This is a genomic window from Methylobacterium sp. Leaf113, assembly GCF_001423325.1.
GTDB lineage: Bacteria > Pseudomonadota > Alphaproteobacteria > Rhizobiales > Beijerinckiaceae > Methylobacterium.
In genome coordinates, this window is record NZ_LMNJ01000015.1 from 1 (window position 1) to 89,987 (window position 89,987).

Here is an 89,987-nt window from a genome sequence, read left to right on the forward strand (position 1 = left end):
GCGGAAATTCGCCGCGGACAGATCTTCGACCTTGTGATCGCGCAGGGTCAGCGTTTCGCCAGTCTCGAGCTTGATGACCGTATCCGCCCCGACCTGGGATATCGCCGACTTGACCTTGGCAAAGCTTGTCAGGCTGGAATAGGATTGCAGTTGTAGAAAGTCCTTGGCCGCATCGAACCCGATCACGACATCGGACCCTTCGCCTTTCGTGACGACGAAGGTGTCTACGCCGCTGCCACCGATCAGAACGTCGTTGCCGGCGCCGCCGTTCAACGTGTGGCTTCCGGTGCCAGGCGCGCTGATGATGTTGTCGACGTGATTGCCGGCACCGCTTGAATTATTGCCGGCCAGCGTGAGATTCTCGGTACCATTCGGAAGTGTGTAGTATTTCGACGTCGACACGACCGTGTCGATGCCTTCCCGGTCGTTCTCTACGACGACGTCATTTTGGGTGTAAACGAAATAGGTATCATCTCCCAACCCACCCGTGAGCGTGCTATTGCCTCCGGTGCGAAGGCCGTCGTTGCCGGTCGTCCCTGAAAGGGTTGATTTGGCAGTTCCGACGGAACCACGACCATAGGTTTCGCCCACCGAGAGCAGCGTCCCGGCGGCGTTGAGGTATGTTGCAGGCATCGAGCTCGCCCTTGATGAAGGACGTGACTTCAATTCAACTCTGTGAATTGATCGTTACTTAGCCGAGAAATGCTCGGAATTAACTATAAAATCCCGCAACCAAATTGCGTCGGCGCGACAACTTACCCTTTCGCAGCGCGTGTCGAGCAGAAAGGATGTTGCCGGGGATCGACACGGATGCATGTCGTGCCGACCGGAAGCGGGGTCCGACCGGATTGGATCGGTTGCGGTTTCGAGACCGACAGGAATGCTGAGGTCGACGGCTCGATCCTGTCCGGCGGCTCCACCTTCTGCATGACCGATCAGAGACGTGAATCAGGGACCTGCGTCAGCGACTTGGGAAAGGGGGGGCGGCCCCACGTCGTGGTGCGCCCCGCACCGGGATGCGGGGCGCCCTTCACGTCTCAGGACAGTTGCGGAGTGGAGGCCCGGGCCGGCAAAGTCCAGTTCGGGCGGATGAAGTGGCAGGTGTAGCCGTCGGGACGCCGCTCGAGATAATCCTGGTGCTCGGGCTCGGCCTCCCAGAACGGGCCCGCCGGCGTTACCTCGGTGACCACCTTGCCGGGCCACAGGCCGGAGGCGTTCACGTCCGCGATGGTGTCCTCGGCGATCTGCCGCTGCGTCTCGTCGGTGGTGAAGATCGCCGAGCGGTAGCTCAGGCCCCGGTCGTTGCCCTGACGGTTGGGCGTGGTCGGATCGTGGATCTGGAAGAAGAACTCCAGCATGCGGCGGAAGCTCGTCCGGCTCGGGTCGTAGACGATCTCGATGGCCTCGGCATGGGTGCCGTGGTCGCGGTAGGTCGCGTTCGGGACGTCGCCGCCGGTGTAGCCGACCCGCGTGGAGATCACGCCCTCCTGGCGCCGGATCAGGTCCTGCATGCCCCAGAAGCAGCCGCCTGCCAGGATCGCGCGTTCGTGGCTCATGGTTCAACCTCTCTGCGATGAAAGCGTCATCGGGCTTTGCCTTAGATAGGGAGGCCCGCCGGCTTTTGCCGCCACCCCGTCAGCCCCCGAGGCGCGGCGTTTCCGGCACGTCTTCGCCGGGCCTGTGCCGCGCCGCACATCGGCGCGGATGGTCCGGGTGCATCACGGGGGTGGCCGTCATCGCCCCCTCGGCGGCCGAAACCAGCGGCGCAGCGGCCCTCGCAGGCCCTGCGCCGTTCGCATGTTCGGTGCTGACATGACCGGCTCTTCCGACCCGACGGGATCTCTCAGGCCGGCGGACTCGCGTCTGCCCCGGAACGGGCCGGGAGCCGCGCGTCCCGACGTCGTGGAGCACCGCCGATGAGAGCGGCCGACAGGGCCCGCGGGCTCGGCCTCGCCCTCCTTCTCCTCGGCACGGGCGCGAGCCAGGCCCGCGACCGGACCGGCGCGGTGGTGCGCGCCTGGGTCTCGGAGGTCATCGATACCATCGACGGGGCCGTCCAGAAGCAGGCCTTCCCGGGCCGGGGCCGCACCGTGACCGTCCGGGTCCAGGTGGCGGCGGACGGCTTCGTGAACCGCGTCGCGGTCGAGCGCAGCTCCGGTTCGGCGGATCTCGATGAGCGGGCGACGGCCCTGATCCGGGCGGCCGGCCCGTTTCGCCCGCCGCCCGCCCCTTTGCTGACCCGGGCGGGCACGACGGATCTGAGCTTTCCGGTGCGGCTGGGCCGCTGAGATCAGGGCGGCGTCGGGCTGCCCCGCATCGGATCGGGCGGACGAAGCGCATCCGGAATGGTCGCGTCTCGAATGGTCCCGTCGTCGGCCGGCCGGCGCGCCCGCGCGCCGATCAGCAGGGTGCGCTGGCCTCGCATGATCTTCAGCAGGCGCTCGGTGCGGCCAAGCTCCGCCTCGGCCTCGGCGGCGTCCCGATCTTCGGCGAGGTGGACGGCGATGCGGAGCATCTGCTCGATCCGCCGTGCCTCGGCCGTGGCGATGATCCGCTCCACCGCGCCGAGCCCCTCGTCCCACGCCGCCGTCATCCGCCGCCCCCAGAGCCTCCTGCGAAGGAGCCACCTTCGGGCATCGTCCGGCGGCCCGCACTCACGTTTGTTGCGCCCCGGCTCCGATCAGGGGTCGGTCGGTGACCGTTGCGGCCCACACCGCTCTGAACCTTGGCCGACCCGGCTTGTTGACGACGGTGAACCCCCACCACGGAAAGGCCGACATGGCAGAGCCCTCGGACATCAAGGCGCAGATGGAAGTGAGATCGTCCGACGGGCTGCATGTCGGCACGGTCGATCACCTGGACGGCGACACCCTGATCAAGCTGACTCGGACCGATCCGGTCGCGCATGGCCGGCACCATCTCCTGCCGCTGTCCTGGGTCGAGCGGGTCGACGAGCAGGTCCACCTCACCGCCACGGCGGCGGACGTCCGCGGCTACTGGGAGGATGCCGGCGCCGTGTGAGGCGGCCATTCCGACATCACCCGCCGGAACCGACAGCCCGTCGAAGAGCGCTTCGATGCGCCCGCACCACCACGTCATCACCGCCGATCTCTGCTGCGCCGCAAGATATCCGCCGCCGATTTGGGCACCGGGCGCCTAAGATCTGAGCGTATGCTGGCAATCTGCACAAGTGCAGCGCACCATAAATCCGCCCCTTGACGGCCTGCGCCCGCCGATATTCTATGCGTATAGTTTGGATAGTTCGGTCGGCTCGGCCCTCGAGGAGCGGTGTCATGCGGGATCGTCGCGCGTTTCTGAAAACCTCGCTGACGGCGGCGACCCTCGCGGCATCCGGAGTGCCGATCTCGGGTTTCCTGCGCAGCGCCCGGGCCGCCGAGGGGCCCCTGGTCGTCGGCGCGCCCCTGCCGATCTCGGGCGCCTTCGCGGCCAACGGCAAGTACGCGTCGCTGGGCGCCGCCTTCGCCGCGAAGGAAGCCGGCTCGGTGCTGGGCCGCACCGTCACGATCGCCGACATCGACACCGAGGGTAAGCCGGCCCCGGCCGCCCGCAAGATGCAGGAGGCGATGGCCCAGGGCACGCGACTCTTCGCCGGCGGCATCCTGTCCTCCGAGGCCCTGGTGATGGGCAAGGAGGCGGCGAAGTCCGACGCCGTCTTCATCACCACGGCGGGCGCCGACGAGATCACCGGCTCCGACTGCAACCGCGGCACCTTCCGCTGGACGGTACCGACCTTCGGCGCCATTGCGCAGACCGTCCGGCCCCTGATCGCGCAGATGCCCCAGGCCAAGCGCTGGTACACGATCACCCCGCAATACGTGTTCGGCGAAGGCCTGCTCAGCGCCGCCAAGGCGGTGTTCCAGGAGAAGGGCATCGAGCATGTCGGCAACAGCTACCACTCGCTGGCCGAGAAGGAATTCAGCGGCTACCTGACCAACGCCATCGCGGCGAAACCCGACGTCCTGCTGCTCCTCAACTTCGGCTCGCAATCCTCGGACGCGCTGCGCCAGGCGGTCAGTTTCGGCCTCAAGAAGCGCATGACCATCGTGCTCGCCTGGGCCTCGGGCCTGGAGCAGTTCGAGGCCTTGGGCGCCGACCTGTGCGAGGGCGTCTATTTCGGGGCGCAGTACTGGCACGGCATCGACTCGCCCCTGAACAAGGCCCTTGTCGCCAAGGTCCGCGAGACCGCCAAGATGACGCCGAACTACTCTTTCGCCGGCTCCTACCAGATCACGAAGCTGCTGCTCGACGCGGCCACCAAGGCCGGCAGCGCCGATGGCCCCGCGGTGATCAAGGCGCTCGAAGGACTGCGCTATGCCGGCCTCACCGGCGAGGAGGAAATCCGCGCCGCCGATCACCAGGTCATCAAGGATTACTACCTGCTCAAGGGCAAGGCGAAGTCCGCCATGAAGGACAAGGACGATTTCGCAGAGGTCATCCAGTCCGGCAAGTCGTTCCTCTCGCCCGAGGCGGCCGGCTGCAAGATGGCGTGAGGGCGACCTGAAACCAAGGTTCCTCACCAAACCGGTTGTCGGTCAAGCGCTGCGTCATCCCGGGGCGCCGCAGGCGAGCCCGGAATCCAGAGCCGCTGACGGAGCCAAGCAAGACGCCACCTGTGTTTCTGGATTCCGGGCTCCGCTTCGCGGCCCCGGAATGACGCGGTGGCGCGCCGATTGGCGTCGCTCTCGAACCAAGACTTGACGTGCACCCGGAGACCCCGTGACCTACCTGTTCCAGATCCTGAACGGTCTCGGCCTCGGGATGCTCTACTTCCTGCTGGCGGTGGGCCTGAGCATCATCTTCGGGCTGCTGCAATTCGTGAACTTCGCCCATGGGGCGTTCTATCTGCTCGGCGCCTACCTCGCTTACGAGGGCGTCGAGCGCGGCCTGAGCTTCTGGGTGGCGATGCCGCTCGCCGCCCTCGTCGTGGCGGTTCTGGCAGGCCTGACCGAGCGGCTGCTCCTGCGCCGGGTCTACAAGCTGCCCCACACCTTCCACATCCTCGTCACCGTCGGACTCGCCCTGGTGGTGCAGGAACTCGTCATCATCCTCTGGGGACCGCTCGGCGGCAACGTCGCCCCGCCGGAGGAACTGAGCGGCGTGATGATCCTCGGCGACTTCGTCTATCCCGAGTACCGGCTGTTCGTGATCGGCTTCACGGCGATCCTGGCCGCGGGCCTGTGGTGGCTCCTCGACCGCACACGCCTCGGCGCCATCGTGCGGGCCGGGTCGGAATCCCCGTCGAACATGGCGCTGCTCGGCTACGACACCCTACGCATCAACACGGCGGTCTTCGCCCTCGGTGCCGGGCTCGCGGGGCTGGCCGGGGCGCTGGCGGCCCCCATCCGCGGCGTCGAGCCCTTCATGGGCGTCGAGGCGCTGGGCATCGCCTTCGTGGTGGTGGTGATCGGCGGCATGGGCAGCTACGCCGGAGCGCTGGCCGCCGGCATCCTGGTCGGCGTCGCCCAGAGCCTGATGGCCACTCTGTGGCCGGAGGGGGCGCGCCTCGTCATCTATCTCGGCATGGCCGGCATCATCATGGCGATGCCGCGCGGCCTGTTCGGCCGGGCCTGAGCAGGATCCTTTCGCATGATCCCCTTTCTCGACCGCCCCCTCGTCCAGTTCGGCCTCGCGCTCGCCACCGTGCTGATCCTGCCGCTCGCCATGCGCTCGGGCACGCTCGCCAGCGAGATCTTGATCTTCGGATTGGCGGTCGCCGCCTGCAACCTGCTGCTGGGCTATACCGGCCTTCTCTCGTTCGGACAGGGCATCTTCTTCGGGTTGGGCAGCTACGTCGCCGGGCTCGGCCTCGTGCGGGCCGGTCTGCCCGCCCCCGTCATGCTGCTGCTGTCCCTGGCCCTCGGCGCCCTGGTGGCGGCAGCCGTGGGCTGGGTCTCGATCCGGCGCCAGGGCGTCTATTTCGTGATGCTGACGCTGGCCTTCTCGCAGATGTTCTACTTCCTGGCCTACACCTTCAGCGGCGTCACCGGCGGCGATAACGGCCTCCTCGACATCCCCCGTCCGCGCCTCGGCGGCACCGTGCTGAGCGACGCCTGGACCTATTACGCCTACGTCGCCGTGCTCTTCCTCGTGCTGTTCGCCACCCTGCAGCGGGTCGCGCTCTCGACCTTCGGGCGCACGCTGCTCGCCATCCGCGACAACGAGGGCCGGGCCGGGGCCATCGGCTATCCGGTGCGGGCGTTCAAGGTCGCGGCCTTTGCGATCTCGGGCGCAGTCACGGCCTTGGCGGGCGCGCTCCACGCCATGCTGATCGGCGTCGCCCCCCTGTCGAACATCGACTATCACACCAGCGAAACCCTGCTGATCATGACGATCATCGGCGGCAGCGCCAACCTGTTCGCCTCGCTCCTCGGCGCCGGCGCCTACCTGCTCGCCGCCGACGCCCTCTCGGCGATCTGGCCGCGCTGGCTGCTGCTCCTCGGGCTCCTCCTCATCGTCATCACGCTGTTCCTGCAGCGCGGCCTCTGGGGCCTGATCGAGCGCGCCGTCGCCCTGGTGACGCGGGCGCCGCCGCCCGCGGAGAGCCTTCCCCTCCCCCTCGTGGGGAGGGGCCAGGGGTGGCGCCGCCAGCCTCCGCCGGTCGAGGGCCACCCAGCCACCCCCACCGCCAACTCCTCCCCACAAGGGGGAGGAGGGCAGCCTGGTGCCCGGCCGGCCCCGGAGGCGAACCGATGAGCGAGCCCATCCTCGCCACCGACGCCTTGAGCGTCCGCTACGGCAGCTTCGTCGCCCTGCAGGACGTGACCCTGCGCATCAGGCAGAACAGCGTCCACTCGATCATCGGTCCCAATGGCGCCGGCAAGACCACCCTGTTCCACGCGCTCACCGGCCGGATCGCGCCTTCGGCCGGGCGCATCGCCCTGGCCGGCCGGGACATCACCCGGACCGCGGACCACGAGCGCGTGCGCCTCGGCCTCGCCCGTTCGTTCCAGGTCACCAGCCTGTTCCCGACGCTCAGTGTTCGCGAGAACCTGCGGCTGGCGGCACAGGGTCGGACGCCCTGGCAAGCGCTCGCGCCCTGGCGCCGGGCGGAAGCGAACCGGCCGGCCCTAGCCATGGCGGAGGCGATGCTGGACCGCCTCGACCTGACCCGCGTGGCGCTCCGCGCCGCCGGCGAACTCTCCCACGGCCAGCAGCGCCGCCTCGAAGTCGGTATGGCGATGGCGGCCGCGCCGAAGGTCATCCTCCTCGATGAGCCGACCTCCGGCATGGGCATCGACGACATCGCCGCGATGACGGCGCTGATCCGCGACCTCGGCCGCGACCACACCGTGCTGTTCATCGAGCACAACATGGGCATCGTCATGAACATCTCCGACACCGTGACGGTGATGCGCGCCGGCCGCGTGCTGGTGGAGGGGCCGCCGGCCCGGGTCCGCGACGACGCCGAGGTGCGCCGGGCCTATCTCGGCAACATGATCACGGGAGATCTGGTCTCGTGAGTGGTCCCGCCGCCCTCAGCGTGGAGGACGTCCACGGCTATTACGGCAAGAGCCACATCCTCCAGGGCGTCAGCCTGGAGGTGCGGGCCGGCGAGATCGTCTGCCTGCTCGGCCGCAACGGCGCCGGCAAGACCTCGACCCTGAAGGCGATCAGCGGCCTCCTGCCTCCGCGCGGCGGCCGCGTGCGCTTCCACGACACCGACGTGGCGGGTTGGCCCGCCCATCGCATCGCGCGGGCCGGCCTCACCCTCGTGCCGGAGGATCGCGGCATCTTCAGCCTGCTCAGCGTCGAGGAGAATCTCCGCATCGCCGTCCGCAGGGGCTCGCCCTGGGGCATGGCCGAGATCTACGCGATGTTCCCGCGCCTCGAAGAGCGCCGCCGCAACGGGGGCGCGCAGCTCTCGGGGGGCGAGCAGCAGATGCTCTCCATCGCCCGCGCCCTGCTCAGCGGCCCGAAGCTTCTCATGCTCGACGAGCCGGTGGAGGGGCTGGCCCCCGTCATCGTCGAAGAGATCGTGGCCCAGATCCGCGCCATCCGCGACGCCGGGGTCCCGATCCTGCTTGTGGAGCAGAACCTGGCGGTCTGCACGAGCCTCGCCGACCGCCACTACATCCTCGAGCTTGGCCGCGTCGCCTACGCGGCCGGCAATGCCGAATTCAAGGCCGACGACGCCGCGCGCGACCGCTTCCTCGGCGTCAAGGCCACCTGATCGCGGACCGCGTGAGCACCAGGAAACCCGGGACACAATGTCGAACCTGACCATCAACGCCGAGCGCCTCTGGGACACCCTGACGGAGACCGCAGCGATCGGCGGCACGCCGGATGGCGGCATCGCCCGCCTGACCCTCAGCGAGGACGACCGCCGGGTGCGCGACTGGCTCAAGGCCCAGGTCGCGGCGCTCGGCTGCACCCTCACGGTGGATGCCGCCGGCAACATGTTCGCCCTGCGCCCCGGCCGGAACTCGGACCTGAAGCCCATCGCGTTGGGCAGCCACCTCGACACCCAGCCCACCGGGGGCAAGTTCGACGGGGTGCTGGGCGTGCTGGCCGGGCTCGAAGTGCTGCGCACCCTCGACGGGGCCGGCTACGTCACCGAGGCGCCGCTGCTCCTGGTCAACTGGACCAACGAGGAGGGCGCGCGCTTCGCCCCCGCGATGCTGGGCTCCGGCGTCTATGCGGGCATCTACGACGGCGCCTGGGCCGAGGCCCGCCGGGACAGCGCCGGCACCAGCTTCGGCGCAGCCCTCGACGCCATCGGGTATCGCGGCGCGGCCGTCCCCGGCTCGGTGCCGTTCGGGGCGATGTTCGAACTGCACATCGAGCAGGGTCCGATCCTGGAGGCGGAGGGAGCCACCATCGGTGTGGTTCAGGGCGTGCAGGGCATGCGGTGGTTCGAGGTTACCCTGGAGGGCCGGTCGTCCCACACCGGCTCGACCCCGATGCCGCTGCGCCGCAACGCGCTGGTCGGCGCCGCCCGCCTGGTCGAAGCGGTGGATGCCGCCGCCCACGCGCACGCCCCCGACGCGGTCGGGACCGTCGGCCACCTCACGGTGACGCCGAACTCCAACAACGTCATTCCCGGCCACGTCTTCCTTACCGTCGACCTGCGCCACCCGCAGGACGCGGTGCTCGACGCCATGGAGGCGGCCCTGCGGGCGGCCGTCGAACGCGTCACCACCGACCTCGCCCTGGAAACCCGGCTCGAACCCATTTCCCGGATCGCGCCCGTCGCCTTCGATCCGGACTGCATCGCCTCCGTCCGGCGCGCGGCCGAGAAGGGCGGGCATCCCACCCGCGACATGGTCTCGGGCGCCGGCCACGACGCCGCCCACGTCGCCGCCCTGGTGCCCACCACCATGGTGTTCGTGCCGAGCGCCGGGGGCCTCAGCCACAACCCGGCGGAGTCGACCTCGCCCACCGAATGCGCCGCCGGCGCGCAGGTGCTGCTCGACGCGGTGCTCGACTACGATTCCCGCCATTCCGCCTCGGCCTGATCGAACGACGCGAGTTGCTGCCATGCGCATCGTCACCGCCCGGGTGAACCACGAGACCAACACCTTCTCGCCGCTGGCCACCCCCCTGGCGGCCTTCAACCCGCTCTGGGGGGCGGAAGCTCTGGCGGCGGGGCGCGACGCCACCACGGCGCTCGGCGCCTTCATCCGCTTCGCCGAGGCGCGCGGCGCCACCGTCGTGGTTCCGGTATCCGCCCATGCCAACCCGAGCGGCCCGGTCGCGGACGCGGCCTTCGAGGCGCTGAGCGCGGCGATCCTCGCGGCGATCGGCCCGGGCTGCGACGCCATCCTGCTCGACCTGCATGGGGCGATGGTGACCGAGAGCCACGACGACGGCGAGGGTGAATTGCTCGCCCGCATCCGCGCCCTGGCGCCGGGCGTGCCGCTCGGGGTCGCCCTCGACCTCCACGGCAACATCACGGCCCGGATGGTGGCGAACTGCGACGCGATCGCGGGCTTCAAGACCTATCCGCACGTCGACATGGCCGAGACCGGCGCCCTGGTCGCCGGCATCGTCGGGCGCATGCTCGACGAAGACCTCAAACCCCATCGCGCCTGGGTCCACCCGCCCATGCTCGCCCACACCCTGCGGATGGACACCCGCGTGCCCGGCCCGATGCAGGACGCCGTCGCGGCGGCCCGCGCGGCGGAGACCCGCCCCGGCGTGCTCGCCGCCACGATCTTCGGCGGCTTCGCCCTGGCCGACTTGTTCGAAGCGGGCGTCTCGGTCACGGTCACGGCCGAGACGCAGGAGGCCGCCGACCAGGCCGCCCAGGATCTCGCCGCGGAACTCTGGTCCGCGCGCGACGCCTTCGTTTACGCCGAGGCGCCGCTCGGCGCATCGATCGCGGCGGCCAAGGCGGCGCTGGCGCAGCCCGGCACGGGTCCGGTGCTCCTCCTCGACCACGGCGACAACTGCATGTCGGGCGGCACCTGCGACGTGATGGACGTCCTCGCCGCCGCCCTCGAGGCGGGCCTGGACGGCCTCCTCGCCGGCCCGATCTGCGATCCCCAGGCCGTCGCCGCCCTGCACGCGGCCGGCCTCGGCGCGGCGGTCGCGATCGGCGTCGGCAACCGCGTGCCGCTCCCGGGGTTTTCCGCTCAGGCCCCCCTGATGGTCGCCGGGACGGTGGCGGCCCTCGGCGACGGCACCTACGTCATCACCGGCCCGACCTATACGGGTCAACGCTGCCGCATGGGCCGGGCGGCGGTGCTGGACACGGGCGCCGCCCGCATCCTTGTCACGGAGGAGCCCCACGAGCCCTGGGACCTCGGCGTGTTCACCAGCCTCGGCCTCGACCCGGCAGCGGCCCGGGTGCTGATCCTGAAGTCGCGGATGTATTGCCGGCCGGTGTTCGAGCCCCTCGCCCGCGCGGTGGTGGAATGCGCGAGCCGGGGCGTCACCAGCTCGGATTACGGCCTGTTCCCGTTCGGCAAGCTGGCCCGCCCGATCTTTCCCCTCGACGCGGACGTGTCCTGGGCGCCGGCGAGCCCGGCGGCCCGATGAGCGCGCCCGAGGACGCCGGTCCGCCCGCGGCGCTGCGGCGGATCAAGCTGTCCGACCAGATCGCCGAGGATCTGTGCAACCGGATCGCCCGCGAGCGCCTGGCCCCGGGCGACCGCCTGCCGAACGAGCGCGCCCTGATGCAGCATTACGGCTGCGCCAAGGGCACGATCCGCGAGGCCCTGAAGGCCCTGGAGGTCCAGGGGCTGGTGACGATGCAGTCCGGCCCCAACGGCGGCCCGGAGATCCGCCCGATCTCGGTGGACGCCGCCGCGCAGCAGCTGCGCCGCTTCCTCCACTTCCAGGAACTCGACTTCGCCCAAGTCTACGCCCTGCGCCGCAGCCTGGAGGTGACGCTCGGCGTCAGCGTGGTCGGCCGCCTCGGGGACGCGGAGTTCCGCCGCCTGGAGGCGAACATGGCGGCCTGCGCCGCCGCCAACGCGGGCGACCAGCGCGGTCTCGGCCGCGTGGTGGAGGTCGATTTCCACGACATCCTGTGCGACGCCAGCGACAACCCGCTGCTGGCCTTCATGTGCCGGTTTCTCAACAGCCTGCTGCGCGACCTCGTGGAGTTCCGCAGCGACAGCCTCACCGAGCACGAGGCCTTCGGCGCCCACAATCTCGAAAGCCACCGCGCCCTCGTGGCCGCCTACCGCGCCGAGGATGCCGAGGCCGTCCGCCGCGAGATGCACAACCACATGTGCTGCGCCGAGCACTTCATGCAGCGCCTCGACGCCAAGTTCCGGAAGGACCTGTTGAGCCGGCGGGGAGCGAACGGCGCGGCGTCGTGAGCAGGACCCGCGCTCGGCTCGACTCTGTCGTTTTCGTTTGTCTGATCGGGATAACCGGTTTCCGCGGATCCCTGACAAACGCTAGAGTTCACGCAGCCAGGACATCAGGCGTGACGCGCGGTCGTCATGCGGGCAGACTTGGTAGGTGGCGTCGACCTCGCTCGGGTTCAGGCCGTACTTGCGCCGGAACGCCCGGCTGAACACCTGCTCGTTCTCGAAACCGCTCTCGAACGCCAGTTGCGCGATCTTCGGGCGGCGCCCGCCGGGGGCGGAGGCGATCTGCTGCATGGCGTGCGCGAGGCGCCGGCTGCGGATATAGGCGTAGACCCCCCCATCGGCCTCGAACAGCTTGTAGAGGGGCGTCCGCGACAGGCCGAACTTGGCCATCAGGGTCTCGGCGTCGATCGTGGCGAGGTTTCGGTCGATCGCCTGGCGCACGGCGATCCCGAGGACGCCGGTGTGATTGTAGGCGCTGTCCGACTCCGCCACGAACGCCGCGTTGCAGAGGGCGATGGAGGCCTCGGCGAGCCGGTCCTTCTGCAGCGGCGCCGCCGTCCGAAGGCAGGTCCGCAAGCCTTTCAGATGGTCCGCGAGCAGCAGGGTGAGGGGCGTGGTCGTCGGAGGGATGATCCGTCCATGCCAGCTCGACGGATCGCCGCGCCAAGCATCCAGGACACGGCGCGGCACGATCGCGCCCAATTCGGCCCCTCCGCCCGCGCGGTCGATCGAAAGTTCCTGAGAAAGATCGAAGACGACCAGCATCTCCTGCCCGATCTCCGAAACGCACCCTCCAGTTGCAATCTTTTTCTGACCTGAAAGCTGAAGCGAGATGCAGATGTGATCGATGTTCTGGTTCGCGATTTGCGACGATTTTCTCTCCGCGACCTGCTTGAAGCCGTCGGCCTCGGTAAACATCATCTTCTTCAGATTATAATATCTCTGGTATACGGTTTGCGGAACGAAGACATCCTGCTCGCAACGCACCTCGAACAGATCCGCCAAACCATCGATCCAGGCTCTTTGGCGCGTATTGTTGTCGGCGATGTTCTGGAACAGATATTCGATCATCCATCCAAGCCAAAAACTGGCCCTCGCTAGTGCCTGAAATTCGATAAACAATTCCTGTTTATGTTCGCCGAGAAACTTATTGATCGCCCCAGGTGCAGTGAATAGCGCCGCCGCGTTTCCGCAGGATCCAGGACGGATCGTCTGTATTGACGGATGGAATGTCCGTCCGTGCACACGGCATCATCAGCCGCGGACCGGCACGCATGCGCCCTGGTGCACGTTTTGCGTGCAGCGAGGCCAATTGGTCGGCTGAAACGGCACTGGGGCGATTCGCCAGCGCCACATGCACATGGGCTTCGGCGGCGCGAGTCGCTCGACCTGGAGCGTGCCCGCGGCCGAAGCCCGTCCGCCCAAGCCTGCAATCTCGGTGGAATCGGCACAGCCATGCAATCGCCCCTCCCGATTGGGATAGAGAAAGATTTGGCGTCGCCTATATTTTCTTGGAGATTCGATATCAGTCTTATAGAATAGTATCGTCTGGTCAATAGGCTGCGACAGCGAACCCGATATCTGAATCTAGACAGACTAGCCTCCGCTCCCGACGGGACAGATGGCCTGACGGCCCGCGTCGACCTCGGACGACAGCCTGCTCGCACGGCCGCAGGGAAAGCGGAGGCCGAGCGGTTCGAGACCGGTGGTCCCGGTCGGACGCTCCAATCGAGGCCAGCAGGATCGGGTTCAGGGCTTGACGAGAGGCCAATCCAGAACGTCGCGGGCGCGTGATCTTGGAACGACTCCCGCAGCATCGGAACGCAATTCGATCACATTCCATCGCGGATCATCGACCCGACATCCAATGCCATTCTCAAGAGACGTTCGATCGAGTTCGAATAATCTCGAAATTACTGTGCTGGCATCGATCCAAGACTTGTCAGACCATCGAAGTCATCGAAATCGCCGCTGCAGAATCCGCTCCCGATGTGCCGGAAGGGATCTGGAAGACGAAGCTGAAGTCGAAGAGGAGGCGGAAGCCGAAAGGGACAAGGCTTCCGGCGATTTCCGCTCGTTCGCGGCGGGGCCGTCCGGCAGGGGTCCGGCCTGGTCCGGGTTTGCCAGACGCACGGTCGAGGAACGTCCGGCCCGCTTGCGGGTCCGACCGGAGCCGAGTGTCGCAAATCCGATCGTCATGAAAATCGCCCATAAGGCAACGCACGTGATCCCGATCCGCACACCCTCCCACGAGGGGCCGGACTGCGTCATCATCAGGGTGGCGCCCATCAGCCCTGCGCCTGCGGCTAGCCATCGGGACAGTTCGGAAACGAGAGCCATGGCCGGCCGGATCATGCCGTGAGAGGGGCCGTGACCGCACGGGCGTGCGGGATTTCCGGGTGCAATTCGGCGCGGTCATCGAACCGCGCCGAATGCTGGGTCCGTTTAGCGCAGCAGCTGCAGGATGCTCTGGTTCGCCTGATTGGCGAGGGACAGCGCCGAGACGCCGAGCGATTGCTGAATCTGCAGGGCGTTCGAGTTGGCAGCCTCCTCGTTCATGTCCGCCGCCGTCAGGTTGGAGGCGCCGGTATTGAGGATGTTGGTCATGCTTTTGGTGAAGTCCTGACGCGTCATGATGATCGACATGTTCAGCGAGAGCACGTTCGACTGTGCCTTCAGCGTGTCGAGCGCGTTGGTCAGCGCTTCAGACGCCTTCGTGAGGTCCGCATTGTTCTGGATGCCGAAATTCGACCCACCAGCGGATGTGGCTAAATCCTGCATCAGACCGATCCCAAGGTTGGTCGAGTTGGTCAATGTGCCCTGCACGGTGAGATTTGCCTGTTCCGGCCCGGTCAACTCGTTGAAGATGATCGAAGTCTTGTCGCCGTTGAGCAGATTGACGCCGCTGACGCCGGAACCCTTGGCGGTCGAATCGATCTGGCCGCGCAGGGTATTGAACTGATCGATCAGAGCCGTCCGGGCAGCCGACGTGAGGCCTCCAACGACCGCAGTCGCCCGCGCACCGAACATCCGCGTCGTCGCCTGTGCGTTGGCGGTGAAGCCGGTCGCGGGTGCCGTCGCGGCCCCACCGAGACTGATCGTCAGAGGATCGGAGCCCTCGCCGACCACCTGCATCAAGCCCTGGGCATCCACAGACGCGGTGGCGATGCCCGATTTGTTGATCTGGCTGACGAGGTCGGCGACCGTGTCGGTCGCCGAGATCGAGTAGCTGTAGCTCGCATTGCCCGCCGAGATCTGCATCATGTTGACGGTCGTCGCCAGACCGACGTTTCCGTTGGGTCCGACCCTAGCCGGGGCGACCGGGGTGTTCAGAGTCATGCCGAGGGCATAGTCACGCAGGCTCTTTCCGGCGGCCGTAGCCAGGTTCGCGTTACCGAGGGCTTGGGTCCCGGAAATCTTGGGCAGGTTCTGAGCGGCGCTGGTCTGGGCCTGCTGCACCACTGCTTGCATCGACTTCACGTAGTTGGTGATCGTGTCGAGGCCGGTCGATGCCGCCTTAATGGTCTGGATGCCGTTGGACATCCCCGCGAGCAGGCTCGTGAGGGAACCGGCGCGATCCGTGAGCGCCTGCGCGGTGAAATACTTAACCGGATCATCCAATGCGCTGTTGACGTTCTTTCGGGTCGCAAGACGTTCCTGATTGATAGCCATCAGCGACGCAGTTTTCTGCAAAGAGAGCACGCCGTCACGTGCAGACTGGGTTAGACCAATAGAATAGTTCATGTGATGCAATCCTGGTCCGGAGCTATCGATGCCGTCTAGGCACATCAATCTCGGACGGGATTGGTTTATGGGCTTGTAAGTACAGACTTCCGAATCGATTGATTAGGTGACAGTCCGTCCTTTACTTAGGACGATGCGTACTTTAGCCAAATTCGATCGCTCTGAGCCTCGATCCGGCGTCTCCGGCGCGGCGCGCCGGCGGTCCGTCGGTGCGCTGCGCCCCGGGGACGGACCGGCCGGCGGGAATCGCCGGGACTCGGGCCGCGCCGGATGGTATCCGCCCGCCGAACCAATCCATGGTGGTTTGAGCGCTGGATGGATGCCGGAGACGTGTCGACGATGAGGATCACCGCGTGAATGGGCAGGCACAGCCCCCGTCCCCCGAGGCTCGCCCGGCTCCCGAGGCGCGTCCGGCTTCCAAGACGCGCCCGGCTTCCAAGACGCGTCCGGCTCCCGGACGGCCCGCCGAGGTGTTCCGGGTGTTCCTCAAGCTCGGCCTGACCGCGTTCGGCGGCCCGATCGCCCACCTGGGCTACTTTCGCGAAGAGCTGGTGCAGCGCCGGCGCTGGATCGACGAGGCGGGTTATGCCGACCTCGTGGCCCTGTGCCAGTTCCTGCCGGGGCCGGCCTCGAGCCAGGTCGGGTTCGCTCTCGGGCTGCTGCGCGGCGGCGGCCCGCTCGGGGGGCTCGCCGCCTGGGCAGCCTTCACCCTGCCCTCCGCCCTGGCGCTCCTGGCCTTCGCCCTCTCGGCCGGCGCCCTGACCGGACCGTGGGCGGCGGCCGTGCTGCACGGCCTCAAGCTGGTGGCCGTGGCGGTGGTGGCGCAAGCCCTGTGGGGCATGGCCCGGTCGCTCACCCCGGACCGTCCCCGCGCCGGAATCGCGGTCGCGGCGTTGATGGGCGTCGTCCTTCTGCCCGGCGCTGTCGGACAGGCGCTGGCGATCGCCCTCGGGGCCGCGGCCGGGCTGCTCCTGTGCCGGGCCGGCGCGGGGCCGGCGGACGGCACCGCCCGGCCCGCCGGCACGCTCAGGGTTCCGGTCTCGCGCCGGGCCGGCGCGGCGGCTCTGCTCGTCTTCGCCCTCCTCCTCGCCCTGCTGCTCCTCGGGCCGGCCCTCCTGGCGCCCGGGTTCGGCGGCCAGGGGCTCGCCCTGTTCGAGGCCTTCGCCCGCGCCGGCGCCCTGGTGTTCGGCGGCGGCCACGTCGTCCTGCCCCTGCTCCAGGCGGAGGTGGTCGGCCCCGGCTGGATCGACCCGGCCGGGTTCCTCGCCGGCTACGGCGCCGCCCAGGCGGTGCCCGGCCCGCTCTTCACCGTGGCGGCCTATCTGGGCGCCGCCGTCGGACCGGCCCCGCACGGCCTCCCCGGAGCCGCGATCGCCCTGGTGGCGATCTTCCTGCCGGGGCTGCTCCTGGTCTACGGCGCCCTGCCGTTCTGGCACGGTCTCCGCGCCCGGCCTCGCGCCCAGGCGGCGATGCGGGGCGCCAACGCCGCCGTGGTCGGCCTCCTGGGCGCCGCCCTCTACGATCCCGTCTGGATCGGCGCCGTCGGCAACGCCCGCGATTTCGCCGTGGCGGTGCTGGCCTTCTGCCTGCTCACCGTGGGGCGGGTGCCGCCCTGGATCGTGGTGCTGGTCACCGCCGCCGGCGGCGTCGCCCTGTCCTGGGCCTGAGGGGCGATCACGGGCGCACCGCCGGGGTCTCCACCGGAAGGGGTGCGGCGCGGTCCATCAGGTAGCGCTCGAGGGCGACGAATTCCGGCGCGCCATAGGCGAAGGGCTCGGCCCGCATCCCCGTCATGCAGTTACGCAGGCGCCGCTGCACCGAGCCGAGTCCCTGCCATTCGAGGCGGTAGAGCGGGTAGCCGGTGGGATGGCCCTGCGGGATCAGGGCGGCCCCGAGGCGACGCCCGTGATTGCCGTCGTGGCAGGCGGCGCAGGACAGGCCGAGCTGGCCCATGCGCCGGGTGAACAGCGCCCGCCCCGCCGATCGGGCGGGGCCGAGGCGGGCGTCGGCGGGGGCCGTGATCGGCAGGCCCGCGGATTGGGCGGCGACGTAGGCGGTGAGGCCCAGAAGCTCCCGGCTCTCGTAGCCGTAGGGCTCCGCGCCCTGGTGGCGCCGGCGGCAGGCGTTGATCCGGCCCTGGAGGTCGATCGGGGCGGCGGTCGCCTCGTCCCAGGCCGGGTAGCGGGCGGCAACGCCACGCATCGCGGTCGCCGCCTCTCCGTGGCAGCCGGCGCAGGCGGGCCGGTCGGGCGCCGGGGCCGTACTCCAGAGGTCCGCCCCGTCCTGCAGCCAGAGCAGGCCCGGATTGGCGTCCGCATCGCGCTGCATCGCCTGGATGTCCGGGCTCATCCCGTCGAAGCTCGAGCGCCGCTCGGCCGGCGGGATTTCGGCCGGTGGAATCTCCCCCGCCCCGGCCGACCCGGCCGACCCGGTCGCCACAGCCGCCAGCATCAGGAGCGCGGCCCGCCTCACGTCACCGTCAGGGTCGCGGTCTCGGTCTGGACGAAACCGTTGTCGCCGCGCCAGGTGAAGGTCAGCGTGCCGGTCCGCGTCGCCCGCAGGGTGAAGGTCAGGTAGGGATTGGCGGCTGCGGCCGGAAACAGCTCGGCCCGGAACACCGGCTCGCCGTCGTACAGGCAGGTGAAGTCGGTGATGATGTCGCGCGGCCGGATCCGCCCGTCGGCCCCCGGCCGGAAGCCGGTCTCCATCGGATGCGAGATCAGGGTCTTGATCGTCACGACCTCGCCGGCCGTCGCAGCTTTCGGAACGTTGATCAGGGTGCGGGCCATGGCCGGTCAGCCCTCCAGGCAGGCGGCGAGGGTGACGATGGCATCCGCCGTGGTCGACCAGTAGCGGCCGTCGCTGGTCTCCGCGATGGCGGTGATGCGTTGCGTGTCGGCGAGGCGGATTCGGGTCGTCAAAACCGCGCGACCTCCACGCGACCCCAGGTATACGGTGATGACATTCGGCTGCGGATTCTTGTCGTTGAACACGGCGATGCGGCGGACATGGTCCTCCTCCGTCATCGGGCTGTCGACCGTCACCGTGATGGTCACCGCGTTGCCGTTCTCCACCAGCGGCGGCAGGTCGAGATGGACCCGCCCCGGCCGGATCTCCGCCGCTCCGGCAAAGCGCCGGATGGCCTCGGCGGTGCTCTCGGTACGCGTCGCGGCCTTCGCCGCCACCGGGCGCAGCACCACCGCGGCAGCGGCCCCGGGCCCGAGGGCGAGGATGCGGCGGCGGCTCGGACCCTGGGGATTGTGCGGGCTCACGGCACCGGCCTTTCCGAAGGTGTGTCGCGCAGGGTTATGAGAAAAGCCACAATGTCCTCAATGGCCTGGGCCTCCAGCACCGGCCGGTCGCGCCAGGCTGCGCCGATCCGCACCGTCTCCTGTAGGCGGTAATAGGAGGGCATGATCGTGTCCGGGTTCAAGGCCCGGCCATCGACGAGCCGCAGGCGCAGCGCGCCGGGCGAGAGCCGGTCGCCGACGCCCGAGAGGTCAGGGCCGAGATTGCCCGGAAAGCGCTCCTCGGGAAACGGCCCGGCATGGCAGAGCAGGCACAGGCCCCGGGTGCGGTCGACGACGAGGGTCCTGCCCCGCTCGGGGTCCCCCGGCGCCGTGGTCAAGGGCTCCGGAATTTCCCGACCCACGATGGTGACGGGACGCAGGGCGCCCTCCCCCGCAACCGCCGCCGAGGCCAGGAGCAGCCCGCCGATCCAGACCCATCCGGGGCGTCCGATCACCCGAAAACCTGCCGGGTGATGGTGCGGTACCAGTCGGCGGCATAGAGCGCCTCCTGGGCGCGCAGGGTCATCGGCGCATCGACCGGGCTGATCCCGCCAGCGCCCTCCACGTCAGCGAGGACACCACCCGCGGGATGGTAGACGCCCGCGATCGAGATGCCGTAGCCGGGCGCCACCAGGCTGTAACAGGTGTTGATCAGCTTGGGCGTCTCGGGCGCGCGCCCGGCCAGGAGGTCGATCACCGCATCGGCGCAGACCTTGCCCTGCGCATTGGCCGAGAACGCGGATTTGGGCATCGCCCCGGCAATGGCCGCGTCGCCGATGACGTGGATGCCGGGCATCAACCGCGACTCGAAGGTGACCGGATCGATGGGGCACCAGCCGCTGCGGTCGGCGACTCCGGCGATGGCGGCGATCCGGCCCGCCCGCTGGGGTGGGATGATGCAGGCGACATCCGCCTTGTACTCCGCGAAGTCGGTGCGGACGATCATGGCATCCGGATCGACGGCACTGACTTGGCCGCCCTCGGCCAGCGGCACGTATTCGAGCTGGGTCGGGTAAAGCGCCGCCCAGGCCGACTGGAACAGGCGCTGCTTCGAGAAGGTGTCCTTGGCATCGAGCAGGATCAGCTTTGCCCGCGGCTTGCGGGTCTTCAGCACGTGGGCGATCAGGCTCGCCCGCTCGTAGGGGCCGGGCGGGCAGCGATAGGGATTGCCAGGAACCGACAGCACCACGGTGCCGTCCTCCGGCATGGCGGCGATTTGCCGGGCGAGGAGCAGCGTCTGCTCACCGGCCTTCCAGGCATGGGGCATACGGCTGGCAGCGGCCTCGTCGTAGCCCGGGATGGCATCGAAGCGCAGGTCGATGCCCGGCGAGAGCACGAGGCGGTCATAGGGAAGTGCCGTGCCATCGGCGAGCGTCACCCGGCGGGCCCCCGAGTCGATCCCCGTGGCGGCTTCGTGCACCACGCGGATGCCGGCGCGGACGAGACCTCCGTAGCCGAAACGCTGCGCCGCCATCGGCTGGAGGCCAGCGATGACCTCGTTGCTGAACGGGCAGGAGACGTAGGTCGGGTTGACCTCTACGAGTGTCACATCGAGGCCACCCCGATGGAGCGCACGGGCGGCCGTAGCCCCCCCGAATCCGCCGCCGATCACCACCACCTTCGGCACGGCCTTCGCGATGGCGGGCCCTACCAGGGCAAGGGCCGCCCCTGTGGCGAGGAGAGCGCGGCGCGTCGGGCTCATGGTCGCTCCTGGCCTGTCGCGTTGCTCTGCCCTACGGCGGCAGCAGGCTGCCGCGACAGATAGGCGGCGATCGCCTGGGACTCCGCGTCCGAAAATCCCTTCGCTATGCGACTCATCACGCTCGCGGGCCGCTCGCCCGAACGATAGGCGGTGAGGGCCGCCGCGATCTCGGTCTCCGGGCGACCGTCGATCGCCCCCATCGCCGCCCCCTCGGCATGGCACCCGGCGCAGGAGGAGGCGCCTGGCGGCGGGCGCTCAGCCGCCAGGGCCATGCCCATCGGTCCGGCCAGCAGCCAGGCCGCGACCATCGACAAGCGCGTCACGCTCGGCGCAAATCCGTGTTCTTCACCGGCATCTGGCGCACGCGCTTGCCGGTGGCTGCATAGATGGCGTTCAGGACGGCAGGGGCCGCGACCGCGATGGTGGGCTCGCCGACCCCACCCCAGAACCCGCCCGATGGCATCACGATCGTCTCGACCACCGGCATCTCCTGAAGCCGCATCACGGGGTAGGTGTCGAAGTTCGTCTGCTCGATGCGGCCGTCCTTGACCGTGCATTCCTGGTAGAGCGCCGCAGACAGGCCATAGACGAAAGACCCCGCGATCTGAGCGTCGATCTGTTGCGGATTGAGGGCGTGGCCCGGATCGGTGGCCGCGACGATGCGATGGACCTTGACCGCCCCATCATCACCGACCGAGACCTCGGCCACCGCCGCCACGTAGGAGCCGAAGCCCATCATCTGAGCGAGGCCTCGATGGACGCCCGCGGGAGGCTTTTCGCCCCAGCCCGCTTTGTCGGCCACCGCCTGCAGCACCGCCCGGTGCTTTGGGTGCTTCTCCATCAGCTTCAACCGGAAGGCCAGAGGATCCTGACCAGCCGCATGGGCGAGTTCGTCCATGAAGCATTCTAGATAGATGGCGTTGGGATTCATGTTCACGCCGCGCCAGAAGCCCGGCGGAACGTGCGGATTGCGCATGGCATGATCGACGAGGATGTTCGGGATCGCGTAGCCGATCGCCGCCTCTGCGCCGCCAGCGTTGAGGCCCTGGAACACCACCGGGTCCTTGCCGTCGACCATTCGGTTCGGTGCAACTGAAACCAGGATCGACTGGCCGGAAATGCGCATGTGCAGCCCGGTCAGGTTGCCGGCCTCGTCCAGCCCGGCACGCATTCGGCACTGCGTGATCGGATGGTAGCGCCCGTGGGTCATGTCCTCTTCGCGGGTCCAGATCAGCTTGATCGGCGTCCCGGGCATCTCTTTCGCGATCAGCACAGCTTGGCGCAGCCAGTCGTGCGTGGCACCGCGCCGGCCGAAGCCGCCACCGAGCAGGAGCTTGTAGACGTCGCACTTGGCAGCCGAGAGACCGGCAGCCTCTGCGACGGCAGCGAGTGCCGCCTCGCCGTTCTGGGTCGGCGCCCAGGCCTCACAGCGCTCCGACGTCCAGCGTACCGTGGCGTTCATCGGCTCCATGGTGGCGTGGTTCTGGAACGGCACGCCATAGGTCGCCTCCACAACCCGGGCCGCGTTCTTCAGGGCGGCTGCGACGTCGCCACCCTTGTTGCCCACGTAGGTTTCCTCGGCATCGAGGCCCTCGCGCAGGGTCGCCGCGATGGTCTCGCTCGAGACCTGCCCGTTCGGCCCGTCATCCCAGACGATCGGCAGGGCCTCCACGGCGGTCTTGGCGCGCCAGAACGTGTCGGCGACCACCGCTACGGCCGAATCGCCGACCGCCACAACCTTCTTGACGCCAGGCATGCCTTCGACCGCCTTGGCGTCGAAGCTCTTCACGGTGCCGCCGAAGACCGGACAGTCGCGGATCGCGGCGTTCAGCAGGCCGGGCATGTTGAGGTCGATGCCGTAGATCTGACTGCCGTCAGTCTTCTCGACGGTGTCGAGGCGCTTCACCGGCTTTCCGGCGATGGTCCAATCCTTCGGGTCCTTGAGGACGATGTCCTTCGGCGGGGTGATCTTGGCCGCCGCCATCGCGACCGCGCCGAAGGTGATGGTACGACCTGAGCCGGCGTGGCTGATCACGCCCTTGTCGATGCGGCACGTGTCCGGGGCCACACCCCAGCCCTTGGCGGCGGCCTCGACCAGCATGATGCGGGCGGCCGCGCCCCCCTTGCGGACGTAGTCCTGAGATTCGCGGATGCCGCGGCTGCCGCCGGTGCCGAAATCGCCCCAGACCCGGCCGCGGGCGACGTTCTGGCCCGGCGTCGGGTACTCGGTGACCACCTTGCTCCAGTCGCAGCCGAGTTCCTCGGCCACGAGCTGGGCGAGTCCCGTGAGGGTGCCCTGCCCCATTTCGGAGCGGGCGATGCGGATCACCACCGTCTCGTCGGGCCTGATCACCACCCAGGCATTCACCTCGGGGGTGAGAACGGTCGGAGCCCCCTGGGCGACGGCCTCACCCGGGAACGGCACATGGAATCCCAGGCTGAGGCCGCCGGCTGAGGCGACGGCACCGGCTACGAACGTGCGGCGGGAAGGCTTGCTGGGAGGCGCGTTCATGGCTCTCTCCTCAACCCGCCTGACCGCCGTTGGCCGCGAGCTTGATGCCGGCCAAGACGCGATTGTAGGTGCCGCACCGGCAGATGTTGGTGATCTCGGAGCGGATCTCCGCGTCGCTGGGATGCGGGTTCTGCGCAAGAAGCGCCGCCGAGGCCATGATCATCCCGGACTGACAGAAGCCGCATTGCGGGACGTCGAGTTCGGCCCAGGCCTTCTGCACCGGGTGCGAGCGGTCCTGCGACAGGCCTTCGATCGTCACGATCTTCTGGTCCGGCGTGACGCTGGACACCGGCATCGAACAGGAGCGCACAGCCGTGCCATCGATATGCACCGTGCAGGCGCCGCACTGGGCGATGCCGCAACCGTACTTCGTACCGGTGAGGCCCGCCTGTTCACGGATGACCCAGAGGAGCGGGGTGTCAGGCTCGGCCTCGACCTCGCGGATGGCACCGTTCACGTTCAAACGGATCATGCGTTTCCTGCCATGGTGTTCGGCCGTGGATTGCGCTCCGCGAAAGGCCGCAGCGCGGGCTCCGCCTTTGGAATGATCGTACGGTACCGTGGTCGACCAAGTCCACAGCCATTCCTCGCGACGAAAGGCGCGCTGAAAACATGTTCGCGCTCGCCTGGCATACGGACATCATCAAAGCGCCATCGATCGGCGCACGCGCTGGCGTTGCGAACCGGAAGTGACCGCGAGATCTGAACGAAGCGAAGCAGACCGACCCGAAGGCACGCTGGACAAGGGGTAAGGGCTCCCAGAACCGCACAACGCCCCCCCGACTGGGGGGGGCGATCAGGGTTCGGCGACGGTGAGTCCAAACCGGCATGGGGGACGTTCACAGGAGGCCAAAATCCGCCGGCTCCAAGCTTGTGAGAGGAGGGCTGCAGAAAGAGGCTTGTCGCATCGACACTTCTGATCCGCACCCCCTCGCACCCTGATCGTACATCCCGCTTCCTCAGTCAGCGCCACGATCACATTGGCGTGACATCATGGAGTGGCCGACGGCCCTTTCAACAGCCCTGCTTTTTGTTAATGCAAGATTTGTCGAGACCTGACCCGCCACAGTTTATACTCGCGGCAAGAGGAAGCGTGCGGTGGCGGCGGCGTGGGACGGCGAGCGCGCCATCATGCTCCCATGCTAGGAACGACGCCGGTCGTGCGATCCCCTGCATTCACGCAGTCCCGACGCTTCCGTCCTATCCAAGAAAGGCATCTTCGCAATGAGCTTCGCCGCCGGCGCCGACATCAGCCTGCTCATTCGGAAGCTGGAAACAATCATCACGGTCTCGGATGCGGAGCGTCATGCCATCGAGCGTCTGCCGGTGATGCGTCGCCAGCTCGGCGCGCACCAGGATATCGTGCGCGACGGCGATCAACCCACGCAATGCTGCCTCCTGATCGAGGGCTGGGCCTTCCGCTACAAGCTGCTGGACGAGGGCAAGCGCCAGATCCTCTCCGTGCACATCCCCGGCGACATTCCGGACCTGCAGAGTCTCCATCTGCCGGTCATGGATCACAACCTGAGCTCCCTCACCGCGTGCACGCTCGCCTTCATTCCGCATGACGCGTTGCTCGATCTCACCCGCAACCACCCCGGCGTCACCGCAGCCCTATGGCGCGACACACTGGTGGATGCCGCGATCTTCCGAGAGTGGATGACCAATATCGGCCGGCGCTCGACGCTCGGTCGGATCACTCACCTGTTCTGCGAACTCTACCTGAAGCTGGAGGCCATGGATCTCGCTCGGGACCATAGCTGCGAGATGGCTCTGACCCAGAGCGATATCGCCGACGCGATCGGGGTGTCGAACGTCCACGTGAACCGCGTCCTGCAGGAGTTGCGCGGTCAGGGCTTACTCACCCTTCAGGGACAGCGCCTCGTCATTCACGATTGGAACGAGCTGACGAAGCGTGCGGAATTCGATCCGGCCTACCTGCATCAGGAGCGGCGGCCCAGCCCATGATTCTGAGCCTCCAGCCCATCCGGATCCGTACGGAGAGCAACGACGGTGAGGGGCGCCTGGTGCTGGCCGAGGGTGTCCTCGTCGCCATCCTCGTCCGGCTCTCGGCCGATCATGGCGCTGCGGCGGGATACTGGTTCCTGGAGGCGGGGTTCGGCAGCCTGGCTTATCCCAGACCACCGGCGTTTCTCGATCTGACGACAGCACTCGACTGGATCACGCAGCGTTGCGATCAGCGCCCCTGAGGGTACTCGCGCGATGACGTCCGGGCACGCCAGCCAAGGGCGAGGAGCGCGGCCCCTCCGACCAGCGCCGCACCGGCAACGCTGAGCGGCCGGGCCGAGGGAACGCCCTTGCGGGCGCGCCAACCGCCGCTTGCCCGGGGCGTATCGCCGAGCGGCGCACGGAGGGCCCCGTGCGTGCGCGGCGCCGGATTCGCCCGATCGAGGGCGCTGTGGATCGCGATGCCCATGAGATGTTCGGTCGGCCCGGGGGCCAGGGCGTAGGCGACCTGCGCCGCACGGGCCGGCCAGCCCACCGCGACCTCGTCGTGCGGGTGGCGGGCGAGGTGCACGAAGGTCTCGGCCACGTCTTCGGGGGCGTAGACCAGGGGGCCGGTGTCGATGGTCCGGCCGGAGACGTTGGCGCCGTGATCCAGACCGGGGGTGTCGACCATGGCGGGAAACACCGAGCAGACGTGGATATCGCGATGGCGGCGCAGCTCCTGGCGCAGGCTGGCGGTGAAGCCGCGCAGGCCGAACTTGCTGGCCGTGTAGGCGGCGGCGAACGGCGCCGGAGCCCAGCCGCCGAGCGAGATGTTGGTGATCAGAGTCCCCCGACCCTGGCGCAGAAAGTGAGGCAGCGCCGCATAGGCGCCGTACATGCCGCCCAGCAGGTTCACCGCGATGGTGCGGTGGTGCAGGTCGAGGGGAGCGTCCTGGTAGGGGCCGAACACTCCGGTGCCTGCATTGTTGATCCAAACGTCGATCCGCCCGTAGGCGTGGTAGGCGGCGCTCGCCAGGGCCTCGACGGCGGACGCGTCGGTGACGTCGGTCGGGACGGCCAGAGCCTCGCCCCCGAGCTTGCGGCAGTCGCGGGCGAGATCGGCGAGCGCCTCGGCCCGGCGGGCGGCCAGCACCACCCGAGCGCCCCGTTCGGCGAAAGCGGCCGCGCGCCCGATGCCGCTCGATGCTCCGGTGATCACCACCACGCTGTTCCGCAGGTCCCGCATGCCTTGGAATTCCCCTTCCCGGAGGCGCCGCGCGCCGCCTTGCGTGCTCGGCCAACCGGACCTGCGGGGGCGCTGTTCCGAAGCGCGGGAGCCTGACGCTCAGGGCAGCCAGAGCCGGTGGCCGTCAGGGTCCTGAAGGCGGCGCGGACCGGCGACCGAGGCTTCACCGGCGAAGACCAGGACCGTGGCGGCGATGTCGTGGTCGCCGCAGATGTGACCGGCACGGGGAAATAGCCCTGCGTAGTCAAGGAGTTCGACATGTGGCGTCGGGGCGCCGGGCGGGCGCAGGCCGGTCACCGCCACGCGCGGGTCGGGTACGCCGTCGAGGCGCGCCTGCTCGGGACCGACATTGGTGGAGCGCGACGCCACCGAGAAGCCGAGGCCCTCGTAGAAGGCGAGGCTGGCGGCGGAATCCGCCACTGAGATCGCCGAATGGTCGATGCCGAGGCAGGGATCGGGTCCGCCGCCGCGCCAGGTCTCCGGCTCATGTCCGGCGGGAAACGCAAGCAATTCAAGGGGATGCCCCTCGGGATCGCGGAACTTGAAGGCAGTCACGCCACCCGAGGCCGCCGGCAGGCGCTCCGGTCCCGCCGTGGAGATCGGGCGCCAGCCCGGGGTCGCCGACAGGCGCGCGAAGGCGGCCGCCATGTCCGAGACCACGATGGCGATGTGCTGAAACAGCGGGCTCCAGCCCGGCACGTCGTCGGGATAGGGACGGCCCGGCCGGTCGAATCCGACGAGGTCGAGGGCCTGGGCACCGAGGCTGAGGGACACCCCATGCGTGCCAAAAGTGGTTCGCTGGTCGACCGAAGGTCGTGTCGAGGTCGTGCGCGAAAACCCGAGTGCGGCCGTGAAATACCGCGCCAGTATTTCAGGGTCGGCGCTGACCAGGCGAATCCGCTCGAGGCGCAGCGGTCCGGCTCCGAGGCCCGGCGTCCCGCCCGCCGTCATGGGGTCTGAACCCCACGCCGGTTGAGGAAGATGGCATACAGGGTGTGCGAGCCGCCGATGAACAGGCGGTTCTTCATCCGGCCGCCGAAGGTCAGGTTCGAGACCCGGTGCGGCACGAAGATCTTGCCCATCAGGTTGCCGGAGGGATCGATGCAGTGGACCCCGTCGGCGGCGCTGCTCCAGACGTTGCCGTCCTCGTCGACCCGCATCCCGTCGCAGTAGCCGGGCGCGACGGTGTGGAAGACCTCGCCACCCGAGAGCGCGAAGTCGGGGCCGACGTCGAAGGCGCGGATGTATTGGCGCGGGTTGGGCCGGGTCTGGTCGCCGGTCTCGGCCACGTAGAGCCGGCGCTCGTCGGGCGAGAAGGCCAGCCCGTTCGGCCCGTCGAAATCACGGGCCATGGCGCGGATGGTGCCCGAAGCCGGGTCGAGGCGATACAGCGCCGGGGGCTGCTCGGAGACTTGGCGCCCACCCTCGTAGTCGTTCGAGATGCCGTAGACCGGGTCGGTGAACCAGATCGCCCCGTCCGAAGCCACCACCACGTCGTTGGGGGCGTTGAGCCGGCGCCCGGCATGGTGGGTGACCAGCGTGGTGACGGCGCCGTCCTGTTCGGTGCGATACAGGCAGCGGCCGCGATGCGCGCAGGCGATCAGGCGGCCCTGCCGGTCGCGGGTCTGGCCGTTGGCGTAGTCCGAGGGCGCCCGATAGACCGAGAGCCCCTCCGCCTCGCTCCACCGCATGGTGCGGTTGCGCGGCAGATCCTGGAACAGCAGGCAGTCGGCGTCGCCGAACCAGACCGGCCCCTCGATCCAGCGGAAGCCGCTGGCGATCTCCTCCAGTTCGGCATTGCCCAGCATGTACCCGGCAAAGCGCGGATCGACGACCTCGAACCCCGGGTTTTGGAGCCTGGACGCCATGGGGCTACCGGAACCGGCACGGGGTGGCGAGGGTCGGCGGCGCATCGAACTGCACCACCATCAGCACGGCGGGCGCGTCGCCGACCGTGCCGGAGAGGTGCCCCTGGCGCCCGTCCACCGCCTTCGTGTTCTGGTCCTCTCCGAAGGAGATCTCGCCGGGACCCATCTCGACGCGGGTCCCGTCCATGGATTCGACGAACCAGCGACCCGAGAGCGGGATGATCCATTGCGGCTTCGGGTTCTCGTGCCAGGCGCCGGTCCACCCCACCGGCTGCACCGTGACCATCACGGTGGCGCCGTCATGGGTCTTGGTGCCCTGCCATTGCGGGTCGGCCGGCGGCTGCATCGACTTCATGTCGAAATCGGTCAGCGCGCAGCGGGTCTGGTGGCTGACGCCCTCGGCGTCGGTCCACAGGTGCCAGTAGGGAACGCGGGGCTTCTCCGGCGTCGTCTCGTCGCTCATGGGTTGGTCCTGACGGTCTCGGGGACAGAGGCGGTGCGGTAGGGCTGCGACGAGGCGAGCGGATCGGCGAGAAAGAGCCGCACCGTGTCGGCCCCGGTGCCGAAGGTGATGAGGAGAAATCCGCCCGCGAGGGCGAAGTTCTTGAGGAAGTCCCAGAACAGGCCCCGGCCCTTGCTGTCGCCGCCGGCCCAGAAGTCGCCGGGGCGCCAGAACTGCTTCCACAGCAGCGCCGTGACGCCGCAATAGCCGGCGAGCACGAAGGCGGCGGCCCGATCGGCGATGCCGGTGAGGATGCCGAGCGACATCACCACCTCGACGAACAGCCCCGCGAGGATGAGCGCGCGGGCGAGCCCGGTGCGGGCGACGCGCTCGCGGGCCTGACCCACCGCGCCCCGAAAATTCAGGATCTTGTCCAGCGCGCTGAAGGGCAGGAACAGCAGGACCAGGAGAAGCCGGACCGCGAAGGCGATGCCGATGCTGAGAGCGACCAAGATTCGGTCCTGACCTGAAAGGAGCGACGCGCCGGGATGAGACGGCTCGGCGGAACGTGATGCTATCGGCGGTTGAACGCGGCACTCGCGCGGGGGTTCAAACGTTCGAAGTCTCGGATGCTGCATCGCGGCATCCGGAACCGACCTACCCGAGACACCGGACCCCGAAGGCCCCCCGTGGAAACCCCCGTGGAAACCCCCATGACTCAGGACCATTACGACGTCGTCATCGTGGGCTCGGGGCCGGGCGGCGGCACCATGGCCTGGCGCCTCGCCCAGACCGGCAAGCGCGTGCTGCTGCTGGAGCGCGGCGGCTATCTTCCGCGCGAGCGCGAGAACTGGGACAGCCAGGCGGTGTTCGTGGATGCGCGCTATCAGGCCCCGGAGAGCTGGTACGGCGCCGATGGCCGGGAATTCCACCCGGGCCTGCACTACTATGTCGGCGGCAACAGCAAGGTCTACGGCTCGGTGCTGCTGCGCCTGCGAAGCCAAGACTTCGACGTGGTGCGCCACCCCGACGGCGATGCGCCCGAATGGCCGGTGAAGTACGACACCTTCGCGCCCTATTATCAGGCGGCCGAGGAACTCTACCACGTCCACGGCCTGCGCGGCGAAGACCCGACCGAGCCCCCGGCGGACAAGCCCTATGCCTACCCGCCGGTCTCCCACGAGCCCCGCATCCAGGAACTGTTCGACGGACTGAAGCGCGAGGGCCACCGGCCCTTCCACCTGCCGGTGGGCGTGCTGCTCGACGAGCGCGACGGCCAGGCCCTGCCGCATTCGGCCTGCATCCGCTGCGACGCCTTCGACGGCTATCCCTGCCTGACCAACGGCAAGGCCGATGCGCAGATCATCTGCGTCGACCCGGCGCTGGCCCGGCACCCCAATCTCACCCTCTGGACCGGCGCCTACGTGGAGCGCCTCCTCACCAGCCCGAGCGGGCGCCAGATCACCGGCGTCGAGCTGGTGCGCGAGGGGCGGAGCCGGACGGTCTCGGGCGACATCGTGGTGGTGGCCTGCGGCGCCCTGTCCTCGGCCCTGCTGATGCTGCGCTCGGCCAACGACGCCCACCCGCAGGGGCTCGCCAACGCCTCGGGCCAGGTCGGGCGCAACTACATGCGCCACAACAACGCCACCGTGCTGGCGGTCTCGCGCACCCCGAACCCGACGAAGTTCCAGAAGACCCTCGGGCTCAACGACTTCTACTTCGGCTCGGACGACTGGGACTTTCCGCTGGGCCACATCCAGATGGTCGGCAAGTCCGACGGCACCCAGATCCACGGCGAGGGCCTGCCGGGCTTCCTGCAATGGTTTCCCGAAAAGCCGTTCGACTGGATCGCCCAGCATTCCCTCGATTTCTGGCTGACCTCGGAGGATCTGCCGCGGCCGGAGAACCGGATCTTCTACGACGGCGGCCGCGTCCGCCTCGATCTCACCGAGAGCAACATGGAGGGGCATCGGCGGCTGAAGCAGAAGCTGCGCGACCTCTGCGGCAAGCTCGACGTGCATCCGCACCTGTTCGACCGCTCGCTCTACCTCGGCAAGGACACGCCGATCGGCGGCACGGCGCACCAGGCCGGGACGCTGCGCTTCGGCACGGACCCGGCGACCTCGGTGCTCGACCTCGATTGCCGGGCGCACGGCATCGACAATCTCTACGTCACCGATGCGAGCTTCTTCCCCTCGATCGGCGCCGTGAACCCGACCCTGACCATCATCGCCAACGCCCTGCGGGTCGGCGACACCATCGCGGGTCGGCTGTGACCAGCCTGACGGCTCGCCTCGCCGCCCTGGCGATCCGCCTCACCGGGCGGCGTCGCCACCTTGCCCGGGACGACCTCGACCCGGAACGGGCCATCGCCGCGCGGCCCCACCCCGCCCGCCCGAGCCGCGCCCTGCGCCGGCGCCTCGCGGTGACCTGGGGCCTGCGCGACGGCCACGCGGTCTAAACCCTGGCGCCGCGCCCGGGCGCAGGCCGGGAGGCCCGCGCGGGCGGGGTGATCTACCTGCACGGGGGCGCCTATACGAGCCCGATCACGCGCATCCACTGGCGCTTCATCGCCCGGATGGTGGACGCGACGGGCCTGACCGTCACCGTACCGCTCTATCCGTTGACGCCGGAGCACGCCTGCGCCGACATCACCGCCTTCACGCTGGCGCTCCACCGGGATATGCGGGATGCCGCGCCGATCGCCCTGATGGGTGATTCCGCCGGGGGCGGACTCGCCCTGTCCGTGGCGATGCAGGCCCGCGATGCCGGGCTGCCCCTGCCCCGGGGCCTCGTCCTGATCTCGCCCTGGCTCGACGTCTCCACATCGAGGCCCGCGCAGGCCCGGATCGAACCCGATGACGTGATGCTGATGCGCCCGGGCGTCCGGACCCTCGGGCGCTGGTATGCGGGGCGCGTGGGACAGGACGGACCCCCGGGTCAGCCCCCTCTTCGGCACCCTGCGGGACCTGCCGCCGATCGAACTGTTCTGCGGCAGCCACGACATCCTCGTCGCCGATGCCCGCCGCCTCGCCGCCCGCGCCCGAGCGGAGGAAGCCCCCCTCGCCTACCACGAGGAACCCGGCCTGATGCACGTCTACCCCCTGCTCGGCCTGCCGGAATCGCGCCGGGCCGAGGTGCGGATCCGGACGTTTCTCGCGGAGCGGATGGGGCGGGGGTGAAGGGGCGAGCGCGGGTGGCCCTTCGCGCTCCGGAGGCGCCGTGGAGGCCCGTTTCGGATCGAGGGCGGGCGTTAGGCCCGACGCTGTACGTCGGTAATGGGTGGAATGCGGACGTTCGTCGATGGCCTACCGAACGTCCGCATCACGTCTGAAGCGGACGTGACCTGACCTGCTGCGCTCAGGTGAATGTGAGGTACCCGACCGACAGAACGCCGATTAACAAGAGCCAATGACAAGCGCAGTACGGTTCAATACGTTATCATCCTCGCTAGGAAATAGAACTTTACCGAAGGTAGCGCTGTTGAAAATTTATTTCGACTTCGATGATAGTCGCGCCCCGTTCAGGGATGAGGAAGGGATGGACCTTCCTGACGTAGAGACTGCCCGGACAGAGGTCCTTAGGGCGCTCGGAGATATCGCCAAAAACGTTCTGCCGAGAAGCGATCAACAGGCGTTCAAGATTTCAGCCCGTAATGCCTCCGGAGATATCGTCTACAGCGCAGAAGTGACAGTTTCAGGCGGACGGCACGAACCTCGGTATCCGTGAAATCGCTCTGCGAATTTGCGTAGTCGTCAGGGTGCACAAGATTGGAATTATATTCCACGCTTCGGCGCAACTTTCTGGTGCACTGCCGCTTAGCTCGGCATAGTGGCCATAGGGCATGGCCCGGGAGGGCAGATGCTCAATCCGTTCATCCAGAAGCTTGGACGCCGTTTCGTCCTGTCTGGGTCCGAAGAGAAGGCTCTTACTGATGCGAGTGCGCGCCTTCGCGATGTCCCATCCCGAACCGCACTCATCTCGGAAGGAGACGTGCCCGATCACGTCCACCTGATCCAGAAAGGGTTCGCCTGCCGCTATAAGGTGCNTTCGCGATGTCCCATCCCGAACCGCACTCATCTCGGAAGGAGACGTGCCCGATCACGTCCACCTGATCCAGAAAGGGTTCGCCTGCCGCTATAAGGTGCTTCCAGGCGGTGGACGGTCGATTGTCGCCTTCCTCATCCCGGGAGATTTCTGCGACCTGAACGTGTCGATCCTCGGCGAGATGGATCACAGCATCGGAACGATCAGCTCCTGCGACGTGGTGCGTATCCCGCGTTCAGTAATGAATGACCTCAGTGGGAAACATCCGGGCCTGAACCGTGCCTTGCAGTGGGCTGGCCTCGTTGATGAAGCAATCCTCCGAGAGTGGCTGGTGTGCATGGGCCGTCGTTCGGCCGATGAGCAGGTCGCACACCTGTTCTGCGAGTTCCTGATCCGCCTTCAGGTGGTGGGGCTTGCGACGGAGAACAGCTACCAGTTTCCCCTCATCCAACTCGATCTCGGCGATGCAACGGGGCTGTCGAACGTCCACATCAACCGGGTACTCCAGGAGTTACGACGTTTGGGGCTGGTGGTGTTCAAGGAGAGGCGTGTCACCCTACCCGATGTCGCTGCCATCAAGGCCTATGCCGGGTTCAATCCGAACTACCTCCAGAGGTCCGAGCGGCCGAAATCACGACGCCAGCGGCATTCGACGTCCATCTCACTCCAGGAGTTACGACGTTTGGGGCTGGTGGTGTTCAAGGAGAGGCGTGTCACCCTACCCGATGTCGCTGCCATCAAGGCCTATGCCGGGTTCAATCCGAACTACCTCCACCTGCATCCTAAGGCTCCACCATACCCCGCTATGTGAGGTACCCGACCGTTCTCCGGCACCTAGGGGAAAACACCCATTTATTAGTTTTTTGGTCGACACAGCGCCTATATCAAAAGTTATCGCGGCCATACTCTCGGCTTTCCGCGCCTGTGAGACCTCGTGTGCTCCCGCCTGCTGCGCGCGGAGAGCCCTGTGCCTCGCTACTTCTTCGATATCCATGACGGCCANTACTCTCGGCTTTCCGCGCCTGTGAGACCTCGTGTGCTCCCGCCTGCTGCGCGCGGAGAGCCCTGTGCCTCGCTACTTCTTCGATATCCATGACGGCCAAACGCTTCGCGACGACGAGGGCATGGACCTCGCCGGTCCTGAAGAAGCTGCTCGTCACGCAAAGTCGGTCCTACCCGAGATCGCAGCACACGAGGTGCCAAAAGACGGCGAACATCAAGCCTTCTCGGTTCTGGTAACGGACGAAGATGGGCATCCCATCTACTCGGCCGCTCTGACCTACACGGGCACGTGGCTGATCCGGTGAGTGGGCCCCCATCTGCTGAGCCGGATGGGGCCCCGTGCTACCGAGCCGTGATGCTCAACGCTGGCGGAGGCGGGGTTCTGAACACGCCGATTTCGGCCTCGGACGACAGCGAAGCTACGGACAAGGCACGAGCCCTTGTTGATCGGCATGCCGTCGACCTCTGGGATGGCATGCGGTTCATCGACCGGTTCGAACCGCCTCATCCTCTTACGCGAACTGAGACCATCGCGGCATCCTGAAGGTCACGATTGATTGTCCGCTTAGCGTCAGGTCCAGTCGTTAGAGCCTACGACCTCGAAGGTCTGAGTAGGGTCGGAAGCCGACATTCCGGCCAACAAATCCTCCCACCCGCGCGGCTCCGCGCCCCTTCGGCAACGGAGCGTCAACGCCTCTCGGGCTTCAGTGGCGGCATGGCATCCTCCGCATCCGGCTCCTCCCCGCTGCCCGCCGACGCCCTGGCGTTTCCGGGTGAGGCAGCCCTGCGCGCCGAGGCCCTGGCCTGGCAGGACGAGCTCGCACGGGAGCGGCGCCTGTCGCCCAACACCGTCGAGGCCTATGTGCGGGACCTGCGCCAGTTCCTGGTCCATCGCGCCGGGCGGCACGGCACGCCCGGCATCGCCCAGCTCGTCGCGTTGAAACCGCGGGATGTGCGCGCCTTCATGGCGGCGCGCCGGGCGGAGGGGGTCGGCGGGCGCTCGCTGATGCGGGCGCTGGCGGGCCTGCGCTCCTTTGCGCGCCACCTGGAGCGGGAGGGCCACGGCACCGTGGCGGCCTTGGGCGCCGTGCGCTCGCCCAAGGTGGAACGGCGCCTGCCGCGTCCGATCCCGATCGCCGCCGCGCGGGCGATGAGCAGCCCCGACCTGCGCGCCGGCGAGGCCCGCGAGCCCTGGGTGCTGGCGCGCGACGCCGCCGTGCTGGCCCTGCTCTACGGCTCGGGCCTGCGCATCTCGGAAGCCCTCGGGCTCCGGGCCCGGGACGCGCCCCTGCCGGGCCTCGATTCCGTCACCGTGCTGGGCAAGGGCGGCAAGTCCCGAATGGTGCCGGTGCTGCCGGTGGTCGCGGCGGCGGTGGCCGAATACTGCGCCGCCTGCCCCTACGCCCTGGCCCCGGACGGTCCGCTCTTCGTGGGCGCCAAGGGCGGCCCGCTCTCGCCCCGGATCATTCAATACGCGGTGGCGGCGATGCGCGGCGGGCTCGGCCTGCCCGAGAGCGCGACGCCGCACGCCCTGCGCCACTCCTTCGCCACGCACCTCCTGGCACGCCAGGGCGAGTTGCGGGCGATCCAGGAACTGCTCGGCCACGCCTCCCTGGCCACCACCCAGCTCTACACCAAGATCGACGCGACCCGGCTGATGGAGGCCTTCGATGCCGCCCATCCGCGCGCGGGCCAAGCCCTGCTCCGGGCGGCGGCGCTGCGCGAGAAAAGCCGTGCGCCGGGTCCCCGCCCCGCGCTAGGACCGGAGGCATGATCCGCCCCCGCCTGTTCGCGCCCCGCCGATGACCCAACACGCTCCCGCGAAACAGGACCTGTTGGCCGCCCTGCGCCGCGGCGACTGCGCCGGGGCCACGGCTCTGCGCTTTCCCCCCGGCCTGACCACGTTTCCGCGCGAGATCCTCGACCTCGGCGACAGTCTCGAACGGCTGGACCTGAGCGGCAGCGCCCTCACGGCGCTGCCGGAGGATTTCGGCCGCCTGCGGCGCCTGCGCGTGCTGTTCTGCTCGGGCAACCGCTTCACCCGCCTGCCGCCGGTGCTCGGCGACTGCCCGGCCTTGAGCCAGGTCGGCTTTCGCGGCACCGGGCTCGTGGAGGTGCCGGGCGAGGCCCTGCCGCCGGCCCTGCGCTGGCTCACCCTGACGGACAACCAGATCGCCACCCTGCCCGACGCCCTCGGGCAGCGGGCGATGCTGCAGAAGCTGATGCTGTCGGGCAATCGCCTGCGGCGCCTGCCCGACAGCCTGGAGGGTGCCGCCAACCTCGAACTGGTGCGGCTGGCCGCCAACCGGCTGGAGGCGCTTCCGCCCTGGCTCGCCACCCTGCCGGCCCTCGCCTGGACCTCCTATGCCGGCAATCCCGTGGCCGACGAGCCGGTGCTGCCCGCGGTGCCGGCGGTGGCCTGGGGCGCGCTCGAACCCGGCGCCCTCCTGGGCGAGGGAACCTCGGGCCGGGTGCACCGGGCGCTGTGGCGCCGCGACGGGGGCGCGGCCGACGCCGTCGCGCTCAAGCTGTTCAAGGGCACCATGACCAGCGACGGCCTGCCCGCCCGCGAGATGGAAGCCTGCCTCGCGGCCGGGGCGCACCCGCACCTCACCGGCGCCCTCGGGCGCGTCGTCGATCATCCGGACGGCAGCGAGGGCCTGCTGATGCGGCTCCTGCCGGAGTCCTGGCGGGTGCTGGCCGGGCCGCCGAGCCTGGAGAGCTGCAGCCGCGACGTCTACGCGGCCGGCCTGACCCTGACGCCGGCGGCGGCCCTGCGCATCGCCCGCGGCACGGCCGAGGCCTGCGCCCATCTCCACGCCCGCCGCATCCTGCACGGCGACCTCTACGGCCACAACATCCTGTGGGACGGCACGGACGGACAGGCCGTCGTCAGCGATTTCGGCGCCGCCTCGATCCTGCCGGACGGCCCCGTCGGCGCGGCCCTGCGCCGGGTCGAGGTGCGGGCCTGGGGCCTGCTGCTCGGCGAACTCCTGGACCTCGCCGGGATCGGGACCGGTCCCTGGCGCCACCTCGAAGGGGCCTGCACCCGGCCCGAGATCGGGGAGAGACCGGGTTTCGCCGACATCCTCGCGCATCTCCCGCAGGCCGAGGCGTAGGCGCGCGCCGGCGCTCCGCCTGAGATGCGCAAAGCACAGGCGTCTTCCGTCGCGAGCCGCCGACCGGCCAGACCCGCGCGGCGACGCGGCGCGGCCCCGATTTCGTCACGGTCTCCCGCCAGGGACGCGTCCGGAATCAGGGGGTTAGGGTCATCATGAAGGCAATCACCACCGCGCTTCTGCTCGCGGGCGCGCTCGCGGCGCCGCAGGCTGCGCTCGCCGCGAGCAAGACCACGGTGGGCGTCGGCACCGGCGCGGTGGCCGGCGCCCTGGTCGGCGGACCGGTGGGCGCGGTCGTCGGCGGCATCGTCGGCGGCTATATCGGCGCCACCTCCGAGAGCCCCCGCCCGCGCCGCCGCCGGGTCCGCGCCGCCCGCCGGGCCTCCGTGGCACCGCGCAGGCTGCACGTGGCCGAGGAAAGCGCCGCCCCGGTCCGCGCGGCCGGACCAGCCGCCACCGGCAGCCTCACGCCGGTCACGACGGCGCCCGCCACGACCACCTGGCGGAACCCGCGGTAGCGGGATATCTCCACCGTTCGGAACGCGGGCCGACCGTCCGAGTTGGGTGGTTTCCTGCCCGTCCGGTCCTGGACGGCAGATGCATGGAAGCGGACATAGCCGCGGGGCCACTCACGATCCTTTGCAGACCTCCAGCAATGATGGCTAGATACCGTGCATGACGCGCGATCAACCCGTTCCATCCATGACGGATCAAACCCCAACTGGCGTTGTATTCTCTCCGTGGCCTACGGATGTCGAGAACGACGACTTATGGCTTGGAAGATTGAGTTTTGATGTCGGGGCCCCGCTAGTTACCTTTGCAAAAGACGGTACCAGCTACTCGTTACCGTCCACGAACCCAGGCCACGACCACAGCTTAGAAGCAGATTTCGTTTCAACTGATAAGAAAGCAATCATACGGTTTGCATTTCAGAGCGTAATTGCATTCCGCATGCTGGATGAGAACGGCCTTTTGGAATTATGGGGCGCTTCGAGTGCTGATCCGCGTCCAGCCAAAACAACTTTCCGAGCGCGGGGGCACAAATGGTCGGATGAGAGTTTCCTTGTTTTCATGGCAGGAGGTTCTGAACAGCGGTCAAGTTATTTCATCGCAACAGACGCGCACTGCCTTGAAGTCGTTTGTGATGAGGAGCCTAGCGTGACAACTATGGGTCCGGCACTTGTCACGCACGCTGAACCAAAGGGCTGATACCCACCCCGAGCCGAGGTTGCCGGACGGCCGACGAACGACCGCTTAGGAGAAGCGCCCGTAGTGAACCAGGCGACCGGGTTGGGTCGGACGCAGACGGTCCCGAACGTCGGGCTTCGGCGGCCTGGACAGTCGCCCAAGCTCCACTATCCACAACCCGCGCCTCAGGCGCCGCCCCACTGCATGGTCAGGCCGCCGTCGACCACCAGGGTGTGCCCGGTGACGTAGTCGGAATCGTCCGAGGCGAGGTAGAGGATCGCCTTGGCGATCTCGTCCGGCTGGCCGGCCCGGTGCCAGGGGATGCGGTCCAGGGACTGGGCGAGCTTGTCCGGGTTCTCGAAGCGGTCGCTCGTCATCGGCGTCTCGATCAGGCCGGGCGCCACGTTGTTGACGTTGATCCGATCCTCGGCCAGTTCCCGCGCCAGACTGCGGCAGAGGGAGCCGACGCCGGCCTTGGACATGCCGTAGGGGGCGCTCTCCGGGGTCGGCAGGTGCTGGGCCACCGAGGAGACGATGACAATCTTGCCGCGTCCGCCCGCGGCGCGCCGGACCTTGATGAAGGCCCGGGCGCAGAAGACCGGCGCCATCAGGTTGACGCGCAGGATCCGCTCGAGCGTGGCGTCGTCCATCTCGGCCACCGGCATGCCGCTCATGGCCTGGCCGGCATTGTTGACCAGGATGTCGAGGGCGCCGAGGTCGCGGGCGACCGCCGCGAAGGTCGCCTCCACCGAGGCCGGGTCGCCGACATCGTTCTGGATCACGAGGCAGCGCCGGCCCGCCGCCTCGACCCGGCGCGCGGTCTCGCGGGCTCCGTCCGCATCGGTGTGGTAGGTGATCGCCACGTCGGCGCCTTCGCGGGCGAACAGCTCGGCCGCCGCCTGGCCGATCCCTGAATCCGCGCCGGTGATCAGCGCGCGCTTGCCGTGCAGCTTCATGGTGAGCCGGTCTCCTCGCATCGGGGGTCGATGCGAGGACTAAGGACGCGACGCCCGGTCCTGTTCCGGGCGCCGATCGTCCCGGATCAGGCATGGCTTCGGCTCAGGTGATGACGCTCGGCTCGGAGCGGCCGGTGAGGGCGGCGATGTCGGCCAGCGCGTTCGCCACCGCCACCACCGGGGCGAGCACCTCCGCCACCGGCAATTCGAGCCGGTCGGGGGCGGATTCGTAGCGCTCAAGATAGACCCGCAGGGTCGCGCCCGCCGTGCCGGTGCCGGACAGACGGTAGACCACCCGGGCATCGTCCGCGAAGGTGACGCGGATGCCCTGCTGCTCGGTGACCGAGCCGTCGACGGGATCGACGTAGCGGAAGTCGTCCGCCGCCGCGACGGTGAGGTCGCCGAGCTTGGTGCCGGGCAGCGTCGCGAGCTTGGCGCGCAGGCCCTCCATCAGGCGCTTGGCGGCCGCGGACTCGATCTCCTCGTAATCGTGCCGGGTGTAGTAGTCGCGCCCGAACTGCGCCCAGTGGCCCCGCACCACGTCCTGGGCCGGCTTGCCCGTGACCGCCAGGATGTTGAGCCAGATCAGCACCGCCCAGAGGCCGTCCTTCTCCCGGACGTGGTTCGAACCGGTGCCGGCGCTCTCCTCGCCGCAGAGGGTGATGAGACCGGCATCGAGCAGGTTGCCGAAGAACTTCCAGCCGGTGGGGGTCTCGTAGGCCTTGATCTCCAGGGAGGCCGCGACCCGGTCCAGCGCCCGGCTGGTCGGCATCGAGCGGGCGACGCCGGCGAGTCCCTGCGCGTAGCCGGGGGCCAGGTGCGCATGCGCGGCCAGGATCGCGAGGCTGTCGCTCGGGGTCACGAACAGGCCCGGCGCCACGATCATGTTGCGGTCGCCGTCGCCGTCCGAGGCCGCGCCGAGATCGGGCGCGTCGGCGCTCAGCATCAGGTCGTAGAGGTCATGGGCGTGGACCGGGTTCGGGTCGGGATGATGCCCGCCGAAATCCTCCCGCGGCGTCCCGTTGACCACGGTGCCGGCTTGCGCCCCGAACACACCCTCCAGGATGGCGTGGGCGTAGGGGCCGGTGACCGCGCTCATGGCGTCGAAGCGCATGCGGAAGCCGCCGGCGAACAGCCGGGTGATGGCGTCGAAATCGATGAGGTCGCGCATCAGCGCGAGGTAATCGGCGACCGGATCGATCACCGCCACGGTCATGGGGCCGATCCGGGTCTCGCCGAGGGTGTCGAGGTCGAGGTCCGGCCCCTCGACGATGCGGTATTCGGTGAGGGCCTGGGTGCGGGCGTAGATCGCTGCCGTCACGCCCTCGGGGGCCGGGCCGCCATTGGCGGTGTTGTACTTGATGCCGAAATCGCCGTCCGGGCCGCCCGGGTTGTGGCTCGCCGACAGGATGATGCCGCCGATGGCGCCGTGCTTGCGGATGACGCAGGAGGCGGCGGGCGTCGAGAGCAGGCCGCCCCGGCCGACGAGCACGCGGGAAAAGCCGTTGGCCGCCGCGATCCGCAGGGTGGTCTGCACCACCTGCCGATTGAGGAAGCGGCCGTCGCCGCCGAGCACCAGGGTGGCGCCCGCCCGGTCGGGAATGCAGTCGATGATCGCCTGGACGAAGTTCTCGACGTAGCGTGCCTGCTGGAAAACCGGCACCTTCTTGCGCAGGCCGGACGTGCCCGGCTTCTGGTCGTCGAAGGGCGTCGTCGGCACGGTCGTTACGGACATCGTTCTGGCACTCCTCAATCCCGCGCTCAAGAACGCGGTTTGCCCGCGCGGGTCAATCGCCGACGGTCCTGTGGGACGGACCGGGCCTCCGGCACCCGCATCGGCCGGCGTCAGCCAAGCATCGCGCGACCCGATCTGGAGGAACGGCAAGTCGAGGCGAGCAAAGCTGATGGATGTGTCGTTCATGACTTCGAAACCGTTCCTGCGCCCGTAAGACGAGGCCCGCTTGCATCGTCAAGACCACCATGATTGATAGCCCTCGGCCAGGTGGGTGAGTGTCGAGCCAGGATCCCCGCAAGGATTCGCACGTCCGGTTCAAATCCGGACCCCGGCCTCCATCCGACCTCTCCGCCCGGTCCGCACAACGTCGACTTGCGCGAGGCCGCCGATGCACGGGGCGCACCGTCCCGGCTCGGGATGAATCCCCCCGCTGAGACGTGTTGCCCCGGGAACGATCCGAAACGGTCAAGATTTGTCCTTCACGAATTCGCGCGTGAGGACCATGCATGGAATGCCCCCAGGATGTCAGCCTGCGCGCTGACGCGTCGCGCGCGACCGAAATGCAGCCTCAGGCCGACGACATCCTGCTGGCGCCGCTCGCCGACATTCCGCGCATCAACCTGCGCGAGGCGGGCGAGCCCTGGGACAAGCGCCGCCACGCCGGCAAGGCTCTGCGCGAGGCGGTGCCGCACGCGGCTCACGGAGCGTGGCACCCGCCCGCCAACCGGCCCGACCCCGTCTCGCTGATCGAGGCGGCGCATGACGGGCGCCAGCCGCACCTGATCCCGCTCCGGGTCGCCCGGATGGCGAGTTCGCCTTTCGCCTTCCTGCGCGGCGCGGCGCACGTGATGGCGTGGGACCTCGCCCATACCCCGCGCAGCGGCATCGCGGTGGTGATGAACGGCGACGCGCATCTGGCCAATTTCGGCCTGTTCGGCACGCCTCAGCGCGACATCGTCCTCGACCTGAATGATTTCGACGAGGTGACGATCGGCCCGTGGGAATGGGACCTGAAGCGCCTCGTGGCCAGCATCGAGGTGGCGGCCCGGACCGACGGCGTCGCCAAGCCCGAGCGCCGCGAGGCTGCCCTCGCGGCGGTGGCGGGCTACCAGCACACCATGACCGAACTGGCGCCGCAGGGCCCCCTCGACGTCTGGCATCAGGCGGCGCGGGCCGACCAGCTCGACTTCGCCGGCCTCTCCATCGACGAAGATTCCAAGGCGGTCATCGCCCGGGCGGTGGAGAAGGCGCGCAAGAAGCACAACAAGAGCCTGCTCGCCCGGGTCGGCGAGCGCCGCACCGATGGCGGCTGGCGCTTCAAGGAGGCCCCTCCCATTCTCACCGGCGTCGATGCCGAGACCCGGGAGGCGGTGATCGGCGGGCTGGAGCATTACGCCGAGACCCTGCCGCGCGAGCGCCGCTTCATGCTGAGCCGCTACCACGTGGTCGACGTCGCCCACCGGGTCGTCGGCGTCGGCAGCGTCGGCACCCGGGCCTACGTGGCGCTCCTGTGCGGCAATTCCGACCAGGACGTGCTCTTCCTCCAGGTCAAGGAGGCGGTGACGCCGGCCCACGCGCCCTACCTGTCCGGGATGCCGGATTCCTACGGCGACCACGAGGGCGAGCGGGTGATCTACGGCCAGCGCCTGCTCCAGGCGGTGGGCGATCCGCTGCTCGGCTGGACCACCATCGACGGGCGGCCGTTCTACGTGCGCCAGATGAAGAACATGAAGGGCGACATCCCGGTGGCGGGCCTGACCGGGCAGCCGCTGATCTACTTCTCCTGGGCCTACGGCGCCCTGCTCGCCCGGGCGCATGCGCGCACCGGGGATGCGGCCGCCATCGCGGGCTATTGCGGCCGCGACCGTCAATGCGACCTGCGCGAGGCCCTGGCCGACTGGGCCTTCGCCTATGGCGACCAGAACGAGGCCGACTACGCCACCTTCCGGGCGGCCATCGCGGACGGTCGCCTCGAGGCGTCGCCCGACCCGGAGATGTGATCCGAAAAGGCGTCTAAGAGGGCATCCAAGGATCTGTGCACAGGTCACCCACAGGTCACCCAGAGGGTGCTGCGACAAACTGGGGACGGCGGGCGGAATGACGGAGCCCGGCCCCCTTGGACCGCGTTGCCTGAGTCCAGATCTCAAGCCGGGCAGCGCACCTCTCCGATGGCAAAACGCAGGACCGAGACGTCTTCCGCACACGCTTCCCCCGCTCCGGCACGCACGCCGAAAACGCCCACGTTGAAAACACCCACGTCGAAAACACCCGCGTCGAAAACACCCGCGTCGAAAACATCCGCGCCGAACACGTCTGAATCCAGAACCCGCCCCCGCAAGGCCGCCGGTCGCAACGCCGTCGCGCCCAAGCGGACCGAGCCGGCCCCGGCCCCCGCCAGTGCCGAGATCGTCGCGCCCCTCGTGCCCACCGGCGCCCTCGCGGTGGCCCTCCTGGGGCTGACCGAGTGCGGCAGGCCCCTGATCCACATGGCCCGCGAAAGCCATCGCCTGGAGGCCATCGCGGGCATCCTCCGGGCGCTGTCGCCGGATCGCACAGTCGCCCTCTATCCGGAATGGGACTGCCTGCCCTACGACCGGGCCTCGCCCTCGCGCGGGGTGATGGGGGCGCGCACCGGCGTGCTGCGCTGGCTCACCGACACCGCGGCCCTGCCCGACATCGTGCTCACCACCGCCCCGGCGCTGATCCAGCGCGTGCCCCCGGCCGAGACCTGGGCGGGCGCCCACCTGGAGATCCGCATCGGCGACGCCCTCGATCCGCCCGCGATCACCGATGCCCTGCAGCGCCTCGGCTACATCCTCGACGACCGGGTCGACGAGCCCGGCGAGGTCGCGGTCTGGGGCCGCACCGTGGACGTCTTCCCGGCCGCCGCCGACCGGCCCTGCCGCATCGAGTACGAAGCCGGCCGGGTCACGGCGATCCGCTCCTACGACCCGGTCTCGCAGCGCTCGCTGGCCGATGCCGAGGTCCTCGTCATCGATCCCGCCACCGAGATCCTCCTGACCGAGGGCTCGGAGCACCGGCTGGAGCCCTTCACCGGGCAGGAGCACGGCCTCGCCCGGTTCTATCCGGCCCTCGTCACCGTGCTCGACCAGGTGCCCGACGCCCGCCTCGTCGTCGAGGAGGGGGCCGAAGAGCGGGCGCAGGCCTTCTTCGAGCAGATCGCCGAGGGGCGGGAATCCGCAGCCCGGTCCCGGCGCGGGGCGGCCGACGATGGCGGCCTCTACCTGAGCCCCGAGGCCTGGGCGACCCAGCTCGCGGCGCGGCGCGTCGCCGACGCCGAGACGGCGGAGGGCGAGGATCTCACCATGCCGGCCTTCGTGCGCAAGGCCCGGCCGAACACCGCGCTGGCCGAGACCCTGCGCGAGCGCCTCACGGCGGGCGACCGCATCCTTCTCACGGGGCCGGCCGAGCCTCTGGCGCGGCTGGTGCGCATCGCCGAGCGGGCGCTCGGCCGCAAGGCCCGCCCGGTGGGCGCCTGGGCCGAGGCGACCGCGGCCAAGCCCGGCGCCCTGCTCATCCTGGAAGCCCCGATCGAGGCCGGCTTCCGGGTGCCGGACCAGGGCATGGCGGTGATCGCCGCCGCCGATCTCTTCGGGGCACGCGCCGCCACCGTGGCGAGTGGAGGCCCGAGCGCCATCCTGCCCATCGGCGAGGTGGAGCTGCGGATCGGCGACGTCGCGGTCGACCGCGACAACGGGCTCTGCGTGTTCGAGGGGCTGGAGGCGGTGAGCACCGGCACCGGCGGCCAGGAAGACGCCCTGCGCCTGCGCTTTGCCGGGGACGGCATCCTGATGGTTCCGGTGTCCCAGGCCGACCGGATCTGGCGCTACGGCTCCGAGGCCGAGGCCGTGACCCTGGACAAGCTGGAAGGCGGATCCTGGGGCCGTCGTCGCCTCGAAGCCGAGGCCTGCATGGCCCGGGCCGCCCGGGTGATGCTGGCGGATGCCGAGAAGCGCCGGGCGGTCCGCGCACCGGTGCTGGCGCCGCCGGACCGCGAGATGGAGCGCTTCGCCGCCGGGTTCGGCTTCGCCCTGACGGCCGACCAGGCCGGAGCGGTGAGCGGCGTGATGGCCGACCTCGCCTCCGGCCGGCCGATGGACCGCCTCGTCTGCGGCGATGTCGGCTTCGGCAAGACCGAGGTGGCCCTGCGCGCCGCCGCCGCCGCGGTGTTTGCCGGCAAGCAGGTGGCGATCGTCGCTCCCACCACCGTCCTGGCGCGCCAGCACGTGCAGACCTTCACCCGGCGCTTCGCGCGCTTCGGCGTGGAGGTCGCGCACCTCTCGCGCCTCGTCTCGCCGGCGGATGCCAAGCGGGTGAAGGCCGGGCTCGCCGACGGCTCGATCCGTCTCGTGGTCGGCACCCACTGCCTCGCGGCCAAGGGTGTGGCCTTCGCCGATCTCGGCCTGATGGTCATCGACGAGGAGCAGCGCTTCGGCACCAAGATCAAGGAGGGCCTGCGTCAGGCGGCCGGCGACGGCCACGTGCTGACGCTGACCGCGACACCGATCCCCCGCACCCTGCAGAGCGCCCTGGTCGGCCTCCAGAGCCTCAGCATCATCGCCACGCCGCCCTCCGTGCGGCAGCCCATCCGCACCGTGATCGCCGCCTTCGAGGACGCGGCGATGCGGGACGCGCTGATGCGCGAGCATCGGCGCGGCGGCCAGAGCTTCGTCGTCTGCCCGCGCATCGAGGACATCGCCCCGATGACGGCGCGCCTCGCCAAGCTGGTGCCGGACCTGACGACCATGGTGGCCCATGGCGAGCTCAAGGCCGCCGAGATGGATGACGTGATGGTGCGCTTCGCCGATGGCGAGGGCGATGTGCTGCTCGCCACCAGCATCATCGAGAGCGGACTCGACGTACCGCGCGCCAACACCATGCTGGTCTGGGATGCGGAGCGCTTCGGCCTGTCGCAGCTGCACCAGCTGCGCGGCCGGGTCGGGCGTGGCCAGCGCCGCGGCGTCGTCTATCTGCTGCACCGCCCGGACCGGCCGCTGTCGTCCGCCACCGAGAAACGCCTGCGGACCCTGGAGGCCCTCGACCGCCTTGGTGCGGGCTTCGCCATCAGCGCCCGCGATCTCGACCTGCGCGGCGCGGGCGACCTCGTCGGCGAGAACCAGGCCGGCCACGTCAAGCTGATCGGCCTGGGGCTGTACCAGCACCTGCTGCACCTGGCCCTGCGGGCGGCCAAGGGCGAGCCGGCGGAGGACTGGAACCCCGAGATCCGCCTCGGCCTCTCCGGCTCCGTGCCGGCGGATTACGTGCCCGAGCCCGAAGTGCGGCTGAGCCTCTATACCCGCACCCTGCGCCTCACCAATCCAGAAGAGGTCGAGGCCCTGCGCAGCGAGGTGGTCGACCGCTTCGGCCCGCCGCCCACGCCCTTCGAGGACCTGATCGCCCTCGCCCGGCTCCGGGTCGGCTGCCTGGCGCTCGGCATCCATCGCCTCAGCGGCGGCCCGCAGGGTCTGGCGGCCGACCTCCGGCCCAACGCGCCGCCGCTGGCCGTGCCGGCCCACGCCCATATCGAGCGCCGGGACAACCGCGTGCTCCTGCGTCAGGGCCACGACGACCCGGCCGAGCGCGGCCGCCTCGCCGCTGCCTTCCTCGAGCGCCTGACGGCGCAGGGCGATCGCGGAGCCGGTGCGAAGGCCGGCTGACGCATCGAGCGATCGGGCGGGACGCCCGATCGACACCGTCCGCACCGGTCAGGCGGCCATCCCTGCCGTGGGCGGGATGGCCGCGCCCGGAGCGTCGCGCCGGCGGTCGGCCGAAATCCGGCTGCTGAAGTCGGCATGATGCCTCGTGCACAGGCCTGAATCGCGCGAGCCACCGTCGCCTCAACCTTTTCGGCGCGTCACGATCCGGCCCTGCGCAGTCCGGCCACCGCCGTCGCCCCAATCCTCCGGTCTCGCGCGAGCAGATGGCCGCCGATGCAGCCGCCTGACGCGTCGTTGGAGCGCTCTCATGTCCAGACTGCACCCGTTCAACTCGGGATCATCGCCTGTGTCTGGCGCGCAACAGGCGATGGATCAGCAATTTTAAGTACGCATTCGCCTTGCGGATCAATCTGCGGATGATATCGACCTTGATGGCTTTTTCAATCCATCCGGGACTATAGACGATGTCTTCAGCCGCCTCAAAAGCAAAAGATATACTGAAATCGGTTTTCTATAAAGAGGGCAGCTACAAAAAGGCAATGATATCGGGGACAAAATTCAACATTCCGGTCAACAAAAGCTTTCATTCCCAACATCTGAAGTCATACGAAGATTACTTCCACGATTTCATTGAATTGTCTTTGAAATTGAATCCGGGACTCTTCGTCGATGTGGGGGTCAATGTCGGGCAGATCCTTCTCAAGATGAAGTCCATCGAGCCGTCGCGGGCCTATGTCGGCTTCGAGGCGTCGGTTCCCTGCTGCGCTTACGTGTATGATCTGATCGACGCCAACGCGATCAAGGGATGCAAGATCATCCCCTTTGGCCTCAGCGATCAGGCCTGCCTGGTGCCGTTTTACTATTCGAGCGCGGTCGATCCCCAGGCCACCATCGTGCAGGGCTTCTGGACCGGCGCGAATCAGCGTTCCTACGAGCGGTTCATCTATGTCAGCCGAGGCGACGAGGTGCTGGCGACCCTGGGGACGGACACCGTCGGGATCATCAAGATCGACGTGGAGGGCGGCGAACTGGAGGTCCTCAAGGGCCTGGTCGACACGATCGGGCGCGACCGGCCGCTCATCCTGTCCGAGGTGCTGCCATTCGTCGAACGGCAGAACGTCGCCGAGCAGGCGACGATGCTGCGGCGCCGGCAGCGCTGCGAGGAACTGACCCGCCTGATCGAATCGCTGGACTATGTCTGCCTGCGCGCCCTGCCGGGATTCCAGGTCGAAGAGGTGGAATCCTTCGGCGCCCAGGAGTTCGTGGCCGACCGCACGAACTATGTCATGCTGCCCCGCGAACAGAAGAGCGTGTTCCTGAACGCATTGCGCCGCAAGGCGGCCTGAGGCCGCCCGACGCGCCGGCGGGTTGGGGACGTTTCCGCCTTTGCGCCGGCCACAGGACGGGAGCCGGCGTCGATCACCGCCTGCCGTGGAACGAAGCACCGCGCGGGACCGGTTCGGGCGGTCTCGGATCGCGAAGGCGCAGGACCACGATGGCGGCGCGTGCGGCGGTCACCGCGATGATGAGCGAGCGTGGTCAGCCTGTCGGACCGGTCGCGGTTCACAGGCAGGTTCCGCCATACGCTCCGGTCACCGAAGCGAGGCGTCCGTCCTCCGCCCGCCAGCCTACGCGCCACGTCAGGGTGCAGGATGGCTCCGAGAGCACGAACCACGCCCGACGCCCTTCGGCCGGATTCGCGGCCGGCGGATCGCTGCTGAAACCTTCGGCCCGCAGGCGCGAGATCAGGCCCCCTTCCGACGAGCCGAGCGGGAATGTGTCGGCGATGCGCGCAGCAAAAGCCGCATCGCCCCGCGCAAACTCGGTCGGGAGGTTCTGCACGAGGGATGGCCGCGCCCGATCCGGCATGGCCGTGAGGACGGCCCAGAACGGCACGGCGACCAAGGTCGTCACCGTGAGAAGGACCGCCCCGCCGAGGAGGATGACGAGCGTCCGTCCCGTCATGAGATTCGCATGGCCTGAGCGATGCCCGCCTCCCATCCGCAGAGAGGCGCCGAGGTTAAACCTCGCTCACCGGAACGCAACCACAGGATGCAACAAGCCCTCAGCTTCCGGGCTTGCGCACCGCCGAGGCGACATCAAGCGGCTTCGGCAGAAGGCCGAGGCGGTGGAAGGTGTCGGCGACGCGCTGCTGGTCGGCGGTGGTCTCGGCGTTCAGGGGTGTGACCCCGTAGGTGAGGCGCCGCAGCGCCACCGTGAGGATCGGGGCCGGAATGCCGACCGAGGGCGCGAGCTCGGCCGCCACCGCGTCGGTGTTGTCCTTGGCCCAGGCATCGATCTCGCCGATGGCGGCGAGCGTCGCGTCGAGGGCCGGGCCGTTGGCCGCCGTGAAGGCGCGGGTCGAGAGGTAGAACTGGCGATTCGGCACGAGGCCGGTGCCGTCGACGAGGATGCGCCCGCCGGTGCTGCGCTCGCCCGAGGCCAGGAAGGGGTCCCAGATCGCCCAGGCGTCGACCGCGCCCCGGGCGAAGGCGGCGGCCCCGTCGGCCGGCGCCAGGAAGGTCGGGCTCACGGCCTCGTAGGGCACACCGGCCTGCTCGAGGGCGCGGACCAGGAAGTAGTGGACGTTCGAGCCCTTGTTCAGGGCGATCTTCCGGCCGCGCAGGTCCGCCACCGTGCGGATCGGGCTGTCCTGCGCCACCAGGATCGCCTCGCCCTTCGGCGCCGCCGGCTCGTGCCCGACATAGAGCAGGTCCGGGTTGGCGGCCTGGGCGAAGATCGGGGGGGCCTCGCCGGCCGAGCCGAGATCGACGGCTCCGGCATTCAGCGCCTCCATCAGGGGCGGCCCCGAGGGGAACTCGGCCCAGGTGACGCGGTAGCCGAGCGGCTTCAGGCGCTGCTCCAGCAGGCCCTTGCCCTTGAGAAGCACCAGCGTGCCGTATTTCTGATAGCCGATGCGGATGACTTTCTCGTCCGCGCGGGCGTGCAGGGTGCCGAAGGTCAGCAGCGCCAGGGCGGTGAGGAGAATCCAGGCGCGGCGCGTGCCGTCGGGGCGGAGCGCAAGGGCACGGGTGGCGGCGGGCATGGGGGGCTCCTTCACGCGGGGATGCTCGGGCTCGATGTCCGATGGATGAACCCAGCCGCTCGGCTTCCATCTGCTCTCCGTCATCCCGGAGCCGCGCAGCGGAGTCCGGGAACCAGAAACACAGGTGCGGCAGAATCCGACGCTGTCGCGGCTCTGGATTCCGGGCTCGCCTGCGGCGCCCCGGAATGACGGTGGCTCTCCTGTCCGCCGGGCTCTCGTCGCCCGGGGACGTCGCCCCCTCAATGCGCCGCGATGCGGCGGCTGGGCACGATGTCGTTGGCGATGACCTCGCCGAAGGGGCCGTTGTTGCGGGCGTTGCTGGGCGCGACGCCGGTGGTGGCCCGCAGGGGGAGCTTCGGGAAGACCAGCTCGGCGAAGCGGTAGGCCTCCTCCAGGTGCGGGTAGCCCGACAGGATGAAGCGGTCGATGCCGAGGTCGATGTATTCCTTCATGCGGTCGGCCACCTGATCGGCCGAACCGACCAGGGCGGTGCCGGCGCCGCCGCGCACCAGGCCGACGCCGGCCCAGAGGTTCGGCGACACTTCGAGCTTGGTGCGGTCGCCCCCGTGAAGGGCCATCATGCGGCTCTGCCCGACCGAATCCTGGCGCTTGAGCGTGGCCTGAGCCTTGGCGATGGTCTCGTCGTCGAGGCGCGAGATCAGGTTTTCGGCAGCGGCCCAGGCCTCGCCCTCGGTCTCGCGCACGATGACGTGCAGGCGGATGCCGTACGAGAAGGTCTTGCCCTTGCGGTCGGCCGCCTCGCGGGCCTTGGCGATCTTTTCCGCGACGCCGGCCGGAGGCTCGCCCCAGGTCAGGTAGACCTCGCAATGCTCGGCCGCGACCTCGATGCCGGCCGGCGACGAACCGCCGAAATAGAGCGGCGGGTAAGGCGTCTGCACGGGCGGGAAGATCACCCGGCCCTCCTCGACCTTGAGGTGCTTGCCCGCGTAGCTGACGGTCTCGCCCGACATCAGCCCGCGCCAGATGTGCAGGAACTCGTCGGTGACGACGTAGCGCTCGTCATGATCGAGGAAGACGCCGTCGCCGCGCAGCTCGACGGGGTCGCCGCCCGTGACGACGTTGATCAGCAGGCGCCCGTCCGAGATCCGGTCGAGGGTCGCGGCCATGCGGGCGGCCATCGCGGGCTCCTGCAGGCCGGGGCGCACGGCGACGAGGAAGCGCAGGCGCTTGGTCAGGGGCGCCAGCGCCGAGGCCACCACCCAGGAATCCTCGCAGGAGCGGCCGGTGGGCAGGAGCACGCCGTAATAGCCGAGCTCGTCCGCCGCCTGGGCGATCTGGCGGAGATAGGCGATCGAGACGTCGCGGGCGCCTTCCTGCGCACCGAGAAAGCGGCCGTCGCCGTGGGTGGGGAGGAACCAGAGAACGTCGGTCTGTCCAGTCATGGGGCTCTCGTGTGGTGGGAGGCGGCGGCGCTCAGGACGGCGCGCGCTCGGACAACAGGTGATCGAGGATGCGGCCTTCGAGAGCCGCGAGGTCGGCGTCGCCCCGGCGTCGGGGCCGGGGCACGTCGACCGTCACGTCGAGGGCGATGCGGCCGGCCTCCACCACCAGGATGCGGTCGGCCATCGCCACGGCCTCGGCGACGTCGTGGGTGACCAGGATGGCGGTGAAGCCCTGCGCCCGCCAGATCCGCTCGATCATCGCCTGCATGTCGATGCGGGTCAGGGCGTCGAGGGCGCCGAGCGGCTCGTCGAGGGCGAGCAATCCGGGACCGCTGACGAGAGCGCGGGCCAGGGCCACGCGCTGGCGCTGGCCGCCCGACAGGGTCGCGGGCCAGTTGCCGGCCTTCTCGGACAGGCCGACCTCGGCCAGGGCCGCCTCGGCCTTGGCGCGCCGCTCGGCCTTGCGGCCCCCCTCGCCGAGACCCACCGCCACGTTGTCGACGACGCGGGCCCAGGGCAGCAGGCGCGGCTCCTGGAACATGATGCGCTTCGAAGGCGTGCGCAGGGCCTCGGATTCGAGGGCGATGCGGCCGGCACTCGGCTGCTCCAGGCCGAGGATCAGCCGCAGCAGGGTGCTCTTGCCGCAGCCCGAACGCCCGACCACGGCGACGAACTGCCCGGCCGGGATGTGCAGGTCCAGCCCCTCGATCACCGTGTGGCCGTCGAAGTCCTTCCGCAAATCCCGGATCGTGACGCCGATGCCGGTGGCGGAGGCCTGCGGCGCGACCCGGGCCGGCGCCTTCGGGGCGGCGACCCCACGCGGTTTCAGGTCGCGGATCGGCGTGTCCTCGCGAAGCTGGGAATCGTCAGGGACAGGAAGGGCGGTGGCGAGCATGGGGCGGACCGTCGAATGGGAGAAGGGGGTTTTGGGAGCGCCGCTGGCGTGAAGCGGCACGCCTCGAAGGTCTGGTCGAAGGTCTGGCGCTCCCTCCCGCTTGGTGAGGAGGAGAGGCGCCAACGGCGCATCACGCGTTCCGGTAGGCCGGGTTCCAGGCCAGGAACCGGCGCTCCAGCAGGCGGGTGACGGCGTCGGCAGCCTTGCCGAGGCCGGCGTAGATCACGATCGCCAGCACCACCACGTCGACCAGCATGAACTCGCGGGCCTGCATCGCCATGTAGCCGAGGCCGGACGAGGCCGAGATCGTCTCGGCGACGATCAGCGTCAGCCACATGATGCCGAGCGCGTAGCGCAGGCCGACGAAGATCGAGGGCAGCGCGCCGGGCAGGACCACGCGGGTGAACAGGGTGGTCGCCGACATGCCGTAGACCCGGCCCATCTCGACGAGCTGCGGGTCGACCGAGCGGATGCCGTGCAGGGTGTTGGCGTAGACGGGGAAGAACACCCCGATCGCCACGAGGAAGAGCTTGGCCTCCTCGTCGATGCCGAACCACAGGATCACCAGGGGGATCAGCGACAGGTGCGGGATGTTGCGGATCATCTGCAACGTCGTGTCGGTGAGGCGCTCGGACAGGCGCGACAGGCCGTTGGCGAGGCCGAGCGCGAAGCCGATGCCGCCGCCGATGAGGAAGCCTACGGCCGCACGGGCGAAGCTGATCGACAGGTTGGTCCAGAGTTCGCCGCTGCGCGCCGCCTGCCAGCCCGCTGCGACGACCCCCGAGGGAGCCGGCATGAACCGGGTGGAGACGAGGCCCGTGGAGGCGGCGACCTGCCAGCCGAGCAGGATCACGGCGGGCACGAGCCAGGGCGTCAGACGCTCGAGGGTGCGGGTGCCGAAAGAGGGAGTCATGGGTCAGCCCTTGCTTGCCGGAGGTGCCGGCGGCGTCCACACGGCGTCGCGCACGCGGATGGGGTTGGCGATCAGGCCCAGGGCCTGGAAGCGGTCGGCCACGCGCTGCTGGCCGGCGATCACGGCCTCGCTGAGCGGCGCGATGACGTAGACGCTGCGGTCGACGGCGCGCCGGGTCGCATCGAGGGGCACGCCGGTGCCCTTCGACAGCAGGGCGGCCACCTCCGGGCGATTCGCTTCGCACCAGGCCGCCACTTCAGCCAGGGCTGCGACCGCCGCCTGGACCACGGGGGCGTTGGCATGCGTGAAGTCCCGGTTGCCGAGAAAGAAGTTGGTGGGCCTCTCGATCTCGGCGGCACTGGCCAGGATGCGGGTGCCGGGCTGGCGCTCGGCGATGGCGAAGTACGGGTCCCAGATCGCCCAGGCGTCCACGGCGCCGCGCGCGAAGGCCGCCGCCGCATCGGCGGGCGCCAGGGTCACGGGCTCGATGTCGCCGTAGGTCAGCCCCGCCGTCTCCAGGGCGCGGACGACGAGGTAGTGGGCGCTCGATCCCTTGGCGAAGGCGACGCGGCGGCCCTTGAGGTCGGCGAGCGTCGTCAACGGCGAGCCCTGCGGTACCAGGATCGCCTCGCCGGAGCCGCCGGCATCCTGGGCCGCAACGTACAGGAGGGTGTTGCCGGCGGCCTGGGCGAAGACCGGGGGCGGCGCGCCGGTCTGGCCGAAATCGATGGCGCCCATGCCGAGCGCTTCGAGCACCGGCGGCCCGAACGAGAATTCGGTCCAGCGCACCGTGACCCCGAGGGGTTTCAGCGCCCGCTCGATGGTGCCCTGCTGCTTGGCGACGACGAGGATGCCGTTCTTCTGGTAGCCGATGCGAAAGCTGCCGGCTTCTGCGGCGGCCGGCAGGATGACCGATCCGGGCATGGCGGCGGCCACGGCACCGGCGAGGAGGCTGCGTCGGGACAGCATTGCGGGCGCGCCCTCAACCAGCGCTGGCGAAGGCCGAGACCGGCGCATCGGCCTCCGGCGACGCGGCGCGGGCGGCCCGCGCCGTGAGGAGTTCCGCGAGCTGGTTCGCCGCGTCGCCGATGCGGGCCTTCACGCCGTCATCGACCAGGACGCCCTCGCGAAAATCGGCGTCCGAGCCGTAAACCGCGCTCGGGATGGTGTGGGCGCTGAAGAAGCCGAAGAGCGGACGCAGGGAATGCTCGACCACGAGGGCGTGGCGCGGGCCGCCGCCGGTTGCCGAGAGAATCACGGGCTTGCCCACCAAAGCCGCCGGATCGACGAAGTCGAACAGGTGCTTGAACAGGCCCGTATAGGCGCCCTTGTAGACCGGCGAGCCGACGATGAGCGCGTCGGCGCCCTCGATGGCCTCGACGATGCGGCGGGCCGGCAGCGGCAGCAGATCCCGCGACCAGGCGGCCCCGAGGCCGGTGCCGGCATCGACCATGTCGAACAGGCGGATGTCGGCCCGGACCTGGGCTCCGACCGCCTCGGCCAGCGCCTCGGCCAGAGCGCGGGTCTTCGACGGGCGCTGGAGATTGGCGGTGAAGCCGACGATGCGGGGCAGTGACAAGCGGGGCACAGACATGAGCTCACTCTCGTGGGCGACGCGCTCGGGCTCAACGATCCGATTGGCGCAGTCGAAAAGATCTGGCGTCGGGCTTTTCGGATGCATTGCGTCACCGCTCAAGACGAACGTTGGACGACAACGAATATTCCGAAGATCCTGGCTCAGCAGGGGGAGATATAGGCCCTGTGAAACCAACCGGTTTGTCGGTGTTTTCGCAGCGCCGTTCTGACGAAAACGTGCCCGTTGCGCGCCCGAGAATCAATGAAACGTTCTTTTGAATGCGTGATGCGCCGGAGAGGATCTCTCTGAGTCGCGACGGATCGGGAGATGAACGCGTTCGACACGCATTATCGTGCCGGAATCCTCATCCCTCGGGGTCTTCGCGCTCGGGGTCTTCGCGCTCGGGGGCTTCGTCCTTGGGGGCTTTGTCCTCGGGGTCACCGGGCCGAGATCTGCAGATCTCGGACCTCGGACCTCAGGCGACGGCGTCGGCCAGCGCGCCCTGCAGCACCAGCCGCTGGAAGGCGGCCAGGAGGTCGGAATCGAGCTTCGGCAGCATGCCCTGCATCACCGCATAGGCCTCGCCGTGGGGAAGCGGATCGCGGTACGGCCGCCGCTCGGTCAGGGCCGAATGGATGTCGCAGATCGTGACGAGGCGCACGAGGTCGGGGATCGCCGCCCCGGCGAGGCCGTCCGGATAGCCGCTGCCGTCCAGCATCTCGTGATGGGAGCGCACCACCTCGAGGGTCGCTGCGTCGAAGCCGCTTTGGGCACCCAGCAGGTCGGCGCCGAGCGCCGGATGGGTGCGCATCACCGCCATTTCCGCCGTGGTGAGGCGGCCGGGCTTGTTCAGGATCGCGAGGGGAATCTTGGCCTTGCCGACATCGTGCAGCAGGGCGGCGCGGGCGAGACGCTTCTGGTCGGCGCGGGCCAGCCTCAAGCCGGCCCCGAAGGCGGCGGCATAGCCCGCGACGCTGAGGGAGTGCTGATAGAGCTGCTGGTCATGGCCCTGGAGCACGTCGAGCCAGGTCCGGATGCCGGCCTCCGAGACGGCCTCCAGGATGAGGTCGGTTCCCGCATCGATCTCCTGCGGGTTCAGAGGCTGCCCGGCCTCGGCCGCCCGGAAGGCGTCGGCCACCAGGGCGACGGCGGCCCGCGCCCGCTCGGCGGTGGCGCGAACCTTCCGCCGCCGCGGTGCCTTCGCGGCCGGAGGGAGGATCATCTCGGCCGGCGCATCGGTGGGCGTATGGGCCGGCGTCTCGCCCGGCAACTTGGCCGGCAACTTGGCCGCCGCCTTGACCCCATTGCTCCGGCGCGCCGCCTGCCAGGTCCCGACGAGCCCGAACAGGGCGGCGAGCACCACGGTGCGGGGCGCGTTCGACGGGAGGGTCCGGGTGGCGGCGGCGGACCGGCCCACGCCGACCGGAGGGTGGTTGGTGAGCTGGAGGCTGGCGATGCGGGAGCCATGCAGCCGGGCGATCCAGGTGGCCGCCAGCATGGCATCCCCGCCGATGTCGACCACCGCCACGAGGGGAAGCACCGACGGCAGGGACTCGAACGGCTCGATGCAGCGGCAGGTCACCACGGTCTCGACGGCACGGCACAGCAGGGCCGCAAGTTGCGGTCTGTCCGAGACGATGAGAACGGAACTGTCCTGGGTCACGAGAGGGTCCGTCAACGGATGCGCGGTCCGGCTCCGTCGCCCGACGCGACACATGTGACATGAAATTATTATCGAACAATTCACGGCAAAGCAGCAGGCAATTCATCCGGCCGTCTACGCGATCTCTGCGGATCAGTGAGCCTTTTCGGGCCGCGAGAACCCGTTCTGAAACAGATCAGTTCGGGCGCAGAGCGCACAAAGCTTGCATAGGTTCGGCCCCGCACACGCGGTGAGCGAAGCAGAGCGCGGCCGCGCGTCGTCCGCTGGCGACCCGATCCGGGACAGCACGTCCGGCGCCCTGCTCAAGCGAACAACGTGCCATCCGGGAGCCGTGCCGGGCACGGCGTGCCATCCGGGGCCGTGCCAGGCACGGCGTGCCATCCGGGGCCGTGCCGGGCACGGCGTGCCATCCGGGGCCGTGCCGGGCACGGCGTGCCATCCGGAGTCCTGACAGGCGTGGACTTTTCCCGCGCGGTCGCGCACCCCAGCGCCTCGGCGGGGCGCGGAGCGGAGGGCATCGATGATCCCGGGCGGATGGCGGTGACGGAGGGCGAGGCATGAACCGGCGCGAGGTGGTCGCCGCGGCGCTGGCGCGGCTCGCGCCACGCCTGCCCGATTTCGAGACCGAGGCGGTGATCGACCGCGCCCTGGCGAGCCCGGGCCTGCGCAATGCGCAGCCCGAGACCGCCGCCTGGCTCGCCCTGGTGGCCTATGGGCGCCACGTCTTCACCGAGTACGACACCCTGCTGGACGAGGGCTACGATCGCGACAGCGCCCGACACTTCGTCCTCGACGACCTCAATGCGGTGCTCGCCGAATGGGGGTCGCGCCGCCGGGTCTCCGAGGTGGAAACCGCGACGGAGGACGATCCCGAGGCCTGAGCGGCCGCGGCGCTCCGGTTCCGGGCCCGACCTCGGATGCAGGGTTGCGTCGCGCCGCCTTGCACCACGGCTGCCTGCGCGGCATCGTCCCGATCCGCCGGAGGAAACGTCTTCGCCCGGCCCCAGAGAGTTCAAGGATCATGGTTTCATGAAGATCAGCGCGCGCAACGTCCTCAAGGGCAAGGTCGTCTCGGTCGAGAAGGGTGCCACGACGGCACACGTGAAGATCGAGATCGCGGGCGGCCAGCTGGTGACCGCCTCGATCACAAACGAATCCGTTGACAGCCTGAAGCTGACCGTGGGCGGCGACGCCTATGCGGTGGTGAAGTCTTCCGACGTTCTGGTCGCGGTGGATTGAGGCCGATGCGCCGCATCGCCGCGATCGCGGTTTTCGCATTGGTCGCCAGCGCCGCGCAGGCGCAGCAGCCGACCGCCGATCCGGCAGCCTGCACGCAGTTCGACTGGTCGCTCCTGCGCGAGCAGGCCTGGTTCTCGGCCGCGGGCCTGCCGCGGGTGGAATCCGGCGGCAAGCTGGCGGCAGCGATGCCGGCGGCTCTGCTCGGGCTGAAGCCTCTGGCGGAGGTCGCGTCGCCCTTCCCGCCATCGCGGGAGGCGAAGCCCGGCACCTATGCGGGCGTGCTCCACCTCGATGCGCCGCTGGCGCCCGGTGCCTATCAGGTCACCCTGTCGGACCGGGCCTGGGTCGATGTGAGCCAGGACGGACACACCACCCGGCCGCCCACGGCGCATACGCAGCGGCACGGCTGCCCGATGCTGGCAAAGAGCGTGCGCTTCCAGCTCGGCACCGCCCCCATCACCCTGCTGGTGAGCAACGCCGCGGCGGACTCGATCCGCATCGCCGTCTCGCCGGTGGACTAGGCCGGGCTTCTCCGTCCTACCCGGGGGCGTTCGCGAACCTTCGCTGCGCGCCCTCGACGGGCCGAGCCCCGATCGACTAGCGTGGCGCCACGATCCAGGATTCACCCCGGGGGTCTCGACCTCGGCCTGGATCCTCGGCCTGATTCACGGCGCCCCGCTCGGTGGGGACGCGATTCCGGGAGCCTTCCGCTGACCCTCCGTCTCCGCCTCGCGACCCTCCTGCTCCTCGCCCCAATCCTCGGGCTGCCCCTGTGCGCCGAGGCCCAGGACCGGGGCAGCGTCAACCCGAAACCCCTGCCGCCACTGGCCAATCCGGACGCGCCGGACACCCCCGCCAAGGCCCTGTTCGGCCGCGCCACCACGCCCGCTCCCGGCCCCGCCGAGGCCTACGGCTCCTACGCCAAGGGCTGCTTCTCGGGCGGCGAGGCGCTGGCCGTCGACGGGCCGAACTGGCAGGTGATGCGCCTGTCGCGCAACCGGATGTGGGGCACCCCGCCGCTGGTGGAATTCCTGGAGCGGCTGGCCGCCAAGGCGCCTCGCATCGGCTGGAGCGGCCTCCTCGTCGGCGACATGTCGCAGCCGCGCGGCGGCCCGATGCTCACCGGCCACGCCTCGCACCAGCTCGGCCTCGACGCCGACATCTGGCTGACCCCGATGCCCGATCACCGCATGAGCCGGGCCGAACGCGAGGAGACCTCCGCCACCAACGTGGTCCGGGCCGACCGCCTCGACATCGATCCGCGGGTCTGGACTCCCGAGCACCTCAAGCTGATCCGGATGACCGCGCAGGAGCGCGAGGTGGCGCGCCTCTTCGTCAATCCGGCGATCAAGAAGGCCCTGTGCCGCGAGGCCGGCGGCGACCGGGCCTGGCTCTCGAAGGTGCGGCCGATGTACGGGCACAACTACCACTACCACATCCGCCTCGCCTGCCCGGCGGGCCAGGACCAGTGCGGCGACCAGGCCCCGCCGCCCTCCGGCGACGGCTGCGGCGAGGAGCTGGCCTACTGGTTCAGCGACGCGATCCTGAATCCGAAACCGGCGACGAAACCGCCGCGCCCGAAGCCTCCGATGACCATGGCCGCCCTTCCCTCCGCCTGCCGGGCGGTGCTGAAGGCGCGCTGAGGACCCCTCCCGCCGCCCCCATCTGGGGAGCGGCCAGCCGGACGACAGGACGCGAGATGGGCGAACGGATTACGATCAGCGCCGGCGACGGCACGCAGGCGGTCATCGACGTCGATGGCGCCGAGCCCGTGTCCTGGCAGGTGGCGGGACGCGAATACCTCTGGAGCGGCGATCCGCAGCACTGGAATCGCCACGCGCCGTGGCTGTTCCCGGTGGTCGGCGCCTCCTCGGGCGGCACCGTGCAGGTGGGCGACCAGGCCTACCCGATGCCGCAGCACGGCTTTGCCCGCGACCTGCCCTTCAAGGTGATCGAGCGGGCCGCCGACAGCGTCGACCTGCGCCTGACCGACAGCGCCGAGACCCGCGCGCATTTCCCTTACGCCTTCCGCCTCGACATCACCGCCCGGGTCGGCCCCGGCCTGCTCGACTTCGAGATCTGGATCGAGAACACCGACACGGTACCCCTGCCCTACGGCCTCGGCTTCCACCCGGCCTTCCCGTGGCCCTTCGCCGGCGGCACCCGCGCGGCGGGCGGCGGCTACGCGGTCCGGTTCGAACACCCGGAACGTCCGTTCGTGCCGGAGGTGGGGGACGGCGGCCTGCTCCTGCGCGCGGAGCGGCCGGTCCCGCTCGACGGCGACACTCTGCCCCTCGATCCGGCCCTCTTCACCGAGGCCCTGGTGTTCCGGGATGCGGCGAGCGCCTGGATGCGCTTCACCGGGCCCGACGGCGCGGCGATCCGTCTGGCGGTCTCGGACTTTCCCCATCTGGCGGTCTGGACCAAGCCGACGGCCCCGTTCCTCTCGCTCGAATGCTGGACCGGCCATGCCGACTGGGCGGGCTTCGCCGGCGACCTCACGCGGCGGGATTCGCAGCGGATGCTGGCCCCGGGCCAGCGCGCCCGCCACGGCGTCACCCTGTCCTTCGAGCCGGAGAGCCGGGTATGACGAGGGCCGTCTCGACAGACGCTGGATCGGGCGAGGCGTTCTCAGCAGAGGCCTGGGCGCGCAACGCGGAGGCCTACGAGACCATCCGCACCATGCCGTTCAACGCCGAACTCGCCGCCGGCACCCTCACCCGCGCGCGCTTCATCCACTACATCGTGCAGGATGCACATTACCTCGTGGGCTTCGGCCGGGCGCTGGCCCTCGCCGCCGCCAAGGCGCCGGACCCGGACCGGATGGTGCAGTTCGCCCGCGCGGCCGAGACTGCGATCGTGGTGGAGCGCTCGCTGCACGGCGGCTTCTTCCGCGATTACGGCATCGACGCCACGACCTTCGCTGAGACACCGCTCTCGCCACCCTGCGATCACTACGTGTCGTACCTCCTCGCCATCGCCTACGCGGAGCCTTACGAGGTGGTGCTCGGCGCCCTGCTGCCGTGCTTCTGGATCTATGCCGAGATCGGCCGGGACATCGTTGCGCGGGCTGGCGCCGACAACCCGTACCGGGCCTGGATCGACACCTATGCGGGCGAGGATTTCGCCGAGGCCGTCGCCGCCATGATCGCCGCCACCGACGCGGCGGCCCGCGGCGCCTCGCCGGACGTCCGGGTGCGGATGCACCGGGCCTACCGCCAGGCCACCCGGCTCGAATACCTGTTCTGGGACGGCGCCTACCGGGATGCGGCCTGGCCGGTCTGACGCCGCCCCCCGGTGTCGCGATGCGCCCGGGTCGCCCGCTTACACCGCCCGCAGGCGTTCCCCGAGGGCGCCGGCCCGCGGGCGGGTCTGGCTGCGGAAGCGGTCGCGGGCGGCCCGGGCGGCCTGCTCGACGCTGCGGAACACCGTGCCCTCGAGGGGCGCGAAGTCGCGGCTCGATGCGAAGAAGCGGACCCCGCCCGGCTCCGGCACGGCGATGCCGGCGGTGACCTCGCCGATCTCGATGATGCGGGTCGGCTCGGCATGGAGGCGGTTGCGGGCGCGGTCCGCCCGGTGGTCCGGGAAAGCGGGCGTGGCGTGCAGGCGGTTCAACGCCCGATCGGCGTCGGTCTGGGCATGCGGCATGACGGGAACTCCGGTGGCCGGCTTTGGGCCGGCAGAGACAGGATCGTGGGACGCGACGGAGAGGTCAGCGTCGACAACAACCGCGTTGGAACCGGGCGTTCTGTGGAGATCGGAGCGCAGTGCAGACAGTCACGGCAAGTCATCCTTGTTAAGAAGGACCACGAGGCGCGCGCGCATCGCGGTGCTTTAGCGTTTGATGACGCGGCGCAAGCTACACACTTCAAATCACCGCGGCCCGGCGACCCGATTGGGGGCCACCGAACGTCTTCAAGATGCTCATCCGGCGAGCTTTCGTCAACGGATCGATCTTTCGAATGCAGGGCGAAACGTGGCACAAACGGCCCCGCTCGACGCGCGGGGCGCGTGCTTCTTTCGCGGCGCGCCCGCACTCCGCGCGCCGGAGGCGTCAGGCGGCCGCGATGATGGCGGCAAGGTCCTGATAGTCGCGAAAGATCCGGGCGGCGCCGGCCCGGGTCAGGTCGGCCGCCGACGGATCGTGGCTCCAGTGACCGCCGCCACTGAAGCCGACGACGCGCATGCCGGCGGCGCGGGCGGCGGTGACGCCCGGAACGCTGTCCTCGATCACCAGGCAGGCCTCCGGGGCGACGCCCATGGCGGCGGCGGCGTGGAGGAACAGATCGGGGGCCGGCTTGCCCCGCGCCACCAGGGTCGAGGAGAAGATCCGCCCCTCGAACAGGGGCAGCAGGCCGGTGAGCCCGAGGGAGTGGCGCAGGCGCACGGGGTCGCTGCTCGAAGCGACGCAGGACGGCAGGCCGAGTTCGGCCACTGCCGCCGCGACGCCCGCCACGGCGCGCAGCTCGGTGTCGAAAGCCCGCAGGGTATCCTCCTTCACCGCCTCGACGAAGCCTTCCGGCGCCGTGACTCCGTAATCGCGGGCGATGTGGCCCATGATGGAAACCATCGAGGTGCCGGCGAAGCGCGCCCGGACGGTCTCGACGTCGATGGGCACGCCGATGCGGTTGAGACCGGCAGTCAGGCGCCCGAGGCTGATCGGCTCGCTGTCGACGAGGACGCCGTCGCAATCGAAGATCACCAGCGCGAGGGCGGGTGCGGTCTCGCCGGGGGCGGGCACCGGATCGAGGAGGGGGGAGGCGTCGCGCATGGGCTTCGATCGGGTCTCGGGCTGCGGATGGGCCCCGCGCCGCGCGGCCCCGTGCCCGCATATGGCGCGATCGCGATCCCGCGCAAACCGCAGCGCCCGCCGCTCGGACGACGGTGGCTTGCGCACCGCGACGTGCCCTCCTACTCAGCCTCCGGGGCCGGCCCGGATGCCGGCGGTGCGATCGGGTGCGATGGTCCGTTTCCTCAGCCGCTTCCTCGGCCTCGTCTTCCTCGCGGCGGGCTTCGTCTGCCTCGTCTATGACGGCGCGCGCTCCATCGCGAACGACGCCGTGCGCGTCACCAGCGTCAGCGACCTCGCCTTCACCCTGTTCAAGGACCGGGCGAGCGCCCTGCAGGGCACGGTCGAGGGCGTCGCCCCCTGGTTGTGGAAGATCCTGGTTCTGCCGCTCACCCTGGCGCCCGCCGCCCTGGTCGGACTGGTGATCGGGGCCGTCCTGCTCTGGCTCGGCCAGCCGGCCCGCCAGCGGATCGGGTTTCTCAGCGGTCCGTGACGGCACTGCCTGACCGACGAAAGCCGCCCAGGGGTGCCATTTCGCACCTGATCAGGGCTCCGGCGGGGTCCGGCATGGTCAAGGCGCCATATTTTCAAGCGCTGTCCATCGTAGGGATCAGAACGAAGCGAGTGGCGGATCGCCAGGCCGTCAGGCCTGCGGACCGATCCGTCCTTCGGCTCCATGCGCTGAAATCTGTCGGGGATCGTCTGCCCTCATGTCCCGCATCCTTGTCGTTTCGACCCTCGCCGTTCTCCTCGGTGCCGCTCCGGTGCTGGCCCAGCCCGCGCCGGGCGCGCCCGTTCCACGGAACATCACGGCATCGGGCGTGACCAAGCCGCCGAGCGGCGGCGACCGGGGCGGCGCTCCCTACACCCGCGCCTCCACCGAGGCCGACATGGTGAAGGCCCAGCGCGCCTCGGCGGCCCGCGACAAGGCCTGGGACAACAAGATGCGCACCACCATGGGCTCGATCTGCAAGGGCTGCTGAGCCGCAGACCGGCGTGCGTCACGTCGGAACCGTGCCGTGATCCGCCTGGAGGGCGTCAGCAAGCGGTTCCCGGATGCCGGGCGCCCCGCCGTGGACAATCTCGACCTCGCGGTCGCCGAAGGCAGCGTCTGCGCCCTGATCGGCCCCTCGGGCTGCGGGAAATCCACCACTCTGCGCATGGTCAACCGGCTGGTGGAGCCGGATGCGGGCCGGGTCCTCGTCGCGGGCGTGGACGTGATGCAGGGCGATCCGGTCGCCCTGCGCCGACGCATCGGCTACGTGCTCCAGGGCGTCGGCCTGTTTCCCCATCGCAGCGTCGCCGACAACATCGCCACCGTGCCGGGCCTGCTCGGCTGGCCCCGCTCCCGGATCGCCGAGCGGGTCGATGCCATGCTCGATCTCGTGGGACTCGACCCGGCCGAGTATCGCCGGCGGCGCCCGCACGAGCTCTCCGGCGGCCAGCGCCAGCGCGTCGGCGTCGCCCGGGCGCTCGCGGCCGATCCGCCGGTCCTCCTCATGGACGAGCCCTTCGGGGCCGTGGACCCCGTCGCCCGCGACCGGCTCCAGGGTGAGATCGGCGCCATCCTGCGGCGCCTCGGCAAGACCGTGCTCCTCGTTACCCACGACATCGACGAGGCGATGCGGATGGGCGACCGGGTGGTGCTGATGCGCGCCGGCCGGATCGTCCAGGCCGACACCCCGGAGCGCCTCCTCGCCGCACCGGCCGATGCCTTCGTGGCCGGCTTCACCGGTCAGGACCGGGCGCTGCGCCGCCTCGCCCTGATCCCCGCCGGCACCCTGGCGCGCCCCGGTGCCGCCCCGGGCGCGCCCGCCCTCGACAAGGGCGCCTCGGTGCGCGAGGCGCTGTCCCTGCTGCTGGCCACGGGCGCCGACCGGCTCGACCTGACCGGCGACGGCGCGCCGGCCCATCTCACCTTGTCATCGATCCGGGACGAAGCGGCCCAGGCGGGAGACGCCGCAACGCGGGCGTAGACCCGCCTGCTTGCTGCGCGCCTGGAGACCTGTAGCCTGGAGACCTGCGGCTCGCAGACCTGCGGCTCGTCTGTCTACTTGCACTCGTCGCGGGCGCGCTTCATCGCCTCGGCGAAGCCCGCCAGGGCGTAATCGTCCTGGGTGGGATTGCCCCGCATCGAGGTGGTCTTGATCTGGAGCTTGGCCGTGCGCGTCATCTCGGTGACCACGCGGGTCTCCTCCGCCGGGTTCTGGAGCCAGGCGTTGTTGTCCTTGGTGACGAGGCCGTAGCGGGTGGCGCCGAGGATCAGGGTCGGGTCGGTGGGCGCCGGCCCCGCATTGGCCTTGGCCTGGCTGCTGGCAGGCTTGGCGGGGAAGCCCAGCATCACCGCGACCTCGTTGGCCACGTTCTCGGCTTTGCGCACGGTCACGAAGAGATAGGCCGTGTCGCGCTTCAGGGTCTTGGGCGAACGCGTCTGCGGCTGGGCGATGGCGTAGCAGACGCGGGTCTTGCCCTGGCCGTTGGCGAAGACGTTCCAGTCGCCGAAGATCGCGACCGGCGTGGCCTGCTGCATGCCCGGCGCCGTCAGGGGGGCCTTCTCGCGCCCGCGCCGGCCGCGCTTCCGGCTGGGCGCTTCGGACGCCTCGGGCGCGGCATCCTGCGCCAAAACCTGCGCCGCGCCGAGAAGCGCGCCGGGCACGGCCGGCATCGGCAGGAGGGAGACCGGACCGGCCAGGACGATCGTGACGGCCCCGAGCCGGAGACCGCGCCGCAGAACTGGAAGCATGGAGGACCCTTCGGGACGGTGCCGGGCCGGGAGGCCCCGCCCACGCGTCCGGACTTGCGGCGCGAAGGCACGCGGACTTCAGGAAACAGGACGATGGCGCCGCCCCCGCTCCGGGGCGCCGCCGGCACGCGTCAGGCGGCGTGCGGCTCCGCCGGCACGGCACTCGGAAAAGCGCTCGGCAGCGTCGCCATCACGGCTGCCGCGAGGCTCGAGACCGTGGTGCGAGCCGGTTCGGCGACGGGCGCGACGGCCTGAGCCTCCCCTTGGACCGGCACCGGGACCGGTACTTGGACCGGTCTTTGGACCGATACCTGGACTGGTCCTTGGACCGGTCCTTGGACCGGTACCTGGACCCGCGGCAGCGCCCGGGGCTTCGGGTCGTTGTAGGGCGTGTTGTAGCACTTGCGCACCGAGGCCCAGAAGGCGGCCCGGTCGGCCTCGGGCAGCCGGCTCAGGGCCACGTCGATCAGGGCCGTGGCATCGGCCGCGAGGGCCGGGACATCATCCGGCGCAATCGCGCTTTCAGGGGTCATGGAAAGATCTCCGAAGGGCTCGGGTCAGGTCTTACACAGCATCACATAGCTAAGCCGTGAACGCACCTGCCCCGAGGCCGGTTCTTTCGGCCTATGCGTCCGCGAGGGCCGCGATCCAGCGTGCGGCCTGGGCGCGCACGTTGTCGGGGGCGGTGCCGCCGTAGCTGGTCCGGCTCGAGACCGAGTTCTCGACGCCCAGCACCGCGTAGACCGCCTCGGTGATGCGGGGCTCGGCGGACTGCATCTCGGCCAGCGACAGGTCTTCCAGGCCGACATTGCGGGCGGAGGCCGTGCCGACGAGGCGGCCCGTGACGTGGTGCGCTTCGCGGAACGGCAAGCCGAGTTCCCGCACCAGCCAGTCGGCGAGGTCGGTCGCGGTGGCGTAGCCGGAGCCGGCGGCGCGGGCGAGCACCGCGGCATTCGGTTCGAGGTCGCGCACCATGCCGGTCATGGCGGCCAGGCACAGCGAGAGGGCCTGGAGCGCGTCGAAGGTGCCCTCCTTGTCCTCCTGCATGTCCTTCGAATAGGCGAGCGGCAGTCCCTTCATCACGATCAGCAGTCCCGTGAGCGCACCGATGACGCGGCCGGACTTGGCCCGCACCAGCTCGGCCGCGTCCGGGTTGCGCTTCTGCGGCATGATCGACGAGCCGGTGGTGTACCCATCGGACAGCCGGACGAAGTTGAACTGGGCCGAGGTCCAGACCACCAGCTCCTCGGCGAAGCGCGACAGGTGAACGGCGCAGATCGCCGCGGCGGAGAGCGATTCCAGGGCGAAGTCGCGGTCGGCGACGGAATCGAGGGAGTTCGCCGTCGGCCGGTCGAAGCCCAGCGCGGCGGCGGTGGCATGCCGGTCGATGGGGAACGAGGTGCCGGCCAGCGCCGCAGCACCCAGCGGGCACTCGTTCAGGCGGGCGCGGGCATCGCGGAACCGGCCGCGGTCGCGGGCCAGCATCTCGACATAGGCGAGGCAATGGTGGCCGAAGGTGACGGGCTGGGCCGATTGCAGGTGGGTGAAGCCCGGCATCACCGTGGCGGCATGGGCCTGCGCCTTCTCGGCCAAGGCCTTCTGCAGGCCGGCGGCCTGGGCGTCCAGGCTGTCCAGGGTGTCGCGCACCCACAGCTTCATGTCGGTGGCGACCTGATCGTTGCGCGAGCGCGCCGTGTGCAGGCGCCCGGCCGCCGGGCCGACGATCTCGGTCAGCCGGCTCTCGACGGACATGTGGATGTCCTCGAGTTCGCGCTTGAACACGAAGCCCCCCGCCTCGATTTCGTCGCGCACGGCCTTGAGACCGTCCTCGATCGCAGCCACATCGGCGGGGGGGAGGATTCCCGCCTGTCCCAGCATCGCCACATGCGCCAGCGAGCCACGGATGTCCTGGGGCGCGAGGCGCTTGTCGAACCCGATGGAGGCGTTGATCTCCTCCATGATCTCGGCGGGGCCGCTCGCGAAGCGCCCGCCCCACATCCGGTTGCTCATGCTCTCACTGACCCTTCCAGCCCTTCGGCCCGTCCATCCGGGCAAGCAACGCCATTCGGGCAAGCAACGATGATGCCCGGCACCCGGGCGATGGTCGCCGGCGGAGCCGCCCTCGTCGCCATCCTCGGCGGATGGCTTGCCGTATACGGGACGGGCTCGACCGGCGGCAACTCCGCTGACCTTTCCGCAACCCCGTGCGCCGACGCATCCGCGACGGCGGCCCGGATCGCGCCGCTGGCCCGGGGCGAGGTCGCCGCGTTCGCGGTCGCGCCCCGGCCGGTGCCGGCCCCCGCCCTCGCCTTCAAGGGGCCGGACGGGGCCGACGCCACCCTCGACGACGTGAAGGCCCTGCGCCTGGTGAACCTGTGGGCGACCTGGTGCGCGCCCTGCAAGGCCGAGATGCCGGCCCTCGACCGGCTTCAAGGCAAGCTCGGCGGTCCGGATTTCAGCGTGGTGGCGATCAATGTCGACACCCGCAACCTCGACGCGCCGCCGGCCTGGCTCAAGCAGAACGGCATCCGGCAGCTCGCCTACTACGCCGATCCGGCCGGGCGGGTGCTGCCGGCCCTGCAGAAGGCCACCGGCTCCCTCGGCCTGCCGACCACCCTGCTGGTCGACGGACGCGGCTGCACCCTCGGGGTGATGAAGGGACCGGCGGAGTGGGACAGCCCCGACGGCGTCAGGCTGATCGAGGCCGCTCTCGGACGATCCTGACGCCAGGGCGCAATCGGCCCCGGTTCAGAGCAGGGCGTCGAGGCTGCGAACCACACGCTCGGGTGGGAAATCCGGGTACTCGTCCGGCACCCCCTTGCGGTTGACCCAGACGGGCCGGAAGCCGAAGGCGGCCGCCCCCGCCACGTCCCAGCGGTTGGAGGAGCCGAACAGCACGGCCTCGGGCGGGACGCCGAAATGCGTCGTGGCGATGCGGTAGGCCGCGGGGGCGGTCTTGAAGGTCCGGGCCGACTCGACCGAGAGCACCGCGTCGAGATGGTCGGCGAGCCCCGCCGAGGCGACGGCGCGCTCCAGCATCGCGGCGTCGCCGTTGGACAGGATCGCGGTGCGCCAGCCCGCCGCCCGCAGGGCCCGGAGCGTGCCGGGCACCTCCGGATAGGCAGCGAGATCGCGATAGGCATCGAGCAGGGCGGGCCGCAAAGCCCGATCGACGTCGGGATACGTCGCCAGCGCATGGTCGAGCGCCCGCTCGGTCAGGCTCCAGAACGGAACCGGCCGCTGCATCAGGCCGAACACCCAGGAATATTCGAGCTGCTTGGCGCGCCAGGTCTCGGACAGGGCGGCGGCATCCGGGCCGATCGCCCCGGCATGGCGCGACACCGCCGCGTGCACGTCGAACAGGGTGCCGTAGGCGTCGAAGACGGCGACGCGCGGGGATGCTTCTTCTGCCATGCGGCCTCCTCAGGCGCGCCGCAGGCGAACCCCGCACACGCGCAGCGTCGCCAACAACACTCCCGCATAGACCAGCGTTCCGGCGAGCCCCAGCACGCAGAGCACCGCGATCTCGCGCAGGCGCGGCAGGGCCGGCACCACGGATTCGGCGAGCGGCAGGCCATAAGAGGCGGTGGCGGCCAGCGCGGCGCAGGCCACGGTCACGCCCAGGATGGTGACGCCCAGCGTCCGGCCCGGTGCCATCCAGCCGCGCCGCCAGGCGAGCACCACCAGGAGGCCGAGATTGATCCACTGGCCGATGGCGGTGGCGAGCGCGAGACCGGTGACGCCGTAGGGGCCGGTGAGCACCACCTTCAAGGCCACGTTGACCGCGATGGCGGTCAGCGAAGCGATGAGCGGGGTCATCGTGTCCTGCCGGGCATAGAAGCTGGCGAGCGCGCTGCGCAGGAGCACCACGGCCGGCAGGGCGAGCCCGTAGGCGGCCAGCACCGAGGCCGCCCGCGCGGCATCCTCCGCCCCGAAGGCGCCGCGCTGGAACAGGGCCGTCATGATCAGGGCCGGCAGGGTGAGGAACGCCACCGTGAAGGGCGCCGAGAGGGCGAGGGAAAAGCCCGCCGCCCGGTTCTGCGCCGCGTGCGCCCCGGCGACGTCGCCGGCCGCGATGCGCCGGCTCATCTCGGGCAGCAGCACGGTGCCGGCCGCGATGGCGATGACCCCGAAGGGCAGCTGGTAGAGCCGGTCGGCGTAGTACAGGGCCGAGACCGCGCCGGTGGGCAGCAGACTGGCGATGATGGTGTCGGCGAAGGACGAGATCTGGAATCCGGCCGAGCCGATCACCGCCGGACCCAGCACCGTGAAGAAGCGCCGCATGGCCGGGTCGCGCAGGGTCGGCGCGGCCAGGGCCGGGGCGATGCCGGCGCGCCGGCAATCCCACCACACCAGGGCGAATTGCAGGACGCCCGACACCGTCACGCCCCAGGCGGCGGCGTAGGCGGCGTTCGGAAACAGCGATGCGGAGGCCAGGGCGGCCAGCATCGACAGGTTCAGGAGGACCGGCGCCCCGGCCGCCACGGCGAAGCGCCGATGCGCGTTGAGGAGGCCGGAGAACAGGGTCACCAGCGTCATGAACAGCAGGTACGGAAAGGTGATCCGGGTCAGCGAGACGGCGAGCGCGAAGCGCTCCGGGTCCTCGGAGAAGCCGGGCGCCAGGGCCCGGACCACCCAGGGCATCGCCGGCATCGCCAGGGCCAGGAAGCCGATCTGCACCAACAGCATCAGGGTGAAGATGCGGTCGGCGAAGCGCCGGGCCGCGCTCCCCGCCGGGTCGGCCTTCTCGCTCTCCGACAGGCTGGCGTAGCTCGGCACGAAGGCGGTGTTGAAGGCACCCTCGCCGAAGATCGCCCGGAAATGGTTCGGCAGGCGGAACGCCACCACGAACGCGTCGGCCACCGGCCCGGCGCCGAGAATCGCGGCCATCACCACGTCGCGGGCGAAACCGGTGATGCGGGAGACCAGCGTCCAGCCACCGACGGAGAGGATGCTGCGGATCATGGGTCTCACTCGACGGACATCGCGCACCCTCCCCCCGCCGCGGGGGAGAGTGCCTGCGGAGCAGGCGGGAGAGGGGCAGCGCGACCTCTTCGAATAGGGCGGCGCTCCCCTCTCCCGACCCGCATTCGCGGGTCACCCTCCCCCGCAGAGGGGGGAGGGTGAGGTGCGGGCTGGATAGATCTCTGAGAAAGAAGGACCCGACTTGATCGATCGGATCTCGTCGAGACGGGCGCCGCCGGTCTCGGGAGGGGTCGGTGTGGCAACGCCGCGAGTCGGACGACTCGCGGCGCGAACGTCCTGGCCTTCGGCCTTACGCGGTGGCCTCGCCGTACATCTTCTCGACGTGCTCCCAGTTCACCAGGTTCTCGATGAACGCCTTGAGGTAGTCGGGACGACGGTTGCGGTAGTCGATGTAGTAGGAGTGCTCCCAGACGTCGACGCCGAGGATCGGCTTGGCGCCGTGCACGAGCGGGTTCTCGCCGTTGGGGGTCTTCATGATGGCGAGCTTGCCGTCCTTAACCGCGAGCCAGGCCCAGCCGGAGCCGAACTGGCCGACGCCGGCCTGGATGAAGTCGGCCTTGAACTTCTCGAAGCCGCCGAGATCCTCGTCGATCTTCTTGGCGAGCGCACCCGGAGCGGCGCCGCCGCCATTGGGCTTCATCCACTGCCAGAAATGAATGTGGTTGTAGTGCTGGCCGGCATTGTTGAAGAGCGGCTGGTTGTTGCCGTAGGCGGAAGTCAGGACCTCCTCGACGCTCTTGCCTTCCAGGCCCGTGCCCTCGAGCAGCTTGTTGCCGGTGTCGACATAGGCCTTGTGATGCTTGTCGTGGTGAAACTCGAGGGTTTCCTTCGACATGTAGGGGCCGAGCGCGTCGTAGGCGTAAGGCAGTTCGGGCAGGGTGAAGGTCATGGGCAACTCTCCGGCTCGTGAGTCATCGGACACGATCAGGCGCGCGACCCGCGCGCGATCTTCGCACCAACGCGTCGTTACGTAAGTCGATGCCCGGGTGAAGTCGATGCCCTTCCGGGGCCGGCCCCATTCCCGGTCGGAGCCCGATCCGGTCGATCATCTTGACCGCGCGCCACGTGCGCGGAGGCGCCCGCCGCGCCATTCGGCGTTTTGCAAATGCCGGTCAGGCCTTTAGTGTGCGCGCCGCATCTGTAAGATGCAGGCGTTTGTCGAGAAGTCCATGAGCATCGCGCTGTTCGCGCTGGCCGCCGTCATGATCGTCGGAGGCATCGTATCGGTCATCCAGGGATTCCCCTACGTTCGGCTCGAGAGCGGTCTCGCCATGACCATCGCGGGCGCCACCACGGCTTCGGCCGGAGCCGTGCTGCTCGGCCTCGCCGTCGTCGCCGGCCGCCTGCGCGGGCTGGAACGGACGATGGCGGCCACCCGCGCGCCGGAGACCGCGCCTCCGGAGCCGCCGACGGCGGCGACCGACCCGGACAGCTTCACCGGGGGGATGGAGCCGGGCGTAGGTGCCCGCGGCCGCCCGAGCCTAGCCGCCACGGCTGCCAGCCTGGGCGCAGGATTTGGCGCCGGGGCAGGGCTCGGCGCAGGCGCAGGGCTTGGATCAGGCGCGGGGCTTGGATCAAGCGCAGGGCTTGGGACCACCGGCCGTCACGGCCTCGAACCGACCTTCTTCGATCCCGACCCGCCCTCGCAGCCGCAGCCGCGTGCGGTCGAACCGCTGCTGCCGAACCATCTGCCCGAGGACGCGCGGCCGGACGGCGCCTCCGCCTCGGACCACGACCTCTTCGCGGCTCCGTTGAGGGACACCCTCCGCCCCGGCATGCCCCTCGAAGAAGCCCCGCACGAGGATGCCCCGCACAACGAAGCCCAGCACGACGAAGCCCGGCACGACGAAGCCCGGCACGACGAAGCCCGGCACGGGACAGCCTTGGTCGAAGGAGCCTCGCCCCCGGACACTTTGCTCCCGCAACCGCCCCAGGCGGAAACCCCGTTCACGGAGATCGAGCCGGACGCAGCGGCGGCGACGCCCCCGCCCGCCGCCCCGATCGAAACGGTGCCGTTCGTGGAGATTCCGGCCGAGGAGCCTGCTCCGGAGAGCGTCCGGGAGAGCGCCCCTGCGAGCGCTTCAGAGACTGCGGCGGTTCCGACCGACGAGGCCGAGCCCGTCCCCGAGCCGGACCATCCGGTCGTGGGCACCTACAAGTCGGGCGGGAACACCTACGTCATGTACGCCAACGGGGTGATCGAGGCGGAGACGCCGCGCGGGCGCTACACCTTCGATTCCCTCGACGAGCTCAAGGCCTTCGTCGAGGCCGGCGGTGAAACCGACAACCGCGGCGCCGCCTGAGCGGCGCCCCGACCGGCACTCAGGCCAGCGGATTGAGCGCGGCGTTGCGGACAGGCAGGGGGGCGAGCATCGTCAGGGCGAAGCCCTCCGCCGGGTAGGCCATCGACACTTCCGCCCGGACCTGGGCCGTCAGCACCCGCTGGAGCAGGCGCGAGCCGAAGCCCTGGCGGGTTGGCGGGCTGACGGGCGGGCCGCCGCTCTCGACCCAGGAGAAGCGCAGGGTCCCGGCCGGGCCGCCGGGTTCCAGCGCCCAGGTGATGGCGACGCGCCCGTCGCGGGTGGACAGGGCGCCGTACTTGGCCGCGTTCGTGGTCAGTTCGTGGATCGCCATGCCGATCGGCACCGCGATCTCGGACGACATGTCGACCGGGGGCCCGGACAGCTGGATGCGGGCATCCCCGTCATCCGTTCCGGTCAGGGCGCCCTCGGCATAGGGCTTGAGTTCGTTGGCCAGCAGAGTGCGCAGGGAGGCGGTCTGCCACGTGTCCTCGGTGAGAACCGAATGGGTATGGGCCAGCGACATGATCCGCCCGACGAAGGCCTCGTAGAAGCTCTCGATGCTGGAAGCGGTGCGGGCGGTCGATCCGACGATGGCCTGGACGGTGGCCAGGGTGTTCTTCACCCGGTGGTGCAATTCCCGGATCAGGAGCGTCTGGCGCTCCTCGGCGAGCCGGCGCTCGGTCACGTCGGCGACGACCCCGATCAGGCGGCGCGGCAGGCGGTGGGGGGCATCGCGCTCGAAGCGCCCCGCGAAGTCGAGGGTGCGCCACGCCCCGTCGCTGAGGCGGCGGATGCGGCCCGAGACCGCCAGGGTGCTGTCCTCGCGCAGGGCCTGGGTGATGGCGGCGCGAAAGGCCGGGCGGTCCTCGGGGTGGAGCACGGTCTCGAGAAATTCGCGCTTGCCCAGGGCGCCGTCGGCGGCGCTGCGCCCGAAGATCGCGAACATGCGCTCGTTCTCCCAGATCGCCTGATCGTCGAGCATGTGCCACTCGAAGATCCCCAGGGCCGCCAGGGAGGTGGCGATGCGCAGGCGCTGCTCGCCGTCGCGCAGGGCGTTGCGGGCCTCGACCCGGGTGGTGACGTCCTCGACCACACCGACGAGGGCGGTGGTCCGACCATGGCCTTCGGCCGCCGGGATGGCCTGCCCCCGGACCCCAACGTCGACGGCGGCCCCGTCGCGGGCGCGGCGCAGGCGGCATTCGAAGGCGAAGGGCTGGCCGTCCTTTAGGGCGGCGCGGACCTGGACCCGGATGCGGGCGGCCTCGCCAACGTCGAGGGTGGCCTTGAGGGCATTCCAGGACACCGGCATGCCGGGGGTGTAGCCGAGAAGGTGCGCGGCGCGGCGCGAGAGGACGACCCGCCCGTCGGTGAAATCGTAGCGCCACTCGCCGAGGCCCGCTGCCGTCAGGGCCGCTTGATTCTCCTCGGCCCGCACGACCTCGTCCGGGTCGACGGCTTCGACGACGAAGACCTGCCGGTCGTCGCGCATCGGCGAGGGCCGCAGACGCATGTCGAGACCGGTGCCGTCCGCGCGCATCCAGCGCCGGATGCAGGCCCGCGGGGCCACGGCGCCCAGGACCGAGAGAGAGCGCCCGTCGAGGGCACCGGCCGGATAACCCAGGAGGTCGCACAGGTAAGGATTGACGTCGCGGATCAGGCCGGCGCCATCGCTGACGAGAATGCCGATCGGTGCCTGTGCGAAGGCGGTGTCGCGCAGGTCCGCACTCCGATGCGGAGCCTGTTCCGAAGCTTCTCGCAAGCCCGGAGCTTCTCGCGAGCCTGAAGCTTCCTGCAGACCCGGAGCCTTCTGCCGATCTGAAGCGTCGTCCACGCCACATCCTCGCTCAGCGGGGTCCGACCTCGTGTCACGGACTCGCGGGCGAGTCCGACCGACAAGCGCGCACGCCATCGTCGACCATCAGACCGCTGAAGATCGGATGGAATAAGGCAGGAATGAGATGGCAATCCAGATTCGACGAACAACCCCCCTCCGAATGACGGCGTCGGATCTTTGATCCCCTGGGTCGATTTCGCGCGAGAGTTGCAGCCTGTCGGACGATGTCCTGTGCGACATCTTGGGGATGCCGGGGTTCGGCTTCGTTCAGGCGCCCGGTGCGACGCCCGAACCTGTGGCGACGCGGCGGAACTCCAGATAGCTCGGCGGCCGACCGGCGGCCAGCGCCTTGGCCTCGTAGCGCGTGCCGGGCCAGTCGGCCCAGGGCCGGGTCCAGTCTCCGGCCGCTTCGGCGGTCCAGGCCAGATCGGGGCAGCGCGCGGCGCGGACCAGCGTCCAGCCGGCGTAGTCGTCGATGTCGCTGGCGAAGCGGAAGATGCCCCCGGGCTTGAGCACGCGAGCGATCTCGGCCAGTGCGGCGTCGGAGACGAAGCGGCGCTTGCGCTGCCGGCGCTTCGGCCACGGATCGGGATAGAGCAGGTAGACCCGCGTCAGGCTCGCCGTCGGCAGGGCCGCGAGCAGGGCCGTGGCGTCCTCGTCCCAGACCCGGACGTTGCGCAGATCGGCCTCATCCACGGCGCGCAGGAGCTTGACCACGCCGTTCACGAAGGGCTCGGCGCCGATGAGGCCGGTGCGAGGGTTGGCCGACGCCTGGGCCGCGAGGTGCTCGCCGCCGCCAAACCCGATCTCCAGCCAGACCTCGTCGGTCGGCACCGGAAACAACGCGTGCGGATCGAGGTGTTCGCCTTGGGGCGGCAGGCTGAGCCGCAGCATCGGCAGCAGCTCCGTCAGGCGCTGCTCCTGGCCGGCGCGCAGGCGCTTGCCCTTGCGGCGCCCGTAGAAGGCGCGGTCGGCGCCCTCCCCTTCGGTCCCGCCTCGCTGGGGCGGGTGTGGATCCCGCCCCAGCGTCATGGGGTCAGGCCAGCGCCGACTTGAGGCTGTCGGCGAGATCGACGCGCTCCCACGAGAAGCCGCCATCGGCCTCAGGGGCGCGTCCGAAATGGCCGTAGGCGGAGGTGCGGGCGTAGATCGGCTTGTTGAGGCCGAGCTTGGTGCGGATGCCGCGGGGCGACAGGTCGAAGGCGTTCATCAGCACGTCCTCGAGCTTGGCCTCGTCCACCTGCCCGGTGCCGTGCAGGTCGACATAGATCGACAGCGGCTTGGCGACACCGATGGCGTAGGCGAGCTGGATCGTGGCGCGCGTCGCGAGGCCGGCCGCGACCACGTTCTTGGCAAGGTAGCGGGCCGCGTAGGCGGCCGAGCGGTCGACCTTCGTCGGGTCCTTGCCCGAGAAGGCGCCGCCGCCGTGGGGGGCCGCACCGCCGTAGGTGTCGACGATGATCTTGCGGCCGGTCAGGCCGGCATCGCCGTCGGGACCGCCGATGACGAACTTGCCGGTCGGGTTCACGTGCCAGACCGTCTCCTCGGAGACCCAGTTCTGCGGCAGGGCCGCCAGGATGTAGGGCTCGACGATGGCGCGGACGTCGGCCGAATCGAGCGATTCGTCGACGTGCTGGGTCGAGAGCACGATCTGCGTGACGCCGACCGGGCGGCCGTTCTCGTAGCGGACCGTGACCTGGCTCTTGGCATCGGGGCCGAGCTTGGCGGCATCGCCCTTCCGGCCCTTGCGGGCGTCGGCGAGGTCCTTGAGGATCTTATGGGCGTAGTAGATCGGCGCCGGCATCAGCTCGGGGGTCTCGTCCGAGGCGTAGCCGAACATGATGCCCTGGTCGCCGGCGCCCTCGTCCTTATTACCGGACGAGTCGACGCCCTGCGCGATGTCGGCGGACTGCGCGTGCAGGTGGATCGCGATGTCGTTGTTCTTCCAGTGGAAGCCCGACTGCTCGTAGCCGATGTCCTTGACCGCCTCGCGGGTCAGCTCGGTCAGGTGATCGAAGGTCACCGAATCGGGACCGCGCACCTCGCCCGCGATGATGATCCGGTTGGTGGTCGCCAGCGTCTCGACGCCGAGGCGGGCCTCCGGCATGGCCGCCAGATAGGCGTCGACGACGGTGTCGGAGATCCGGTCACAGACCTTGTCCGGGTGACCTTCGGAGACCGACTCGCTGGTGAACAGGTAGTTGGAACGCGGCATGGAGCCCCCAATGGACTGAGCGCCCGGACGGATGGGGCGCCTTTTCTGAACGTCTCAGGCGCGAATGTCTGGCAGTGACGGCGCAGAGGGTCAAGCCGAAAGACCGGATAAATCCGCCATAGCGAACGAACCGGACGATAGATCAGCCCACAAGCTTGTCGTCGATGACCTGGAGCGCAGCGGCGAACTGGCGGCGCTCCGCCTCGGGAAAATGCGCCCTGACGTGGCGCACCACGATTTCGGCCAGTCCCAGCCAGGGGTTTTCGGAGGCATAGGTCTGCTGGGCCGGCTCGGAGAAACCGGGGCCGCTCGCCTCGCCGGCCGACGCCGTCTCCCCGTGGTCGAGGCCGTCGAAGAAATACGCGATCGGAACACCGGTCATCCGGCTGAAGGTGTCGAGATGGATGGCACTGATGCGGTTGGTGCCCTTCTCGTACTTCTGCAATTGGGCCGCGGACATCCCGAAGCTCTGGGCGACGCGCTTCTGGGTCAACGCAGCCTTCTTGCGCTGCTCCGCGATCCGCTGTCCCACATGCACGTCGCGTGCATCGGTCTTCTGTCCCGCCATTCCGCCCGACCCTCGTAAGCGCGCGAACGGTATGACCGGCACTCCCGGGCGTCAAACCGGCATCCCTGCGCGGCCCGCCTCCGGACCGCCGATCATGTGGACAATCAGACGCCGTCCCGCTTGAGGGCGTGCACGAGGCGGGCCGCGCCGGATTCCGCGTCCGGATTGCGCAGCTCCCGCATGCCCGGCGCCCGGCCGGTCGTCAGGAAGACGATCAGCGTCAGTGCCAGAATGATCTTGGAGCTCATCACCGCGGTCCCATCCGTTCAGGGATGGGCGGTCTAGCTTCGGCGTTCGGACAGAGACGCTGCGCCAGCGCACCTCGATTCGCCCCGGGCGGAAATCCGGGCGAACACGGTTAAGAAACACTCATGCCCCCGTCGTCGACCAGATCGGTCAGGAGTCTTGACCGATCCTGAAAGAATATGTGGCACGCCTATATTTCTCGCAACTTCCTGATTTCTCAAGGTTTGCAGGATGCAAATCTGCTCTTCCGTGCCTATACTCTCGCCATACGGCACCGCAATGGCAGTGCAGGCAAGGACCCGCGCACAAGGTCCCGACACACGAAGGACTCTGCGACCTATGACGAGTGGACATCATCAGCAGACGGCCCAGATTCTGCCGTTCCGCAGCCGGCGCGATCTGGCGACCGACGCCTCGGGCCTGATCGGCAAGACGGAGGCGAAGGCGCAACGCCTGCCGCAGGCGGTTGCCTTCGACAGCTGGTATCATCAGGCCGCCATCGAGGACGCGTCGCGGACCCGCAAGCCCTGACACCCGCAAGCCCTGACGTCGGCTCGCCCGCGCTATGGATGCGATGTTCAGATTCGCGCCCACGCTTCACTGACGGGTCTCGCCCCCCCCTTGCCGGGCGGTATCAAGTCCTCGGCGAAGGGAAACGTCAGGCTCACGTCGCCGGCCGCATCGACCATCACGAGATGCGCGCCGATCAGGCGGGTGTCATTGGGTAATTCGCCTACCCGGTGGTCGCCGATCTGCGAACACATACTTCACGGCGCATGCGGATCTCACGGCGTATGCGGGCGGCCCTGATCCGTCCCACGCGGGACGCAGCCCCGCCAGCCCGCCAGGAGAAGCGCTCGGCGCCGCGACACGTCGCACGCCCGAGCAAAGATGGTGGCGTCCCCGGCAGGTTGAACCGATGAGCCGAAATTCTGCTTGTTTATCAAACCGCTAGAGGCGCCACTGCGCGGCAGTTTGTATGACCATCCTGCCTGGGGGGTCAATCAATCGTCGCTAAATAACTTCGCCCAGGCCTTATCTAGCTCCGCCTCTCCCCGCTTAAGCCACCTATCCTTCTGCTCCTCGGTTTGATCCTCAAAAGGGATCACCTTCCCTTTGCGTTCGTTCGCATATATCTCACGCGCCTTGGCTTCGATTTGCGCTTTGTGAACTGCGGCCATCTCCCTGAGGCCACCCATGGCAGAAGCCACGCTGGCAGCCCTAGCCACCTCATCTTCCTTCTGCGACATCGCTTCGCTCCCTTGCTTTCGGAAGGGCCGATACTGGCCCTTTTAAGCGGCGTGAGATGGGCTTGCCTTCCCAACTATCCAAGGGGTCACGCACTTCTCACCCCATACGTGACACGCAGCGGCGGGATTTCCCCCCGTATGGGTGCCCCGGGTGGGCCTCAGGCGGAACGTGAAGGCGGGGGTCTGCCGGGGCTTCTTGGTCTCCGCGGCCCTACTTGAGGCAGCCTACGCAGATGCCCTTGGACAGGTTCACGCCACCCCTGCCGTCCGCTGGGCTGCGGCCCCTCTGCCTGTCCGCGTCACGTCCAATATCGCTCCGCAACTTGGCTGCCTGCCGTTTGATCGCGGCGGAAGGCTTGAGCGCGTCTCCCGGCGCAGCATCGTGGTTCGCCGCTTGGTCGCGCTGAAGCTCGCGTAAGAGTTCTCGCCCCTCGCGTCCCGCATCGGCAATCTTGCGATCCTCTGCGGACTGCTCCGTGGCACCTGTGGGCGAAGGCAGCGCCCCGATGGCGAGATGCGCGGCGATGAGGACCGTAGCGAGCGAACGCCGCTTCACTCGGCCTCCAGCTCCTGCCGGAGCGTTACACATCGAAAGGCCTCATCACCGCGTCCCACTGAGCACCGACTCGCAACGCACCGGCTGATGAGAAGTCCCGCTCAAGCGCCCAGCGGCGTGGTGTTCCAATAGGGCAAGCTCGTGTGGAACGTTCCAGCAGCCCGTCAAAGCTGTCCCAAAAGAAACCTCTTGCAATTTGGAACGGACTTCAGCCTATTGTCTTAGACCCTTATGGAACGACAGGGGCCGGAGACCCACCATGCTGATAGGCTACGCACGCACCTCAACGCTTGAGCAGGAGGCAGGCTTGAAGGCCCAGCTCCGCGACCTCACCGCCCTCGGTTGCGAGAAGGTCTTCCAGGAGCAAGTTTCGTCGGTAGCGCCCAGGAAGGTGCTCGATGCTGCCCTGGAGTTTGCCCGCGCGGGTGACACGCTCGTGGTCACGAAGCTGGATCGCCTCGCCCGCTCCGTCACCCACCTCGGCAACATCATCGCTGCCCTGGAGGCCAAGGGCGTGGCGCTGCGTATCGTGAACCTCGGCGTGGATACCGCGACGCCCACCGGCAAGCTGATGCTCAACGTCCTTGGAGGAGTGGCACAGTTTGAGCGGGAGATGATGCTGGAGCGGCAGAGAGAGGGCATCGCCAAGGCCAAGGCGGAGGGCGCCTACAAGGGCCGTAAGCCAACCGCACGGGCCAAGACGGAGGAGATCAAGGCCCTGGCGGCATCGGGCCTGAGCATGAGCGCCATCGCCACCCAGCTCGGGATCGGCAAGGGGTCTGTGCATCGGGCGCTGAGCGAGAAGCCGAAGGCTGCCTGAGAAGCCCGGCGCCACCCAATGCCACCGGGAGAGCGCCTATAGCGTGTTCCGCTTCAAGGAGGTGGTCATCCGCCCGCCGCTCACTTCGGCATCCGGGTTGCGGACCTCGCGCATCCTCGGGGCGGACCCTGTCGTCAGGTAGACCACCACCGTCAGTACCAAGAGCACTTTCGCGCCCATCGCCCTTGCCCCTCATCGTTAAGGAGCGGTGGATAGGATCGATACCTTTCGAGTTTGTTGCGGTGCAGCGGCAAGCTGCCATTGCAGTCTGTCTTCCGCAGGCTTGGTAAGCGAACCGCTAAGGGCTGCTGCCCGGTACCGCGGGGCCACTCAGGCAAGCATCCGCCGCGAAACATTCCTCCCTCCCTTGACCGAACCCATCGGCCTGTGGCTCGTTCCCCTTCCGTTCTCACTGCGGATCGAAGGGGTACCATCGCGTGGCACCGAGACAAGACACCCGGCCACCTATCTCCTCCTGTCCCATTGAGGCCATCGCCCAGGCCTACCTCGTGACCACAGCGGGCAACGAGGGACAGGCACTCCGCATCGCCATCACGGATGCCCTGGCGGACCTCATGGTCGCCGACAGGCGAGCCCGGGCACACAGCCGGCTCATCTCGCGGGGCTACGTGCGTGGTGGTCTGGACGATGCCGCCGAGGAAGCCTGATGCCGTCCCGAATCTCGCGGCCTACCCGTATGTCGTGGTCCGCGTGGCCTGCACCATGTGCCCGCACCGGACGGGGAGCTATCGGCTGGCACGGCTGGCCGCACGGTTCGGCCCTGAGACGCCGCTGGAGGATATCTTGAAGCTCATTGCGCTGGACTGCCCGCATAGGGAGCACCCTGGGCGGAGGCGGGGGAACCAGTACGTGCCTCGCTGCCATGCCCACTTCCCTGACCTGGAGCGAGCGCCCACGCCGCCGGACTTGCCGCCGGGCTTGATGGGTCTGCGGGTAATCCAAGGTGGGCGGCGGTGACACAGGATGGGCGTGGGTGGCTTGAAGCAGCAACTAAAAGCCTCCCCCGTGTGTATAGATACCGAAGTGCGGCGATGCTACTCGGTTCTTTCGCCCAGTTTCCGCATAAAACATGTAGCCCTGATATGTGCCTTTCCATAAGTCAAAGACGCTTGGATCATCACCAGCAGTCAGACCAATGCCGACGCTATTACCATCAGCGTCCTCTATAGGCTTGCCATACAGATCTATTTTCGCCTTCGATAGCGCCCACAATGCGTCCCAAAATTCCCGGCCAGTAGAACCCTCTTTCCTCACATAGGTACGAAGAATTTTTTGTGCCTCCGGCGCCGCCACAATCTCTATCTCTGCATTGAATAGCTGCGACTCCCCGGCCTTCAGTAGAAACGGTGTCTCAGATAACCCAGAGGTTATCTTGCAAGGCCTATGGGTGAAAGACCGGGGCTGAGTTGTGACCTGCAGATTGCTGCACCAGAAATTTGTCAGAGTGATTGACACATTTGATGTGTTTGACACGATGAACGGCCTGCTGACACGAAGCCCTTGATCCGTAACCTCTGTGACATCGGCCGGTCTTACAGCGTACGTAAAGCTGAGGCCTTCCTTCGAAAGACTGTAATTCGAGTAGGCTACCGAAAACGACAGGCAAGCTACGACCAAGCTTAAGAAGGATAGCACTATGGGTATCTTCTTCTCGTGCTTTGAGTAGAAGCTGACTTGTTTATCGTCGCCTTTTTGATCGCTCACGAGGTCCTCACAGACGGCCTTAAGACAGATAGCCCGAACCCTTTAGCACCGCCACGGCGTCTCTCTCTCACGAATTTTTAGGGCTCAGGTTTGGAAGCGTGGGCTGCTTCGCGGCGCTCCAACTCGGCCACGGTAGCCTCGCGGATGAACTCGGCGCGTCGGTGCTTGCCCGCCACTGCATCAATTCGTTCGGGCACTCCGTCAGGTAGGCGCACCAGCGTGGGCTTCACTCCCATCTGAGGGCGCCCTCCGCGCCTCAGCGTTTTGGTCTCGGCTGGTCCGTTCGGCATCCCATACCCCAAACCGTTATCGGTTGTTGACGTGCAATCCGTTATCGGTTTACCCATAGGCTCGTTAAGGAGCCGTTAGCGGCTAAGCCTTCACCGACTTCGTACCCCGATCCCTGGAGCCGACCAATGGACGAGCATCAAGCTCCGCCCAGCGAGCCGTCATGCCCTAACCTCTTCACCTTCGCCCACCTCCGGCCCTGGCAGAGGATCAACGCCGAGGTGCACCGGGTCGCCCTGGCCGCCTCTCAGCTCGACATCGCACCCCCAGCCCTGCACCGAGCCGCCCGTCTGCCCTTCGTCCAGCACCGGCCTGGAGCCGACCCTATCGGCGGGATGGTCGAGTTCGCCACTCCTCAGCCCGTCACCTCCGACAATGGCGCGGACGGCTGGCTGATGGTCCACCTCGCGGCTTGCTTCGGCCAGACTTCAGGCTCACACGAGCACCGCATGGCGTGGGTCCTGGGGCAGGAGCCGCTCTGGCGCCGCATCGCCTCCGATCCCTTGGGGGCCACCGAGTGGGCCGCCCCGGAGATAGCCGACCCGTGGTCTGCCCTTGCGGCTGCCATCGAGTGGGTCCGGTTCCTGGACGTAGGGTTCGGCATGGGGTCTCGCCTGCCGGTGGTGCTCCAGGCCGGGCACCTGGAGGGCCTGATGCCCGAGCTTTCGCCCACCTCACCGCTCACCTCTGCCGAGCACGATGCCATCGCATGGGCCTGCCGTGAGGCCCGGGAGGCGGGGGTAGAGGTGGCTGATGGCCGGAGCGGGGTCTTCGGGGTGCACGCGACCAATGCCTGGACCGTGGCGCACTACCTGAAGACGGGCATCGAGCTGGCACGGGGCGCTTAGACCAATGGATCAACCCGAGGAGCCGCCGCTCGGCCCGACCGTGGTCAGCCTTGCGGGCGTGCCGGTGCCGGGCTTTGCGGTCACCTGCCCGGCGCCCCTCGCTGCGGTCTTCTCCGTCCAGGCCACCATCTCCGCCGATGAACTCTGCCGGCTGCTTCCCATCCAGGACTGGGCGCTGCGCAAGCACATCCGGGCGGGGCACATCTCATACCTCGCAGTCGGGTTCGGCAGAGAGCGGACGCGCTGGAGGTTCACCCTCGAACACCTCATGCGGTTCCTTGAAGACCGGAGCGTCACCGAATGTCAGTCTACAAGCCTAAGGGGGCGACCCTCTACAAGTACGACTTCCAGCGGAGCGGGCAGCGGTTTTCTGGCTCGACTAGAGAGGCAGGGCAAAGGGCAGCGGAAGCGGTAGAGCGCCGCCTCATCGCAGAGGTCGAGGACAGCTTGAAGGCAGGCCGCCGCGTCGGGCTCCGGGGCATGACCATGGACGCCGCGGCCGACCGCTATTGGACCGAGACCGCGCAGCACACGGCCAGCCCAGAGAAGCTCGGCCCAGAGATGAAGCGGCTGGTGCTCATGGTCGGGCCTCGCCGACTCATCGCGGATATTTCGGACGAGGTGGTGGCGGGTCTGGTAGCGAAGCGGCGCCAGGAGTTCGTGAAGGGCGATCCGAAGCGCGGCTTGGTCTCGCCTGCCCAGGTCAACCGAACCGTCACCCAGCTCCTCCGCCGCATTCTAACCCGTGCGAAGCTGGTCTGGAAGGTGACGCTACCGCACGAGCCGCACTGGCGGGCCCACATGCTCAAGGAGCCCACGGCCCGGGTGCGCGAGTTGCGGCACGATGAGGAAGCCAAGCTCGAAGCCGTCGAGCGGGAGGACTACCGGGCGTCCCGGGTCTTCGCTCAGCTCACGGGCCTGCGGCGGCGAGAGGTCGCGAACCTCACGTGGCATCAGGTGGACTTCGCGAACGGCACCATCAGCGTAGTGGGGAAGGGAGATAAGCCACACGTCCTGCCCATCACCGACGAGCTATACGAACTCCTGGCGCCGCTTCAGGGCCATCACCCCGAGGCCGTCTTCACGTTCGTGGCTCAGAGGAGCCGCCGCTGCCCGAAGTCCAAGGCCTCCTATTTGCGGGGCCAGCGCTACCCCGTGACCTATGAGGGTCTTGGGACGCAGTTCGGGCGGGCCGCTAAGGGCGCCGGCCTGAAGGGGTTACGCTTGCACGACCTCCGCCACACCGCCGCCACGCGGACTCTCAGGGCCACCGGCAACCTCCGCCTCGTGCAGCAGATGCTTGCTCACTCCTCCCCGACCACCACCGCCAAGTACGCCCACGCCAGCCTCGATGACATGCGCGAGGGCATGGCCAAGGCTGCGTCGGATAGCTCACGACGGCGGGCAGCGATGGCGGGGACCGAGGTGCGACCGGTGATGGTCACGCCGATGCAGGCAGTCATAGCGGAGCACCACCGCCTCCTGATTGCCATCGAGGCCTCCCCGCCATTCGATTGTGACTGTGAGGAGCTGGTGGCGCTGGACCGAGCCGAGCAGGATGCGTTGGAGGCCATCGTAGCTACGCCTTGCAGCGGCCGAGCGGATGCCCTGGCGGTCTTGCGGCACTTCCAGCCCTACGTGGCGGCCCAGGGCAGTGCGTTCGGCAAGCTGCTGTACGATATGGGCGACATCACGTGTACGGTGGCGGAGACGATCCTGCGGGCGCTGGCAGTGGCCCTAGATGAGCCCGCTGCGCAGCTTTCCTTAGCGGCACCTATTGCGAAACTCGACGCCCGGCAGCATATCTTCTGTGCGTCTATCGACCCCGCCGCTCACCACTCGCAAGGTTAGAGCGCTTTAAGCCGGGCCGAGCCAGTCCCTTCATTGATCGAACGGCCCGCAGCTCACGCTTACGCGGCCTTGGCGACTAGGTGCGCAGATGGGTTCTCAGACATACGCGGCTCTCCGCCAACGCAAGGCCGACCTCGTGGCCCGCATCACGTCCGACGCGGAAGACCACTTTGCCAAGTGCACTATCCCCGGTTGCGGCAGGCCGACCCGGCGGGCCGCGAAGCTCGGGCTGTCCGCCACCATGTGCACCTACCACGTCCAGCGGGCCGCCCGGTTCGGTAGTCCGTGGGCCGAGACCGTCCGCGCCACTGACCTCAAGCCCTACCTCGCGACCGCCACCCGGTGGATCGCGGATAGGCGGGAGGAGCCGTTCATCGCCCACACCCTCCTCTGCCTCGGGGGGCTCCTCTGGGGCGCCGGCCCAACGGAGTCCTCGACGAACATCAAGCGTCGCTCAGCCTCCTACCGGGCTCGCATGGCCTTCGCGAGGCTCCGGGATGCCGACGTGAAGCCGGAGCGTCTGCTGGCCTTGCACCTCGCCACCGCGGCGTTGATCGCGGACGACCGGGACAGCCATCAGGTCCGAGAGTTCCGCATCGTGCAGACTGCTAAGGCAGCCCACCGGCTCAGCAGCGGGACGCACTGGCGTTGGGATGCTCCTCTGCCGAACGGTGACACGGTACCCGCGGCCCTGCATGTCTACCCGAAGTCATCCGGGCGGGTCCTCCGGCTGATGGGTGAGGAGTTGGAGGCTATCTGCGGCACCGTAACCGGCCGGGACTTGGAGGCTGTCCGCCAGCTCAAGCGAGAGAAGCATGGGCCGCACCCCAGCCAGCTCCCCGGGTGGCGTCCGAGGTGGCAGCGCGAGCGGGACGCCCGGAGTGCATGAGGATGGCCGCTCGCGCGAGTGATATGGTGGCAGCTATTCGGTCAGCACATTTGATGGGCATTCGTGGGCGCCGGATGAAGTGCCCTGTATGACGGCAAGCCTCCCAGCCTCCTTTGTCCGCTTCGACCCCCAACGCCGGGCATCCTCTCCGGGGCTGACTGCTACTGTCCGGGAGATGATAGGCGCGGTCGAAGCCTTCGAGCTTGAAAGGCATCCTCGGATACGAGCCCGGGGAGCGTCCAAGCGTGAGCGCTTCCATGAGGCGCTGGAGGCGATTGCCTGCAACGTTGCGGGCCTCGCTCTTGATCCTTTGGGCCGGCCCTTGGCTGTCCCCCGCGCCAACAACGCGATGTGGGACCGCAGCCGCTACGCGAACCCGCTCTACGGGCAGACCTTCCGCGATGCGCTCGGCCTCATGGAAGACCCGGCGCTCGGGCTGGTGGAGACCGTCACGCAGGGCTTCAATTACCGTGGCGGAGCCTCAGCACCCTCTACGATCCAGCCCACCTCGGCGTTCAACAGCTTGTTCCTGCCCAGCAGCGTAACGTGGGATGGGTTTCGCCGCGAGCGAGAGCACGAGGTCCTCATCAAGCGAGCGCCTAAGGCGCCAGGAGCCGAGCAAGGAGAGCTGGAGGAATACAGAGACGATGCCCACTCACGAGGTCTCCGTCACGAGGTCGAGTGCATCAATGAGTGGCTGACCGCCGCGCCGTTCTGGCTGCTGCCCGCAGATGGCGGACTTGGTCTGACACCGTCTGGCCAACCCTACGATCCGACCAGACGCACAGTACGGCGCATCTTCGGCAACGGGCGGTGGGACCAGGGTGGCCGGCTCTACGGCGGGTTCTGGATGACCATGCCGCGCGAAACCCGTTTCCGGCGCCTGCGGATTGCCTCGCGGCAGCACCCGGCCGGAGAGCCAGTCGCCAACGTAGATTTCCGCCAATTCAATCTGCGGGCGGCTTACGCCCACGTGAACCTACGGCCCCCGGGTGGCGACCTCTACGACGTTCGGGGGGATGGTAGCTGCCGAGACGGCTTCAAGGTTCTCATCAACGCGATGCTGTACGCCTCAGAGCCTACTGTGCGCCTGCCTGAAGATGCCCAGAGGGTCTTCCCTGCGGGCACCAAGGCGCGAGAGGTGGTTGCAGAGGTGCTGCACTTCCACCGCCCCATCGCGGACCTGTTCGGCACAGGGTTGGGTTTCCGTATGACGGCCATTGAGAGCACCATCCTCGTGGAAGCGCTTGCCATCCTTTTCAAGCAAGGGATCACGGCACTGCCCCTACACGATGCGGTCCTGGTTGCGGCATCCGAGGCAGGGCGAGCACAGGACGCGATGGAGGCGGCGGCAACTTTTTTTGCGGAGGAGTTCCGCGCGAGACCCGCCATCGAGTATTCACCATTCTCTTCAGTCACTTAGGCCTGATTGCAAGTCTTAATCCTCCGCTTTATGGTCTCCCTCCCTGCCTCCCCTCTGAGAAGCAGGTTCAAAGGCAGTAAATCCCATCGTCTCCGACTTGACGCCCCATACCTGATGCCCACTTCAATGATTGGCGCCGAGTAGAGATAGGCGGCGGAACACTCCCCACCACTCCACCTCGGGGTCAGCTCTTTGACATGTCGAGCACAGTCCGGCCGTCTAGGCGTTGGACTCTAAGGAAGCTGGATGATGAGTGGTCTCGACTGCTCTCGATGCTCTTGCTTCCAATCACCGTCATGTCGATGCCGCGAGTAACCCTGCGCCGGCTCCGTGACGACGAGCCTATCATCGGTGACACGGTGGGCTGCCTTTGTGGGCCGCCCCTGGCTCTGAGTCCGCCGTGTTGCTCACCCTCTCCCTCTGACAGAGAGAACAGCTTGACGTGATACCGAATGAGCCGGTCGAGCCGGATGCCCCTATGGCGTCTGCCAAGCCCGCGAAACCCAAGAGGCGCTCCCCATCGCAGCCCCGCGCAGGCGGCTACCGGCCGATAAGCTCGGAAGGATGGGAGGCCCACCGGACGTACCTCACGGCAGCCCTAGCGAAGCTGCACGATCCATCCCTGCCTGAGCCAGACCTTCGGCCCCTTGCCGACTACGCAAGGCGGCCCTTTCGGAAGACTTGGGTGGATATAGACCCCGATACCCAGCACCTCGCCATCTACCTCCTCATCATGAACCCGGAGCGAGGCCCACGGCGGTGCCCACCCGAAGTCTTCCTGATGCTCAGCCTGCTTCTGGCCTACGGTGGCGGTCTGTCCGTCAACGACAATGGGACGGGCTGGGCGGGTCTACGCCCCTGGGGTGGGGATGACCGGCACATGCTGGGCCGCCTCGTCACGGATGCGAAGGTGGGGCAGCTTGCGAAACAGAACCCTCAGCCCGACCATCACAGCCAGCACCCGGTGAACTTCACGAGGACCCCGGGACGCTCCGCCGGGGGCGAACGACCCGCAGGTACGCCTCGGCGCGACCGAGAGGACGCCATCAAGACTGCGCTTGGGCGGTGGGATGCGAACCGCCATCGGGCTGGCTTCACCGTCAGCCGAGCAGAGTACGAGTCGACCCTACGAGACGCGTTCCGCCTCATCGACGCCTACTACCCCCAGAGCACAACCTAACAGGCGCAGTCCGCCTTTCACCAAAACCCTGGCGCCCGGCATCGAGCACACCCGCTCTGCTGGGCGCTTCCACATGAACGACGCACCGAAAGCCAATCCAGAATATGGCCCGACAGCCCTACCGCCCGATGGAAGCGGAGCCACTGCGCCCCGTGGCGTCACCCGTCGATACCTTCGTGAGGCCGCAGGAGCCTTCACGCGACACCAACCTCCAGGACCTCGCCCGCTCCCTCTCAGGGCTCGGAGGACAGCTCGCAGGCATGGTGGGCAAGCGAGACGCCCAGGCCGAGGAGGACGATAAGATACGCGGCGAGGCAGCCTTCTGGCAGTCCAACGGCACCGGAGCAGCCGAAGCCGTCGCCAAGGGCATCATCCCCGCCCAGGCCAGCCCCGCCTACATGCGAGCCTATAAGCGCCTCGAAGGTGAGGTGGCCGGTGGGCAGTTGGAGCAGAAGTTCTCCGCCGCCTACGACACCTGGGAGGGAAAATCCTCGACGGACCCGAAGGCCTACGATGCGTTCGTGGGTGGGTTCATCAAGGACAACATCACCACCGATGATCCTGATGTGCTCCGAGGCCTCCTCCCGAAGGTCCAACTGATCAGCCATAACTATCTTCAGCGCCACATCGGGGATGCCTCGAAGGCCACCCAGTCCGGCTTCACCACCGCCCTCTCGGCACGGGGAGAGCAGGCGATTGACGATGCCAACACTGCCGGGCTCGCCTCCAAGCAGGGCACCGACTACGCGGGGGTCTTCGGTAAGCTGGAGGCCATCCGCGCCGAGGGGCTCAAGGTCGGGGCCAACCGGGAGCAGGTGGACCAGAAGCTCATCGACACGGTCACCACCGCCGCCATCACCAAGCGGGACCCGAAGCTCCTGGACTTTTTGGACCGTAAGGTGCCCGGGCAGGACTATACGTGGACCAACACCCCCTACGGCCGGGACCAGCGCCAGAAGACCATCGACACTCTGGAGTCCATGGGCCGGAAGTCCATCGCGGACGACGAGAAGCGGAACCGGGAGGAGAAGGCCGCCACCAAGGATGACGTCACCCGGCGCACCATCCAAGCCATCACCGAGTCGCCCAACGATCCAATTCCGGAGGACCTCCTGGCGGCCGGCGAGAAGGTGGACCCGGACTTCAGGGTCAATGCCATCCGGTGGCGCGACACCGTCGGGAAGGGCACGCAGACCTCGGACCCGGAAGACATGCTGGCCATCACCACCGACATCATCAACGGCGGGGGGCTTCAGCGCGTCCAGCGCGGCATCCGGGAGCGGGTCTTTAAGAACCCAGAGGACCTCACGCGGGCCTATAAGCTGGCAGAGGGCATGAAGGCGGAAGGGCCGAAGCTGGACGAGATGCTCCGCGTGGGTACGGCGAAGACCATCATCGACACCCTGAAGAAGCAGACGGCCACCGAGAAGGACGCCTCCAAGATTCTGTTCGATGACGGCTCTATGTCGCGCGAGGGTCTCCAGTCCACGTCCGACTACAAGCAGGCCCTCATGGAATGGCTGATGGAAAACCCAGGCGCCACCAGCTTTGCGAGGGAGAAGGCTGCCCAGGAGATCGGTGCCAAGTTCCTCGACCGCCTCTCGCAGCCGGAGGGGCCGATGTCTACGACCTACTACGACCGGCAGGGCCTAGGTTCGCCCAACACGTTCGGTGCCAGCGCTCCGCCCAAGGCCGGTCCCACCGCGCCGCTGTCTGGTCTGGGGGGCCAGACTCCGGCACGTCGCCCTGGGCCAGTCTTCGCCGACCCCTCGATACAGATGCCCAGTGGGTTGCCCGGTGTAGAGGAAGATACGCCGCCACCAAAACCTGCGGAGCCTGCACCACGCAATATGACGAGCAGTCCCGAGGGGGCAGCAACTTGGTACAGATCGCTGCCACCCGAGACGAAGGCGGCCATGAAGAAAATGGCGGAGAAGCAGGGGCTAACAGAGCGACACATGTCGCAAATACTTCACCAGCGGGCTCTCGACGCGGGGGTGATTATCTCCAACACCGATCCGAGACCGGCTCAGCCGCCCGCCACACCGGGCAAGCAGTCCAGCATGAAGGCCCCGGACGGCACACCCATCGAGACCGCCAGCGCCCAGGAGGGAGATCGGATCGCCCGGGCGTTCCAGGAGGCCATCGACCCGCCGCCGACCCCCGACGCTGTGCGCCTCATCGGGGAGGCCTTCGAGCGGGCCATCGCCGGCAAGGCCAAGCCGCAGGGTGGGTACGCCTCGGCCAGCCTGAAGGACGATCCCAAGGCCGCCCGCATCCTAGACTTCGTGGCGGGGCCGGAGAGCGGGGGCAACTACAACGCCTACTTCGGCAACGGGCGGTCCACCAAGGACCTCTCCGCCATGACGCTGGACCGTAAGCGCTGTTTTCAGGCCACGGCTTTGAGGGCTGGCATGGCTGGGTAGGCCCATGGCAGCAGGTCGTCGAGACGGCGCTGGGGGTGGCCCTCGAC

The 89,987-nt window shown here is 68.9% G+C and carries 89 protein-coding genes, 1 tRNA gene and 3 pseudogenes; 48 read left to right on the forward strand and 45 right to left on the reverse strand.

The window, feature by feature from the left end; translation table 11 throughout:
• Positions 1-633 (reverse strand): annotated as a pseudogene (locus tag ASF60_RS26015) (1,3-1,4-beta-glycanase); the annotation flags it as partial.
• Positions 634-1,037: 404 nt separating this feature from the next.
• Positions 1,038-1,556, reverse strand: a complete 519-nt coding sequence (gene msrA, locus ASF60_RS11730) for a peptide-methionine (S)-S-oxide reductase MsrA (protein ID WP_056184647.1) — start codon at positions 1,554-1,556, stop codon at positions 1,038-1,040.
• Positions 1,557-1,916: 360 nt separating this feature from the next.
• Here msrA and ASF60_RS11735 point away from each other — a divergent pair, with 360 nt between their 5' ends.
• Positions 1,917-2,288: a TonB family protein gene (locus ASF60_RS11735; RefSeq protein WP_056184649.1), complete on the forward strand. Its 372-nt coding sequence runs from the start codon at positions 1,917-1,919 to the stop codon at positions 2,286-2,288.
• A 2-nt stretch (positions 2,289-2,290) separates the two neighbouring features.
• On the opposite strand, the gene ASF60_RS11740 is transcribed toward ASF60_RS11735, so the two are convergent.
• Positions 2,291-2,593, reverse strand: a complete 303-nt coding sequence (locus tag ASF60_RS11740) for a hypothetical protein (protein WP_056184651.1) — start codon at positions 2,591-2,593, stop codon at positions 2,291-2,293.
• Positions 2,594-2,778: 185 nt separating this feature from the next.
• Between ASF60_RS11740 and ASF60_RS11745 the strand changes: the two genes are divergently transcribed.
• The 9 genes from ASF60_RS11745 to ASF60_RS11785 all read left to right on the forward strand — a co-directional run bounded on the left by ASF60_RS11745 (position 2,779) and on the right by ASF60_RS11785 (position 11,789).
• Positions 2,779-3,021: a DUF2171 domain-containing protein gene (locus tag ASF60_RS11745; RefSeq protein WP_056184653.1), complete on the forward strand. Its 243-nt coding sequence runs from the start codon at positions 2,779-2,781 to the stop codon at positions 3,019-3,021.
• A gap of 272 nt (positions 3,022-3,293) precedes the next feature.
• Entirely contained in the window at positions 3,294-4,511 is a 1,218-nt protein-coding gene (locus ASF60_RS11750) for an ABC transporter substrate-binding protein (protein WP_056184656.1), read from the forward strand.
• Positions 4,512-4,737: 226 nt separating this feature from the next.
• The gene (locus tag ASF60_RS11755; RefSeq protein ID WP_082503692.1) at positions 4,738-5,592 is read left to right on the forward strand and encodes a branched-chain amino acid ABC transporter permease; all 855 of its coding nucleotides are present in this window, start codon (positions 4,738-4,740) and stop codon (positions 5,590-5,592) included.
• Positions 5,593-5,607: 15 nt separating this feature from the next.
• Positions 5,608-6,714 carry a branched-chain amino acid ABC transporter permease gene (locus ASF60_RS11760; protein WP_082507903.1) on the forward strand — a complete coding sequence of 369 codons (1,107 nt, stop codon included), beginning with the start codon at positions 5,608-5,610 and terminating at the stop codon, positions 6,712-6,714.
• Positions 6,711-7,481, forward strand: a complete 771-nt coding sequence (locus ASF60_RS11765; protein ID WP_056184658.1) for an ABC transporter ATP-binding protein — start codon at positions 6,711-6,713, stop codon at positions 7,479-7,481. Before ASF60_RS11760 ends, ASF60_RS11765 begins: the two co-directional genes overlap by 4 nt.
• Complete coding sequence (locus tag ASF60_RS11770; RefSeq protein WP_056184660.1) at positions 7,478-8,191, forward strand: ABC transporter ATP-binding protein; 714 nt, start codon at positions 7,478-7,480, stop codon at positions 8,189-8,191. Before ASF60_RS11765 ends, ASF60_RS11770 begins: the two co-directional genes overlap by 4 nt.
• A 37-nt stretch (positions 8,192-8,228) precedes the next feature.
• Positions 8,229-9,476, forward strand: a complete 1,248-nt coding sequence (locus tag ASF60_RS11775; protein WP_056184662.1) for a Zn-dependent hydrolase — start codon at positions 8,229-8,231, stop codon at positions 9,474-9,476.
• Positions 9,477-9,498: 22 nt separating this feature from the next.
• Positions 9,499-11,001, forward strand: coding sequence for a M81 family metallopeptidase (locus ASF60_RS11780; RefSeq protein ID WP_056184664.1), 1,503 nt, complete (start codon positions 9,499-9,501; stop codon positions 10,999-11,001).
• A complete protein-coding gene (locus ASF60_RS11785; protein WP_056184666.1) occupies positions 10,998-11,789 on the forward strand; it encodes a FadR/GntR family transcriptional regulator in 792 nt (263 codons plus the stop codon). Before ASF60_RS11780 ends, ASF60_RS11785 begins: the two co-directional genes overlap by 4 nt.
• Positions 11,790-11,870: 81 nt before the next feature.
• Here ASF60_RS11785 and ASF60_RS11790 read toward each other — a convergent pair whose 3' ends face one another.
• Together ASF60_RS11790 and ASF60_RS11795 are read right to left on the reverse strand one after the other, a co-directional pair.
• Positions 11,871-13,031: a helix-turn-helix domain-containing protein gene (locus ASF60_RS11790; protein WP_156634045.1), complete on the reverse strand. Its 1,161-nt coding sequence runs from the start codon at positions 13,029-13,031 to the stop codon at positions 11,871-11,873.
• 1,200 nt (positions 13,032-14,231) lie between these two features.
• Positions 14,232-15,530 (reverse strand): flagellin N-terminal helical domain-containing protein, encoded by a 1,299-nt coding sequence (locus ASF60_RS11795; protein ID WP_162241306.1) that lies wholly within the window; start codon positions 15,528-15,530, stop codon positions 14,232-14,234.
• 470 nt (positions 15,531-16,000) lie between these two features.
• Between ASF60_RS11795 and chrA the strand changes: the two genes are divergently transcribed.
• The gene (gene chrA / locus ASF60_RS11800; RefSeq protein ID WP_056184673.1) at positions 16,001-17,197 is read left to right on the forward strand and encodes a chromate efflux transporter; all 1,197 of its coding nucleotides are present in this window, start codon (positions 16,001-16,003) and stop codon (positions 17,195-17,197) included.
• A 7-nt stretch (positions 17,198-17,204) separates the two neighbouring features.
• Here the strand turns inward: chrA and soxA are convergent, their stop codons facing one another.
• From soxA to ASF60_RS11840, 8 genes are read right to left on the reverse strand one after another with little or no spacing between them, the layout of a single operon-like run.
• Positions 17,205-17,981 (reverse strand): sulfur oxidation c-type cytochrome SoxA, encoded by a 777-nt coding sequence (soxA, locus tag ASF60_RS11805; protein WP_082507914.1) that lies wholly within the window; start codon positions 17,979-17,981, stop codon positions 17,205-17,207.
• Between the two features lie 17 nt (positions 17,982-17,998).
• On the reverse strand, positions 17,999-18,319 hold the full coding sequence (gene soxZ / locus ASF60_RS11810; RefSeq protein ID WP_056184678.1) for a thiosulfate oxidation carrier complex protein SoxZ: 321 nt from the start codon (positions 18,317-18,319) through the stop codon (positions 17,999-18,001).
• A gap of 6 nt (positions 18,320-18,325) precedes the next feature.
• Complete coding sequence (locus tag ASF60_RS11815; RefSeq protein ID WP_056184680.1) at positions 18,326-18,802, reverse strand: SoxY-related AACIE arm protein; 477 nt, start codon at positions 18,800-18,802, stop codon at positions 18,326-18,328.
• Positions 18,799-19,275, reverse strand: coding sequence for a sulfur oxidation c-type cytochrome SoxX (gene soxX / locus ASF60_RS11820; RefSeq protein ID WP_443136755.1), 477 nt, complete (start codon positions 19,273-19,275; stop codon positions 18,799-18,801). Before soxX ends, ASF60_RS11815 begins: the two co-directional genes overlap by 4 nt.
• Positions 19,272-20,522: an NAD(P)/FAD-dependent oxidoreductase gene (locus ASF60_RS11825; RefSeq protein ID WP_056184683.1), complete on the reverse strand. Its 1,251-nt coding sequence runs from the start codon at positions 20,520-20,522 to the stop codon at positions 19,272-19,274. The genes soxX and ASF60_RS11825 overlap by 4 nt, the downstream gene beginning before the upstream one ends.
• Positions 20,519-20,845, reverse strand: coding sequence for a c-type cytochrome (locus ASF60_RS11830; protein ID WP_244478401.1), 327 nt, complete (start codon positions 20,843-20,845; stop codon positions 20,519-20,521). Before ASF60_RS11830 ends, ASF60_RS11825 begins: the two co-directional genes overlap by 4 nt.
• Positions 20,842-23,034: a xanthine dehydrogenase family protein molybdopterin-binding subunit gene (locus tag ASF60_RS11835; RefSeq protein ID WP_056184685.1), complete on the reverse strand. Its 2,193-nt coding sequence runs from the start codon at positions 23,032-23,034 to the stop codon at positions 20,842-20,844. The genes ASF60_RS11830 and ASF60_RS11835 overlap by 4 nt, the downstream gene beginning before the upstream one ends.
• Positions 23,035-23,044: 10 nt before the next feature.
• Positions 23,045-23,506, reverse strand: coding sequence for a (2Fe-2S)-binding protein (locus ASF60_RS11840; protein ID WP_056184687.1), 462 nt, complete (start codon positions 23,504-23,506; stop codon positions 23,045-23,047).
• A 752-nt stretch (positions 23,507-24,258) separates the two neighbouring features.
• On the opposite strand from ASF60_RS11840, the gene ASF60_RS11845 reads away from it, so the two are divergent.
• Positions 24,259-25,002 carry a Crp/Fnr family transcriptional regulator gene (locus ASF60_RS11845; protein ID WP_056184689.1) on the forward strand — a complete coding sequence of 248 codons (744 nt, stop codon included), beginning with the start codon at positions 24,259-24,261 and terminating at the stop codon, positions 25,000-25,002.
• Positions 24,999-25,244: a hypothetical protein gene (locus ASF60_RS11850; RefSeq protein WP_056184691.1), complete on the forward strand. Its 246-nt coding sequence runs from the start codon at positions 24,999-25,001 to the stop codon at positions 25,242-25,244. Before ASF60_RS11845 ends, ASF60_RS11850 begins: the two co-directional genes overlap by 4 nt.
• On the opposite strand, the gene ASF60_RS11855 is transcribed toward ASF60_RS11850, so the two are convergent.
• From ASF60_RS11855 to ASF60_RS11875, 5 genes are all read right to left on the reverse strand, one after another.
• Complete coding sequence (locus ASF60_RS11855; protein ID WP_056184693.1) at positions 25,232-26,230, reverse strand: SDR family oxidoreductase; 999 nt, start codon at positions 26,228-26,230, stop codon at positions 25,232-25,234. The two genes, ASF60_RS11850 and ASF60_RS11855, sit on opposite strands and share 13 nt — an antisense overlap.
• Before the next feature lie 99 nt (positions 26,231-26,329).
• Positions 26,330-27,181, reverse strand: coding sequence for a VOC family protein (locus ASF60_RS11860; RefSeq protein ID WP_056184695.1), 852 nt, complete (start codon positions 27,179-27,181; stop codon positions 26,330-26,332).
• Positions 27,178-28,098: an SMP-30/gluconolactonase/LRE family protein gene (locus tag ASF60_RS11865; protein ID WP_056184697.1), complete on the reverse strand. Its 921-nt coding sequence runs from the start codon at positions 28,096-28,098 to the stop codon at positions 27,178-27,180. The genes ASF60_RS11860 and ASF60_RS11865 overlap by 4 nt, the downstream gene beginning before the upstream one ends.
• Before the next feature lie 4 nt (positions 28,099-28,102).
• Positions 28,103-28,561 (reverse strand): hypothetical protein, encoded by a 459-nt coding sequence (locus ASF60_RS11870; RefSeq protein WP_056184698.1) that lies wholly within the window; start codon positions 28,559-28,561, stop codon positions 28,103-28,105.
• The gene (locus tag ASF60_RS11875) at positions 28,558-29,052 is read right to left on the reverse strand and encodes a DoxX family membrane protein (RefSeq protein ID WP_056184701.1); all 495 of its coding nucleotides are present in this window, start codon (positions 29,050-29,052) and stop codon (positions 28,558-28,560) included. The genes ASF60_RS11870 and ASF60_RS11875 overlap by 4 nt, the downstream gene beginning before the upstream one ends.
• A gap of 201 nt (positions 29,053-29,253) precedes the next feature.
• Here ASF60_RS11875 and ASF60_RS11880 point away from each other — a divergent pair, with 201 nt between their 5' ends.
• The 11 genes and pseudogenes from ASF60_RS11880 to ASF60_RS24415 all read left to right on the forward strand — a co-directional run bounded on the left by ASF60_RS11880 (position 29,254) and on the right by ASF60_RS24415 (position 37,917).
• On the forward strand, positions 29,254-30,816 hold the full coding sequence (locus tag ASF60_RS11880; protein WP_056184702.1) for a GMC family oxidoreductase: 1,563 nt from the start codon (positions 29,254-29,256) through the stop codon (positions 30,814-30,816).
• Positions 30,813-31,001 (forward strand): hypothetical protein, encoded by a 189-nt coding sequence (locus tag ASF60_RS11885; protein WP_056184704.1) that lies wholly within the window; start codon positions 30,813-30,815, stop codon positions 30,999-31,001. Before ASF60_RS11880 ends, ASF60_RS11885 begins: the two co-directional genes overlap by 4 nt.
• A 48-nt stretch (positions 31,002-31,049) precedes the next feature.
• A pseudogene (locus ASF60_RS26160) lies at positions 31,050-31,400 on the forward strand (alpha/beta hydrolase fold domain-containing protein); the annotation flags it as partial.
• A gap of 46 nt (positions 31,401-31,446) precedes the next feature.
• Positions 31,447-31,722 (forward strand): alpha/beta hydrolase fold domain-containing protein, encoded by a 276-nt coding sequence (locus tag ASF60_RS25630; RefSeq protein ID WP_056184707.1) that lies wholly within the window; start codon positions 31,447-31,449, stop codon positions 31,720-31,722.
• Between the two features lie 229 nt (positions 31,723-31,951).
• Positions 31,952-32,269, forward strand: a complete 318-nt coding sequence (locus ASF60_RS26165) for a DUF6894 family protein (protein WP_443136756.1) — start codon at positions 31,952-31,954, stop codon at positions 32,267-32,269.
• A gap of 320 nt (positions 32,270-32,589) precedes the next feature.
• Positions 32,590-33,398: pseudogene (locus ASF60_RS26170) on the forward strand (Crp/Fnr family transcriptional regulator); the annotation flags it as partial.
• A gap of 256 nt (positions 33,399-33,654) precedes the next feature.
• Entirely contained in the window at positions 33,655-33,894 is a 240-nt protein-coding gene (locus tag ASF60_RS11900) for a DUF6894 family protein (protein ID WP_056184712.1), read from the forward strand.
• Positions 33,895-34,304: 410 nt separating this feature from the next.
• Complete coding sequence (locus ASF60_RS11910; protein WP_082507908.1) at positions 34,305-35,363, forward strand: tyrosine recombinase XerC; 1,059 nt, start codon at positions 34,305-34,307, stop codon at positions 35,361-35,363.
• A gap of 28 nt (positions 35,364-35,391) precedes the next feature.
• Entirely contained in the window at positions 35,392-36,708 is a 1,317-nt protein-coding gene (locus ASF60_RS11915) for a leucine-rich repeat-containing protein kinase family protein (RefSeq protein WP_056184716.1), read from the forward strand.
• 155 nt (positions 36,709-36,863) lie between these two features.
• Positions 36,864-37,226: a hypothetical protein gene (locus ASF60_RS11920; RefSeq protein ID WP_082503686.1), complete on the forward strand. Its 363-nt coding sequence runs from the start codon at positions 36,864-36,866 to the stop codon at positions 37,224-37,226.
• A gap of 157 nt (positions 37,227-37,383) precedes the next feature.
• Complete coding sequence (locus ASF60_RS24415; RefSeq protein WP_156634047.1) at positions 37,384-37,917, forward strand: hypothetical protein; 534 nt, start codon at positions 37,384-37,386, stop codon at positions 37,915-37,917.
• A 164-nt stretch (positions 37,918-38,081) separates the two neighbouring features.
• Here the strand turns inward: ASF60_RS24415 and ASF60_RS11925 are convergent, their stop codons facing one another.
• Complete coding sequence (locus ASF60_RS11925) at positions 38,082-38,852, reverse strand: SDR family NAD(P)-dependent oxidoreductase (protein ID WP_056184718.1); 771 nt, start codon at positions 38,850-38,852, stop codon at positions 38,082-38,084.
• Between the two features lie 103 nt (positions 38,853-38,955).
• Positions 38,956-40,587, reverse strand: coding sequence for an alpha-D-glucose phosphate-specific phosphoglucomutase (locus ASF60_RS11930; RefSeq protein ID WP_056184720.1), 1,632 nt, complete (start codon positions 40,585-40,587; stop codon positions 38,956-38,958).
• A gap of 261 nt (positions 40,588-40,848) precedes the next feature.
• Between ASF60_RS11930 and ASF60_RS24420 the strand changes: the two genes are divergently transcribed.
• Together ASF60_RS24420 and ASF60_RS11935 are read left to right on the forward strand one after the other, a co-directional pair.
• Positions 40,849-40,925 (forward strand) — tRNA-OTHER (locus tag ASF60_RS24420).
• Positions 40,926-41,147: 222 nt separating this feature from the next.
• Entirely contained in the window at positions 41,148-42,587 is a 1,440-nt protein-coding gene (locus ASF60_RS11935) for a DUF2252 domain-containing protein (protein WP_056184806.1), read from the forward strand.
• A gap of 143 nt (positions 42,588-42,730) precedes the next feature.
• On the opposite strand, the gene ASF60_RS24425 is transcribed toward ASF60_RS11935, so the two are convergent.
• Positions 42,731-42,898, reverse strand: coding sequence for a hypothetical protein (locus ASF60_RS24425; RefSeq protein ID WP_156634049.1), 168 nt, complete (start codon positions 42,896-42,898; stop codon positions 42,731-42,733).
• Between the two features lie 130 nt (positions 42,899-43,028).
• On the opposite strand from ASF60_RS24425, the gene ASF60_RS11945 reads away from it, so the two are divergent.
• Together ASF60_RS11945 and ASF60_RS11950 are read left to right on the forward strand one after the other, a co-directional pair.
• Positions 43,029-46,265, forward strand: coding sequence for a helicase-related protein (locus ASF60_RS11945; protein ID WP_056184808.1), 3,237 nt, complete (start codon positions 43,029-43,031; stop codon positions 46,263-46,265).
• A 464-nt stretch (positions 46,266-46,729) separates the two neighbouring features.
• The gene (locus tag ASF60_RS11950; protein WP_082503683.1) at positions 46,730-47,611 is read left to right on the forward strand and encodes an FkbM family methyltransferase; all 882 of its coding nucleotides are present in this window, start codon (positions 46,730-46,732) and stop codon (positions 47,609-47,611) included.
• A gap of 217 nt (positions 47,612-47,828) precedes the next feature.
• On the opposite strand, the gene ASF60_RS11955 is transcribed toward ASF60_RS11950, so the two are convergent.
• The 8 genes from ASF60_RS11955 to ASF60_RS11990 all read right to left on the reverse strand — a co-directional run bounded on the left by ASF60_RS11955 (position 47,829) and on the right by ASF60_RS11990 (position 55,761).
• On the reverse strand, positions 47,829-48,230 hold the full coding sequence (locus ASF60_RS11955; RefSeq protein WP_056184727.1) for a hypothetical protein: 402 nt from the start codon (positions 48,228-48,230) through the stop codon (positions 47,829-47,831).
• Positions 48,231-48,330: 100 nt separating this feature from the next.
• The gene (locus tag ASF60_RS11960) at positions 48,331-49,311 is read right to left on the reverse strand and encodes a sulfonate ABC transporter substrate-binding protein (protein WP_056184729.1); all 981 of its coding nucleotides are present in this window, start codon (positions 49,309-49,311) and stop codon (positions 48,331-48,333) included.
• Between the two features lie 239 nt (positions 49,312-49,550).
• Positions 49,551-50,714, reverse strand: coding sequence for an FMNH2-dependent alkanesulfonate monooxygenase (gene ssuD, locus ASF60_RS11965; RefSeq protein ID WP_056184731.1), 1,164 nt, complete (start codon positions 50,712-50,714; stop codon positions 49,551-49,553).
• 31 nt (positions 50,715-50,745) lie between these two features.
• Complete coding sequence (locus ASF60_RS11970; RefSeq protein ID WP_082507910.1) at positions 50,746-51,609, reverse strand: ATP-binding cassette domain-containing protein; 864 nt, start codon at positions 51,607-51,609, stop codon at positions 50,746-50,748.
• A 130-nt stretch (positions 51,610-51,739) separates the two neighbouring features.
• Complete coding sequence (gene ssuC, locus ASF60_RS11975; RefSeq protein WP_056184733.1) at positions 51,740-52,522, reverse strand: aliphatic sulfonate ABC transporter permease SsuC; 783 nt, start codon at positions 52,520-52,522, stop codon at positions 51,740-51,742.
• Between the two features lie 3 nt (positions 52,523-52,525).
• Entirely contained in the window at positions 52,526-53,491 is a 966-nt protein-coding gene (locus ASF60_RS11980; RefSeq protein ID WP_056184735.1) for an aliphatic sulfonate ABC transporter substrate-binding protein, read from the reverse strand.
• A 13-nt stretch (positions 53,492-53,504) separates the two neighbouring features.
• Positions 53,505-54,116, reverse strand: coding sequence for an FMN reductase (gene msuE, locus ASF60_RS11985; protein WP_200935815.1), 612 nt, complete (start codon positions 54,114-54,116; stop codon positions 53,505-53,507).
• Positions 54,117-54,573: 457 nt separating this feature from the next.
• Entirely contained in the window at positions 54,574-55,761 is a 1,188-nt protein-coding gene (locus tag ASF60_RS11990) for an HD-GYP domain-containing protein (RefSeq protein ID WP_244478402.1), read from the reverse strand.
• Positions 55,762-56,318: 557 nt separating this feature from the next.
• On the opposite strand from ASF60_RS11990, the gene ASF60_RS11995 reads away from it, so the two are divergent.
• The 6 genes from ASF60_RS11995 to ASF60_RS12020 all read left to right on the forward strand — a co-directional run bounded on the left by ASF60_RS11995 (position 56,319) and on the right by ASF60_RS12020 (position 60,285).
• On the forward strand, positions 56,319-56,642 hold the full coding sequence (locus ASF60_RS11995) for a DUF2293 domain-containing protein (protein WP_056184739.1): 324 nt from the start codon (positions 56,319-56,321) through the stop codon (positions 56,640-56,642).
• Positions 56,643-56,790: 148 nt separating this feature from the next.
• On the forward strand, positions 56,791-57,000 hold the full coding sequence (locus ASF60_RS12000; protein WP_056184741.1) for a TOBE domain-containing protein: 210 nt from the start codon (positions 56,791-56,793) through the stop codon (positions 56,998-57,000).
• 5 nt (positions 57,001-57,005) lie between these two features.
• Positions 57,006-57,521 (forward strand): hypothetical protein, encoded by a 516-nt coding sequence (locus ASF60_RS12005; protein ID WP_056184742.1) that lies wholly within the window; start codon positions 57,006-57,008, stop codon positions 57,519-57,521.
• Positions 57,522-57,710: 189 nt separating this feature from the next.
• Positions 57,711-58,643, forward strand: a complete 933-nt coding sequence (mepA, locus tag ASF60_RS12010; protein WP_082507915.1) for a penicillin-insensitive murein endopeptidase — start codon at positions 57,711-57,713, stop codon at positions 58,641-58,643.
• A 56-nt stretch (positions 58,644-58,699) separates the two neighbouring features.
• Positions 58,700-59,590, forward strand: a complete 891-nt coding sequence (locus ASF60_RS12015; RefSeq protein WP_056184745.1) for an aldose 1-epimerase family protein — start codon at positions 58,700-58,702, stop codon at positions 59,588-59,590.
• A complete protein-coding gene (locus ASF60_RS12020) occupies positions 59,587-60,285 on the forward strand; it encodes a TenA family protein (RefSeq protein ID WP_056184747.1) in 699 nt (232 codons plus the stop codon). The genes ASF60_RS12015 and ASF60_RS12020 overlap by 4 nt, the downstream gene beginning before the upstream one ends.
• 39 nt (positions 60,286-60,324) lie before the next feature.
• Here ASF60_RS12020 and ASF60_RS25640 read toward each other — a convergent pair whose 3' ends face one another.
• Both ASF60_RS25640 and ASF60_RS12030 read right to left on the reverse strand, forming a co-directional pair.
• On the reverse strand, positions 60,325-60,648 hold the full coding sequence (locus ASF60_RS25640; RefSeq protein WP_244476809.1) for a hypothetical protein: 324 nt from the start codon (positions 60,646-60,648) through the stop codon (positions 60,325-60,327).
• 406 nt (positions 60,649-61,054) lie between these two features.
• Positions 61,055-61,771, reverse strand: coding sequence for an HAD family hydrolase (locus ASF60_RS12030; protein ID WP_056184749.1), 717 nt, complete (start codon positions 61,769-61,771; stop codon positions 61,055-61,057).
• 190 nt (positions 61,772-61,961) lie between these two features.
• Here ASF60_RS12030 and ASF60_RS12035 point away from each other — a divergent pair, with 190 nt between their 5' ends.
• From ASF60_RS12035 to ASF60_RS12045, 3 genes are all read left to right on the forward strand, one after another.
• On the forward strand, positions 61,962-62,282 hold the full coding sequence (locus tag ASF60_RS12035) for a hypothetical protein (protein ID WP_056184751.1): 321 nt from the start codon (positions 61,962-61,964) through the stop codon (positions 62,280-62,282).
• Positions 62,283-62,499: 217 nt separating this feature from the next.
• Complete coding sequence (locus tag ASF60_RS12040; protein ID WP_056184753.1) at positions 62,500-62,772, forward strand: hypothetical protein; 273 nt, start codon at positions 62,500-62,502, stop codon at positions 62,770-62,772.
• 36 nt (positions 62,773-62,808) lie between these two features.
• Positions 62,809-63,765, forward strand: a complete 957-nt coding sequence (locus ASF60_RS12045) for an ABC transporter ATP-binding protein (RefSeq protein ID WP_056184755.1) — start codon at positions 62,809-62,811, stop codon at positions 63,763-63,765.
• 74 nt (positions 63,766-63,839) lie between these two features.
• Here ASF60_RS12045 and ASF60_RS12050 read toward each other — a convergent pair whose 3' ends face one another.
• From ASF60_RS12050 to argH, 3 genes are all read right to left on the reverse strand, one after another.
• Complete coding sequence (locus ASF60_RS12050) at positions 63,840-64,532, reverse strand: invasion associated locus b family protein (protein ID WP_200935814.1); 693 nt, start codon at positions 64,530-64,532, stop codon at positions 63,840-63,842.
• A 131-nt stretch (positions 64,533-64,663) separates the two neighbouring features.
• A complete protein-coding gene (locus tag ASF60_RS12055) occupies positions 64,664-65,065 on the reverse strand; it encodes a hypothetical protein (RefSeq protein ID WP_056184756.1) in 402 nt (133 codons plus the stop codon).
• 91 nt (positions 65,066-65,156) lie between these two features.
• Positions 65,157-66,542: an argininosuccinate lyase gene (gene argH / locus ASF60_RS12060; RefSeq protein ID WP_056184759.1), complete on the reverse strand. Its 1,386-nt coding sequence runs from the start codon at positions 66,540-66,542 to the stop codon at positions 65,157-65,159.
• Between the two features lie 72 nt (positions 66,543-66,614).
• On the opposite strand from argH, the gene tlpA reads away from it, so the two are divergent.
• A complete protein-coding gene (gene tlpA, locus ASF60_RS12065; RefSeq protein WP_056184761.1) occupies positions 66,615-67,256 on the forward strand; it encodes a thiol:disulfide interchange protein TlpA in 642 nt (213 codons plus the stop codon).
• Between the two features lie 24 nt (positions 67,257-67,280).
• On the opposite strand, the gene ASF60_RS12070 is transcribed toward tlpA, so the two are convergent.
• From ASF60_RS12070 to ASF60_RS12080, 3 genes are all read right to left on the reverse strand, one after another.
• Positions 67,281-67,946, reverse strand: a complete 666-nt coding sequence (locus ASF60_RS12070; RefSeq protein ID WP_056184766.1) for a haloacid dehalogenase type II — start codon at positions 67,944-67,946, stop codon at positions 67,281-67,283.
• A gap of 9 nt (positions 67,947-67,955) precedes the next feature.
• Complete coding sequence (murJ, locus tag ASF60_RS12075; protein WP_056184768.1) at positions 67,956-69,497, reverse strand: murein biosynthesis integral membrane protein MurJ; 1,542 nt, start codon at positions 69,495-69,497, stop codon at positions 67,956-67,958.
• Between the two features lie 310 nt (positions 69,498-69,807).
• The gene (locus ASF60_RS12080) at positions 69,808-70,407 is read right to left on the reverse strand and encodes a superoxide dismutase (RefSeq protein WP_055946939.1); all 600 of its coding nucleotides are present in this window, start codon (positions 70,405-70,407) and stop codon (positions 69,808-69,810) included.
• Positions 70,408-70,687: 280 nt separating this feature from the next.
• Here ASF60_RS12080 and ASF60_RS25150 point away from each other — a divergent pair, with 280 nt between their 5' ends.
• The gene (locus ASF60_RS25150; RefSeq protein WP_056184770.1) at positions 70,688-71,821 is read left to right on the forward strand and encodes a hypothetical protein; all 1,134 of its coding nucleotides are present in this window, start codon (positions 70,688-70,690) and stop codon (positions 71,819-71,821) included.
• 19 nt (positions 71,822-71,840) lie between these two features.
• Here ASF60_RS25150 and ASF60_RS12090 read toward each other — a convergent pair whose 3' ends face one another.
• The 5 genes from ASF60_RS12090 to ASF60_RS25155 form a co-directional block, all read right to left on the reverse strand.
• Positions 71,841-73,580, reverse strand: a complete 1,740-nt coding sequence (locus ASF60_RS12090; protein ID WP_056184772.1) for a sensor histidine kinase — start codon at positions 73,578-73,580, stop codon at positions 71,841-71,843.
• Positions 73,581-73,922: 342 nt separating this feature from the next.
• Complete coding sequence (gene trmB / locus ASF60_RS12095; RefSeq protein WP_082507911.1) at positions 73,923-74,687, reverse strand: tRNA (guanine(46)-N(7))-methyltransferase TrmB; 765 nt, start codon at positions 74,685-74,687, stop codon at positions 73,923-73,925.
• Positions 74,688-74,691: 4 nt separating this feature from the next.
• Positions 74,692-75,870, reverse strand: a complete 1,179-nt coding sequence (gene metK, locus ASF60_RS12100; RefSeq protein ID WP_056184774.1) for a methionine adenosyltransferase — start codon at positions 75,868-75,870, stop codon at positions 74,692-74,694.
• Between the two features lie 142 nt (positions 75,871-76,012).
• On the reverse strand, positions 76,013-76,438 hold the full coding sequence (locus ASF60_RS12105; protein ID WP_056184775.1) for a helix-turn-helix domain-containing protein: 426 nt from the start codon (positions 76,436-76,438) through the stop codon (positions 76,013-76,015).
• A 104-nt stretch (positions 76,439-76,542) separates the two neighbouring features.
• Positions 76,543-76,686: a hypothetical protein gene (locus tag ASF60_RS25155; RefSeq protein ID WP_200935813.1), complete on the reverse strand. Its 144-nt coding sequence runs from the start codon at positions 76,684-76,686 to the stop codon at positions 76,543-76,545.
• A gap of 337 nt (positions 76,687-77,023) precedes the next feature.
• Between ASF60_RS25155 and ASF60_RS24945 the strand changes: the two genes are divergently transcribed.
• Positions 77,024-77,215: a DUF2735 domain-containing protein gene (locus ASF60_RS24945; RefSeq protein ID WP_056184776.1), complete on the forward strand. Its 192-nt coding sequence runs from the start codon at positions 77,024-77,026 to the stop codon at positions 77,213-77,215.
• A gap of 47 nt (positions 77,216-77,262) precedes the next feature.
• Here ASF60_RS24945 and ASF60_RS12115 read toward each other — a convergent pair whose 3' ends face one another.
• Both ASF60_RS12115 and ASF60_RS12120 read right to left on the reverse strand, forming a co-directional pair.
• Positions 77,263-77,448, reverse strand: coding sequence for a hypothetical protein (locus ASF60_RS12115; RefSeq protein WP_056184777.1), 186 nt, complete (start codon positions 77,446-77,448; stop codon positions 77,263-77,265).
• Positions 77,449-77,688: 240 nt separating this feature from the next.
• Positions 77,689-77,934: a hypothetical protein gene (locus tag ASF60_RS12120; protein WP_056184779.1), complete on the reverse strand. Its 246-nt coding sequence runs from the start codon at positions 77,932-77,934 to the stop codon at positions 77,689-77,691.
• Between the two features lie 815 nt (positions 77,935-78,749).
• Here ASF60_RS12120 and ASF60_RS12130 point away from each other — a divergent pair.
• Together ASF60_RS12130 and ASF60_RS12135 are read left to right on the forward strand one after the other, a co-directional pair.
• Positions 78,750-79,310 (forward strand): recombinase family protein, encoded by a 561-nt coding sequence (locus ASF60_RS12130; protein ID WP_056184783.1) that lies wholly within the window; start codon positions 78,750-78,752, stop codon positions 79,308-79,310.
• Between the two features lie 437 nt (positions 79,311-79,747).
• Positions 79,748-79,978, forward strand: a complete 231-nt coding sequence (locus tag ASF60_RS12135; RefSeq protein WP_056184785.1) for a hypothetical protein — start codon at positions 79,748-79,750, stop codon at positions 79,976-79,978.
• 343 nt (positions 79,979-80,321) lie between these two features.
• Here ASF60_RS12135 and ASF60_RS24435 read toward each other — a convergent pair whose 3' ends face one another.
• Positions 80,322-81,035 carry a hypothetical protein gene (locus ASF60_RS24435; RefSeq protein ID WP_156634053.1) on the reverse strand — a complete coding sequence of 238 codons (714 nt, stop codon included), beginning with the start codon at positions 81,033-81,035 and terminating at the stop codon, positions 80,322-80,324.
• A 416-nt stretch (positions 81,036-81,451) separates the two neighbouring features.
• Between ASF60_RS24435 and ASF60_RS12140 the strand changes: the two genes are divergently transcribed.
• The 6 genes from ASF60_RS12140 (at position 81,452) to ASF60_RS12170 (ending at position 89,940) form a co-directional block, all read left to right on the forward strand.
• The gene (locus ASF60_RS12140) at positions 81,452-82,171 is read left to right on the forward strand and encodes a DNA-directed RNA polymerase (protein ID WP_056184786.1); all 720 of its coding nucleotides are present in this window, start codon (positions 81,452-81,454) and stop codon (positions 82,169-82,171) included.
• A gap of 300 nt (positions 82,172-82,471) precedes the next feature.
• Positions 82,472-84,022 (forward strand): tyrosine-type recombinase/integrase, encoded by a 1,551-nt coding sequence (locus ASF60_RS12150; protein ID WP_200940956.1) that lies wholly within the window; start codon positions 82,472-82,474, stop codon positions 84,020-84,022.
• Positions 84,023-84,158: 136 nt separating this feature from the next.
• A complete protein-coding gene (locus ASF60_RS12155; RefSeq protein ID WP_156634055.1) occupies positions 84,159-84,911 on the forward strand; it encodes a hypothetical protein in 753 nt (250 codons plus the stop codon).
• Positions 84,912-84,999: 88 nt separating this feature from the next.
• Positions 85,000-86,334, forward strand: coding sequence for a hypothetical protein (locus ASF60_RS12160; RefSeq protein ID WP_056184792.1), 1,335 nt, complete (start codon positions 85,000-85,002; stop codon positions 86,332-86,334).
• 685 nt (positions 86,335-87,019) lie between these two features.
• On the forward strand, positions 87,020-87,514 hold the full coding sequence (locus tag ASF60_RS12165; protein ID WP_056184795.1) for a hypothetical protein: 495 nt from the start codon (positions 87,020-87,022) through the stop codon (positions 87,512-87,514).
• Between the two features lie 152 nt (positions 87,515-87,666).
• Positions 87,667-89,940: a hypothetical protein gene (locus tag ASF60_RS12170; RefSeq protein WP_156634056.1), complete on the forward strand. Its 2,274-nt coding sequence runs from the start codon at positions 87,667-87,669 to the stop codon at positions 89,938-89,940.
• Positions 89,941-89,987 lie beyond the last annotated feature (47 nt).

Coding starts and splice junctions, on each gene's coding strand:
- murJ (WP_056184768.1), bottom strand. CDS start 69,497: ATGATCCGCAGCATCCTCTCCGTCGGTGGCTGGACGCTGGTCTCCCGC.
- ASF60_RS11950 (WP_082503683.1), top strand. CDS start 46,730: ATGTCTTCAGCCGCCTCAAAAGCAAAAGATATACTGAAATCGGTTTTC.
- ASF60_RS11980 (WP_056184735.1), bottom strand. CDS start 53,491: ATGCTGTCCCGACGCAGCCTCCTCGCCGGTGCCGTGGCCGCCGCCATG.
- ASF60_RS11915 (WP_056184716.1), top strand. CDS start 35,392: ATGACCCAACACGCTCCCGCGAAACAGGACCTGTTGGCCGCCCTGCGC.
- ASF60_RS12080 (WP_055946939.1), bottom strand. CDS start 70,407: ATGACCTTCACCCTGCCCGAACTGCCTTACGCCTACGACGCGCTCGGC.
- ASF60_RS11735 (WP_056184649.1), top strand. CDS start 1,917: ATGAGAGCGGCCGACAGGGCCCGCGGGCTCGGCCTCGCCCTCCTTCTC.
- ASF60_RS11825 (WP_056184683.1), bottom strand. CDS start 20,522: ATGAGCCCGACGCGCCGCGCTCTCCTCGCCACAGGGGCGGCCCTTGCC.
- ssuD (WP_056184731.1), bottom strand. CDS start 50,714: ATGACTGGACAGACCGACGTTCTCTGGTTCCTCCCCACCCACGGCGAC.
- ASF60_RS11860 (WP_056184695.1), bottom strand. CDS start 27,181: ATGACGGCGGGCGGGACGCCGGGCCTCGGAGCCGGACCGCTGCGCCTC.
- ASF60_RS11745 (WP_056184653.1), top strand. CDS start 2,779: ATGGCAGAGCCCTCGGACATCAAGGCGCAGATGGAAGTGAGATCGTCC.
- tlpA (WP_056184761.1), top strand. CDS start 66,615: ATGCCCGGCACCCGGGCGATGGTCGCCGGCGGAGCCGCCCTCGTCGCC.
- ASF60_RS11850 (WP_056184691.1), top strand. CDS start 24,999: ATGATTCTGAGCCTCCAGCCCATCCGGATCCGTACGGAGAGCAACGAC.
- ASF60_RS12005 (WP_056184742.1), top strand. CDS start 57,006: ATGCGCCGCATCGCCGCGATCGCGGTTTTCGCATTGGTCGCCAGCGCC.
- ASF60_RS12115 (WP_056184777.1), bottom strand. CDS start 77,448: ATGTGTTCGCAGATCGGCGACCACCGGGTAGGCGAATTACCCAATGAC.
- ASF60_RS12120 (WP_056184779.1), bottom strand. CDS start 77,934: ATGTCGCAGAAGGAAGATGAGGTGGCTAGGGCTGCCAGCGTGGCTTCT.
- ASF60_RS11995 (WP_056184739.1), top strand. CDS start 56,319: ATGAACCGGCGCGAGGTGGTCGCCGCGGCGCTGGCGCGGCTCGCGCCA.
- ASF60_RS12150 (WP_200940956.1), top strand. CDS start 82,472: ATGTCAGTCTACAAGCCTAAGGGGGCGACCCTCTACAAGTACGACTTC.
- ASF60_RS11760 (WP_082507903.1), top strand. CDS start 5,608: ATGATCCCCTTTCTCGACCGCCCCCTCGTCCAGTTCGGCCTCGCGCTC.
- ASF60_RS12055 (WP_056184756.1), bottom strand. CDS start 65,065: ATGACCCCTGAAAGCGCGATTGCGCCGGATGATGTCCCGGCCCTCGCG.
- ASF60_RS12035 (WP_056184751.1), top strand. CDS start 61,962: ATGGTCCGTTTCCTCAGCCGCTTCCTCGGCCTCGTCTTCCTCGCGGCG.
- ASF60_RS11930 (WP_056184720.1), bottom strand. CDS start 40,587: ATGTCCGTAACGACCGTGCCGACGACGCCCTTCGACGACCAGAAGCCG.
- ASF60_RS11925 (WP_056184718.1), bottom strand. CDS start 38,852: ATGAAGCTGCACGGCAAGCGCGCGCTGATCACCGGCGCGGATTCAGGG.
- ASF60_RS11750 (WP_056184656.1), top strand. CDS start 3,294: ATGCGGGATCGTCGCGCGTTTCTGAAAACCTCGCTGACGGCGGCGACC.
- ASF60_RS25640 (WP_244476809.1), bottom strand. CDS start 60,648: ATGCCGCATGCCCAGACCGACGCCGATCGGGCGTTGAACCGCCTGCAC.
- ASF60_RS12050 (WP_200935814.1), bottom strand. CDS start 64,532: ATGCTTCCAGTTCTGCGGCGCGGTCTCCGGCTCGGGGCCGTCACGATC.
- ASF60_RS12015 (WP_056184745.1), top strand. CDS start 58,700: ATGGGCGAACGGATTACGATCAGCGCCGGCGACGGCACGCAGGCGGTC.
- ASF60_RS11880 (WP_056184702.1), top strand. CDS start 29,254: ATGACTCAGGACCATTACGACGTCGTCATCGTGGGCTCGGGGCCGGGC.
- ASF60_RS11910 (WP_082507908.1), top strand. CDS start 34,305: ATGGCATCCTCCGCATCCGGCTCCTCCCCGCTGCCCGCCGACGCCCTG.
- ASF60_RS12040 (WP_056184753.1), top strand. CDS start 62,500: ATGTCCCGCATCCTTGTCGTTTCGACCCTCGCCGTTCTCCTCGGTGCC.
- msuE (WP_200935815.1), bottom strand. CDS start 54,116: ATGTCTGTGCCCCGCTTGTCACTGCCCCGCATCGTCGGCTTCACCGCC.
- soxZ (WP_056184678.1), bottom strand. CDS start 18,319: ATGGCCCGCACCCTGATCAACGTTCCGAAAGCTGCGACGGCCGGCGAG.
- ASF60_RS11920 (WP_082503686.1), top strand. CDS start 36,864: ATGAAGGCAATCACCACCGCGCTTCTGCTCGCGGGCGCGCTCGCGGCG.
- ASF60_RS11840 (WP_056184687.1), bottom strand. CDS start 23,506: ATGATCCGTTTGAACGTGAACGGTGCCATCCGCGAGGTCGAGGCCGAG.
- ASF60_RS25155 (WP_200935813.1), bottom strand. CDS start 76,686: ATGAGCTCCAAGATCATTCTGGCACTGACGCTGATCGTCTTCCTGACG.
- ASF60_RS11775 (WP_056184662.1), top strand. CDS start 8,229: ATGTCGAACCTGACCATCAACGCCGAGCGCCTCTGGGACACCCTGACG.
- ASF60_RS11935 (WP_056184806.1), top strand. CDS start 41,148: ATGCAGCCTCAGGCCGACGACATCCTGCTGGCGCCGCTCGCCGACATT.
- ASF60_RS12160 (WP_056184792.1), top strand. CDS start 85,000: ATGACGGCAAGCCTCCCAGCCTCCTTTGTCCGCTTCGACCCCCAACGC.
- ssuC (WP_056184733.1), bottom strand. CDS start 52,522: ATGACTCCCTCTTTCGGCACCCGCACCCTCGAGCGTCTGACGCCCTGG.
- ASF60_RS11785 (WP_056184666.1), top strand. CDS start 10,998: ATGAGCGCGCCCGAGGACGCCGGTCCGCCCGCGGCGCTGCGGCGGATC.
- ASF60_RS12020 (WP_056184747.1), top strand. CDS start 59,587: ATGACGAGGGCCGTCTCGACAGACGCTGGATCGGGCGAGGCGTTCTCA.
- argH (WP_056184759.1), bottom strand. CDS start 66,542: ATGAGCAACCGGATGTGGGGCGGGCGCTTCGCGAGCGGCCCCGCCGAG.
- metK (WP_056184774.1), bottom strand. CDS start 75,870: ATGCCGCGTTCCAACTACCTGTTCACCAGCGAGTCGGTCTCCGAAGGT.
- ASF60_RS11870 (WP_056184698.1), bottom strand. CDS start 28,561: ATGAGCGACGAGACGACGCCGGAGAAGCCCCGCGTTCCCTACTGGCAC.
- ASF60_RS12130 (WP_056184783.1), top strand. CDS start 78,750: ATGCTGATAGGCTACGCACGCACCTCAACGCTTGAGCAGGAGGCAGGC.
- ASF60_RS11765 (WP_056184658.1), top strand. CDS start 6,711: ATGAGCGAGCCCATCCTCGCCACCGACGCCTTGAGCGTCCGCTACGGC.
- ASF60_RS11845 (WP_056184689.1), top strand. CDS start 24,259: ATGAGCTTCGCCGCCGGCGCCGACATCAGCCTGCTCATTCGGAAGCTG.
- ASF60_RS12030 (WP_056184749.1), bottom strand. CDS start 61,771: ATGCGCGACGCCTCCCCCCTCCTCGATCCGGTGCCCGCCCCCGGCGAG.
- ASF60_RS11780 (WP_056184664.1), top strand. CDS start 9,499: ATGCGCATCGTCACCGCCCGGGTGAACCACGAGACCAACACCTTCTCG.
- ASF60_RS12070 (WP_056184766.1), bottom strand. CDS start 67,946: ATGGCAGAAGAAGCATCCCCGCGCGTCGCCGTCTTCGACGCCTACGGC.
- ASF60_RS25150 (WP_056184770.1), top strand. CDS start 70,688: ATGAGCATCGCGCTGTTCGCGCTGGCCGCCGTCATGATCGTCGGAGGC.
- soxA (WP_082507914.1), bottom strand. CDS start 17,981: ATGCTGGCGGCTGTGGCGACCGGGTCGGCCGGGTCGGCCGGGGCGGGG.
- ASF60_RS12140 (WP_056184786.1), top strand. CDS start 81,452: ATGGACGAGCATCAAGCTCCGCCCAGCGAGCCGTCATGCCCTAACCTC.
- ASF60_RS11865 (WP_056184697.1), bottom strand. CDS start 28,098: ATGGCGTCCAGGCTCCAAAACCCGGGGTTCGAGGTCGTCGATCCGCGC.
- ASF60_RS11795 (WP_162241306.1), bottom strand. CDS start 15,530: ATGAACTATTCTATTGGTCTAACCCAGTCTGCACGTGACGGCGTGCTC.
- trmB (WP_082507911.1), bottom strand. CDS start 74,687: ATGACGCTGGGGCGGGATCCACACCCGCCCCAGCGAGGCGGGACCGAA.
- ASF60_RS26165 (WP_443136756.1), top strand. CDS start 31,952: ATGACAAGCGCAGTACGGTTCAATACGTTATCATCCTCGCTAGGAAAT.
- ASF60_RS11970 (WP_082507910.1), bottom strand. CDS start 51,609: ATGCTCGCCACCGCCCTTCCTGTCCCTGACGATTCCCAGCTTCGCGAG.
- ASF60_RS12000 (WP_056184741.1), top strand. CDS start 56,791: ATGAAGATCAGCGCGCGCAACGTCCTCAAGGGCAAGGTCGTCTCGGTC.
- msrA (WP_056184647.1), bottom strand. CDS start 1,556: ATGAGCCACGAACGCGCGATCCTGGCAGGCGGCTGCTTCTGGGGCATG.
- ASF60_RS12105 (WP_056184775.1), bottom strand. CDS start 76,438: ATGGCGGGACAGAAGACCGATGCACGCGACGTGCATGTGGGACAGCGG.
- ASF60_RS24945 (WP_056184776.1), top strand. CDS start 77,024: ATGACGAGTGGACATCATCAGCAGACGGCCCAGATTCTGCCGTTCCGC.
- ASF60_RS11960 (WP_056184729.1), bottom strand. CDS start 49,311: ATGCCCGCCGCCACCCGTGCCCTTGCGCTCCGCCCCGACGGCACGCGC.
- ASF60_RS25630 (WP_056184707.1), top strand. CDS start 31,447: ATGCGGGGCGCGTGGGACAGGACGGACCCCCGGGTCAGCCCCCTCTTC.
- ASF60_RS11855 (WP_056184693.1), bottom strand. CDS start 26,230: ATGCGGGACCTGCGGAACAGCGTGGTGGTGATCACCGGAGCATCGAGC.
- ASF60_RS11955 (WP_056184727.1), bottom strand. CDS start 48,230: ATGACGGGACGGACGCTCGTCATCCTCCTCGGCGGGGCGGTCCTTCTC.
- ASF60_RS11835 (WP_056184685.1), bottom strand. CDS start 23,034: ATGAACGCGCCTCCCAGCAAGCCTTCCCGCCGCACGTTCGTAGCCGGT.
- ASF60_RS24415 (WP_156634047.1), top strand. CDS start 37,384: ATGACGCGCGATCAACCCGTTCCATCCATGACGGATCAAACCCCAACT.
- ASF60_RS11740 (WP_056184651.1), bottom strand. CDS start 2,593: ATGACGGCGGCGTGGGACGAGGGGCTCGGCGCGGTGGAGCGGATCATC.